At 71.2% G+C, this 114,135-nt stretch carries 101 protein-coding genes and 1 pseudogene; 44 read left to right on the plus strand and 58 right to left on the minus strand.

The features are described 5' to 3' along the window. From ABZY12_RS17940 to ABZY12_RS17950, 3 genes are all read left to right on the plus strand, one after another. The coding region (locus tag ABZY12_RS17940) for a proprotein convertase P-domain-containing protein (protein ID WP_356891485.1) at positions 1-165 on the plus strand (165 nt) is incomplete at its 5' end. 73 nt (positions 166-238) lie between these two features. Next, the gene (locus tag ABZY12_RS17945) at positions 239-904 is read left to right on the plus strand and encodes a response regulator transcription factor (protein ID WP_356891278.1); all 666 of its coding nucleotides are present in this window, start codon (positions 239-241) and stop codon (positions 902-904) included. After that, positions 897-2,435, plus strand: coding sequence for a histidine kinase (locus tag ABZY12_RS17950; protein WP_356891280.1), 1,539 nt, complete (start codon positions 897-899; stop codon positions 2,433-2,435). Before ABZY12_RS17945 ends, ABZY12_RS17950 begins: the two co-directional genes overlap by 8 nt. Before the next feature lie 12 nt (positions 2,436-2,447). Here ABZY12_RS17950 and glgP read toward each other — a convergent pair whose 3' ends face one another. From glgP to ABZY12_RS17980, 6 genes are all read right to left on the minus strand, one after another. Next, positions 2,448-5,030 (minus strand): alpha-glucan family phosphorylase, encoded by a 2,583-nt coding sequence (glgP, locus tag ABZY12_RS17955; RefSeq protein WP_356891282.1) that lies wholly within the window; start codon positions 5,028-5,030, stop codon positions 2,448-2,450. A gap of 141 nt (positions 5,031-5,171) precedes the next feature. Further along, positions 5,172-6,602, minus strand: coding sequence for an FAD-dependent monooxygenase (locus ABZY12_RS17960; protein WP_356891284.1), 1,431 nt, complete (start codon positions 6,600-6,602; stop codon positions 5,172-5,174). Positions 6,603-6,613: 11 nt separating this feature from the next. After that, entirely contained in the window at positions 6,614-7,750 is a 1,137-nt protein-coding gene (locus ABZY12_RS17965) for a monodechloroaminopyrrolnitrin synthase PrnB family protein (protein ID WP_356891286.1), read from the minus strand. A gap of 151 nt (positions 7,751-7,901) precedes the next feature. Beyond that, complete coding sequence (locus ABZY12_RS17970; protein WP_356891288.1) at positions 7,902-9,356, minus strand: MFS transporter; 1,455 nt, start codon at positions 9,354-9,356, stop codon at positions 7,902-7,904. 11 nt (positions 9,357-9,367) lie between these two features. Beyond that, positions 9,368-10,837, minus strand: a complete 1,470-nt coding sequence (locus ABZY12_RS17975; RefSeq protein WP_356891290.1) for a 4-hydroxyphenylacetate 3-hydroxylase N-terminal domain-containing protein — start codon at positions 10,835-10,837, stop codon at positions 9,368-9,370. Between the two features lie 151 nt (positions 10,838-10,988). Continuing rightward, entirely contained in the window at positions 10,989-11,978 is a 990-nt protein-coding gene (locus ABZY12_RS17980) for an AraC family transcriptional regulator (protein ID WP_356891292.1), read from the minus strand. Between the two features lie 116 nt (positions 11,979-12,094). Here ABZY12_RS17980 and ABZY12_RS17985 point away from each other — a divergent pair, with 116 nt between their 5' ends. The 5 genes from ABZY12_RS17985 to glgB all read left to right on the plus strand — a co-directional run bounded on the left by ABZY12_RS17985 (position 12,095) and on the right by glgB (position 21,149). Next, positions 12,095-13,036: an NmrA family NAD(P)-binding protein gene (locus ABZY12_RS17985; protein WP_356891294.1), complete on the plus strand. Its 942-nt coding sequence runs from the start codon at positions 12,095-12,097 to the stop codon at positions 13,034-13,036. Positions 13,037-13,349: 313 nt separating this feature from the next. Beyond that, the gene (locus ABZY12_RS17990) at positions 13,350-15,335 is read left to right on the plus strand and encodes an alpha-1,4-glucan--maltose-1-phosphate maltosyltransferase (protein ID WP_356891296.1); all 1,986 of its coding nucleotides are present in this window, start codon (positions 13,350-13,352) and stop codon (positions 15,333-15,335) included. Further along, positions 15,332-17,041, plus strand: coding sequence for a maltose alpha-D-glucosyltransferase (gene treS / locus ABZY12_RS17995; protein WP_356891298.1), 1,710 nt, complete (start codon positions 15,332-15,334; stop codon positions 17,039-17,041). The genes ABZY12_RS17990 and treS overlap by 4 nt, the downstream gene beginning before the upstream one ends. Positions 17,042-17,281: 240 nt before the next feature. Then, positions 17,282-18,631 (plus strand): maltokinase, encoded by a 1,350-nt coding sequence (locus tag ABZY12_RS18000; protein WP_356891300.1) that lies wholly within the window; start codon positions 17,282-17,284, stop codon positions 18,629-18,631. Positions 18,632-18,809: 178 nt separating this feature from the next. Further along, the gene (gene glgB / locus ABZY12_RS18005) at positions 18,810-21,149 is read left to right on the plus strand and encodes a 1,4-alpha-glucan branching enzyme (protein ID WP_356891302.1); all 2,340 of its coding nucleotides are present in this window, start codon (positions 18,810-18,812) and stop codon (positions 21,147-21,149) included. Here the strand turns inward: glgB and ABZY12_RS18010 are convergent. Continuing rightward, the gene (locus ABZY12_RS18010) at positions 21,135-23,372 is read right to left on the minus strand and encodes a UvrD-helicase domain-containing protein (RefSeq protein WP_356891304.1); all 2,238 of its coding nucleotides are present in this window, start codon (positions 23,370-23,372) and stop codon (positions 21,135-21,137) included. The two genes, glgB and ABZY12_RS18010, sit on opposite strands and share 15 nt — an antisense overlap. A 141-nt stretch (positions 23,373-23,513) precedes the next feature. Here ABZY12_RS18010 and ABZY12_RS18015 point away from each other — a divergent pair, with 141 nt between their 5' ends. Both ABZY12_RS18015 and thrS read left to right on the plus strand, forming a co-directional pair. Further along, positions 23,514-24,539 (plus strand): DUF6817 domain-containing protein, encoded by a 1,026-nt coding sequence (locus tag ABZY12_RS18015; RefSeq protein WP_356891306.1) that lies wholly within the window; start codon positions 23,514-23,516, stop codon positions 24,537-24,539. 174 nt (positions 24,540-24,713) lie between these two features. Continuing rightward, positions 24,714-25,943, plus strand: a pseudogene (gene thrS, locus ABZY12_RS18020) (threonine--tRNA ligase); the annotation flags it as partial. Positions 25,944-25,993: 50 nt separating this feature from the next. Here the strand turns inward: thrS and ABZY12_RS18025 are convergent. From ABZY12_RS18025 to ABZY12_RS18040, 4 genes are all read right to left on the minus strand, one after another. Beyond that, positions 25,994-26,329, minus strand: a complete 336-nt coding sequence (locus ABZY12_RS18025; RefSeq protein ID WP_356891308.1) for a thioredoxin domain-containing protein — start codon at positions 26,327-26,329, stop codon at positions 25,994-25,996. A 5-nt stretch (positions 26,330-26,334) separates the two neighbouring features. Beyond that, positions 26,335-26,727 carry a MerR family transcriptional regulator gene (locus ABZY12_RS18030; protein ID WP_356891310.1) on the minus strand — a complete coding sequence of 131 codons (393 nt, stop codon included), beginning with the start codon at positions 26,725-26,727 and terminating at the stop codon, positions 26,335-26,337. 50 nt (positions 26,728-26,777) lie between these two features. Next, positions 26,778-27,632, minus strand: a complete 855-nt coding sequence (locus ABZY12_RS18035) for a nitroreductase/quinone reductase family protein (protein ID WP_356891312.1) — start codon at positions 27,630-27,632, stop codon at positions 26,778-26,780. Between the two features lie 94 nt (positions 27,633-27,726). Next, positions 27,727-28,257, minus strand: coding sequence for an Lrp/AsnC family transcriptional regulator (locus ABZY12_RS18040; RefSeq protein WP_356891314.1), 531 nt, complete (start codon positions 28,255-28,257; stop codon positions 27,727-27,729). 44 nt (positions 28,258-28,301) lie between these two features. Here ABZY12_RS18040 and ABZY12_RS18045 point away from each other — a divergent pair, with 44 nt between their 5' ends. The 3 genes from ABZY12_RS18045 to ABZY12_RS18055 are packed head-to-tail and all read left to right on the plus strand — an operon-like array spanning position 28,302 to position 31,640. Then, positions 28,302-29,195 (plus strand): NAD-dependent epimerase/dehydratase family protein, encoded by an 894-nt coding sequence (locus ABZY12_RS18045; protein ID WP_356891316.1) that lies wholly within the window; start codon positions 28,302-28,304, stop codon positions 29,193-29,195. Beyond that, on the plus strand, positions 29,195-30,133 hold the full coding sequence (locus ABZY12_RS18050; protein WP_356891318.1) for an aldo/keto reductase: 939 nt from the start codon (positions 29,195-29,197) through the stop codon (positions 30,131-30,133). The genes ABZY12_RS18045 and ABZY12_RS18050 overlap by 1 nt, the downstream gene beginning before the upstream one ends. Positions 30,134-30,188: 55 nt before the next feature. Beyond that, positions 30,189-31,640 carry a glycoside hydrolase family 16 protein gene (locus ABZY12_RS18055; RefSeq protein ID WP_356891320.1) on the plus strand — a complete coding sequence of 484 codons (1,452 nt, stop codon included), beginning with the start codon at positions 30,189-30,191 and terminating at the stop codon, positions 31,638-31,640. A gap of 270 nt (positions 31,641-31,910) precedes the next feature. Here the strand turns inward: ABZY12_RS18055 and ABZY12_RS18060 are convergent, their stop codons facing one another. Next, positions 31,911-33,269 (minus strand): cation:dicarboxylase symporter family transporter, encoded by a 1,359-nt coding sequence (locus ABZY12_RS18060; protein ID WP_356891322.1) that lies wholly within the window; start codon positions 33,267-33,269, stop codon positions 31,911-31,913. Positions 33,270-33,467: 198 nt separating this feature from the next. On the opposite strand from ABZY12_RS18060, the gene ABZY12_RS18065 reads away from it, so the two are divergent. The 4 genes from ABZY12_RS18065 (at position 33,468) to ABZY12_RS18080 (ending at position 37,716) form a co-directional block, all read left to right on the plus strand. Continuing rightward, positions 33,468-35,321, plus strand: coding sequence for an ATP-binding protein (locus tag ABZY12_RS18065; RefSeq protein WP_356891324.1), 1,854 nt, complete (start codon positions 33,468-33,470; stop codon positions 35,319-35,321). Beyond that, positions 35,318-36,031 (plus strand): response regulator, encoded by a 714-nt coding sequence (locus ABZY12_RS18070; RefSeq protein WP_356891326.1) that lies wholly within the window; start codon positions 35,318-35,320, stop codon positions 36,029-36,031. The genes ABZY12_RS18065 and ABZY12_RS18070 overlap by 4 nt, the downstream gene beginning before the upstream one ends. 186 nt (positions 36,032-36,217) lie before the next feature. Then, positions 36,218-36,925, plus strand: coding sequence for a helix-turn-helix transcriptional regulator (locus ABZY12_RS18075; RefSeq protein ID WP_356891328.1), 708 nt, complete (start codon positions 36,218-36,220; stop codon positions 36,923-36,925). 50 nt (positions 36,926-36,975) lie between these two features. Then, positions 36,976-37,716, plus strand: coding sequence for a tyrosine-protein phosphatase (locus ABZY12_RS18080; protein WP_356891330.1), 741 nt, complete (start codon positions 36,976-36,978; stop codon positions 37,714-37,716). 10 nt (positions 37,717-37,726) lie between these two features. On the opposite strand, the gene ABZY12_RS18085 is transcribed toward ABZY12_RS18080, so the two are convergent. Both ABZY12_RS18085 and ABZY12_RS18090 read right to left on the minus strand, forming a co-directional pair. Then, positions 37,727-38,821, minus strand: a complete 1,095-nt coding sequence (locus ABZY12_RS18085) for a hypothetical protein (protein ID WP_356891332.1) — start codon at positions 38,819-38,821, stop codon at positions 37,727-37,729. Between the two features lie 229 nt (positions 38,822-39,050). Continuing rightward, positions 39,051-40,076, minus strand: coding sequence for an ATP-dependent 6-phosphofructokinase (locus tag ABZY12_RS18090; RefSeq protein WP_356891334.1), 1,026 nt, complete (start codon positions 40,074-40,076; stop codon positions 39,051-39,053). A 257-nt stretch (positions 40,077-40,333) separates the two neighbouring features. On the opposite strand from ABZY12_RS18090, the gene pta reads away from it, so the two are divergent. The 3 genes from pta (at position 40,334) to pyk (ending at position 45,164) form a co-directional block, all read left to right on the plus strand. Further along, entirely contained in the window at positions 40,334-42,433 is a 2,100-nt protein-coding gene (gene pta / locus ABZY12_RS18095) for a phosphate acetyltransferase (RefSeq protein WP_356891336.1), read from the plus strand. Further along, positions 42,430-43,659: an acetate kinase gene (locus tag ABZY12_RS18100; RefSeq protein WP_356891338.1), complete on the plus strand. Its 1,230-nt coding sequence runs from the start codon at positions 42,430-42,432 to the stop codon at positions 43,657-43,659. The genes pta and ABZY12_RS18100 overlap by 4 nt, the downstream gene beginning before the upstream one ends. Before the next feature lie 74 nt (positions 43,660-43,733). Continuing rightward, the gene (pyk, locus tag ABZY12_RS18105) at positions 43,734-45,164 is read left to right on the plus strand and encodes a pyruvate kinase (RefSeq protein ID WP_356891340.1); all 1,431 of its coding nucleotides are present in this window, start codon (positions 43,734-43,736) and stop codon (positions 45,162-45,164) included. Positions 45,165-45,249: 85 nt separating this feature from the next. Here the strand turns inward: pyk and ABZY12_RS18110 are convergent, their stop codons facing one another. The 4 genes from ABZY12_RS18110 to ABZY12_RS18125 form a co-directional block, all read right to left on the minus strand. Beyond that, the gene (locus ABZY12_RS18110; RefSeq protein ID WP_356891342.1) at positions 45,250-46,521 is read right to left on the minus strand and encodes a hypothetical protein; all 1,272 of its coding nucleotides are present in this window, start codon (positions 46,519-46,521) and stop codon (positions 45,250-45,252) included. Further along, positions 46,511-47,122, minus strand: coding sequence for a DUF6114 domain-containing protein (locus ABZY12_RS18115; RefSeq protein ID WP_356891344.1), 612 nt, complete (start codon positions 47,120-47,122; stop codon positions 46,511-46,513). Before ABZY12_RS18115 ends, ABZY12_RS18110 begins: the two co-directional genes overlap by 11 nt. Positions 47,123-47,236: 114 nt before the next feature. Beyond that, positions 47,237-47,881: a DUF6230 family protein gene (locus ABZY12_RS18120; protein ID WP_356891346.1), complete on the minus strand. Its 645-nt coding sequence runs from the start codon at positions 47,879-47,881 to the stop codon at positions 47,237-47,239. A gap of 586 nt (positions 47,882-48,467) precedes the next feature. Further along, positions 48,468-49,433, minus strand: coding sequence for a tetratricopeptide repeat protein (locus ABZY12_RS18125; RefSeq protein WP_356891348.1), 966 nt, complete (start codon positions 49,431-49,433; stop codon positions 48,468-48,470). 286 nt (positions 49,434-49,719) lie between these two features. Between ABZY12_RS18125 and ABZY12_RS18130 the strand changes: the two genes are divergently transcribed. Next, positions 49,720-50,361, plus strand: coding sequence for a TetR/AcrR family transcriptional regulator (locus ABZY12_RS18130; protein WP_356891350.1), 642 nt, complete (start codon positions 49,720-49,722; stop codon positions 50,359-50,361). An 88-nt stretch (positions 50,362-50,449) separates the two neighbouring features. Here ABZY12_RS18130 and ABZY12_RS18135 read toward each other — a convergent pair whose 3' ends face one another. From ABZY12_RS18135 to ABZY12_RS18145, 3 genes are all read right to left on the minus strand, one after another. Continuing rightward, positions 50,450-52,150 (minus strand): methylmalonyl-CoA mutase family protein, encoded by a 1,701-nt coding sequence (locus tag ABZY12_RS18135; RefSeq protein ID WP_356891352.1) that lies wholly within the window; start codon positions 52,148-52,150, stop codon positions 50,450-50,452. Between the two features lie 83 nt (positions 52,151-52,233). Next, entirely contained in the window at positions 52,234-52,566 is a 333-nt protein-coding gene (locus tag ABZY12_RS18140) for a DUF3817 domain-containing protein (RefSeq protein WP_356891354.1), read from the minus strand. A gap of 54 nt (positions 52,567-52,620) precedes the next feature. Continuing rightward, positions 52,621-53,130 carry a MarR family transcriptional regulator gene (locus ABZY12_RS18145; protein ID WP_356891356.1) on the minus strand — a complete coding sequence of 170 codons (510 nt, stop codon included), beginning with the start codon at positions 53,128-53,130 and terminating at the stop codon, positions 52,621-52,623. 154 nt (positions 53,131-53,284) lie between these two features. Here ABZY12_RS18145 and ABZY12_RS18150 point away from each other — a divergent pair, with 154 nt between their 5' ends. Continuing rightward, positions 53,285-54,310, plus strand: a complete 1,026-nt coding sequence (locus ABZY12_RS18150; RefSeq protein ID WP_356891358.1) for a glycoside hydrolase family 6 protein — start codon at positions 53,285-53,287, stop codon at positions 54,308-54,310. A 266-nt stretch (positions 54,311-54,576) separates the two neighbouring features. Here the strand turns inward: ABZY12_RS18150 and ABZY12_RS18155 are convergent, their stop codons facing one another. From ABZY12_RS18155 to ABZY12_RS18165, 3 genes are all read right to left on the minus strand, one after another. Further along, complete coding sequence (locus ABZY12_RS18155; RefSeq protein WP_356891360.1) at positions 54,577-55,674, minus strand: LacI family DNA-binding transcriptional regulator; 1,098 nt, start codon at positions 55,672-55,674, stop codon at positions 54,577-54,579. A gap of 83 nt (positions 55,675-55,757) precedes the next feature. Beyond that, the gene (locus ABZY12_RS18160; RefSeq protein WP_356891362.1) at positions 55,758-56,624 is read right to left on the minus strand and encodes a PfkB family carbohydrate kinase; all 867 of its coding nucleotides are present in this window, start codon (positions 56,622-56,624) and stop codon (positions 55,758-55,760) included. Positions 56,625-56,874: 250 nt separating this feature from the next. After that, positions 56,875-57,876: an SIS domain-containing protein gene (locus ABZY12_RS18165; RefSeq protein ID WP_356891364.1), complete on the minus strand. Its 1,002-nt coding sequence runs from the start codon at positions 57,874-57,876 to the stop codon at positions 56,875-56,877. A 345-nt stretch (positions 57,877-58,221) separates the two neighbouring features. Between ABZY12_RS18165 and ABZY12_RS18170 the strand changes: the two genes are divergently transcribed. From ABZY12_RS18170 to ABZY12_RS18185, 4 genes are all read left to right on the plus strand, one after another. Next, positions 58,222-59,541, plus strand: a complete 1,320-nt coding sequence (locus ABZY12_RS18170; protein WP_356891366.1) for an extracellular solute-binding protein — start codon at positions 58,222-58,224, stop codon at positions 59,539-59,541. Positions 59,542-59,562: 21 nt separating this feature from the next. After that, the gene (locus ABZY12_RS18175; RefSeq protein WP_356891368.1) at positions 59,563-60,456 is read left to right on the plus strand and encodes a sugar ABC transporter permease; all 894 of its coding nucleotides are present in this window, start codon (positions 59,563-59,565) and stop codon (positions 60,454-60,456) included. Next, the gene (locus ABZY12_RS18180) at positions 60,450-61,286 is read left to right on the plus strand and encodes a carbohydrate ABC transporter permease (RefSeq protein ID WP_356891370.1); all 837 of its coding nucleotides are present in this window, start codon (positions 60,450-60,452) and stop codon (positions 61,284-61,286) included. Before ABZY12_RS18175 ends, ABZY12_RS18180 begins: the two co-directional genes overlap by 7 nt. Positions 61,287-61,378: 92 nt before the next feature. Next, a complete protein-coding gene (locus ABZY12_RS18185; protein WP_356891487.1) occupies positions 61,379-61,717 on the plus strand; it encodes a transposase family protein in 339 nt (112 codons plus the stop codon). A 68-nt stretch (positions 61,718-61,785) separates the two neighbouring features. Here ABZY12_RS18185 and ABZY12_RS18190 read toward each other — a convergent pair whose 3' ends face one another. From ABZY12_RS18190 to ABZY12_RS18210, 5 genes are all read right to left on the minus strand, one after another. Beyond that, positions 61,786-62,217, minus strand: a complete 432-nt coding sequence (locus ABZY12_RS18190; RefSeq protein ID WP_356891372.1) for a VOC family protein — start codon at positions 62,215-62,217, stop codon at positions 61,786-61,788. A gap of 200 nt (positions 62,218-62,417) precedes the next feature. Beyond that, positions 62,418-64,373 (minus strand): kelch motif-containing protein, encoded by a 1,956-nt coding sequence (locus ABZY12_RS18195; RefSeq protein ID WP_356891374.1) that lies wholly within the window; start codon positions 64,371-64,373, stop codon positions 62,418-62,420. Positions 64,374-64,376: 3 nt separating this feature from the next. Further along, entirely contained in the window at positions 64,377-66,200 is a 1,824-nt protein-coding gene (locus ABZY12_RS18200; RefSeq protein ID WP_356891376.1) for a cellulose synthase catalytic subunit, read from the minus strand. 254 nt (positions 66,201-66,454) lie between these two features. Then, positions 66,455-66,748: an MTH1187 family thiamine-binding protein gene (locus tag ABZY12_RS18205; RefSeq protein WP_356891378.1), complete on the minus strand. Its 294-nt coding sequence runs from the start codon at positions 66,746-66,748 to the stop codon at positions 66,455-66,457. Then, positions 66,745-67,089 (minus strand): DUF3817 domain-containing protein, encoded by a 345-nt coding sequence (locus ABZY12_RS18210; protein ID WP_356891380.1) that lies wholly within the window; start codon positions 67,087-67,089, stop codon positions 66,745-66,747. The genes ABZY12_RS18205 and ABZY12_RS18210 overlap by 4 nt, the downstream gene beginning before the upstream one ends. A 107-nt stretch (positions 67,090-67,196) precedes the next feature. Between ABZY12_RS18210 and ABZY12_RS18215 the strand changes: the two genes are divergently transcribed. The 4 genes from ABZY12_RS18215 to ABZY12_RS18230 all read left to right on the plus strand — a co-directional run bounded on the left by ABZY12_RS18215 (position 67,197) and on the right by ABZY12_RS18230 (position 69,866). Next, the gene (locus ABZY12_RS18215; RefSeq protein WP_356891382.1) at positions 67,197-67,835 is read left to right on the plus strand and encodes an AIM24 family protein; all 639 of its coding nucleotides are present in this window, start codon (positions 67,197-67,199) and stop codon (positions 67,833-67,835) included. Position 67,836: 1 nt separating this feature from the next. Further along, the gene (locus ABZY12_RS18220) at positions 67,837-68,487 is read left to right on the plus strand and encodes an AIM24 family protein (protein ID WP_356891384.1); all 651 of its coding nucleotides are present in this window, start codon (positions 67,837-67,839) and stop codon (positions 68,485-68,487) included. After that, the gene (locus ABZY12_RS18225; protein ID WP_356891386.1) at positions 68,484-69,269 is read left to right on the plus strand and encodes an AIM24 family protein; all 786 of its coding nucleotides are present in this window, start codon (positions 68,484-68,486) and stop codon (positions 69,267-69,269) included. The genes ABZY12_RS18220 and ABZY12_RS18225 overlap by 4 nt, the downstream gene beginning before the upstream one ends. 120 nt (positions 69,270-69,389) lie before the next feature. Further along, the gene (locus ABZY12_RS18230) at positions 69,390-69,866 is read left to right on the plus strand and encodes a MarR family transcriptional regulator (RefSeq protein WP_356891388.1); all 477 of its coding nucleotides are present in this window, start codon (positions 69,390-69,392) and stop codon (positions 69,864-69,866) included. A 24-nt stretch (positions 69,867-69,890) separates the two neighbouring features. Here ABZY12_RS18230 and ABZY12_RS18235 read toward each other — a convergent pair whose 3' ends face one another. Both ABZY12_RS18235 and ABZY12_RS18240 read right to left on the minus strand, forming a co-directional pair. Next, a complete protein-coding gene (locus ABZY12_RS18235) occupies positions 69,891-71,309 on the minus strand; it encodes a HAMP domain-containing sensor histidine kinase (RefSeq protein ID WP_356891390.1) in 1,419 nt (472 codons plus the stop codon). Beyond that, a complete protein-coding gene (locus tag ABZY12_RS18240; protein ID WP_356891392.1) occupies positions 71,306-71,971 on the minus strand; it encodes a response regulator transcription factor in 666 nt (221 codons plus the stop codon). Before ABZY12_RS18240 ends, ABZY12_RS18235 begins: the two co-directional genes overlap by 4 nt. Before the next feature lie 116 nt (positions 71,972-72,087). On the opposite strand from ABZY12_RS18240, the gene ABZY12_RS18245 reads away from it, so the two are divergent. Beyond that, complete coding sequence (locus ABZY12_RS18245) at positions 72,088-72,555, plus strand: PepSY domain-containing protein (protein WP_356891394.1); 468 nt, start codon at positions 72,088-72,090, stop codon at positions 72,553-72,555. Positions 72,556-72,608: 53 nt separating this feature from the next. Here the strand turns inward: ABZY12_RS18245 and meaB are convergent, their stop codons facing one another. Together meaB and ABZY12_RS18255 are read right to left on the minus strand one after the other, a co-directional pair. Further along, positions 72,609-73,565, minus strand: a complete 957-nt coding sequence (gene meaB, locus ABZY12_RS18250) for a methylmalonyl Co-A mutase-associated GTPase MeaB (RefSeq protein ID WP_356891396.1) — start codon at positions 73,563-73,565, stop codon at positions 72,609-72,611. 25 nt (positions 73,566-73,590) lie between these two features. Further along, positions 73,591-74,799, minus strand: coding sequence for an acetyl-CoA C-acetyltransferase (locus tag ABZY12_RS18255; RefSeq protein WP_356891398.1), 1,209 nt, complete (start codon positions 74,797-74,799; stop codon positions 73,591-73,593). Between the two features lie 137 nt (positions 74,800-74,936). On the opposite strand from ABZY12_RS18255, the gene mce reads away from it, so the two are divergent. From mce to ABZY12_RS18290, 7 genes are all read left to right on the plus strand, one after another. After that, positions 74,937-75,377, plus strand: coding sequence for a methylmalonyl-CoA epimerase (gene mce, locus ABZY12_RS18260; RefSeq protein ID WP_356891400.1), 441 nt, complete (start codon positions 74,937-74,939; stop codon positions 75,375-75,377). A 212-nt stretch (positions 75,378-75,589) separates the two neighbouring features. After that, entirely contained in the window at positions 75,590-79,879 is a 4,290-nt protein-coding gene (scy, locus tag ABZY12_RS18265; RefSeq protein ID WP_356891402.1) for a polarized growth protein Scy, read from the plus strand. 114 nt (positions 79,880-79,993) lie between these two features. Further along, entirely contained in the window at positions 79,994-80,932 is a 939-nt protein-coding gene (locus ABZY12_RS18270; RefSeq protein ID WP_356891404.1) for a cellulose-binding protein, read from the plus strand. Between the two features lie 153 nt (positions 80,933-81,085). Continuing rightward, entirely contained in the window at positions 81,086-82,051 is a 966-nt protein-coding gene (locus tag ABZY12_RS18275) for an ABC transporter ATP-binding protein (RefSeq protein WP_356891406.1), read from the plus strand. Positions 82,052-82,054: 3 nt separating this feature from the next. After that, complete coding sequence (locus tag ABZY12_RS18280) at positions 82,055-82,834, plus strand: ABC transporter permease (protein ID WP_356891408.1); 780 nt, start codon at positions 82,055-82,057, stop codon at positions 82,832-82,834. 120 nt (positions 82,835-82,954) lie between these two features. Then, positions 82,955-84,049: an ATP-binding cassette domain-containing protein gene (locus ABZY12_RS18285; protein WP_356891410.1), complete on the plus strand. Its 1,095-nt coding sequence runs from the start codon at positions 82,955-82,957 to the stop codon at positions 84,047-84,049. Next, complete coding sequence (locus tag ABZY12_RS18290) at positions 84,046-84,864, plus strand: ABC transporter permease subunit (protein WP_356891412.1); 819 nt, start codon at positions 84,046-84,048, stop codon at positions 84,862-84,864. Before ABZY12_RS18285 ends, ABZY12_RS18290 begins: the two co-directional genes overlap by 4 nt. A gap of 31 nt (positions 84,865-84,895) precedes the next feature. Here ABZY12_RS18290 and ABZY12_RS18295 read toward each other — a convergent pair whose 3' ends face one another. Then, the gene (locus ABZY12_RS18295; protein WP_356891414.1) at positions 84,896-85,222 is read right to left on the minus strand and encodes an ATP/GTP-binding protein; all 327 of its coding nucleotides are present in this window, start codon (positions 85,220-85,222) and stop codon (positions 84,896-84,898) included. 200 nt (positions 85,223-85,422) lie between these two features. Here ABZY12_RS18295 and ABZY12_RS18300 point away from each other — a divergent pair, with 200 nt between their 5' ends. Next, positions 85,423-86,457: an LLM class flavin-dependent oxidoreductase gene (locus ABZY12_RS18300; RefSeq protein ID WP_356891416.1), complete on the plus strand. Its 1,035-nt coding sequence runs from the start codon at positions 85,423-85,425 to the stop codon at positions 86,455-86,457. Between the two features lie 152 nt (positions 86,458-86,609). Here ABZY12_RS18300 and ABZY12_RS18305 read toward each other — a convergent pair whose 3' ends face one another. Further along, a complete protein-coding gene (locus tag ABZY12_RS18305; protein WP_017236120.1) occupies positions 86,610-87,002 on the minus strand; it encodes an SCO5389 family protein in 393 nt (130 codons plus the stop codon). A 229-nt stretch (positions 87,003-87,231) separates the two neighbouring features. Between ABZY12_RS18305 and nucS the strand changes: the two genes are divergently transcribed. Further along, on the plus strand, positions 87,232-87,903 hold the full coding sequence (nucS, locus tag ABZY12_RS18310; protein WP_356891418.1) for an endonuclease NucS: 672 nt from the start codon (positions 87,232-87,234) through the stop codon (positions 87,901-87,903). Positions 87,904-87,964: 61 nt separating this feature from the next. On the opposite strand, the gene ABZY12_RS18315 is transcribed toward nucS, so the two are convergent. The 3 genes from ABZY12_RS18315 to ABZY12_RS18325 all read right to left on the minus strand — a co-directional run bounded on the left by ABZY12_RS18315 (position 87,965) and on the right by ABZY12_RS18325 (position 92,118). Next, the gene (locus tag ABZY12_RS18315) at positions 87,965-90,535 is read right to left on the minus strand and encodes an ATP-binding protein (protein WP_356891420.1); all 2,571 of its coding nucleotides are present in this window, start codon (positions 90,533-90,535) and stop codon (positions 87,965-87,967) included. Between the two features lie 273 nt (positions 90,536-90,808). Further along, positions 90,809-91,132, minus strand: coding sequence for an STAS domain-containing protein (locus tag ABZY12_RS18320; RefSeq protein WP_024761898.1), 324 nt, complete (start codon positions 91,130-91,132; stop codon positions 90,809-90,811). 137 nt (positions 91,133-91,269) lie between these two features. Next, positions 91,270-92,118, minus strand: a complete 849-nt coding sequence (locus ABZY12_RS18325; protein ID WP_356891422.1) for a 3-hydroxyacyl-CoA dehydrogenase family protein — start codon at positions 92,116-92,118, stop codon at positions 91,270-91,272. Between the two features lie 190 nt (positions 92,119-92,308). Here ABZY12_RS18325 and ABZY12_RS18330 point away from each other — a divergent pair, with 190 nt between their 5' ends. Further along, complete coding sequence (locus ABZY12_RS18330; protein ID WP_356891424.1) at positions 92,309-92,881, plus strand: cob(I)yrinic acid a,c-diamide adenosyltransferase; 573 nt, start codon at positions 92,309-92,311, stop codon at positions 92,879-92,881. Here ABZY12_RS18330 and ABZY12_RS18335 read toward each other — a convergent pair. Continuing rightward, the gene (locus ABZY12_RS18335; RefSeq protein ID WP_356891426.1) at positions 92,801-93,442 is read right to left on the minus strand and encodes a hypothetical protein; all 642 of its coding nucleotides are present in this window, start codon (positions 93,440-93,442) and stop codon (positions 92,801-92,803) included. The genes ABZY12_RS18330 and ABZY12_RS18335 overlap by 81 nt on opposite strands. Positions 93,443-93,598: 156 nt before the next feature. Between ABZY12_RS18335 and ABZY12_RS18340 the strand changes: the two genes are divergently transcribed. The 3 genes from ABZY12_RS18340 to ABZY12_RS18350 all read left to right on the plus strand — a co-directional run bounded on the left by ABZY12_RS18340 (position 93,599) and on the right by ABZY12_RS18350 (position 97,456). Then, positions 93,599-94,804: a histidine kinase gene (locus ABZY12_RS18340; RefSeq protein WP_356891428.1), complete on the plus strand. Its 1,206-nt coding sequence runs from the start codon at positions 93,599-93,601 to the stop codon at positions 94,802-94,804. After that, positions 94,801-95,472 (plus strand): response regulator transcription factor, encoded by a 672-nt coding sequence (locus ABZY12_RS18345; RefSeq protein ID WP_356891430.1) that lies wholly within the window; start codon positions 94,801-94,803, stop codon positions 95,470-95,472. The genes ABZY12_RS18340 and ABZY12_RS18345 overlap by 4 nt, the downstream gene beginning before the upstream one ends. A gap of 223 nt (positions 95,473-95,695) precedes the next feature. Continuing rightward, entirely contained in the window at positions 95,696-97,456 is a 1,761-nt protein-coding gene (locus ABZY12_RS18350; protein WP_356891489.1) for a glycoside hydrolase family 18 chitinase, read from the plus strand. Here ABZY12_RS18350 and ABZY12_RS18355 read toward each other — a convergent pair. The 19 genes from ABZY12_RS18355 to ABZY12_RS18445 form a co-directional block, all read right to left on the minus strand. Next, the gene (locus ABZY12_RS18355) at positions 97,453-97,716 is read right to left on the minus strand and encodes a hypothetical protein (protein ID WP_356891432.1); all 264 of its coding nucleotides are present in this window, start codon (positions 97,714-97,716) and stop codon (positions 97,453-97,455) included. The two genes, ABZY12_RS18350 and ABZY12_RS18355, sit on opposite strands and share 4 nt — an antisense overlap. Before the next feature lie 35 nt (positions 97,717-97,751). Beyond that, a complete protein-coding gene (locus tag ABZY12_RS18360; RefSeq protein WP_356891434.1) occupies positions 97,752-98,198 on the minus strand; it encodes a DUF2550 domain-containing protein in 447 nt (148 codons plus the stop codon). Between the two features lie 127 nt (positions 98,199-98,325). Beyond that, a complete protein-coding gene (locus ABZY12_RS18365; RefSeq protein ID WP_356891436.1) occupies positions 98,326-98,700 on the minus strand; it encodes a F0F1 ATP synthase subunit epsilon in 375 nt (124 codons plus the stop codon). Positions 98,701-98,810: 110 nt separating this feature from the next. After that, complete coding sequence (gene atpD / locus ABZY12_RS18370) at positions 98,811-100,253, minus strand: F0F1 ATP synthase subunit beta (protein ID WP_356891438.1); 1,443 nt, start codon at positions 100,251-100,253, stop codon at positions 98,811-98,813. Beyond that, positions 100,253-101,170: a F0F1 ATP synthase subunit gamma gene (locus ABZY12_RS18375; protein WP_356891440.1), complete on the minus strand. Its 918-nt coding sequence runs from the start codon at positions 101,168-101,170 to the stop codon at positions 100,253-100,255. Before ABZY12_RS18375 ends, atpD begins: the two co-directional genes overlap by 1 nt. 20 nt (positions 101,171-101,190) lie before the next feature. Further along, positions 101,191-102,789, minus strand: coding sequence for a F0F1 ATP synthase subunit alpha (gene atpA / locus ABZY12_RS18380; RefSeq protein ID WP_356891442.1), 1,599 nt, complete (start codon positions 102,787-102,789; stop codon positions 101,191-101,193). 133 nt (positions 102,790-102,922) lie between these two features. Continuing rightward, positions 102,923-103,738, minus strand: a complete 816-nt coding sequence (locus tag ABZY12_RS18385) for a F0F1 ATP synthase subunit delta (protein ID WP_356891444.1) — start codon at positions 103,736-103,738, stop codon at positions 102,923-102,925. Further along, entirely contained in the window at positions 103,735-104,280 is a 546-nt protein-coding gene (locus tag ABZY12_RS18390; protein WP_356891446.1) for a F0F1 ATP synthase subunit B, read from the minus strand. Before ABZY12_RS18390 ends, ABZY12_RS18385 begins: the two co-directional genes overlap by 4 nt. Positions 104,281-104,321: 41 nt before the next feature. After that, entirely contained in the window at positions 104,322-104,555 is a 234-nt protein-coding gene (gene atpE, locus ABZY12_RS18395; RefSeq protein ID WP_356891448.1) for an ATP synthase F0 subunit C, read from the minus strand. A gap of 81 nt (positions 104,556-104,636) precedes the next feature. Further along, positions 104,637-105,446, minus strand: a complete 810-nt coding sequence (gene atpB, locus ABZY12_RS18400; RefSeq protein ID WP_356891450.1) for a F0F1 ATP synthase subunit A — start codon at positions 105,444-105,446, stop codon at positions 104,637-104,639. Positions 105,447-105,674: 228 nt separating this feature from the next. Then, positions 105,675-106,112 carry a hypothetical protein gene (locus tag ABZY12_RS18405; RefSeq protein ID WP_356891452.1) on the minus strand — a complete coding sequence of 146 codons (438 nt, stop codon included), beginning with the start codon at positions 106,110-106,112 and terminating at the stop codon, positions 105,675-105,677. Positions 106,113-106,375: 263 nt separating this feature from the next. Then, positions 106,376-107,722, minus strand: a complete 1,347-nt coding sequence (locus ABZY12_RS18410; protein ID WP_356891454.1) for an MraY family glycosyltransferase — start codon at positions 107,720-107,722, stop codon at positions 106,376-106,378. Positions 107,723-107,829: 107 nt separating this feature from the next. Then, positions 107,830-109,080 (minus strand): serine hydroxymethyltransferase, encoded by a 1,251-nt coding sequence (glyA, locus tag ABZY12_RS18415; protein ID WP_356891456.1) that lies wholly within the window; start codon positions 109,078-109,080, stop codon positions 107,830-107,832. A gap of 135 nt (positions 109,081-109,215) precedes the next feature. After that, complete coding sequence (locus ABZY12_RS18420; protein WP_356891458.1) at positions 109,216-109,860, minus strand: protein-tyrosine-phosphatase; 645 nt, start codon at positions 109,858-109,860, stop codon at positions 109,216-109,218. Continuing rightward, positions 109,857-110,504 carry an L-threonylcarbamoyladenylate synthase gene (locus tag ABZY12_RS18425; RefSeq protein WP_356891460.1) on the minus strand — a complete coding sequence of 216 codons (648 nt, stop codon included), beginning with the start codon at positions 110,502-110,504 and terminating at the stop codon, positions 109,857-109,859. The genes ABZY12_RS18420 and ABZY12_RS18425 overlap by 4 nt, the downstream gene beginning before the upstream one ends. A gap of 73 nt (positions 110,505-110,577) precedes the next feature. Further along, positions 110,578-111,423, minus strand: coding sequence for a peptide chain release factor N(5)-glutamine methyltransferase (prmC, locus tag ABZY12_RS18430; protein WP_356891462.1), 846 nt, complete (start codon positions 111,421-111,423; stop codon positions 110,578-110,580). Between the two features lie 37 nt (positions 111,424-111,460). Beyond that, positions 111,461-112,537, minus strand: coding sequence for a peptide chain release factor 1 (gene prfA, locus ABZY12_RS18435; protein WP_356891464.1), 1,077 nt, complete (start codon positions 112,535-112,537; stop codon positions 111,461-111,463). A 106-nt stretch (positions 112,538-112,643) separates the two neighbouring features. Continuing rightward, positions 112,644-112,862 (minus strand): 50S ribosomal protein L31, encoded by a 219-nt coding sequence (gene rpmE, locus ABZY12_RS18440; RefSeq protein ID WP_137993330.1) that lies wholly within the window; start codon positions 112,860-112,862, stop codon positions 112,644-112,646. 153 nt (positions 112,863-113,015) lie between these two features. Further along, positions 113,016-114,107, minus strand: coding sequence for an LCP family protein (locus tag ABZY12_RS18445; protein ID WP_356891467.1), 1,092 nt, complete (start codon positions 114,105-114,107; stop codon positions 113,016-113,018). Between the last annotated feature and the right edge of the window lie 28 nt (positions 114,108-114,135).

The following is a 114,135-nucleotide window of genomic DNA, read 5'->3' on the forward strand; positions in this document are numbered from 1 at the left end:
AACCTCAAGCCGTTCTCGTCCTCCGACTCGGCCGACAACGTGAAGGCCACCTACACCGTCAACGCCTCCAGCGAGGTCGCCAACGGCGCCTGGAAGCTCCGCGTCCAGGACAGGGCCGCCCAGGACACCGGCTACATCAACGGCTTCAAGCTCACGTTCCCGTAAGCACGGTGCGTCGCGACCGCCCGGAGGGACTCGTCCCTCCGGGCGGTCGCGCGTCCGCATAGGGTTGCGCCTCATGATCAGGGTGCTTCTCGCGGACGACGAGACGATGATCCGGGCCGGTGTGAAGGCCATCCTCACCACCGACCCCGGGATCGACGTCGTCGCCGAGGCCGGGGACGGGCGCGAGGCCGTGGAGCTCGCGCGACGGCACCGGCCGGACGTCGTCCTGCTCGACATCCGGATGCCCCGGCTCGACGGGCTCGGGGCGGCGGAGGAGCTGCGCACCGCCGTGCCGGAGTCGGCCGTCGTCATGCTGACGACGTTCTCCGAGGACGCGTACATCGCACGGGCGCTCGGCGGCGGGGTGAGCGGGTTCCTGCTGAAGTCCGGCGATCCACGGGAGCTCATCGCGGGCGTCCGGGCCGTGGCGGAGGGCGCGGCGTTCCTCTCCCCCGTCGTCGCCCGCCGGGTCCTCGACACCCTCGGCGGCGAACGCCTCTCCCGCGCCGCTCGGGCCCGGGCCCTGCTGGAGCCGCTGACCGGCCGCGAGCGGGAGGTGGTGGCGCTGGTGGGCGCCGGGCTCTCGAACGCGGAGATCGCGGCGCGGCTGTTCGTCGTCGAGAGCACGGTCAAGGCGCATGTGAGCGCGGTCCTGGCCCGTCTGGAGCTGCGCAACCGGGTGCGGCTCGCGGTCCTCGCGTACGAGGCGGGTCTGGTGCCGGAGGCGCCCGATGCGTGAGCGGCTCTTCGACCTGGGCCTGTGGGTGCTGCTCAGCGTCCCGGTCCTGCTGCGCTCCGATCCGAACGACGGTGGGTCCTGGGCGCGGGTGGCGGCCGGGGTGGCGGTTCTCGGGGTGTGCGTGGCGGCCGGCCGGCGCCGGCCGCTGGCGCCGGTCGGCATCACGGTCGGGGCGAGCCTGGCCGCCTCCCTGGAGCTGTACACCGCCTCGTACACCCTCGCGCTGATCGCCTTCGGCTATCTGGCCGGGCGGCGCCAGGAGCACACCCGGGCGGCGTTGTGGCTGTTCGGGGCCGTGGCGGCGGTGGGGCTGCTCCTGACCCGGCTGACCAGCGCCTCGCTCGGCCAGTGGTTCACGCTGCTGCTGGTGCTGGCGCTCGCGGTCGTGGCGCCGTGGCTGATCGGCCGTTACGTACGGCAGTACGACCGGCTCGTCCGGAGCGGCTGGGAACTGGCCGACCGGATGGAACGCGAGCAGGCGGCCGTCGCCGACCGCGAACGCCTGAGGGAACGCTCGCGCATCGCGGGAGACATGCACGACTCGCTCGGTCACGACCTGGCGCTGATCGCGATCCGCGCGGGTGCCCTGGAGGTGGCGCCCGGCCTGGACGCCGACCAGCGGCGGGCGGCGGGCGAACTGCGCCGCGCGGCGGGCGAGGCGACGTCCCGCCTGCGGGACATCATCGGCGTCCTGCGCACGGAGGACACCCCGGCCCCGACGGCCCCGCCGGACGAGCCGGTCGAGGAGATGGTCGCGCGGGCGAGGGCCTCGGGGCTCGCGGTGGCACTGACGGTACGCGGCGAAGGCCGGGACGCCGGGGAGGAGCCCCGGCCGGCCATGGCCGGCCGGGCGCTGCACCGGGTGGTGCAGGAGGCGCTGACCAACGCGGCGAAGCACGCGCCGGGGGCGGCCGTGGAGGTGCGGATCACGCACACCGACGAGGCCGTCGAGGTGCGGGTCGTCAACGGTCCCCCCGTCCCGGGCGGGGCCGGGACGGACGGACTCGCGTCCGGCGGCGCGGGGCTCGTGGGGCTCGATGAGCGGGTGCGGCTCGCCGGCGGGGTGCTGCGGCACGGGGGCACGGACGACGGGGGTTTCGAGGTGAGCGCCGTCCTTCCGACACGCCCGCCCGGGCCCGCGGCCGCCGCGCCTCCCGCCGCGCCGACTTCCGCGCGGGAGCTGGACCGGGCGCGGCGGCAGGTGCGCAAGGGCCTCGCCCAGGCGATCTGGATCCCGCTCGCCCTGCTCGCCGCGCTGGCACTGCTCATGGGCGCGGTCGGCCTGTACACGCAGGCCCAGTCGTATCTGGAGCCGGAGGAGTACGCGGACATCCGGCTGGGACAGTCCCGTGCCGAGGTCGGTGAACGGCTGCCCGCCCGCCCCCTGGACGGCCCGCCGCGGCGGGCCCCCGCCGAGCCGCCCAGGAAGGACGAGTGCCTCTACTACCGGACGACGCTGCTCGCGGCGATCCCGGTCTACCGGCTCTGCTTCACCGACGGTCGCCTCACCGACCGGGCGAAGCTGGGCTGACCCGGCCGCGGGTCAGCGCATCAGCACGCCCGCTCCCTCCGCCACCGCGTCCGTCGGCCAGGTCACCAGACCCGGCTCCGCCGCCGAGGCGAGCCGCGGATGGGAGGGCAGGACGCGGACCGTGCAGCCGAAGGGGCCGGTGCGGTCGAGGACCAGGGAGCCCTCGTAGATCCGCCGGCCCTCCAGGTCGGGGCCGCCGCCCGCCGCCGGTTTCAGGGCGCACACCCGGGGGTCGGCGAGGGTGTCGTCGGGGGTGACGCGGCCGGTGACCGCCTGGACCTCCACGTCGTCCGGCCGCAGTTCGCCGAGCGACACCCCCACCCGCACCGCGAGCGTCGCGCCGAGCTCGGCGTCGCCGAGGTCCTCGCCGAGCTCGCCGACCTCCACGTGGTGGACGGCGACCTTCGGCCAGGCGGCCCGCACCCGGGCCTTCCAGTGGGCCAGTTCCCGTGCCGCCTCGCCGTCGAGCGCGCGGTGCGCCGCCGCGGCGGGGGCGTACAGCCGCTCCACGTACTCGCGGACCATCCGGTCGGCGAGCACCTTCGGCCCGAGGTCGCCCAGCGTCCTGCGGACCATCGCGGTCCAGCGGGCCGGTACGCCGTCCGGGCCGCGGTCGTAGAAGCGCGGTGCGACCCGCCGCTCGACGAGTTCGTAGAGCGCGGCCGCCTCCAGGTCGTCGCGGCGCTCCTCGTCGGCCGCCGCCGCCCCGTCCGCGGTCGGGATGGCCCAGCCGAAGTCGGGATCGAACCACTCGTCCCACCAGCCGTCCAGGACGGAGAGGTTGAGGCAGCCGTTGAGGGCCGCCTTCATCCCGCTGGTCCCGCACGCCTCCAGCGGCCGCAGCGGGTTGTTGAGCCAGACGTCGCAGCCGGGGTAGAGCTTGCGGGCCATGGCCATGCCGTAGTCGGGCAGGAACACGATCCGGTGCCGCACCCGGGGGTCGTCGGCGAAGCGCACGAGCTCCTGCACGAGCCGCTTCCCGCCGTCGTCGGCGGGGTGCGCCTTGCCGGCCACGACGAGCTGGACCGGCCGTTCGGGGTGGAGCAGCAGGGCCCGCAGCCGGTCCGGGTCGCGCAGCATCAGCGTGAGCCGTTTGTACGAGGGGACCCGGCGGGCGAACCCGATGGTGAGGACGTCGGGGTCGAGGACGGAGTCGGTCCAGCCGAGTTCGGCGGCTCCGGCGCCCCGCTGCCGCCAGGAGGCCCGCAGCCGTTCCCGTACCTCCGTGACCAGCTGTTCGCGCAGGGTGCGGCGGAGCTCCCACAGTTCACGGTCGTCGGCGTCGGGGCGCAGCCGGCCGACCTCGGGCGCTGTCCAGGTCGGGGCGTGGACGCCGTTGGTGACGGAGCCGATCGGTACCTCGTCCGGGTCGAAGCCGGGCCAGAGCCCGGCGAACATCTGGCGGCTGACGCCTCCGTGGAGGGTGGAGACGCCGTTGGCCCGCTGGGCCAGGCGCAGCCCCATGGCGGCCATGTTGAAGAGTCCCGGTTCGCCGCCGAGCGGGGTCTCGTCGCCGAGGGCGAGGATCCGGCCCACGTCCAGGCCGGGGAGTTCACCGTCGTCGCCGAGGTGGCGGGCGACGAGGCCGCGCTCGAAGCGGTCGATGCCGGCGGGGACGGGCGTGTGGGTGGTGAAGACGGTCCCCGCGCGGACGGCCTCCAGGGCGGCTTCGAAGCCGATGCCCCGGCCCGCCAGTTCGCGGATGCGTTCGAGGCCGAGGAAGCCGGCGTGGCCTTCGTTGGTGTGGAAGACCTCGGGCGCCGGGGTGCCGGTGAGCCGGCAGTACGCGCGGACGGCCCGGACGCCGCCGATGCCGAGGAGCATCTCCTGGAGGAGCCGGTGCTCGCTCCCGCCGCCGTACAGGCGGTCGGTGACGTTCCGTTCGCCGGGGGCGTTCTCCTCGACGTCCGAGTCGAGCAGCAGCAGCGGGACCCGGCCGACCTGCGCGGTCCAGATGTGGGCGTGCAGAGTGCGGCCGCCGGGCAGGGCGAGGGTGACCGTGGCGGGGGCGCCGTCGGTGTCGCGGAGCAGGCAGAGCGGCAGCTCGCCGGGGTCGAGGACGGGGTAGTGCTCCAGCTGCCAGCCCTCACGGGAGAGGGACTGGCGGAAGTAGCCGTGCCGGTAGAGCAGTCCGACGCCGATCAGCGGGACGCCGAGGTCGCTGGCGGCCTTGAGGTGGTCGCCGGCGAGGATGCCCAGGCCGCCGGAGTACTGCGGCAGGGCGGCGGTGACGCCGAACTCGGGCGAGAAGTAGGCGATCGACGCGGGCAGCCCACCGTGTTGTTCCTGGTGCTCCTGGTACCAGCGGGGGGCGTGCAGATAGTGGTCGAGGTCCTCGGCCGCGGCCCGCAGCCTGTCCAGGAACTCCTGGTCGGCGGCGAGCGCGGCGAGACGGGCGGCGGAGACGGAGCCGAGCAGCCGGACGGGGTCGCCGTCGTCGGTGCGGTGGTCTGCCGGGGCCGCGGGGGCCATGGAGTTGAAGAGCTCACGGGTCGGCTCGTGCCAGGACCAGCGCAGGTTGCGCGCCAGGTCGGTGAGCGGTCGAAGGGTGTCGGGGAGGACGGGGCGCACGGTGAATCGACGGATTGCCTTCACGTGTTCCACCTTCGCAGGGGAGAGCGGAGCGGGGCGGACGCACCACGCTGTGCGTCGCGCTGTGCCACCCACCGAAGGTAAGCCACCGCCGTCCGTCCGGGCCACGGCGCGCGGGGGTGGTGCCGTGGCCCGGACGGGGCGTCAGCGCGGCGCGCCGACGGAGAGAGCGGGGAGGGCGGCGGACACCGGGCGGCGTGTCCCGTACGGGGAGTCCCGGTTGGCGGATGCCGGGTCGAAGGCACCGGCGGCGGCGTAGCGGGCGGCGATGGCGGCGAGTTCCGGCGCGGGGATCACCTGGCGGATGTCGGTGAAGCCGTCCGGTGCCCGCTGGTGCGCCAGATCGATGACGACCTCGGGCCCGAGCCGCCGGTTGGCCCGCTGCAGGGCCGTCATGGCAGGTCTGCGGTCCTCCTCGTACGCCGCGAGGGCGGCCGCCGGGTCACGGTGGCGGGCCAGCGCGTGGGCGAGGGCGCGGGCGTCGACGATGGACTGGGTGGCTCCGTTGGAGCCGATCGGGTACATCGCGTGGGCCGCGTCGCCGATGAGGGTGGTGCGGCCGTGGGTCCAGCGCGCGAGGGGCTCGCGGTCGACCATGGGGTACTCATGGGCCGACTCGGCGGCCTTCACGATGTCGGGGACGCTGACGCCGCCGAACTCCCACCCTTCGTAGTGGTGCAGGAACGCCTCCACGGGGACGGCGCGGTTCCAGTCGCCCCGGTACTCCTCGCGCCCCCGCTCCTCGGTCGCGTCCCCGGCGGGCCGGGCGAGGGCCCAGTTGACCAGGACCGTGCCGTCCGCTCCCGAGGGCCGGCTCATGGGGTAGACGACGGCCTTCTGCCGGTCGTCCCCGGCGATGAGCATGAAGCCGCCGATGGCTCGGGCCGGTATCCGGGAGACCCCCCGCCACACCAGCTTCCCGTTCCAGGGTGGACTGCCCTCGCCGGGGTTGAGCGCGGCCCGGACCGCCGAGCGGATGCCGTCGGCACCGATCAGCACGTCCGGTTCGAGGGAGGCCCGGCCCCGGGTGGCGCCGTCGCGGTGCTCCAGCTGGATGCGGGGGCGGCCGTCGGGCAGCGTCTCGGCGTGGGTGACGCGGACGCCGCCGATGAGGGCGGCCGGTCCGAGCCGTTCCCGTACCGCGTCGGCCAGGACCTGTTGGAGGTGGGCCCGGTGGACGGAGAGCTGGGGCCAGCGGTAGCCGGCGCCGAGCCCGCGTGGCTCCCGGGATATCAGACCGCCGGAGCGGTGGTAGTAGCGCAGTTCGCGGGTGCGCAGGGCGCCCGCCTCGAGGCGGCCGAGGAGCCCGAGCGCGTCGAGTTCGCGGACGGCGTTGGGCATGAGGTTGAGCCCGGCGCCGACCGGACGGCTGGTCCGGACCGCCTCGACGACGGTGACGCGGTCGAACCCCGCGGCGTGCAGCGCGAGTGCGGCCGTGAGGCCCGCGACGCCGCCGCCGGCGACGACGACATGGAGGGGGCCGGTGCCGGGCAGGTCGCGCCCGCCGTCCGGGTGAACGTCCGGGAGCGGATGCTCCGGGGACGGGGGAACGGTCGTCCGGGACGTGGGGATCATCGGGTACTCCCTCACGCCGCCGACCTCCGAGACCCGGCTACCGGACGGCCGCCCGTCGTCCGGCGCACCATGGTCTCGTTGTCCCTGGTCAGGTCGAGTATCGAGCGCAGCAGGGCGATCGGGGCCCCGCCGCTTCCCTCCTCGTACAGCCGCAGGTCGTCGCGGTATGCCTTGCGGGCGATGCCGATGTGGCGCGCCCGGAAGGTCTTGAGGATCTTGAGCACCCGGGCGAGGGCCTGGGCGGACGCCTCCAGTTGCGGAGGCAGCCGGTCGACGTCCTCCCAGCTGATCGCGGCCGACAGCTTGCTGACGGCGGAGACGCCGCCGATGTGCCGGGCGTGGAAGTCCCGCCAGGACGGCAGGCTGTACTGGACCGACTCGGCGAGGAACGCGTCGTAGTCGGGGTGGGAGCGGTCGCACTGCCACAGCGTCAGATCGACGAGCCAGAGGGGGACCTGCGCGGCCGCCGGGCCGAGGTAGTCGCGCCCCGCGACCTCGATCTCCTCGAAGTAGGGGCGCAGGGTGAGCGCGAAGTACTCCGGGGTGACGTGGGCGACGGTGAAGTCGATGGAGTCGACCATCGACTGGACGTGGTGGGCGGTGCGGTCGAGGGCGACCGCGAAGCCGGGATCGTACGGTTCGAGCCGGGCGACCCGCGCACAGGTGTCGAGTGCGGCGACCAGGCCCGGGAACGCCATCCGGACGGCCTCCTGGAGGTGCCCCTCCATCGGGTGGCCGGTGTACATGCGCTGGCGCGGACCGAGCGGGTTCCAGGTCGTGTAGTGGTGGACGGTGTCCCGGGGCACCATGTCGGTGCGGCGGCCCAGGAGTTCGAGGACGGGCAGGACCTCGGGGACGGCGGCGACCGGCTGGACGCCGTGACGTTTCAGCGAGCCGAGCAGGATGCCGAGGTCGCGCATGGCCGCCAGGGCGGCCTCCACGCTCCATTCGGCGGCCCGGTCCGGGTCGGGGACGAGCGTGCGCAGGGCCACGGTGAGCGCCGGGACGTCGGCGTCGGCGTTCATCGCGGGCAGTGCGGCGAGCAGGGCGTCGGCGCCGAGCGGATCGGCGGCGCGTATGTCGGCGATGCGGTAGCGGGGATCGCCGCGTTCGTCGAGACCGGGCGCGACAAGGTCGTACAGGGTCAAGGGAAAGGCCCCTCTTCGTTGGGCTCGGTTCGCCTCCGGGGCGCTGGGTGCGACTGTCGACGGTCGATCGTGCCCGGCCCCCTCGTTCCTCGGGACCCGTGCGCGTTCTCCCTCGCTACAGCCGCGCGCCCCTTCGGCTCACCGGCCGAGGTCAGATGTGGTCACCCACGTGGTCACCGTGGGTATGCTCGGCCGCCCGGTCCCGGCGCGGTGGCGCCGTCGCGGGGGCGGGCAGGCGCAGGCGCAGGCGTACCGAGAGCAGCGCCGCGACGGCGGCGAAGGCCGCGGCGACGAGGAGCGCGGCTCTGAAGCCGGTGGTCTGAGCCGCTGCTGTGGCAGCGTCGGTACGGGTGGTGGCGATGGCCACCAGAACGGCGAGCCCGAGCACCGAGCCGAACTGCTGGCTGGTGTTGACGAGTCCGGATGCCAGTCCGGTCTCCTCGGGTGCCGCCTCGGCCGTGGCGGCCACATTGGTGGTGACCATGACCAGCGGCAGGGCGAGGCCCAGCAGCAGGCTGGGCGCGAGGACGGTGGTGAAGAAGGTGCCGTCGGCGGTGAGCGCGAGGGCCAGCCACAGGGTGCCGGCGCACAGCAGCGCGAAGCCGAGGGTCGTGGTGCGGGTCAGCCCCAGCCGGAGGATGATCCGGCCGGTCTGCGGGGCGACCGCGACGACGACGAGCGAGAGCGGGAGCAGCCCGAGGCCGCCGCCGAGCGGGGAGTGGCCGAGCACGCTCTGCAGGTAGAGGCTGACCAGGAAGAACATCGGGAACAGCGCCATCTGGGCGAGGGCGCTGAGGGCGTTGGCCAGCCGCACGGCGGGGCGGGCGAGGACGGCGGGTGGTACGAGAGGGACGGCGGCCCGGGTCTCGATGACCGCGAAGGCGGCGAGGAGGACGAGTCCGGCGCCACCCGCGCCGAGGGTCCGGGCGGAGAGCCACCCGGACTCGCCGCCGCCGACGAGCGCGAACGCGACGAGGCCGAGCCCGCCGGTGGCGGTGAGGGCCCCGGCGAGGTCGAAGCGCCCGCCGGTGGACCGCGGCGGCCGGACCGGCGCCCGGGGGAGAGCCGAGCGCGCCGACACGGCGAGCACGGCGGCGGCGACGACGTTGAGCCAGAAGGTCGAGCGCCAGCCGAGGAGGTCGGTGAGGACGCCGCCGAGGACGGTACCGAGGACGCCGCCGAGACCGCCCATCGCGGCGAACGCGCCGAGCGCCTTGTGCCGGGCAGGGCCGTCGGGGAAGAGGGCGAGCAGCAGCGCGAACGCGGCGGCCGCGGCGAGGGCGGCGCCGACGCCCTGGACGGCGCGGGCGGCGATCAGGGCGCTCGCGTTCGGGGCGACCGCGCCGACGGCCGAGGCCGCGGCGAGCAGCCCGATGCCGGCGAGGAAGACCCCGCGGTGGCCGAGGAGATCGGCGGTGCGACCGCCGAGCAGCAGCAGTCCCCCGAAGGTGATGAGGTACGCGTTGGCCACCCAGGAGAGCCCGGCGGAGCCGGAGCCGAGGTCCTCGCCGACCGAGGGCAGCGCGACGTTGACGATCGCGGTGTCCAGGATCAGCAGCAGCTGCGTGGACGCGAGCAGCGCGAGGGCGCCGCGCACGCTGGGCACCCGGCCGGCACTCACCGGCCGGTCCCGGCGGTCGCCCCGGTGGCCGTCGGGCCCGTGGTCGTCCCGAGGTCGTAGCCGTCCAGGCAGGACTGGGCCAGGTTCGCGCAGTCGTCGGCGGCGCCCGCCCAGTTCTGCATCGTCAGATAGACGTGCGGGGCGCCCTGGTAGAAGCGCTCGTACTGCTCGTGGCGGCCGGCGAACTCGGAGCCGAGGGCGTCCCAGGCGAGTTTGAGAAGCTTGAGCCGGTCCTCCGCCGGATGGCCGGGGGTGCGGAAGTACTGCCGGACCAGCGGCCCCAGTTCGGGGTGGAGCAGGTCCCGGCCGCTCGCCGGGGTCTGGATGATCGCGCCGCCCGCGAGGAGCTTGATGTCCTGGACGGCCCGGGGGTACAGCTCGCCGGCCATGATCCGCTGGGCGAAGGAGATCTCCTGGCCGGGCCGCACCCCGCCCCGGCCCCCGTCGACCGGCTCCCATGACGCCTCCGCCGCCAGCACGAACGCCTTGGCCTGGGCGACCATGCCGAGCAGCCGCCCGACGGCCTGGGTGACGGGCGGCAGCTTGTCCGTGCCGTTGGACCGGGTGATGAGGATCGCGAGACCGGTCAGGAACTCCAGTTTGGTCCAGAACCGGGTCGCCGACTGGTGGACGAAGTTGAGGTAGGCCGGGGTCCGCCACCACATCGCGGCGGTCGCGTCCACGTCCCGGTAGGTCAGCACCCGCTCCCACGGTACGAACACGTCGTCGCAGACGAGCAGCGCGTCGTTCTCGTCGTACCGCGAGGAGAGCGGGTGGTCGAAGACGGACCGGGCCCGCTCCTCGTAGGAGGTCCGGGAGATGAGTTTGAGGCCGGGGGTGTCGACCCGTACGGAGAAGGTCAACGCGCGTTCGGTGTCCTCCGGGGCGAGCGGCTCTATGGTGCCGACGAGGATCTCGTCGGCGAACACCGCCCCGGTGCCGATGGTCTTGGCGCCGCGCACCACGATGCCGTCGGCGCGCTCCTCGACGACGCGGACCGTCAGGTCGTCCTCGCCGCGCCCGGAGGCGGGGTCGGTGATGGTGAAGGCGGAGTAGAGCCCGCCCTCGGCGAGCCGGCGGTGGTAGGCGAGGGCGTTGTCGGCGCCGTCGTAGCGGTCGGTGGTGAAGACCTGGGGGGCGGCGGCGAACCCGGCCGCGCCGGAGGCCATGTAGTCGGGGGTACGGCCCAGGAAGCCGTAGCTCGCCTCGGCCCACACCTTGTACGCGTGGCGTCGCGCGACCAGGTCCTCGTAGGAGCGGGGCACGGCGTAGGCGCGGTGCACTCCGCCCTGGACGAGGACCGGGGTCCGCGGGGAGTCGTGGGCGAGGTCGAAGAGACCGGCGAAGGAGGCCGCGGCGGCCCGGAAGGCGGGGTGCGTGGTGACGTCCTTGACCCGCTCTCCGTCCAGCCAGATCTCGCGCCCGTCGCGCAGCGCCTCCAGATACTCCTGCCCGGACCTCGTCACCGCTTATCGCCTCTCCTCGTGTGTGCACGGCCGTCTGGCCGTGACCGAGCCTGTACGGTGCGTGGCGCCGGGGCAATGAACGTCCGTCCAGCGGTCCTTAAGAACCGGCCAGTCAGCTTCCGGTCATGTGGCTTTTGCCCAGATCCCGAGGTCAGGCAGCGTTGTCGTAGCCGGAGCGGTACTCCCCCGGTGTCATGCCGAACCATTTGCGGAAGGCGAGATGGAAGCCGACGGCGCTCTGGTAGCCCACCCGGGGCGGGACGGCGGACTGCGGGATGGAGGTCTCGGCGAGCAGCCGGGCCGCCTCCTGCATCCGCCGGCCGGTGAGGTGGCGGGCGGGTGCCTCGCCGACGAGTTCCCGGAAGGCGGCGGTGAACGCCGAGCGGGACATGCCGACCTCCCGGGCGAGTGAGTCGATGGTCCAGGGCTCGGCGAACCGGGTGGCGATCATGACCAGGGCCCGGCTGATGCCCGGGTGGCGGAGCACGGGCAGCGCGTCGGGGGTGTCGGTGAGCTCGCGCAGCAGCGGGCGCAGGGCGAGCACCAGGGCCATCTCGAAGGCACGCAACGTGATCAGCCGGTCCCCGGGTCCGATCGGCCGGCCGGGGTCGGCGAGCAGCCGCAGGGTGTCGCGGAGCAGCGGCTCGCGGCCGACCTGGGCACCGTCGAGGACCAGCGCCCAGGGCAGCGATTTGTAAAGACCCGTGGCGGCGCTGGCGTCGTAGTGGAGCCCGGCGCACAGCAGACGGCTCTCGGTGCCGGTGCCCTCGATGACGATCTCGCCGGAGGTGCCGGGCTGGCGCTCGGGCAGCACGGCCTTGAGCGGCACGCCCTGCCGGTCGGGCCGGTCGGAGAGCCGGTGGGCGGTGCCGGTGGGGAAGACGATCAGGTCTCCGGCGTGCAGTTCCATGGGCGTCTGCCCCTCGCCGGTGATCCAGCAGCCGCCCTCGACGAGGTAGTGGAGCACGGCACAGCTCTGTTCCGCGTCGCCCTCGATGGCCCAGGGCGCGCGGACGTGCCAGCGGCTGTCGAAGACGCCGGTGAGGCGGAGCGGTTTCAGCAGTTCGCTCAGGAGGTCCTCGCGCTGGTCGTCGAGGCCCTCCCCACGCCGGTCGTCACAGTCGGTTCCCACGGTGTCCATGGACGATCCTTCAACTTCCGCCCCGGTTTGTTAATTGATCGGCCGAAGCCGCCGCCGCCAGCCTGAGGAAGCCGTCACGGCAGCAGTCACAGCCTATCGAAGGGCCTCTACGACACATGTCCAGACAGATTCCGATGAGGGTGGCGGTCGTGGGCGCGACCGGTTTCCAGGGTGGCGCGGTGGCCCGCCTGCTGACCGAGCGGCACCAGCGGGTCCGTACGCTCACCCGCCGCCCGGAGGGTGACCGCCCGCCCCTGCCGGGGGCCTGCTTCGTCGCGGGCGACCTGGGGAACGCCGCGGACGTGCGGCGGCTGTTCGAGGGCGCGACCCACGCCTCGGTGGTGATGCCGCTGGTGTACGAGGCGGAGCGGGTGGCCCTGTACGCGCGGAACATCGCGCGGGCGGCTCTGGAGACCGGGATCGTACGTCTGGTCTACAACGCCAACACCCGCATCCCTCAGGGGTCGACCGCGGTGGCCGCCTTCGAGACGCGGCGGATCGCCGAGGACGTCCTCCGGGACAGCGGCGTTCCGCTGGTGGTGGTGCGGCCGCCGGTGTACCTGGACAACCTCTTCTCGCCCTGGAACGGCCCGGCGTTGGTGAACGACGGGGTGCTGGCCTATCCGCTGCCGGCGTCCACGCCGACGGCCTGGATCTCGCACCGGGATCTGGCGGAGGCGGTGTACGCGGCGCTGACCACGGACGGTCTGGAGGGCCGCACGTTCGACATCGGCGGGTCGCACTCGCTGACCGGCGAGGACCTGGCGGAGGCGTTCGGCCGGGGGCTGGGCCGAACGGTGCGTTATCTGCCGCTGTCGCCGGACGTGTTCGAGCGCGGGCTCGCCCAGCTGCTCGGTCCGCAGGCGGCGGCCGGGGTGGCGGGGATCTACCACTACATGGCGACCGGCACCGATCCGCTGCTGATGGCGGCGGACGACGGGGTCTCCGCGGAGGTGCTCGGGGTGACCCCGGCGCCGGTGGAGGAGTGGGTGACGCGCCAGCCGTGGCAGGTATGGTCCGCCGACACGGAGGAACAACCGGCCTCCCCCCAGGGCTGACCGGCCCCCACAGGCGCCCTGCTCCCGGTCCGGAGCCCCAAAAAACCGGCCCCGTCCCGCAAGGACGGGGCCGGTTTCTTGTGGCTGCCGGGCGCTTGTCCTCGTGGCTACGTCCGAGTAGTTAACAAAGCGCCGGATTGCCCACCCGAAAAGGGGGGGAAGGCTCCTCCGGTACACCCTCGTAGACCCGCCATCCGAGTGAACGCGGACAGGAGCGGCCATGCCCGCAACCCGCCAGCCGTCGACGGAGCTACAAAGAGCGCACCACCACCCGCACCCCCGTAAACCCTCAGGTGATGCTGTGAATCCGCTCATGGGACGTATTCCCGTTCTCGACGTCCGCCCGCTGGTCGACTGTGGCCGCCGGCCCGCGAAGGCGGTGGCCGGAGAGACGTTCGAGGTGACGGCCACCGTTTTCCGCGAAGGCCACGACGCGGTCGCCGCCAATGTCGTGCTGCGCGGCCCGTCCGGGCGCCCCGGGCCCTGGACCCCGATGCGCGAACTGGCGCCCGGCACCGACCGATGGGGTGCCGAGGTCACCCCTGACGCCGAGGGCCTGTGGACCTACACGGTCGAGGCCTGGAGCGATCCCGTGGCCACGTGGCGCCACCATGCCAAGATCAAGATTCCGGCCGGGATCGATTCGGAGCTCGTGCTCGCCGAGGGCGCCGAGCTGCACGAGCGCGCCGCGAAGGGGGTTCCGAAGAAGGGCGGGGGCCGGGAGGCGGTCCTCGCGGCCGTGGACGCGCTGCGCGACGAGTCCCGCCCCGCGGCGGCCCGGCTCGCGGCGGCGCTCGCCCCCCGGGTGACCGAGACCCTTGACCGCCACCCGCTGCGCGAACTGGTCAGCGCCTCACCGCCGTTGCCGCTCCAGGTGGAGCGCGAGCGGGCGCTGTTCGGTTCCTGGTACGAGTTCTTCCCCCGCTCGGAGGGGGTGAGGAAGGTCCGGGGCAGGACCGTTTCCGGGACGTTCCGCACCGCGGCCGAGCGGCTGCCGGCCATCGCGGCGATGGGCTTCGACGTCGTCTATCTCCCGCCCATCCACCCCATCGGCTCCACGCATCGCAAGGGCCCCAACAACGCGTTGGCCGCGAGTCCGGAGGACGTCGGGGTGCCGTGGGCGATCGGCTCGCACGAGGGCGGGCACGACGCCGTCCACCCGGACCTGGGCACGATCGAGGACTTCGACGCCTTCGTGGCCCGCGCCCGTGAGCTGCGGCTGGAGATCGCGCTGGACTTCGCCCTGCAGTGCTCTCCGGACCACCCCTGGGTGGAGAAGCACCCGGAGTGGTTCCACCACCGGCCCGACGGCTCGATCGCCTATGCCGAGAACCCGCCGAAGAAGTACCAGGACATCTATCCGATCGCGTTCGACAAGGACATGAACGGGATCGTCGCCGAGACCGTGCGGATCCTGCGCCACTGGATGGACCACGGCGTACGGATCTTCCGCGTCGACAACCCGCACACCAAGCCGGTGGTGTTCTGGGAGCGGGTGATCGGCGAGATCAACCGGACCGACCCGGACGTGGTCTTCCTGGCGGAGGCGTTCACCCGGCCCGCGATGATGCACACCCTCGGGGCGATCGGCTTCCAGCAGTCGTACACCTACTTCACCTGGCGGAACACCAAGCAGGAGCTGACCGAGTACCTCACCGAGCTGTCCGGCGACGCGGCCGCCTACATGCGGCCGAACTTCTTCGTGAACACGCCCGACATCCTGCACGCCTACCTCCAGACCGGGGGCCGGCCGGCCTTCGAGGTGCGGGCCGTGCTCGCGGCGACCCTGGCTCCGTCCTGGGGGATGTACGCCGGTTACGAGCTGTGCGAGGGCACCCCGGTGCGGAACGGCAGCGAGGAGTACCTCGATTCCGAGAAGTACCAACTGCGGCCCCGGGACTGGGAGTCGGCGGAGCGTTCGGGGGCCACGATCGCCCCGCTCATCACCACGCTGAACCGGCTCAGGCGCCGGCACCCGGCCCTGCGCCGGCTGCGCAACCTGCGGTTCCACTCCACCGACAACGACGCGGTGATCGCGTACAGCAAGCGGTCGGGTTCGAACACGGTTCTGGTGGTCGCCAACCTCGACCCGCACCACACCCAGGAGGCCACGGTCTCGTTGAACATGCCGGAGCTCGGCCTCGACTGGCACGAGACCGTACCGGTGCGCGACGAGCTCACCGGCGAGACCTATCACTGGGGCAGAGCCAACTATGTGCGCCTCGAGCCGGGCGTCAGGCCCGCGCACGTCCTCGCTCTGCGACCGTCCCCGTCGATCGGAGGGTCACCCACCTCATGACTGTCAACGAACCCGTCCCCGACACCTTCGAGGACACGCCCGCCAAGGACCGTGACCCGGACTGGTTCAAGAGGGCCGTCTTCTACGAAGTGCTCGTCAGGTCCTTCCAGGACAGCAACGGCGACGGCGTAGGCGACCTCAAGGGCATCACCGCCAGGCTGGACTATCTGCAGTGGCTCGGCGTCGACTGCCTGTGGCTGCCCCCGTTCTTCAAGTCGCCGCTGCGGGACGGCGGGTACGACGTCGCCGACTACACCTCCGTGCTGCCGGAGTTCGGTGACCTCGCCGACTTCGTGGAGTTCGTCGACGCGGCGCATCAGCGCGGCATGCGCGTGATCATCGACTTCGTCATGAACCACACGAGCGACCAGCATCCGTGGTTCCAGGAGTCGCGCACCGATCCGGACGGACCGTACGGCGACTACTACGTCTGGGCCGACGACGACAAGCAGTTCCAGGACGCCCGGATCATCTTCGTCGACACGGAGACGTCCAACTGGACCTTCGACCCGATCCGCAAGCAGTACTACTGGCACCGCTTCTTCTCGCACCAGCCGGATCTCAACTACGAGAACCCCGCGGTGCAGGAGGAGATCCTGTCCGCGCTGAAGTTCTGGCTGGACCTGGGCATCGACGGCTTCCGCCTCGACGCGGTGCCGTACCTGTACCAGCAGGAGGGCACCAACTGCGAGAACCTTCCGGCGACCCACGCCTTCCTCAAGCGGGTCCGCAAGGAGATCGACGACCACTACCCGGACACGGTGCTGCTCGCCGAGGCGAACCAGTGGCCGGAGGACGTCGTGGACTACTTCGGCGACTTCCCCTCCGGCGGCGACGAGTGCCACATGGCGTTCCACTTCCCGGTGATGCCGCGGATCTTCATGGCGGTACGGCGGGAGTCGCGCACCCCCGTCTCGGAGATCCTCGCCAAGACGCCGGCGATCCCGTCCCGCTGTCAGTGGGGCATCTTCCTGCGCAACCACGACGAGCTGACGCTCGAGATGGTGACGGACGAGGAACGCGACTACATGTACGCGGAGTACGCCAAGGATCCGCGGATGCGGGCCAACATCGGCATTCGCAGGCGGCTCGCCCCGCTGCTCGACAACGACCGCAACCAGATGGAGCTGTTCACGGCTCTGCTGTTCTCGCTGCCGGGCTCGCCGGTGCTGTACTACGGCGACGAGATCGGGATGGGCGACAACATCTGGCTGGGTGACCGGGACGGGGTGCGCACCCCGATGCAGTGGACGCCCGACCGGAACGCGGGGTTCTCCTCCTGCGATCCGGGCCGGCTGAGCCTGCCGGCCATCATGGACCCGGTCTACGGCTACCAGGTCACCAACGTCGAGGCGGGGATGGCCTCGCCCTCCTCGCTGCTCCACTGGACGAAACGGATGATCGAGATCCGTAAGCAGAACCGAGCCTTCGGTCTGGGCTCGTACACGGAGTTGCCCTCGTCCAATCCGGCCGTGCTCGCCTTCCTCCGGGAGGATGGGGACGATCTCGTGCTCTGCGTGAACAACTTCTCGCGGTTCGCGCAACCCACGGAGCTGGATCTGCGCCAATTCGCCGGAATGAGCCCGGTGGAGCTGATCGGTCAGGTGCGGTTCCCGGCGATCGGCCAGTGGCCGTACCTGCTGACGCTGGCCGGTCACGGCTTCTACTGGTTCCGGTTGAAGAAGGCGCTTGCCAACCGCGACTGACGGGGCGCCGGACAAGTGCCCCGGGTGGGGCGGGTTTCTCCCGCGCCACCCTGGGCACTGTGACCCACACACCCTTCAGCCCCTCATGGGGGGAATCAGGTCCATACGGGCCTCTTGTCGGGCCCATACGGATCTTCCCTCCCGACACGTCCCGCACATCCGGACAGCCGAAGCCGCCATCCGGGACACTCTGCGCATTTGTACTCGATTCTGCGCCCCCCGGGGAAAGGACGCGATGCCATGCCGGAGACCGCATCCACCACCCGGGCCCCGGCCGCCCTCCTCCCGTCACTCGCTCCCCTGCTCCATGAATGGCTGCCCCGGCAGCGCTGGTTCGCGGGCAAGGGGAGGCGGGTCACCGGATTCACGCTGGAAGCGGCCACCGAGCTGCTGCCGCTGGACGGCACGGGACCCGGGCTGCTGCATCTGCTGGTACGGGTCGAACAGCCGGCACGCCCGGCCGGAACGCCCGCGGACTGTTATCAACTGCTGCTCGGCGTCAGATCACAGCTGCCGCCGCGCCTCGCTCCCGCCCTGATCGGGCGGATCCGGCAGGGACCGCTGGCCGGACGGGCGGTCTACGAAGGGCTGCGCGACCCGCGGCTCGCCGGACTGCTCTACGAACGCCTGCGCTCACCAGGCCGGATCGGACCGCTCCGGTTCCATCGGACCGCCGAGCTGCCCGCCTCGCTCGCGCCCAGAGTGCTGGACGCCGAGCAGTCCAACTCCTCGCTCGTGTACGGCGAAACGTACATTCTGAAGATCTTCCGCCGGGTCAGCCCCGGCGCCAATCCGGACCTGGAGCTGCCGCTGGCCCTGGCCCGGGCAGGGTGCGCGCGGGTGCCCGCGCCGGTCGCCTGGTTCGAGTCGGGCGCCAGCACCCTCGGCGTGCTCCAGCCGTTCCTGCGGGACTCCCGGGACGGCTGGCGGCTCGCGCTCGACGCGCTCGCCGAGGGCCGGGAGTTCACCACCGAGGCCCACGCGCTCGGCCGGGCCACGGCGGAGGTACATCTCGCACTGGCGAACGCGTTGCCCACCGAGCGACTGCACCGGACCCGGGCCGCGCATCTGGCCGAGGCGATGGAGCAGCGACTGCACGCGGCGGCGCAGGCGGTGCCGGCACTGCTGCCGTACGTCCCGGGGCTGCGGGCCGTCTTCGCGGCGGCGAGCGAGACGGTCGGCGCCGGACGGCTCCAGCGGGTCCACGGCGATCTGCACCTGGGGCAGACGCTGCGAGCGACGGACGGCGGCTGGGCGGTGATCGACTTCGAGGGCGAGCCCGCGAAGCCGCTCGCCGAGCGGTGCCGGCCGCAGCCGGCGGTCCGCGACGTCGCGGGCATGCTCCGCTCGTTCGACTACGCGGCCCGCACGCACCGCCCCTGGAACGCCGAGTGGGCGGCCCGCTGCCGCGCGGCCTACTGCGCGGGCTACGCCGACGCCTCCGGCGCCGACCCCCGCTCGGACCCGGCGCTCCTGCGCGCCTACGAGACGGACAAGGCGGTCTACGAGGTCGTCTACGAGGCCCGTCACCGCCCCGACTGGCTCCCGGTCCCGATGGCGGCGATCCACCGCCTCGCGGGAGTGGAATGACCGCCCGGCCCTCGACGGGGAGGCGGCGCCTCCACCGGGCGCGCCCGCCTGGGCCCCGTTCGGCCGAGTGTCCTGTGCGGCTCGCCGCACGTTGCGGTTGCGTGGGAACCATCGGGTTCGCCTCGCGCCCACCCCTGCTCCCTTCCCTGCCCGCCCCCCTCGTACAGGAGGCCACCCCGTGACCGCCCGATCCGCACGCAAGACGGCCCGCACCACGACCGCCGAAGTGCCCACGGCGCAGACCGTGACGAAGGCGACGACGACGGCCGCGGCCAAGACGCCGGCGCCCCGCGCGGAGGCCGGAGGGGGCCGCGCGGGAGGCGTGCGCAAGGCGCCGCCGCTCGGCGCGGACGACCGGGCGCGGCTGCTCGCCGGGGAGCACCACGATCCGCACGGGCTGCTCGGCGCCCACCCCGTGCGCGGCGGCGTCGCGATCCGGGTCCTGCGTCCGTACGCCCGTGAGGTCACCGTCATCGCCAAGGGGAAGCGGACCCCGCTGCACGACGACGGCGACGGCCTCTTCTCCGGACTGCTGCCGCTGCTGCGCAAGGTGCCCGAGTACGAGCTGCGGGTGCGCTACGACGGCGACGAGCTCGCCGTGCAGGATCCGTACCGCTTCCTGCCCTCCCTCGGTGAGCTCGATCTGCATCTGATCGGCGAGGGCCGGCACGAGGAGCTGTGGAAGGCGCTCGGCGCCCGGCCGATGACCCACCAGGGTGTGACCGGCACCCGCTTCACGGTCTGGGCCCCGAACGCCCGCGGTGTGCGCGTCACCGGCGACTTCACCTACTGGGACGGCACCGGGCTGCCCATGCGCTCGCTCGGCGCGACCGGTGTCTGGGAGCTGTTCGTGCCCGGCATCGGGGAGGGCGCGGTCTACAAGTTCGACATCACCCGCCCCGACGGCTCCCACACCCTGCGCGCCGACCCGATGGCGCGCCGTACGGAGTGCCCGCCGAACACCGCCTCGATCGTCACGGACTCGCATCACACCTGGGGCGACGCGGAGTGGATGGCGGGGCGCGGCGCCCGGCCGCACCACGAGTCGCCGTTCTCGGTCTACGAGGTCCACCTGGGCTCGTGGCGCCCGGGGCTGACCTACCGGCAGCTGGCCGAGCAGCTCCCCGCGTACGTCCGCGACCTCGGCTTCACCCACGTCGAGCTGATGCCCGTCACCGAGCACCCCTTCGGCGGCTCGTGGGGCTATCAGGTCACCGGCTTCTACGCCCCCACGTCCCGGATGGGCACCCCCGACGACTTCAAGTACCTGGTCGACGCGCTGCACCGGGCCGGGATCGGCGTCCTCATGGACTGGGTCCCGGCGCACTTCCCCCGGGACGACTGGGCGCTCGCGGAGTTCGACGGACGCCCGCTCTACGAGCACGAGGACCCGCGCAAGTCGGCGCACCCGGACTGGGGGACGCTCGAGTTCGACTACGGCCGCAAGGAGGTGCGGAACTTCCTGGTCGCCAACGCGGTGTACTGGTGCGAGGAGTTCCACATCGACGGCCTGCGGGTGGACGCGGTCGCCTCGATGCTCTACCTCGACTACTCCCGTGAGAACGGCGATTGGGTCCCGAACGAGTTCGGCGGCCGGGAGAACCTGGACGCCGTCGCCTTCCTCCAGGAGATGAACGCGACGGTGTACCGGCGCTGCCCGGGTGTCATCACCTTCGCCGAGGAGTCGACGGCCTGGGACGGCGTCACCCGGGCCACGGACCAGGTCGGTCCGGGCGGCTTCGGCGGTCTGGGCTTCGGCATGAAGTGGAACATGGGCTGGATGCACGACTCACTGGGCTATGTGTCCAAGGAGCCGGTGCACCGCAAGTACCACCACAACGAGATGACCTTCTCGATGGTGTACGCGTACAGCGAGAACTACATCCTGCCGATCTCGCACGACGAGGTCGTGCACGGCAAGCAGGCGCTGGTCTCCAAGATGCCGGGCGACTGGTGGCAGCGGCGCGCCAACCACCGCGCGTACCTGGGCTTCATGTGGGCTCACCCGGGCAAGCAACTCCTGTTCATGGGGCAGGAGTTCGCGCAGGGCGCGGAGTGGTCGGCGGACCACGGCCCGGACTGGTGGCTGCTCGACCCGGCGTACGACGCGGAGCCGGACCACCGGGGTGTGCGGGACCTCGTGCGCGACCTGAACACGGTGTACGGGCGGACTCCGGCGCTCTGGGAGCGGGACACCGTCCCGGAGGGCTTCCAGTGGGTGGTCGGGGACGCCGCCGAGGACAACGTCTTCGCCTTCCTCCGCTACGACAAGGACGGCTCGCCGCTGCTCGCGGTCTGCAACTTCTCCCCGGTCGTACGGCACGACTACCGGCTCGGGGTGCCGGAGACGGTGGCGGCCTGGACGGAGGTCCTCAACACGGACGCGGCGCGGTACGGCGGCAGCGACGTGGTGGGCACCGACCCGGTGAAGACCGAGACGGTGCCGTCCCACGGCCGTCCGGCGAGCGTACGGATGACGCTGCCGCCGCTGGCGACGGTCTGGCTACGCCCGGCGTGAGATGACGCCGAGCCGCTGAGTGGCCCGGGTCAGCGCCACGTACAGGTCGTTGACGCCGTGCGGGGCGCCGGTGCGGATGGCGTCCGGGTCGACGACGAGGACCGTGTCGAACTCCAGGCCCTTGGCCTGCCGGGGGTCGAGCAGCACCACCGGCCGGGTCAGGTCGGGCGCCGGGCCGAAGGAGGCGTCGGGCAGCGCGGCCGTGAGCGCCGGGTGCAGGGCCGACGGTGCGATCACCGCGAGGCGTCCCTCGGCCCGGAGCTCGGCGGCCACGGCGTCGGCGGCCTCCTTCACGGGGTCCTCGGCGGTCCGCTCCCAGGGTTCGACGCCCGTGGAGCGGACCGAGCGCGGCGGTTCGAAGCCGGGGTCGGCCGCGCGCCGGACCTCGGCGGCGACCGCCATGATCTCGGCGGGTGTGCGGTAGTTGACGCCGAGGCGTACGAGCTCCCAGCGGTCCTCCACGTACGGCGCGAGGATCTTCTCCCACGAGCCGACGCCGGCCGCATCTCCGGTCTGGGCCGGGTCGCCGACCAGGGTCATGGAGCGGGTCGGGCTGCGCCGCATCAGCAGCCGCCAGGCCATCGCGGACAGCTCCTGCGCCTCGTCGACGATGATGTGGCCGAAGGCCCAGGTGCGGTCGGCGGCGGCGCGCTCGGCGGCGCTGCGGTGGTCGGCCTCCTCGTGGCGCTCGGCGAACCGCTCGGCGTCGATGATGTCGTGCGCGGACAGGACCTCGGAGGCGTCCTTGTCCTGCTCCTCCTTGTCCTCGAACTCGTAGGTCCGGGAGGCGTAGGAGACGTCGAGGACGCCCTGGGCGTACTGGATCTGCTTCTGGCGTTCGGCCTCCTCGGCCGCGCGGGCGGCCGAGTCGTCCTCGCCGAGGAGCTCGGCGGCCTCGTCGAGCAGCGGCACATCGGCCGGGGTCCACTCCCCTCCGTCGCGCCGGATGGCGTCGGCGTCCGCGTCGGGGAGGTGGGTGGGCTCGGCGAGGTAGTCGGCGAGGAACTCCTGGGGGGTGAGCGGCGGCCAGAGGGTGTCGATGGCGGCGTGCACGTCGGGGTTGGCGGCGACGCCCTTGGCGAGGAGGGCGAGGTCGTCGGGGCCGAGGAAGTTGGGGCCGCCGTAGGGGTCGGCGCCGATGCGGTCGGCCAGCTGTTCGGCCAGCGCGTCGAGGAGGTGGAAGACGAAGTAGGGCCGGGCGAGGTTGTGCGGCAGGTAGGTCTCGCGGGCCTTGTGGCGGGCTTCGAGGGCCATGTCCCAGTCGATGATCAGGTCGCCGTCGTCGTGCGGCACGACGAGGGGCTCCCCGCGTTCGGGGACCTGCTGGCGGTCCCGTACCGCCCGGGCGAGCGCGTCGGCCATGGCGGCGGCGCCCTTGACCGCGGCGGCGCGCGGGGTGTCGGTGCCGGTGGCGCGGACGCCGGGGTACAGCTCGCCGGGGGTGGCGAGGAGGACGCCGGTCTCGCCGAGGGAGGGCAGGACGTTGCCGATGTAGCCGAGGAAGGCCGGGTTGGGCCCGACGATGAGGACGGCACGCTTGGCGAGCTGCTCGCGGTGTGCGTAGAGGAGGTAAGCGGCGCGGTGCAGGGCCACGGCGGTCTTGCCGGTGCCGGGGCCGCCCTCGACGACGAGGACGCCGCGGTGCGGGGAGCGGATGATGCGGTCCTGCTCGGCCTGGATGGTCTGCACGATGTCGTGCATGCGGCCGGTGCGGGCGGCGTCGAGCGCGGCGAGCAGCACCTCGTCGGCGTCCCGGTTCTCGTGCCCGGTACGGGTGGTGTCGGCGAGGTCGAGCACCTCGTCGTGGAGGGCGGTCACCTCGCGGCCGCGGGTGGTGATGTGCCGGCGGCGGCTGAGCCCCATGGGTTCGTAACCGGTGGCGAGATAGAAGGGGCGGGCGACTTCGGCGCGCCAGTCGACGACGAGCGGGGTGCGGTTCGGATCGTTCTTGCGAATTCCGATCCGGCCGATGTGGTGGTCGCGCCCGTCCCGGAAGACGAGCCGCCCGAAACAGAGCCCGGCCTCTCCCGCGTTGAAGGCGGCGAGCAGCCCGGACTGCTCGGCCACCAGCACGTCCCGTTCGAGACGGCCCTGGCTGCTGCCCACGCCGGGGGTGCGCAGTGCCTGGTCGACGGCGGCCTCGGCCTGGTCCCGCAGGTCGTCGAGTCGTGCGTAGAGCTCTGTGATGAATTGCTGCTCTTTCCGAAATTGCTCGGTTGACAATTCGACTCCTGGCGCGATACAGTGCGTTTACTGAACTACTCCGCGTCTTTGTTGTGCGCAGACGCGGAACCCATGAATATACGCGACGCATTACCCCGACTACCAATTCTAGTCGGGGTATTTTTGTCTGCCATGGGGACCATGGGGAGAGACACGGCGGCGCGGAACCTGCTCATCGCTCGGGGGGCGGACCGGCTGGAACACCCGGGCGGCACCCTGCTCACCCACCTGGAACGGGTGGAGGCCCGGCTGGCCGGCTGGGGCGCGCGGGACGAGCTCCGGCTCGCCGGCCTGTGCCACGCCTTCTACGGCACGGACGGTTTCCCGGAGGGCCTTCTGCCGCTCGACCGGCGCGACGTTCTCGCGGAGGCGATCGGGGCGGAGGCGGAGGAGCTGGTCCATTTCTATGCGAGCTGCGACCGGAAGGTCTCGTACGCGGGGATGGCGGAGGAGGGCGGGGCCTTCCGGGACCGGTTCACCGAGGAGACGCACACGCCCGGGTGGGGGCGGCGGGCGGACTTCGCGGAGCTGACGGCCGCGAACGAGCTGGATCTGGCCGTGGAGAACCCGGAGTTCCGGGCGGAATGGGGCGGTCCCCTTCTGCGGCTCTTCACCCGGTGGCGCTCTCTGCTGAGCGAGGCGGCGTTCACGGACGCGCGCGAGACGCTGACGCTGAAGGGCGAGGAGCGCGAGGCGTTCCTGAACGGCCTGGAGCGGGGCGACGTCCTCACCGGGGTCGTCTCGCACATCGCGAGCTTCCATGTCACCTTCGTCGAACTGGGCGGTATGGAGGGGACGATGAACATCTCGGAGGTGGCCTGGGGCGCGTACGACACACCGGGTGACGTGATCAGCGAGGGGCAGGAGTTTCCCTTCGAGGTCCTGGGCGTCGACATGGGCCGGGAGAAGATCTTCCTCTCCCGCAAGAGCCTGGAGCCCGACCCGCTGCGGGCCTTCGCACGCGGCGGCTTCGGAGGCGTCCGGACGGGTCGGGTGACCAAGCGGCTCCCGTCCGGGGTCTTCGTCCTCGTCGCCGACGGCGTCGAGGCTCTCGTCGACCGCGACGACCTCGACGGCCGTGCGCCACAGCCGGGGGACGAGCTGACCTTCGAGGTCACCGCCGTCAACGTGGCCACCCAGCGCGTCCGGATCGCCTTGCGCGGATAACCCCGTGCACGCCCTCCGGACGGCCTGCTAGCTTCGCGCTCATGAAGCGCGCTGCCATGATCACGACGACGCCGGAGAGTGTCCCGGCGCGCTGACAGCTGTCTTTGTCCGAAGCCCCGGGGCGAGTGCCCCGGGGCTTCGTCCTGTGGTCACTCGCCCGCCGTTCGCGAGGAGACCACCGTGCACGACCACCGCAAGCTCGGCCGCGAGCTGAACCTGTTCGACACCGACCCGCTCATCGGGGCCGGGCTGCCGTACTGGCTGCCCGACGGCGCCGTCGTACGGCACGCCCTGGAGGAGTACGTCCGCGCCGCCGAGCGCCGGGCCGGATACCGCCATGTGTACTCGCCCGTGCTCGGCAAGCGGGAGCTGTACGAGATCTCGGGGCACTGGGCCCACTACAGCGACGACATGTTCCCGCCGATGGAGCTCGGCGGTGAACAGGTCGTCCTGCGGCCGAGCCTCTGCCCCCATCACGCGGTGATCTACCGCTCCCGCGCGCACAGCTACCGCGAGCTGCCGCTGCGCATGGCCGAGCTCGGCGGGATGTACCGCTCCGAACTCTCCGGCGTCCTCGGCGGGTTGACCCGGGTCCGGGCCATCCAGCTGAACGACGCGCACATCTTCTGCACCCTGGACCAGGTCGCCGAGGAGGCCTCGGCCGCCCTCGGTCTGATCCGGCGGGCGTACGAGGCGATGGACATCGTTCCCGTGCGCCACCGGCTCTCGCTGCCCGGGCCGGGCGGGAAGTACGTCGCCGCGCACGAGATGTGGGAGCGGTCCACCGCGCTGCTCCGCGAGGTGCTCGACGCCTCCGGGCTGCCCTACGAGGCCGCCGAGGGTGAGGCCGCCTTCTACGGACCGAAGATCGACGTGCAGGTCGCCGACGGAGCGGGGCGCGAGTCCACCCTCTCCACCGTGCAGATCGACTTCCACCAGCCCGAGCGGTTCGACCTGCGCTACATCGGCCCGGACGGCGCCAGGCATCGGCCGGTGATGATTCACCGCAGCGTCGTCGGAAGCGTGGAACGGGCCGTCGCCCATCTCGTCGAGCGGCACGGCGGCGCCTTCCCCGCCTGGCTCGCCCCCGTCCAGCTGGTGATCCTCCCGGTCTCCGAGGCCGAGCTGCCGAACGCCGACGCGTTGGCCGCGCGGTGCGCGGAGCTCGGGCTGCGGGCGGAGGTCGCCGGACCGGAGCGGGGCAGCCTCGGGGCCCGCGTCCGGGAGGCCCGGCTCGTCCCGTACCAGGCGGTCGTCGGTGCCGAGGAGGCCGCCGACGACCGGGTGGCCCTGCGTCTGCGGGACGGCCGACGGCTCGGGCCGGAGCCGGCAGCGGAGATCCTCGCCCGGATCGAGTCCCTGGTCGCCGCCCACAGCACCGCGCTGTGGCCGAACACCCCCTAGGGGGTGGGTGCTCGCCGCTCACTGATCCGGCCTGATCGACGAGACACCCCCTAGCCGAGCACGTCCTCCAGTTCCTGGAGGAGCCGGCGCTTCGGGCGGGCGCCCACCAGGGACTTCACGGGTTCGCCCGCCCGGAACACCATCAGCGTCGGCGTCGACAGAACGCCGTACCGCAGTGCCGTCCCCGGATTCCTGTCCACGTCCAGCGTGACGATCTTGAGCCGGTCCGTCTCCTCGGCGGCGACCGCGCCGAGGACCGGCGCCAGCTGGCGGCACGGGCCGCACCAGTCCGCCGTGAACTTCACCAGGACGGGCAGTCCGGCGCCCAGTACCTCCGTGTCGAAGTCCGCGTCCGTCACCGCGGCGACACCCTCCACCTGAACCATGTTCGTCATCCTCCGAGTTCGCATGTGGGTTCCGGGCCGCCGGGCAGCTCCGCCTCGGCCCGCAGCAACTGCGCGGCGACCTGCGCCCGCACCGCCCGCAGCTGGTCGACGAGACCGTCCAGCTCGGCGAGCTTCCTGCGGTACACGTCGAGAGAGGCGGGACACGCGTCCCCCGCGGGGTGCCCCGCCCGCAGACATTCCACGAACGGCCGCGTCTCCTCCAGCTCGAACCCGAAGTCCTGCAGGGTCCGGATCTGCTGGAGGAGGCGCAGGTCGTCCTCGTCGTACGTGCGGTAGCCGTTCTCCGTGCGCCGGGCGGCCAGAAGGCCACGGGACTCGTAGTACCGCAGAGTCCGCGTGGTCGTTCCGGCGCGCTCGGCCAGCTCCCCGATTCGCATGTCCCCGAACGTAAGCCTTGACGCCGACGTCAAGGCAAGCAGCGAGGTGATCAGCTACCTGCCCTGAGGAGCGGAATGACCTGCTCCTCCTCGTACGCGAAGTGGTTCTCCAGCTCCACGCGAAGCCGGTCGAACTCGGCGCGCAACGCCCCGGGTTCGGCCTCGTCGAGCCGGGCGAGCAGGGCCTGGAGCTCGTCCAGGACGCGGGCGACCGTCGCGTGCTCGGCCCGCAGCCGGTCGAAGGCCCCGGCCTTCTCCGGGAAGGTGCGGGCCAGGTACGGGAAGAGGCCCGCGTCCTCCCCGCCGTGGTGGACGGCCATCGCCGAGCAGAAGGTCAGGCAGTGGCGGCGCAGCTCGACGGTGAGTCCCGGTGCCGTACGCGAGCGGAGGCCCTCGGAGAGGGCGGCCAGTTCGGTACGCAGCCAGTCGTGGATCCTGATCAGCTCGTCGGCGAGGGCGTCGAGCCGGTTCGGCGGGGTGTAGGTGTCCTCGGGGATCCGGTAGAGGGCGACGACGGGGATGATCCGGTCCGTCGCCTTCTGGTAGTCGGCGTAGCCGGGGGCCGCGGCGACCACCTTGGCGAAGAGCTCGTCGCGCTCGGCGCCGGTCGCCGCGACGGCGGTGGCCCGCCAGGTGTCGGTGCCCAGCTCCACGGTGACGGTGGGGTTCACCAGGAGGTTGCGGTACCAGTCGGGGTGCCGGTCGGAGCCGCCGGCCGAGCCGGTGACCAGGAGCCGGTCACCGTCCTCGACGAAGCCGAGCGGCGTGGTGTGTTCTTTTCCGGACCGGGCGCCGGTGGTGGTGAGAAGGAGAAGCACCCATCCCTCGAAGGGGCCGCCGAGCTTGCCGGCGTTGGTGCGGAATTCTTCGATGATCGCGGAGTTGAAGTGGAGAGGCAAAGCCATCCCTACGGTCCTCTTGCCTCCATGCCTCCGCTTTCCAGCGCGGACCGGCACGCGACGCGAGTTCCTTCATCTCAGCGGCAGGTGCGACGAGTTGTCAAGAGCCGTTCTCGGCGGGAGGCAGCAGCGGTTTGCGCTCCACCGGGGACGACAGGACGATCGACGTGGTGGTCCGGCCGAGCGCCGAGGTCTGCTCCAGGACGTCTTCGAGATGGATGGTGTCGGTGACGGCGACCTTGAGGATCCAGCAGTCCTCGCCCACCACGTGGTGGACCTCCAGGACCTCGGGCCGGGCGGTCAGCTCCAGGGTCCGCGGGTGCTTCAGGGTGTAACCGCCGTGCGGGTCGACCCGGATGAAGGCCTGGATGCCGTACCCGAGCCGGGACGGGGAGACATGAGCGCCGTAACCGGTGATCGCCCCGCACGCCTCCAGGCGGCGCACCCGCTCGGTGACGGCCGCGGGGCTGAGCCGCACCCGGCGGCCGAGCTCGCTGAGCTTGATGCGTCCGTCGCTCTGGACCAGCTCCAGGATCTGCCGGTCGACGGCGTCGAAGGCGGCCGCCGAGGTTTCGTTGGTGGCGGGGCGCAGATGCCGTGGTTCTTTCGGTGCGGTGGCCTGGACTCCCATGGTTCCCCCTTCAGATGGCGACGGCACAACGTAACACTTGTCGTATGGACATTCTGATCATCGGTGGAAGTCGCTATTTCGGAAAGCGGCTGATGGCCCGTCTGCTGGAATCCGGTCACGCGGTGTCGGTTCTCAACCGGGGTTCCTCCGCACCTCCGGAGGGGGCGACTCATCTGGTCGCCGACCGTAACGACGAGGCGGCCCTGGAAAGAGCCCTTGGCGATCGTACTTTCGACGCCGTCGTGGACCAGGTCTGCTATACGCCGCGCCAGGCGGAGATCGCCCGTCGGGTGTTCGGAGCGCGCACCCGGCGGTATGTGATGACGTCGACGGTGGAGGTGTACGAGTACGAGGACTCGGCCGTCCCCGTACGGGAGGAAGCCGTCGATCCCCGTGCGGTCGCCGTCGACACGGGTCTTCCGTGGGACGACCCGGAGTTCCTCGACGGGCATTATGGCGAGGGGAAGCGGCAGGCCGAGGCGGTGTTCGCGGTCGATCCCCCGTTTCCGTACGTGACCGTGCGGGTGGCCCATGTGCTGGGCGGGAACGACGACTTCACCGGGCGGGTCGACCACTACGCGCGCCGCATCCGGGCCGGTGAGCCGATCGCCGTACCGATGGTGAACCATCCGGCCACCTATGTATATGTCGAGGAGATCGCGGAATTCCTCGCCTGGGCGGTGGAAGCGGAATTCACCGGGCCGGTGAACGCGCATTCCCACGGGCTTCTCACGACGGCCGAGATATGTGCGGAGATCGAGAGCCGGGTGGGCGGACGGACGGTTTTCCAGGAGGTGGAGGTCGGCGAGGTCTCGCCGTTCTCCTTCACCCGCTCGTACGGAATGGACAACTCGCGGGCGACGGCGCTCGGTTTCGAGTTCAGCCGCTCCGCGGACTGGCTCGCGCGGGCCGTCTCCGAGACGGTGGGGGCGCGCTGATGCGGTACCGCATGCTCGGTGACGTACGGGTCGGCGCGATCGGGCTCGGTGCGATGCCGCTCTCCATCGAGGGCCGCCCCGACGAGGCGCGCGCCCTGGCGACCGTCCACGCGGCGCTGGACGCGGGCGTGACGCTGCTCGACACGGCCGACTCCTACCACCCGCCGGGTGGTGCGCCGGGAGAGGGCGAGCTGCTCGTGGCACGGGCCCTGCGGGCGTACGGAGGCCGTACCGACGACGTCCTGGTGGCGACGAAGGGCGGCCGGGGGCGGACGCACGACGGCGGCTGGACGGTGGACGGCCGCCCGCGGCATCTGCGGCGGGCCGCCGAGGCCTCGCGCCGCCGGCCCGGCGTCGAGGCGATCGGCCTGTACCAGCTGCACAAGCCCGACCCGGCCGTTCCGTACGCCGAATCCCTCGGAGCCGTACGGGAGTTGCTCGACGCGGGCACGGTCCGGCTGGCCGGGGTCTCCAATGTGGACCGGAAGGGGATCCGGCTCGCCCGGGAGATCCTGGGCGACCGGCTCGTCTCCGTCCAGAACCGGTACTCCCCCGCCGTCCGCACGAGCGAGGCGGAGCTGCGGCTCTGCGCGGAGCTGGGTCTCGCCTTTCTGCCGTGGAGTCCGCTGGGCGGGATCTCGCGCAGCTCGCTCGACGGGGCGTCGGCCCATGCGGAGGACCCGCAGTTCGGGGCGTTCCACCGGGTGGCGCGGGCGCGCGGGGTGAGCCCCCAGCGGGTGGCGCTCGCCTGGCTGCTCGCGCGGTCGGAGACGGTGCTCCCGATCCCCGGGGCGAGCCGGCCGGAGACGGTACGGGACTCGGCGGCGGCCGCGGAACTCGTCCTCGACGAGGAAGAGTTGGCGGCGCTGAGCGTTCAGCGACCGAAGACACCGGACCCATTGACGGGGCCGGTGTCTCCAACTACAAAAGCTTTCTGAGAGCGCTCTCAACCCCCCGCACACCCCGCGCACCATCGCCCCGGAGGTGTTCTTCTTGAGCCGCGTCAGACGTACCCCCCTGCTCGCCTCGCTCCTCGCCGCCACGCTCGCCGCGGGCGCCCTGCTGGGTCTCGGCGGCGCCGGCGCCGCCAGTGGCGCCGTCCCGCCGGCCCCGGGCTGGTCGCTCCAGTGGAGCGACGACTTCAACGGCCCGGACCGCTCCCTCCCGAACGCGGCCGAGTGGCAGATCGACACCGGTCACGGCTACCCCGGCGGCCCCGCCAACTGGGGAACGGGAGAGATCCAGAACTACACGTCGAGCCCCGACAACCTCCGTCTGGACGGGACCGGCAACCTCCGGATCACCCCGCTCAAGGACGGTGCGGGGAACTGGACGTCGGCCCGGATCGAGACCAAACGGGCCGACTTCAAGGCTCCCGCGGGCGGGACCCTGCGCATCGAGGGCCGGATCCAGATGCCGAACGTGACCGGGGACGCGGCGCTCGGCTACTGGCCGGCGTTCTGGGCGCTCGGCGCGCCCTACCGGGGCAACTACTGGAACTGGCCCGCCATCGGCGAGTTCGACATCATGGAGAACGTCAACGGAGTCAACTCCGTCTGGGGCGTGCTGCACTGCGGGGTGAACCCGGGCGGGCCGTGCGGCGAGACGACCGGCATCGGTGCGAGCCGCACCTGCCCCGGGGCGAGCTGCCAGTCGGCCTTCCACACCTACCGCTTCGAGTGGGACCGCTCGGTCTCCCCCAACGAGCTGCGCTGGTACGTCGACGACCAGCTCTTCCACAGCGTGAACGAGACCCGGGTGGGCGCCCAGGCGTGGGCCGACATGACCAGCCACGCCGGCTACTTCATCCTGCTGAACGTGGCGATGGGCGGGGCCTTCCCGGACGCGCTGGCGGGGAAGACGCCGACGGCCGCGACCGTTCCGGGGCGGCCCATGCTGGTCGACTACGTGGCGGTGTGGACCCGGGGCGGCGGCTCGACCACCACCCCGCCGCCGACGACCCCGCCGCCGTCGGGCTCCTCTCAGCTCCACCTGCGGACGGGCGGGGGCGCCGGGGACGCCCAGGCGACCGGTTCGGCCGTCACCCTGGCCTCGGCCGGAGGCGTCAACCACGACGGGTCCCCCGCCAACCCGCAGGTCTTCACCTCGGGCCCGATCACACGGACGTACAACGGCGGCTCGACGCAGTTCGACCTGTTCGTGGACGCGGGGTCGGTGGTCGCCAACGGGCAGCAGATGCGGGTGAGTTACGACCGCACCGGCGACGGGAGCTGGGAGCGTACGGAGACGTACCAGTACTTCGCGACCGATCCGGTGCCCGGCTACGAGCACTACACCCAGGCGAAGGGCCTCAAGTCGGCGACCGGTAGCCACGGGAACCTGGTGAACGGCCGGGTCCGGATCGAGGTGTGGAACGCGATCGGGAACGGGCCGAGCACCCTCGGCGTCGGCAACCAGTCGGTGGTCCGCATCCCCTTCGGCTGAGGGACCGGCGCGCACGGCGGTCCTGGAACAGACGAGTGACGACCCCGGCCCGAAGGCCGGGGTCGTCTCCGTCCCCCCGGGGCCCGGATCCGGCTCAAGGCCCGGGAACCGGGGTGGTCTGGGGCGGGCAGCTGCTCGGACGCCCGCTCGGGGCTGGAACGCGCGCCCGCGCGGGCGGGGCCGGACGCCCGCGCGGGGCCGGGGGCGGGCCCCTCTCGGGCCCGGTTCAGACGCCCGCGCGGGCTGAGGACGGCCCCCTCCCGGCCCGGGTCAGACGCCCGCTCGGGCCTTCTCCTCGTTCTCCTCGGCGCGCTGGTCCGGCACGTCGGTCGGCGCGGGGGCGTGGTCGTCGACCAGGGTCTTCTCGTCGAAGGGGACCCGTCCGGCCAGGACCTCGGAGACCCGCGCCTTGTCGATCTCCTTGGTCCAGGTGCCGACCAGGACGGTCGCGACGGCGTTGCCCGCGAAGTTGGTCAGCGCGCGGGCCTCGCTCATGAAGCGGTCGATGCCGACGATCAGACCGACGCCGTCCACCAGCTCGGGGCGGTGCGACTGCAGTCCGCCCGCGAGGGTCGCGAGGCCGGCGCCCGTCACGCCCGCCGCGCCCTTCGAGGCGATGATCATGAAGACGAGGAGCGAGATCTGCTCGGCGACCGACAGCGGGTTGCCCATGGCCTCGGCGACGAAGAGCGAGGCCATCGTCAGATAGATCGCGGTGCCGTCGAGGTTGAAGGAGTAGCCGGTCGGCACGGTGATGCCGACGACCGGCTTGCTCACACCGAGGTGCTCCATCTTCGCGATCAGCCGGGGCAGCGCCGACTCGGACGAGGACGTGGAGAGGATCAGCAGGAACTCGCGGCCCAGGTACTTCAGGAGCGCCAGGATGTTCACCCCGGCGACCAGCCGCAGGAGCGCGCCGAGCACCACGAAGACGAACAGCGCGCACGTGACGTAGAAGCCGATCATGATGACGGCGAGCGACTTGAGGGCGTCGACGCCGGTGGCGCCGACGACGGCGGCGATGGCGCCGAACGCGCCGACCGGGGCCACCCACATGATCATGGCGAGGATGCGGAAGACCAGCCGCTGGATGTGCCCGATCCCACGCAGCACCGGCTCCCCGGTCTTGCCCATGGCCTGGAGCGCGAAGCCGGCGAGAAGGGCGACCACCAGGGTCTGGAGGACCTCGCCCTCGGTGAAGGCGGAGACCAGCGTCTTGGGAATGATGCCGAGCAGGAAGTCCACCGTGGACTCGCTCGCCCCTTCCGCCTGCTTCGAGCCGGCCTCGGCCACCTCCTTGGTCAGGTGGAGGCTGGACCCCGGCTCCAGGATGTTGCCGACGACCAGGCCGATCGCGAGGGCGACGGTCGACATCACGAGGAAGTACCCGAGCGCGAGGCCGCCGACGGCCCCGACCTTCGCCGCCTTCCTGACCGATCCGACACCGAGCACGATCGTGCAGAAGATGATCGGCGAGATCATCATCTTGATCAGGTTCACGAAGCCGGTTCCCAGCGGCTTCAGCTCGACGGCGACGCCGGGCGCCAGAAAGCCGACCGCGATGCCGAGAACCACGGCTGCGATGACTGCGATGTACAGGTAATGGGTACGGTCCCGTCGTGCGGCCACGGGGTCCTCCTCGTGCTGATGGGTAATCCACGTCCCGGTGGATCCCCGCGACTATCCATCAGCCTGTGACCGGGGTCACCCTTACGTTCCTTTCGTTCACGCGATTCCTCGCGGACACGGAAAACGAAGGGGGAAATCGGAGAACGATTCGGGAACGGGATTCCGGGCTCGCACATCGGGCCAGGCACACTTACGGACATGCGCGTTTCCCTCCCCCGGCCCCGCAGCCTCGCCGGCCAGCTCTTCGCGATGCAGGTCGTGCTGGTGGCGGCGATCGTGGTGGGATGCGCCGTGTTCGCGTACGTCAGCGACCGCGCCCAGGCCGAGGAGACCGCGCGCCGGCAGGCCACGGCCACCGCCGTGGCCGTCGCCGAGTCCCCCGCGGTGGTCGCGGCGCTGCGCTCGGCGGATCCTACGGCGCTGCTCCAGCCGTACGCGGAGTCGGTGCGGCACCGCACGGGGGTCGCCTTCGTGGTGATCATGGACCCGGACGGGAAGCGGTGGACGCACCCGGAACCGGACGAGATCGGACGCACGTACCTCGGCCACATCGAGGAGGCCGTCCAGGGACGCACCTTCTCCGAGACCCACATGGGCGTGCTCGGGCCCTCCGTCCGCACGATCGCCCCGGTGCGCGACCACGGCCGGGTCGTCGCGCTGGTCAGCGCGGGCATCACCATCGAGAAGATCAGCGAGCAGGTACGGGAGCAGGTCACCGCCCTGCTGGGGATGGCGGGCGCGGCCCTGGCGCTCGGCGGCGCGGGTACGTACGTCATCAACGCCCGGCTGCGGCGGCACACGCACGGGATGAACGCCGCCGAGCTGAGCCGGATGCACGACTACCACGAGGCCGCGCTGCACGCGGTGAGCGAGGGGCTCGTGATGCTGGACGGGCAGCGGAGGATCGCTCTCATCAACGACGGGGCGCGCGAGCTTCTCGGCCTCGACGCGGACGTGGTGGGCGCCTCGGCGGCGGATCTCGGGCTGCCGCTCTCGCTGACGAGCGCGCTGCTCGCCTCGGAGCCGCGGGTGGACGAGCTGCACCTGACGGCCGAGCGCGTGCTCGTTATCAACACCCGGCCGGTGGTGGGCGGCGAGCGGCGGGGCACGGTCGTCACGCTCCGGGACCGTACGGAACTCCAGGCGCTGTCCGGCGAGTTGACGTCGGAACGGGGCTTCACCCAGGCTCTGCGCTCGCAGGCGCACGAGGCCGCGAACCGGCTCCATACGGTGGTCTCGCTGATCGAGCTCGGCCGCGTGGAGGAGGCGGTGGACTTCGCGACCGCCGAACTGGAGCTGGCCCAGGCGCTCACCGACCGGGTCGTCGACGCGGTCGGCGAACCGGTCCTCGCGGCGCTGCTCCTCGGCAAGGCGGCGCAGGCCAACGAGCGGGGCGTGGAGCTGGTGCTGACCGACGACAGCCGCATCGACGACGGACTGCTGCCGCCGGGGATTCCGTCCCGGGACCTGGTGACCATCCTCGGCAACCTGATCGACAACGCGGTCGAGGCGGCGAGCGCGGCCCCGGGCGCGGCGCCCGAGGAAGCGGCGACGGGCCCGTGGACCGGGGGCGCGCTGCCCGAGAACGCGTCGGCGGGCGCGGCGACGGCCCGCGGCGCGGTGCCCGAGGAAGCGGCGACGGGCCCGTGGACCGGGGGCGCGCTGCCCGAGAACGCATCGGCGGGCACTCCGACGGCCCCGGGCACGGTGCCCGACGAAGCCGCGACGGGCACGGCGGCCGGGCCGGCCGGGTTCCGGCCCCATGTGACGGTGACCGCTCTGGCGCGGGACGGCGAGTTGCTGATCCGGGTCGGGGACACCGGACCGGGGATCGCCGAGGAGGACCGGGACGCGGTCTTCGAACGCGGCTGGTCCACCAACGGCGCCGGCCGGGGCCTCGGCCTCGCCCTGGTCCGCCAGGCGGCCGCCCGCGCGTCCGGCACGGTGACCCTGGGCCGCTCCCCGGAGGGCGGTGCCGAGTTCACCGTACGGCTGCCGCTGACCCCTCGGCCGGCCCGCGTGGCCGCCGCGGCCGCGGCGGTGACGGCGTGAACCGGCCCGGCCCGCCCATCCGGGTGCTGGTCGTCGAGGACGACCCGGTCGCCGCCGACGCGCACGCCCTGTACGCCGGTCGGGTGCCGGGCTTCGTCGTCACCGGGGTCGCGCACTCGCGGGCCGCCGCCGTGCGGGCCCTGGACCGGACCCCCGTCGATCTCATCCTGCTTGATCTCTACCTCCCCGACGGCCACGGCCTGCAGCTCCTCCGTTCGCTGCGCGCCGCGGGGCACTCCGCCGACGTCATCGCCGTGACCTCCGCCCGCGATCTCGCGATCGTCCGCGAAGGGGTGTCGCTCGGAGTCGTCCAGTACGTGCTGAAACCATTCACCTTCGCGACTTTGAGAGACCGGCTCACCCGCTACGCCGAGTTCCGCGCCACCGCCGGGGAGGCCTCCGGTCAGGACGAGGTGGACCGGGCGCTGGCCACGCTCCGTACCCCGCAGCCCGCCGCGCTGCCCAAGGGCCTGAGCGCGCCGACGCTGGAGGCCGTCACCCGTACCCTCCGCGAGGCCCCCGACGGGCTGACCGCGGCGGAGGCGGCGACCGCCGTCGGGATCTCCCGGATCACCGCGCGCCGCTACCTCGAGCATCTGGTCACGGACGGGCGGGCCGCACGGGCCCCGCAGTACGGTCAGATCGGCCGGCCCGAGCTCCAGTACCGCTGGATCACGGCCACGCGCCACGGCCACGGCCACGGCCACTGAGCGGTCTCCGGGCACCGGCACGCGTACGCACGCGGTCTTGACGCCGGTCGCCCACCCGTCCAAGATCCGGTTGTGGACGCGTCACACCCCCGCGCGCCCGGTGCCCGATCTGTCGGGATCCGCGACATTACCCTTCGGTTCGCACGTTTCTACGACATCCGGCGTTGGGGGAACGCACCGTAGCCAATGGTCACGGTCCGCTTCTACGGTGGCGACGTGCAGCCCTCTCCTCCCTCTCCTCCTTTCAACGCTCCCGCCGCCCGACGGCTCCGCGAGGGCCTCGGCATGGCCCCGGGTCATGTCGCCTACGGCCTGCGCGCGCAGTACGGACTCGCCATCACCCCCGACACCGTCGTCGCCTGGGAGCGCGGCCGGCTCGCCCCGACCTCGAACGAGCTCACCGCCCTGGCCGGCGTCCTGTGGTGTGCCCCCGGCGAGCTCCTCGCCGCCGCCACCACGCTGCGCGAGCACCGGATGGCCCGCGGGCTCGCGCCCGACGACCTGGCGCGGCGGATCGGCCTGGACACCCAGTCGTATCTCCGGATGGAGGAGTCCGGCCGCTGGCGGGGCAACGAACGGCAGACCGCGGCCCTCGCCGAGGTTCTCGCGCTCGGGCCCCGCGCGCTGCTGACGGCGACCGGCCGGGACGACGACCTCGCGGCGCTGCTGCGGGACGCGGCGACGACCCGCTGGCAGGCGTACGTCCGGCCGGCGGTGAAGATGCTGCCGCTGCCCAAGCGGGTCCTGGAGTCCGCGTTGCAGCGGCTGCACACCGACTACCACGCCAAGATGGCGGCGACGAGCAGCTGGGGCGCCTCGGGCGACAGCGGCGCGGCCGGGCGGGAGTACCTGGAGGACATCGTGGAGCATTTCTGGGCCGCGACGGGCGAGTAGCGGCGTCGCGTTCGACGTCGCCGGTGCGCGAAGCTTCGTAAGGTGTCGCCGTGAGACGACACATAACCTTCGACCGCCTGCACAACTTCCGTGACCTGGGCGGCTATCGGACCACCGACGGAGCGATCCTGCGGTGGAACACCCTCTACCGCTCCGACTCCCTCGCCAAACTCGACGGCGAGGATCTGAAGCGCTTCCACGAGCTGGGCGTGGCGACGGTGATCGACCTGCGCTACCCGTGGGAGATCGCCGCGAAGGGCCGTCTGCCGGAGACCCCGGAGACCAGCGGCATCGCCTGGCACAACCTGAGCATCGAGCACCGGCCGTACGACCAGGCGGAGATCGATCCGGACGTCGACCCGTGGCGCTATCTCGCCGACCGGTTCGCCGAGGTCGCGGAGGACGGGGCGGTCGAGCTGCGTACGGCCCTGGAGGTCGTCGCGGCCGCCGAAGGCCCGCTCGTCTTCCACTGCGCCTCGGGCAAGGACCGTACGGGGCTGCTCGCGGGCGTGCTCCTCGGCCTCCTCGACGTGTCCGACGAGCAGATCCTCGACGACTTCGCCCTGACCGAGCTGGCCACGGAGCGCCTGATCGCCGACTGGCGGGCCGCCCACCCGGGCCGCACCCTGCGCTGGCCGGGCTACGGCCGGGCCCCGGCGGAGATCATGCGCCTCTTCCTCGCCGACCTGCGCGAGAGGTACGGCTCGGTGTACGGCTACGCCACCGGCCACGTCGGCGTGGACCCGTCCGTGATCGGCGCGCTGCGGGCCCGGTTGGTCGAGGTGCCCTAGGAGGGCCGGCCTACGGGGCGTCCTCGCCGGTGCGGCGGTCGAAGCTGAAGAGCTGGGCCGCCGCGTCCGCCCGGCAGGGCGACTGGGCCAGGCGGGACCAGGCCGCCGTGGGGTCGCCGAGGACGGTCACGCAGAGGCCGGCGATCTCCGAGCCCACGGGGACGATGCGGTAGCCCTCGACCGGGGCGCCGAAGGGCTCCAGAGCGAACCGCTCGACGCGGCTCGGATTGCCGCACTCCGAGTCCTCCAGGGGGGCGTCCGGGGCGCGGCCGCCGGACGGGATGCCGGAGCAGCCGGGACCGTAGTCCGGGTGGTCGGAGAGGATCTGCCAGCGGCCGCCCCCGAGGTCCTTGAGGGAGTAGCGGGGGACGACCGCGTCCGCGCACTCCACCTGGTAGACCTGGCCGTTCCTGTCGCCCCGCCGCTCGTTGAGGCAGAGGCCCGAACCGATCACCCGTATGTGTACGTCGCCGGCCGCCGGGGCCGTCAGCCGGGGCGGTGCCGTCCCGTTTCCGTCCCGGACGACGGCGAGGACCAGGCTGACGGCGGCGAGGACGAGTCCGGCGACGGCCACGAGCGCGACGAGCGTCCGCCCTATCCGCCATCGGGGGGCGGGCGGCGGCTCCGGGCCGGGGTCGGGAGGCCGGGGCCACACGGTGCCGGTCCCGGCGTCCGTCCCGTCCTCCGCCTCGGCGTCGGACGCCGAGGCGGCGTCGGACCCCTCCTCGGCCCCTGCCTCCGCGGGCGCGTCCTCGCCGGGCCCGTCGGGCCCCGTCGCACCGAGCCCGGGACCGGATGCGTAGACCCCTCGTACCGCCAGCTCCTTGCGGACCGTCTGCCAGCTCTCCAGCTCACCGGGGCCCACTCCGCAGGCGAGGACGAAGGTGGTGAGCAGCTCCTCCCGGGGGACGGTCGTGCGGGCCAGCATGTTCGCGACCGTCGAGCGGGGCAGGACGTCTCCCCGCGCCTCCGCGCGGACGGACAGCTCGCGATAGGTGAGTCCGGACCAGTCCTTGAGAGCCTGGAGCCGGGCGACGAAGGCGGCCGGGTCGGTGGCCTCCCTCGGGTCGGGCGCGCTCCGCCCGCCGGCGTCCCCCTCGGTCATGCGACTCCCCCGCCCCTCCCGCGAAAACGGCCGTCGGACACGCCCGGAACGGAGTTGAGACATGTCCGGGACAGGCGTAAGCCTTGTTGATTGCGGTGTTCAACTCAAGAGTGGAAATCGGCAATTCCGGTCGGGGCGGAAAGCCACGGGGGAAGGCGAACGGCCCCGATCGTCCACGGGGGAGACGATCGGGGCCGCTCTGCGCCGGGCCCGGGCGGCACGGCGCAGGTCAGAAGACCGACTCCGCCTCCGCCACCCGGTTCTCGGGCACCGTCTTCAGCCGCGTCACGGCCTCGGCGAGCGGCACCATGTGGATGTCCGTGCCCCGCAGCGCCGTCATCTTCCCGAACTCGCCGCGGTGCGCCGCCTCCACCGCGTGCCAGCCGAAGCGGGTGGCGAGCACCCGGTCGTACGCCGTCGGCGTGCCGCCGCGCTGCACGTGCCCGAGGATGACGGGCCGGGCCTCCTTGCCGAGGCGCCGCTCCAGCTCGACCGCGAGCCGGTTGCCGATGCCCTGGAAGCGCTCGTGGCCGTACTGGTCGATCTCGCCCTTCTGGTACTCCATGGAGCCCTCGGCGGGGTGCGCGCCCTCGGCAACGCAGACGACGGCGAACTTCTTGCCGCGTGCGAAGCGCTCCTCGACCATCTTGACCAGGTCGTCGACCTGGAAGGGGCGCTCGGGCAGGCAGATGCCGTGGGCGCCGCCGGCCATGCCGGACTCCAGCGCGATCCATCCGGCGTGACGGCCCATCACCTCGACGACCATCACGCGCTGGTGGGACTCGGCGGTGGTCTTGAGACGGTCTATGGCCTCCGTCGCGACGCCCACGGCGGTGTCGAAGCCGAAGGTGCGGTCGGTGGAGGAGATGTCGTTGTCGATCGTCTTGGGGACACCGACGACGGGCATGCCGGCGTCGGAGAGCATCCGGGCGGCGGTGAGGGTGCCCTCGCCGCCGATCGGGATGAGGACGTCGATGCCGTACTTCCTCGCCAACTCCGGCGCGGACTCGGCGGCTTCGGAGAGCCGGTCGCGCTCCAGCCGGGCGGAGCCGAGGATGGTGCCGCCACGGGCGAGGATCCCGCTGACGGCGTCGAGGTCGAGGGGCCGGTAGTGCCCGTCGAGGAGACCCTTGAACCCGTCCTCGAAGCCGATGACTTCGTCGCCGTGGCCGGTCAGCGCCCGGTGCACGACCGACCGGATCACTGCGTTCAGGCCAGGGCAGTCGCCGCCTGCGGTGAGAACTCCGATGCGCATCGTGCTGTGTCTCCTGCTCGGGTAGCGGTACGTGTGAGCCCTGCCGATTCTCCCACGCCGGGCCCGGCCGGGGCTTCCGCGACTGCTCCGCGCGTCCCGGGGGAAGGCGGAGCGAGGGGGCTTTCGTCCCCCTCTTCCCGGTCATCCGTCCGGCAAGCGCCCTACCCATCCACGGAGGTATTGTCAAGGGGGTATAGCTGCCCTATCGGGCTTTTTTGACGTCACTCGTTTGACGGGACTGGACAGGAGACCATGGCGTGACGCGCAGCGTGTACGTGACCGGGATCGACCGCGGAGACGGCCGGCAGGTCGTCGAGCTGGGAGTCATGGAGCTCCTGACCCGCCAGGTGGACCGGGTGGGGGTGTTCCGGCCGCTGGTGCACGACGGACCCGACCGCCTGTTCGATCTCCTGCGGGCGCGCTACCGGCTCTCCCAGGACCCGGCGACCGTCTACGGCATGGACTACCGCGAGGCCGCCGCGCTCCAGGCCGAGCGGGGCACCGACGAGCTGGTCTCCCGGCTCGTCGACCGCTTCCACGCGGTGGCGCGGGAGTACGAGGTCGTGCTCGTGCTCGGTACGGACTTCGCCGCCACCCCGCTCCCCGACGAGTTGGCGATCAACGCACGGCTCGCCAACGAGTTCGGCGCCTCGGTGATACCCGTGGTCGGCGGCAAGGGGCAGCCCGCCGAGTCCGTACGGGCCGAGGCCCGCAACGCCTTCCGCGCGTACGACGTGCTCGGCTGCGACGTCCTCGCGATGGTCGTCAACCGGGTGGCCGCCGAGGACCGCGCGGCCATCGCCGAGCGGCTCGCCGCCCGGCTGCCCGTCCCCTGCTACGTCCTGCCCGACGAGCCGGCCCTCGCCGCGCCCACCGTCGCCCAGATCACCCACGCCCTCGGCGCCTCGGTGGTGCTCGGCGACGGCGCCGGCCTGGCCCGGGACGCGCTCGACTTCGTCTTCGGCGGCGCGATGCTGCCGAACTTCCTCAACGCGCTGACCCCGGGCTGCCTGGTGGTCACCCCCGGCGACCGCGCCGACCTCGTCGTGGGCGCGCTCGCCGCGCACTCGGCGGGCACCCCGCCCATCGCCGGTGTGCTGCTCACCCTGAACGAGCGGCCCAGCGAGGAGATCCTCACCCTGGCCGCCCGTCTGGCGCCCGGCACCCCGGTCATCTCGGTGCCCGGCAACAGCTTCCCCACGGCCGCCGAACTCTTCTCCCTCGAAGGCAAGTTGAACGCCGCGACGCCGCGCAAGGCGGAGACTGCGCTCGGCCTCTTCGAGCGGCACGTGGACACGGCCGATCTGCTGAAGCGGATCTCGGTGGCCCGCAGCGGCCGGGTGACCCCGATGATGTTCGAGCACGATCTCCTGGAGCAGGCGCGCGCCGACCGCCGCCGGGTGGTCCTGCCCGAGGGCACCGAGGAGCGGGTGCTGCGCGCCGCCGACGTGCTGCTGCGCCGCGACGTCTGCGACCTGACGCTGCTGGGCGACGTCGAGGTGATCCGCAAGAGGGCCGCCGACCTGGGCATCGACCTGTCCTCGCCGTCGACGCAGCTGATCGATCCGCAGACCTCCGAGCTGCGTGACTCCTTCGCCGAGAAGTACGCCGAGCTGCGCGCCCACAAGGGCGTGACGGTGGAGCTCGCGTACGACGTGGTGGCGGACGTGAACTACTTCGGCACCCTGATGGTGCAGGAGGGCCTGGCCGACGGCATGGTCTCCGGCTCGGTGCACTCCACCGCGGCGACCATCCGCCCGGCCTTCGAGATCATCAAGACCAAGCCGGACGCCTCGATCGTCTCCTCGGTCTTCTTCATGTGCCTCGCCGACAAGGTGCTCGTGTACGGCGACTGCGCGGTCAACCCCGACCCGAACGCCGAGCAGCTCGCGGACATCGCCGTGCAGTCGGCGGCGACCGCGGCCCGTTTCGGTGTCGAGCCGCGGATCGCGATGCTCTCGTACTCCACCGGCACCTCCGGCTCCGGCGCGGACGTCGACAAGGTGCGGGAGGCGACCAAGCTGGTACGTGCGTCCCACCCGGGGCTGCGGATCGAGGGCCCGATCCAGTACGACGCGGCGGTCGAGCCGTCCGTCGCCGCGACCAAGCTGCCGGAATCGGAGGTGGCCGGACAGGCGACCGTGCTGATCTTCCCGGACCTGAACACCGGCAACAACACCTACAAGGCCGTGCAGCGCTCGGCCGGCGCCGTGGCCGTCGGCCCGGTCCTGCAGGGGTTGCGCAAGCCCGTGAACGACCTCTCGCGCGGCGCGCTCGTCAGCGACATCGTCAACACGGTCGCCATCACGGCGATCCAGTCCCAGGTCCCGTCCCAGGCTCAGGAGCTCCCCGCATGACCGGCACCACCGCCACCCGTGTCCTCGTCCTCAACTCCGGTTCCTCGTCGGTGAAGTACCAGCTCCTGGACATGCGGGGGAACAGCCGGCTCGCGGCCGGCCTGGTGGAGCGGATCGGCGAGGCGTCCTCACGGCTCGTGCACACCCCGCTCCAGGGGGGCGGAGGGGTCAGGCGCGAGAAGACCGGGGCGATCGCCGACCACGCGGCCGCGCTGAAGGCGGTGGCCGAGGAGCTGGCGGCCGACGGCCTGGGTCTCGACTCCCCCGAGCTGGCCGCGATCGGCCACCGGGTGGTGCACGGCGGGCTGCGGTTCAGCGCGCCGACCGTGATCACCGACGAGGTGCTGGCGGAGATCGAGCGGCTCGTCCCCGTGGCGCCGCTGCACAACCCCGCCAACCTCACCGGCATCCGTACGGCGATGGCCCTGCGCCCGGACCTGCCGCAGGTGGCGGTCTTCGACACCGCCTTCCACACGACGATGCCGGAGTCCGCGGCCCGGTACGCGATCGACGTGGAGACCGCGGACGCGCACCGCATCCGGCGCTACGGCTTCCACGGCACCTCGCACGCGTACGTCTCCCGCGAGGCGGCGAAGCTGCTGGGCAAGGCGCCGGAGGAGGTGAACGTGATCGTGCTGCACCTGGGCAACGGGGCCTCGGCGTCCGCCGTCCGGGGCGGGCTCTGCGTGGACACCTCGATGGGTCTCACCCCGCTGGAGGGCCTGGTGATGGGCACGCGGTCGGGCGACATCGACCCGGCGGTCACCTTCCACCTCAAGCGGGTCGCGGGCATGTCCGAGGACGAGGTGGACGTCCTGCTCAACAAGAAGAGCGGGCTCGTCGGCCTCTGCGGCGACAACGACATGCGGGAGATCCGCCGCCGGATCGACGAGGGCGACGAGCGGGCCCGGCTGGCCTTCGACATCTACATCCACCGGCTGAAGAAGTACATCGGGGCGTACTACGCGGTGCTCGGGCGGGTGGACGCCGTGGTGTTCACGGCGGGTGTCGGTGAGAACGCGGCGCCCGTACGGGAAGCTGCCATCGCCGGCCTGGAGGAGCTGGGCCTGGCGGTGGACGCCGGCCTGAACGCCGTACGGTCCGACGAGGCACGGCTGATCTCGCCGGAGTACGCGCGGGTCGCGGTCGCCGTGGTGCCGACGGACGAGGAGCTGGAGATCGCCAGGCAGAGCTACGCGCTGGTGCACGGAGGAGTGAACGCCTGAGCGGGCCCCCGCCCATTTGTACTTTCCACCAGACGGAATATTCCGCAGTGAAACAAACCGATAGGATCCGCCTCATGCGCCGTTCCAAAATCGTCTGCACGCTGGGCCCCGCCGTCGACTCGTATGAGCAGCTGAAGGCTCTCATCGAGGCCGGCATGAACGTGGCCCGATTCAACATGAGCCACGGAACCCAGGCAGAGCACCAGGAGCGGTACGACCGTCTCCGCAGGGCGGTGGCGGACACCGGCCGCGCCGTGGGCGTGCTCGCCGACCTCCAGGGCCCCAAGATCCGTCTGGAGACCTTCGCGGAGGGCCCGGTCGAGCTGGTGCGCGGTGACGAGTTCACCATCACCACCGAGGACGTCCCGGGCGACAAGTCCATCTGCGGCACCACGTACAAGGGTCTGCCGGGCGATGTCTCCAAGGGCGACCAGATCCTGATCAACGACGGCAACGTCGAGCTGCGGGTCGTCGAGGTCGAGGGCCCGCGGGTCAAGACGATCGTCGTCGAGGGCGGCGTGATCTCCGACCACAAGGGCATCAACCTGCCCGGTGCGGCGGTGAACGTCCCGGCCCTGTCGGAGAAGGACGTGGAGGACCTCCGCTTCGCGCTCCGCATGGGCTGCGACATGGTCGCGCTCTCCTTCGTCCGCAACGCCGAGGACGTGAAGGACGTCCACAAGGTGATGGACGAGGAGGGCCGCCGGGTCCCCGTCATCGCCAAGGTCGAGAAGCCGCAGGCCGTCGAGAACATGGACGGTGTCGTCGCCGCCTTCGACGCGGTGATGGTGGCCCGTGGCGACCTCGCCGTGGAGTACCCGCTGGAGAAGGTCCCCATGGTGCAGAAGCGCCTGGTGGAGCTCTGCCGCCGCAACGCCAAGCCGGTGATCGTGGCGACCCAGATGATGGAGTCGATGATCACCAACTCGCGCCCCACGCGCGCGGAGGCCTCCGACGTGGCCAACGCGATCCTGGACGGCGCGGACGCGGTCATGCTCTCGGCGGAGTCCTCGGTCGGCGCGTACCCGATCGAGACCGTGAAGACGATGTCGAAGATCGTCGTCGCGGCCGAGGAGGAGCTGCTCTCCAAGGGCCTGCAGCCGCTCGTGCCGGGCAAGAAGCCGCGCACGCAGGGCGGCTCGGTCGCCCGCGCGGCCTGCGAGATCGCGGACTTCCTGGGCGGCAAGGCGCTGATCGCCTTCACCAAGTCCGGTGACACCGCCCGCCGTCTCTCGCGGTACCGCGCGTCGCAGCCGATCCTGGCCTTCACCACGGACGAGTCGACCCGTAACCAGCTCACGCTGAGCTGGGGCGTCGAGTCCTTCCTGGCCCCGTTCGTGGAGACCACCGACGCGATGGTCGACCTGGTCGACGCGGAGCTGCTGAAGCTCCAGCGCTACAACGAGGGCGACACCATGGTCATCACGGCCGGCTCGCCCCCCGGCGTCCCGGGCACCACGAACATGGTCCGCGTCCACCACCTCGGCGGCCAGCAGCGGAGCTGACCCGCCGACCGGCCGCACATGACGAGGGCCCCCGTCCGGATCGGACGGGGGCCCTCGTCATCCGCGGCTCCCGGAGGTACGGAGGTCAGCTGGGCTCGATCGTGTTGCGCAGGCCCGGGACCTTGAGGGTGCCGCCGAACTGGCCCGCCTGGATGACCTCCACGTCGGTGAAGATGGCGAACGGTACGTCGAGCGGCGGCGGGGTCTGCGGGTTGAAGGTGACCGGGATGATGCCGAAGAGGTCGCCCTTCAGCTGCTCCGTGTACATGGTCACCGTGCCGTTGCTCATGGTCGACGTCGAGCCCTTGTCGGACCGCACGTGACCGGTGAGGCCATCGGAGTGCACCGTGCGCTGGTGCAGGTCCTTGATGTCGACGCCGTCGCTCGCGGTGAACTTCAGGACCTTCTTGATCTTGCCGCTGCCCGTCTTCACCTCGACGATGCCGTGGTACTTGAGGCCCTTGAGCGTGAGCCTCGTGCTGTTCAGGATCCACGGCTCGTCCGGCAGCAGCGGGATTCCCTGCTCCAGTTCGGCCGCCGCGAGCGCCTCGGGGTCGGGCTCGGGGCACGGGAAGCGCGGCTTGGCGCCGTCGGGGATGTCCTCGTCCTTCTTGGCGTCGAGGCCCTTGGCGTCCTCCGGAAGCTCCTTGACCTCGGCGCCCACCTTGTCGGCTGCGTCCTTGATCGCTTCCTTGGTCTTGTCGACCGGGGCGTCGGCCTTCGGGCCCGCACCCGTCTTCGGAGGCGTCGTGGGAGCCGTGGTCGGCTTCCCGGCCGGAGCGGTGGCCGTCGGCGTCGGTGTCGGGGTGGGCGTCGGTGGGGTGTCCGGCCCGTCGAAGACGTCCTTGATCTTGTCACCGATCCCCAGCGGGTCGAGCGGGTTGACGCTCTTCGTCGGGGTGGGCGTCGGAGTCGGCGTCGGCCGGGTGGTGGTGAGGTTCGGCAGCGGGCCGGTCTTCGCGGTCTCGGTCGCCGAGGGGCTGGCGCCGGGTGCCGGCGTCTCCTGCTCCTCGGTGGCCTCCGGGTCCGGCGTCGCGCTCGCGCTCGCCGTGGGCGTGGGCGTGGACGTCTCCGCGGGCTTCGTCGACTCCTCGGGCGCCGGCTCGTCCGAGCGGGTCACGCACGGACCGGGGGCGAAGGGAATCTCGTCGTCGGCGAGGGCGAGCTTGGGCGCCATGCCCATGCCCACGAGGACCGCCGTCGGCATGGCCGCCAGGGCCATGGCCCGGCCCGCGGGCCCCTGGATCTTGTTCAGCAGCGACTTGCGCGGGGCCGCGTGCCGCGGACCCTTTCTCGCCAGAGTGGCGTCGCCTCCAGCCGTCGCCGGCTGCGCCGACCGCGTCTCGTCACCCCGCACTGTTCCTCCCGCCGTTGGCATCGATCGTCGTTTCGGTCGCGTGCGCACCGGGGCCCGGCAGCGGGTCCGGCTCCTGACCGGCGCGCTGCTCCGGGACCGATACGGCTCCGAAGGCGTGGACGCCCCCGTCACCCGCCGGGCCCAGCGGCGGACCGTCGTACTCGTGCTCGCCCGGGACGGCCTCGGCCTCCTCGGTGGATTCCTCCACCGGTACGCCCGGGGCCCAGGAGGCGGAGAGCCCGCCGCCGATGAGCGAGAACAGGAACCCGACGACGAGGCCGCCGAAGTTCGAGACCGGGATGGAGACGAGCGCCAGGACGATCGCCGCGACGCCCGCGAAGACCCGGACGACGGGCTGGAACCACATCGTCAGACCGAGCGTGACGAGCAGAACGCCGATGATCAGTGCTCCGGCGCCGGCCGTGGTCGCCATGGCGAGCGTCATGTTGCCGAGCCGCATGTCGCCGTAGGGCAGATACGCGATCGGCACGCCGCCGATCATGGTGAGCAGGCCGGCCCAGAACGGCCGGTTGCCCCGCCAGGCGCGGAAACGCAGCCGCCAGTAGTGGAATCCGCGGGAACCAATGGACTCGGCGCTCATGGAAAACAGCTCCCTGGAAGCGGTGTTGCTGAGAAAAATGGTGAAAGGAGGGGAACGGTCCCCGGAACGGACGGGGCCGCACAGCACGGCCCCGTCCCTCAAGGAGGGCTACTCCTAGAAGCACTCCTTGGTGCCCTTGTGCAGCTTCAGCTTCAGGTCGGGGAGCTTGAAGGTGGCGGCGGTGGTCGCCCACGCCTTCTGCTCCACGCCCGTCAGCGCCGCGTCCTCCGCGCGCTGGGAGAAGCCGTAGGGGTTGGCCTGGGTGTCCGGCTGGATGCCCGGCTTGCCCTTCGACTTCGGAAGCTGGCCCGCCGCGACGCCGATGTCGATGTTGCCGAACTCGGCGTCCGCCTTCAGCTCGGAGACATCGAGGTAGATGCCCTTCGCGTAGACCGGCTTGTCCTTCTCCGTGCCGGCGCGCAGCTCCAGGGAGACGCTGCCGATGAACGGAACGTCCGGAGTGACGACGGACTGGCACATGTCGGTGATCCAGGCCTCGGAGAAGCCCGAGACGGCGACCGGCTCCGCGAACGGCTTGCCGTGCAGGTCCTTGCCGGACGCCACACTGCCGTACTGGACGAAGTCCTTGCCGACAAGGCTCTTCGCCTTAACCTTGAACTCCTGGCCGGAGATGCTGAAGGACGCGGCCAGCGCGCCCTGGGCCAGGCCGACACCGATCGCGGCCGTCGCGGCCACGCTCGGCACCATGACAACGGCGAACCGCTTCCATCTGGTCCCGCCACGAACCTGGGACTTCATGAGAATTCCTCCTTCTCGGACGTACATCTCCGGAGGGGCCCGGGGCCCGTCCTGGGATGGGAGAAGTGCTACGTCCTCGGGAAGGAGAGCGCCGAGCGTCGGGCACGATGCGCGTCCGAATCACCGGCGATCACCCCCGAGCGACAACCACTGGCCACGCCTTGCGCGCAACCTGCTGGACAGGCCCTGCCGGTGAGGGCAGGAACCCCCCTGTCCAGGGCCGGCGCCACTGCCGCCGGCCCGCTCGGTGGGGACCCTCGCCGCAGGCCCGGGTGGTTGCCGGGCTGGTGCGGTATCGGACCGAGCGTCGCCGATCGTGGTCCATTCCGCGCCGGGGCACAAGGGGTTCGTTACTCACTAGTAACGGCTCGATAACCACGCCACGACAGGGCGATGTCAGGCGGCCACACAGGGTGCAGCCGACGCGGGCCATACATCGGGAGGAGGGGGTCGAAAGCCGGACAGAACACCGGGTTCGATTTACTGCAAGTAACAGCGGCCGCGTTTACCAAGTTTTGGTAAAACGCGGCCGCGATTTGTCACTGTGTCGCCAAATCGGCGCCCTCCCCGAGCGGGAGGGAAGGGGTCAGAACAGCACGCGCGCGAGGGCCTGACGGGCCGCCGTCACCCGCGGGTCGTCGGGACCGATCACCTCGAACAGCTCCAGGAGCCGCAGCCGCGCCGCGTCCCTGTCCTCACCCGCCGTACGCCGCACGACGTCGACGAGCCGGCTGAAGGCGTCCTCGACGTGACCACCCACCAGATCCAGGTCCGCGGCGGCGATCTGCGCGGTCACGTCGGCGGGGTCGTCGGCCGCGGTCTTCCGTACCTGCTGCGGGTCCATGCCCTGCACGCGGGCGAGCAGCTCGGCCTGGGCGAGGCCCAGCTTGGCCTCCGGGTGGCCGGGGTCGTCGGCCAGCACGTTCTTGTACGCCTGGACGGCGCCGGCCAGGTCGCCGGCGTCCAGCGCGGACATCGCCGCTTCGAGGAGGGCGTCGTACGGTCCGGCCGGCACGGGAGCCGGACCGGCCTCGCCGGCCTCCGGGTCCACGGCGATCCCCGTGAGACCGAAGCGCTCCTCGCCGACCTGGATCAGCTGGTCGAGCGTCTGCCGGATCTGGGCCTCGGGGGCCGCGCCCTGGAAGAGCGGCAGCGCCTGACCGGCGACCACCGCGAAAACGGCCGGAATTCCCTGGATGCCGAACTGTTGCATCAGCATCTGGTTGGCGTCGACGTCCACCTTCGCGAGCAGGAAACGGCCGTTGTACTCGACGGCCAGCCGCTCCAGAAGGGGGCCGAGCTGCTTGCAGGGCTCGCACCACTCGGCCCAGAAGTCGATGACGACCGGCACCTCGGCGGAGCGCTGCAGAACGTCGCGCTCGAAGCCGGCCTCGTCGACATCGATCACCAGGGCAGAGGGGGCGACGGCCGCCGGGCCACCCTGCCGGGCGGCCTGGGCGCGCGCCTGCTCCGCCTTGGCCTTGGCCTCTCCGGCCGCCTTCACCGCGGCAAGGTCGACGACGCCGCTCATGGACATGTTTCGGGGCTGCATGGGTACATCCTCCCCCTTCCGCGCGCGTTACCGGTAAGCCATGGCTGAACCGTGCCGTCCGCAGGCCTCCCGCCGGTGTGCGAGACGTAACGGACAACACGGTTCTTCGTGTCGTCGCACCGGGTCCCCACCCGATGCATGTGATTGTCGCTGGGGCCGCTCAAAGCCTTTCGCTACAGGTCGTAGCGTAACTGCACGGCAGGGCCCGGGGGAAGGACCCCTCGGTGAACTGGCTCACATCACCACCCCCTGGCGCAAGACCTACCGACGGGTATGGTCGTCCCCCATGTGTAGCCGCACCAGCCCCCGACCCCGCACCACCGGACGTCCCGGCCGCCCGCGTTCCGCCGAGGCCGACACGGCGATCCTGGAGGCGACCCGGGCCGCCCTGGTCGAACTGGGCTGGTCCAAGCTCACGATGGGCGATGTGGCGACGCGGGCCGGGGTCGCCAAGACCACGCTCTACCGGCGCTGGGCCAACAAGAACGAACTCGTCGTCGACGCCGTCGCGGTCCTCTTCGACGAACTCGAACTGCCCGACCTGGGCAGCCTGCGCGGCGACATCGAGAACGTGGTGCTGCAGTTCGCGGCACTGCTGGAACGGCCGGAGACCAAGACCGCCCTGATGGCGGTGGTCGCCGAGTCCACCCGCGACGAGCCGCTGCGCGAGCGCATCCGCACCTCGATCGTGGACCGGCAGAAGCGCCTGGTCCTGGAGGGCCGGCAGCGCGCCCAGGAGCGCGGCGAACTGCCCGCCGACCGGAACCCCGTCACGGTGGACGCCACCGACGACCTGATCTTCGACGTGATCGCCGGCGCGGTGGTGCACCGCGCGCTGGTGAGCGCGGAGCCGGTCGACGAGGCATGGGTGCGCCGCCTGTCCGCCCTGCTGATCGGCGGCCTCGGCGAGGCCGCGGCCCAGGCCTGAGCAGCGGACAAGGATGGCACCGGGAGCCCGGTGCCACCCTTGTCGTAACGCGTCCCACGGCGTAGGACGGCTTGCCCGGCTTGTACGGCTAGAAGCCCGGGGGCTCCGTGTAGACGCCCCACTCCTCGCGGAGCACGTCGCAGATCTCGCCGAGCGTGGCCTCCGCCCGTACCGCGTCGAGCATCGGGCCGATCATGTTCGAGCCGTCCCGGGCCGCCGCCAGCATCGCGTCGAGCGAGGCGCGTACCCGGGCGTCGTCGCGGCGGGCCTTGCGGTCGGCGAGGACCCGGACCTGCTCGCGCTCGACCTCGTGGCTGACCCGCAGGATCTCCAGGTCGCCGGTGACCGAGCCGTGGTGGACGTTGACTCCGACGACCCGCTTGTCGCCCTTCTCCAGGGACTGCTGGTACCGGAAGGCGGATTCGGCGATCTCGCCGGTGAACCAGCCGTCCTCGATGCCGCGCAGGATGCCGGAGGTCATCGGCCCGATCGGGTGCTGCCCGTCCGGGTGGGCGCGCCGGCCGCGCTCCCTGATCTGGTCGAAGATCTTCTCCGCGTCGGCCTCGATCCGGTCCGTGAGCTGCTCGACGTACCACGAACCGCCCAGCGGGTCGGCCACGTTGGCGACGCCGGTCTCCTCCATCAGCACCTGCTGGGTGCGCAGCGCGATCTCGGCGGCCTGCTCGCTGGGCAGGGCGAGGGTCTCGTCGAGGGCGTTGGTGTGCAGCGAGTTGGTGCCGCCGAGGACCGCGGAGAGGGCCTCCACGGCGGTCCGTACGACGTTGTTGTACGGCTGCTGGGCGGTGAGGGAGACACCGGCGGTCTGGGTGTGGAAGCGGAGCCACTGGGCCTTGTCGCTCTTGGCGCCGTACACCTCCTTCATCCAGCGCGCCCAGATCCGGCGGGCGGCGCGGAACTTGGCGATCTCCTCGAAGAAGTCGAGGTGGGCGTCGAAGAAGAAGGAGAGGCCGGGGGCGAAGACGTCGACGTCCAGGCCGCGGCTCAGCCCGAGCTCCACGTAGCCGAAGCCGTCGGCGAGGGTGTACGCCAGCTCCTGAGCGGCCGTCGCCCCGGCCTCGCGGATGTGGTAGCCGGAGACGGAGAGCGGCTTGTACGCGGGGATGCCCGCCGCGCAGTGCTCCATGAGGTCGCCGATCAGGCGCAGGTGCGGCTCGGGCTGGAAGAGCCACTCCTTCTGCGCGATGTACTCCTTGAAGATGTCGGTCTGGAGCGTGCCGTTGAGCACGCCCGGGTCGACGCCCTGGCGCTCGGCGGCGACCAGGTACATGCAGAAGACGGGCACGGCGGGCCCGGAGATGGTCATGGAGGTGGTGACGTCCCCGAGCGGGATGTCCTTGAAGAGGACCTCCATGTCGGCGGCGGAGTCGATGGCGACCCCGCAGTGGCCGACCTCGCCGAGCGAGCGCGGGTCGTCGGAGTCGCGGCCCATGAGGGTCGGCATGTCGAAGGCGACCGAGAGCCCGCCGCCGCCGGCGGCCAGGATCATCTTGTACCGCTCGTTCGTCTGCTCGGCGTTTCCGAAGCCGGCGAACTGGCGGATGGTCCAGGTCCGGCCGCGGTAGCCGGTGGGGTGCAGGCCACGGGTGAAGGGGTACTCACCGGGCCAGCCGATCCGTTCGAACCCCTCGTAGGTGTCACCGGGCCGGGGCCCGTAGACGGGCTCGACCGGGTCCCCGGAGAGCGTCGTGAAGTCGGCGTCGCGCTTGCGGGCCTTGTCGTAACGGGCCTGCCAGCGTCGGCGGCCTTCCTCGATGGCGTCAGCGTCCATACCCTCGAATTTACTAGGACGTCCTAGTAAATGTCGATGGCAAACCTCCGCACAGATGTGCGGAGGTCCGGAACCGGGCTCGCTCAGGCCTTGGCCGGCGCCGACTGCGCGCCGCTGACCAGCGGAAGCGTCTCGCGGACGACCTTGCGCTCGACGAAGAACGCGGCGAAGGGAATCGTCCCGGACAGCAGCACCCACAGCAGCTTGCCGAACGGCCACTTCGCCTTGGATCCCAGGTCGAAGGCGAAGATCAGGTAGATGATGTAGAGGACGCCGTGGGTCTGGGAGACCGCGAAGGTCACGTCCTCGCCCATGTCGAACCCGTACTTGAAGACCATGCAGGTGCACAGCACGAGCAGCATGACGGCGGTGATGTACGCCATGACGCGGTAACGGGTCAGCACGCTGGATTTCATGCCGTCGAGCGTAACGGCCCGTTCCGGGCGATCTTCGCGCGGGCCCCTTCCCCGCTACTTCGCCTCGAAGTCCCCCGCGGCGACCCGCAGCGGCCGCAGCATCGCGAAGATCTCGGCGCACTCCTCGGCGTCGTACGCCCCGAGGCCGAAGTCCATCGCCATCAGGTCCCGGGTCGCCGCCTCGACGACCTCGCGGCCCTTCTCCGTGATGGAGGCGAGCGTGCCGCGCCCGTCGTTGGGGTTGGGCCGCTTGTCGACCAGGCCGGACCTGACCAGCCGGTCCACCGTGTTCGTCACGGACGTGGGGTGGACCATGAGCCGCTCGCCGATCTTGGACATGGGCAGCTCACCGGCCTTGGAGAAGGTGAGCAGCACCAGCGCCTCGTACCGCGCGAAGGTCAGTCCGTACGGCTTGACCACGGCGTCGACCTCGGCGAGGAGGATCTGGTGGGCGCGCATGATCGAGGTGATCGCGGCCATCGAGGGGACCGGCCCCCAGCGCTTCTGCCAGAGTTCGTCGGCGCGGGCGATGGGGTCGAACGGGAGACTGAGCGGCTTCGGCACGCGTCGACCTTACCCACTGGTCACATGGTGGTCAGCCCCGTCTCGCCCTTCGGTCGCCCGGACTTCGGCGGGGGACGCGGTGTCGCACCCCGGCACGGACTGACCGTTATGCCACGATGGCCCGGTCTGTCCCGTACCCGACTCTGGGGGCCGGATGTCCCGCCGCACGCTCTCCCCCGCCCTCGCCCTGGTCTGCGGGCTGCTCCTCGCCGGATGCGGCGGGGAGGACCCGGCCGGGTCCGCGGCCAGGGCCCCGGTCGGTCCGCCCTCGGTGCGCGGCGAGTCCACGGCACCGACGGCCGGCTCGCCGTTCTGGGTCGACCCCGACAGCGACGCGGCCCGTCAGGTCCGGCAGTACGAGGCCCAGGGGCGTACGGAGGACGCCGAGCTGCTCCGGCGGATCGCGGAGCGCCCGGTCGCGGAGTGGCCGGCCGGCGACGATCCCGTACCGGACGTCACGAGGGCGGTGCGGGGCGCCGCGGCCGACCGGCGGACGGCGGTGTTCGTCGCGTACAACATCCCGCACCGCGACTGCGGGATGTACTCGGCGGGCGGCGCGCGCGACGCGGGGGCGTACCGGGAGTGGATCGGCTCGTTCGCCGACGCCCTCGGCGACGCGCCGGCGATCGTCGTCCTGGAGCCGGACGCGGTGCCGCACATCGTGGACGGCTGCACGCCCGGGGAGTACCACGGCGAGCGCTACCAGTTGCTCTCCGAGGCGATCGACCGGCTGAAGCGGCAGCCGAACACCCGGGTCTACCTCGACGCGGGCAACCCGGCCTGGATCGACGACCCGGGCAAGCTGGTGGAGCCCCTGCAGAAGGCGGGCGTCGCCAAGGCGGACGGATTCTCGCTCAACGTCTCCAACTTCCAGACCGACGACACCGTGAAGAGCTTCGGCGCCCGGCTGTCCGGGATGCTCGGCGGAGCCCACTTCACCGTGGACACCAGCCGCAACGGCGTCGGCCCCCTCCCGGGCGACCGGGAGGAGGCGTGGTGCAATCCGCCGGGCCGGGCGCTCGGCGTGCCGCCGACCGAGCGGACCGGCGACGCACTGGTCGACGCCTACCTGTGGATCAAACGCCCGGGCGACTCGGACGGCCCCTGCCGGGGCGGCCCGGCCGCCGGCACCTGGTGGCCGGAGTACGCACTCGGTCTCGCGCGGAGAGCGAAGGCCTAGGGAGTGACCGCGAAGTATCGCCGTCCGCCCGAAGGGCGGGGTCCGGTGCGTGCGATCGCGAGGCGCCGGGATGCCCTCGTAGCGGAGCTACTCGGGCATCCCGGCAACGCAGCACCGGGGCACCTCCCGTGCCCGAAGGGCTACGGGGGAGGGCGTACCGGGCGTCGCGGGCCGGGCGAGACTTCGCGGACACGACCTGGGGCTCCCGTCCGAAGGTTGTCTCCCACGGCCCGGCCGGACGGATCCGGCGGCCTCCCGCCGCCGGTTCAGAGCGCGGGGGGCGGGGCGACCGAGGAGCGCACGACGAGGCGGGCGTGGAGCGTGTGCGTCTCACGGCGGGGTTCCGCTCCTTCGAGCGGGTCGAGCAGTACTTCCGCCGCCTTCGCGCCGAGTCGGTGCACCGGCTGTTCGATCATCGTGAGGGGCGGGTCCATGACCGCCGCCCAGGCGCTGTCGTCGAAGCCGATCAGCGACAGGTCTCCGGGGTAGGACAACTTCCGCGCGCGCACGGCCCGCAGCGCCCCCGTCATCGCGTCGGTCTCCGTGCAGAACAGCGCGGTGGCGCGCTGGGGCAGGGTGAGCATGCGGACGACCTCCTCGGTCGCGTGCTCCTCGGTCTTGGGCCCGACCATCACCAGCTCGGGGTCGAAGGGGATGCCCGCGTCGTCCAGCGCGTCGAGGTATCCGCGCAGTCGCTCCCCGTCCGTCCACACATTGCGGGCCGCCGCCGCGAGCAGTGCGCGCCGGGTCGCCGGCGCCTGCGCCAGCGGTGGCCCCCAGACGAAGCCGATGCGGCGGTGCCCGGCCGCGATGAGCGTCTCGACGGCTTCACGCGCCACGTCCCTGTTGTCGATGACGACGGTGTCGAGATCGAGGGAACCGATCGCCCGGTCGACCAGCACGACCGGGACGCCCCGCTCCAGGGCCGTGCGGATGTGGGTGACCTCGCCGCGGCCGACAGCGGCGGACGCGATGATGACGCCGTCCACGCGCTTGTCTATCAGCACGTTGGTCGCCGCGATCTCCTCGTCGAGGTCTTCATAGGTGCTCAGCACGATGGTGTCGAAACCGCGTGCGCGGGAGGCGTCGGAGATCCCGCGCACCATGCCCGCGAAGAAGGGGTTGCCGATGTCCGCGACGACGACCCCCAGGGTGTGGCTCACGCCGGTCGACATGCTCCGCGCCAGCGCGTTCGCGCGGTAACCGAGCTTCTCGGCCGCCGCGAGCACGCGTTCCTTCAACTCGGGGCTCACGTACCCGTATCCGCCGAGGGTGCGCGCCGCGGTCGCGCGGCCGACGCCGGCCTCGGCGGCCACCTCCGAGATCGTCGGCGGCGCCGACGGGCGGCCCCGGTCTGCTGGCATCGGATTCCGTACCTCACTTCTCCTGGTCGAGGGCTCGCCACATGCTAAGTCGTGTCCGCCGGACAGACCGTGGACACAGCCGGTCACCCGACGGGGCGGCCGTGGCCGAAGGCTCCCTCGACGAAGCACTGCTCGTACGCGGCGTCGGCTCCGTCACGCAGAGCGCGTTCGATCACCTGCTCGTGGAGCGGGGTGTCCGCGGACCATCCCGCGCGCACCAGGGAGACGGCGAAACCGGCCAGGAACGCGTCGCCGCAGCCCATCGTGTCGACGAGCGGCTTCCCCTCCCCCGATCCACGCGCGGGGGCGGTGACGCCGCACCGGTCCGTGCGGGCGATCGCGCCGTCGACGCCACGGGTCGCGAGCGCCATTCCGGCACCCCGGTCCACGGCCTCCGCCAGGAGGGCGTGCGTCGCGGCCTCGTCGAGGTGCGAGCAGGACAGCAGGACCAGGTCCGCGTACGGGCAGACGCGGTCGAGGTAGGAGGGGGTGCGGTACTCGTCCTCGCTCGACAGGTCGAACATCACGAGAGGGCCGGACGCGGCGAGCCGGGGCAGTTCGCTCTCGCTCCGGGAGTACACGCTGGAGTGCACGAGGTCGAACGACGACACGTAGGAGACCAGTCGGGGGTCGAGCCGGAGCGGTTCCCGTACCGTGACGCCGCCGCCGTTCCAGCCGAGGAACACCCGCTCGCCGTCGTCGACGCGCAGGGTGGACAGGCCGCTCTCGCCCGCGCGGACGACACAGTGGTCCATGGCCACGTTCTGAGCGGCGATGGACTCCCGCAGAAAGCGCCCGAGGTCGTCGTCGCCGAAGACCCCGAGGTAGGCGGCCTGCACGCCCAGCCGCCGGGCGTACACGGCCACGTTGACGCTGTTGCCACCCGGATAGTCGATACCGCGGTCGACGAACCGGTCGACGATGTTGTCGCCGAAGCCGAGGACTCTCATAAGGGTTCTCCTGTGCGAGGGGCGTGCGCCATGGGGCGCGGGGCCCGGACGAGGGCGCGGCGACGCGCGCGATGCCGGGGGGAGCCCGATGGCGTGCGCCGTGGGGCGCGACGCCCGGACGAGGGCGCGGCGACGCGCGCGATGCCGGGGGAGCCCGCCGATCCGACGGAAGGGGTGTGCCGGCTCGGTGGAAAGGCGGCCCGCCGGCCCCGACGGAAGGGCGACGACCGGGGACGGCGGGCTCGTCGGCTCAGTAGTCCATGACGCGGTAGTAGCGGCGCAGGTCCAGCGAGTGGTCGCGCACCCGCTCCAGGTGCTTGCTCACCCTGCCCATCACGGTGTCGAGCACGAGCGGCGCGAGGAGGCCGCGGAACTCGGGACTGATGCCTTCCAGCGCGTAGTCACGCGTGTCGAAGACGGTCACGTCACGGGAAATGCGCCTGGCGAAGGCCTCGACGCGGTCGGTCAGCGCCCGGGTCTCGTCCTCCCCCTGAAAGATGATCACGCTCGTGTCCTCTTCGAGCAGTTCGAGGGAGCCGTGGAAGAACTCGGCGCTGTGCACGCGCGTGGTGCGCAGCCACTGCATCTCCTCGAGGATGCACATGGAGTAGAGGTACGTGAATCCCCACAGGTTCCCGCCGCCGACGAGGAAGTGGTAGTCGGTGTCCTTGTGGGCCTCGGCGAAGGCGCTCGCGGACGGATCGGCCTGCTTCGCCACGTCGACCATGAGGCGCGGGACACCGGCGAGCTCATCGGCGAGCTTCTCGTAACCCTGGAACTCGCCCCGCCGCGCGAGCAACCGGCCCATGAAGAGCAGCATCTGCGGGTCGAACGGCCAGGCCTTCGGCTCCGACACCAGGGCGACGTCGACGCTCTCGGCGATGGGGGAATCGGCGTAGCCCGTGAAGCCGACCGTGCGGACGCCCTTGGACCGGCAGAACTCGATGGCGCTGAGGCTGTCCTCCGTCGTGCCCGACACGGACGTGAAGACGGCCACCGAACGCTCGCCGAGCGTGGCATCACCGGAGGCGACCAGTTCCGCGGCGATCACGGCCCGCACGGGGAGTGTCGAGCTGCGCCGGGCGAGGTGCTCGTACGGCCACATCTGGGCGTAGGTGCCGCCGGCGCCGACGAGGAAGAGATGGTCGAACCCCTCGTCCACGAGGCGGTCGGCGAGCTCTTCGATGCGGGGGCGCAGGGCCACCGTGCTCGCCAGCTGGGAGAGAACTTCCGGCTCGTTGAATCCGAGCATCTTCGGGTCCTTTCGAGGAGGGTGCGGCCGGTGGCGCCGAGCGGCCTGATACCGGTATCACGCGGGCCTCACGCTGGCACAAGAGATCAGGACCGTCAACACCGAGCGGGCCCCGCAGGGGCAATCCCCTTTTCTCACCTGCAGGTTCATGGAGCAGAGCCCGCCTTCCGTCGGCGGCCCGGCGCGGCTCCGGGCAGGTCCGCGGAAGTTCTCCGTCCTCGCTCTGGTACCGGTATCAGATTCTCTGTACAGTCGCCGCACACAAGCGGTCCACGTCATGGAATCCGCGGCGGATCCGAGGTGCCCGGCTGCACCGGCGGTCCCATCCCGAGCGAAAGGAAGCCCATGCGCGCTCGTGCAATGACGAGGTACGCGGCACTCTTCGGGGCCTCGGTGCTCGCGCTCACCGGCTGCTTCGCCGGGCCGACGCGAGCACCGGCGGCCGATGTCGGCGCCGCGCCGGAGTTCTCCGGCACCCTGAGCGTCCTGACCAAGTTCGCGGGAGATCCGCTCAGCCCCTACTTCGAGGACCTCGCCGCCGCCTACGAGCGGAAGCACCCCGGGGTGAAGGTGGAGCTCATCCAGGAGACCGACCAGAGCATCAAGGACAAGACCAAGACGCTCACCGCCTCCGGCGCCCTCCCCGACATCTACTTCACCTGGACCGGGAACTGGGCCGACAACTTCGTCCGCGGAGGCCGGGCGGCGGACCTCACCGAGGTCATCGGCCCCGACACCGAGTGGGGGAAGACCTTCAGCAAGTCGTCCCTCTCCGCCTTCGCGCACGACGGCAGGTACTACGGCATACCCCTTTACAACAACGGCAAGTTCATGGGCTACAACAAGGCCGCGTTCGACAAGGCCGGTGTCGAGGTTCCGACCACCTTCGAGGAGCTGATCGCCGGCTGCGCCGACCTCCGCGAGGCCGGATACGAACCCGTCGCCTTCGGCAACAAGGACGGCTGGCCCGCGCTGCACTACCTGCAGCAGCTCTTCGCGTACAACGTTCCGGCCCCCGTCCGCGAGGCGGACAACCATCCCGGGACGGCGACCCTCGAAGACCCCGGCTACCTCACCGCCCTCCGGCAGTTCAAGACCCTCGTCGACTCGTGCACCGACACCCGGGGCGGCACCAACGGCGTCCTCTACACCTCGGCGCAGGAGGCGTTCGGCCGCGGCAAGGCGGCGATGTACTACCAGGAGATCCTCGAGTTCGACAGCACGACCGCGGGCGGGTCCCTCAAGCCCGAGAACCTGGGGATCTTCCCCCTGCCCGCCCCGCGGGGCGCGAAGGGGGACCCGAAGGTGATCGAGGGAGCGCCGGAGGGCTACTTCGTCAACGCGCGGTCGCCGCGCGCGGCCCTCGCCGTCGACTTCATGAAGTTCGTGACCGAACCGAAGAACGCCGCGACCCTCTCCTCACCGCCGTACGGCCAGCCCAGCACGGTGGTCGGGGCCGTCACACCGCGGACGTCGAGCAAGGCCGTCTTCGAGGGCATCGAGCGGGTCAACAAGGCCCCGAGCCTGGTCGGTTGGCTCGACATGGTCACCGCCCCCGAGGTCGCCGACGCCTGGCTGGCCGGCGGCGAGGCGCTGATCAGCGGCGGCATGACTCCCGAGAAGGTGCTCGAGAGCGTGCGCCGGGCCTCCACGTCGGCCAAGTAGGCCGCGCTGCCGAAGGGAAACATGCCGGTGCGCACCATGTGCCGAAGGGCGCTCGGGCTGGCCTGGGTCATTCCGGCCCTCGCCCTGCTCGGAGTGTTCGTCTACCTGCCACTCGTGCAGAACTTCGGGTTCTCCACGCTCACGTGGGACATCTACAGCGGTGACCAGGAGTACGTCGGCCTGGAGAACTACCGCCGACTCGTCGGCGACCCGGTCTTCTGGTCGTCGTTCGCCAACAACCTCTGGTACGCGGTCCTCTCCATCGCGTTCCAGGTCTTCGGCGCGCTGCTGCTCGCCGCGCTCGTCGAGAGCGTGCGCGGCCGGCGATGGCAAAGCGCCCTCCGTGCCGTCTACTTCATCCCCTCGGCGATCTCCCTGACCGTCGCGGGCCTGCTCTTCTACTTCGTCTACGAGCCCAACATCGGCCTGCTCAACCATGTGCTCGACGCGGTGGGACTGGGCGAGTTCGCCCAGGCGTGGCTGGGGCAGGAGAGCACGGCGATGTTCGCGATCATCGCCATGAGCCAGTGGCAGGGCTTCGGGTACTGCACCCTGCTCTTCGCCATCGCGATCCAGCGCATCCCCTCCGAGCTCTACGAGGCGGCCGCCCTCGACGGCGTCGGACCCGTCCGCCGCTTCTTCCAGGTGACGCTGCCGCTGGTGCGCGAGATGACCGGTCTCATGATGATGGTGACCGTCTCCGGCGCGTTCCAGGTGTTCAACGAGGTCATGGTGATGACCAGCGGAGGCCCGAACAACTCGACCCAGGTTCTCGGCACCTGGCTGTACCGCAACGGTTTCGTACGCAACGACTTCGGGTCGGCCGCGGCGATCGGCACCGTGCTCTTCGTGATCACGCTCACCATCGCCATGGCGCAGCTGTGGATCACCCGTAGGAAAAGGGTGGAATGGTGACTCGTCTCGGCTTCCTCGGCGTGATCGCGCGCCTGTTCTTGTGGGCCTTCCTGCTCGGCCTGGCGGTGGTCGTGCTCTATCCGCTGCTGTGGATGGTCCTCAACGGGTTCAAGACCAACGCCGAACTCTTCGACAACCCCTTCGCGATCCCGGACAGCTGGAGTTTCGAGAACTACCGGAAGGCGTGGAACCGCGGGGTGAGCGACTACCTCACGGCCAGTGTGCTGGTCACGGTGACGTCGACGATCGCGACCGTCTTCATCAGCGCCTGGGCCGCTTACGGCCTCACCCGGGTGAACATTCCGCTCAACAAGGTGCTCACCGCCGTCATCCTCGGCGGGCTCATGCTCACCCCCACCGTGGCACTGGTGCCGCTCGTGCAGATGTTCCAGGCAATGGGCCTGTACAACAGCTTCTGGGCGCTGCTCATCCTGTACACGGCCTTCCGGGTCCCGTTCACCACCTTCCTCATCCGCGCCTACATGATCGACCTCCCGCGCGAGGTCGACGAGGCGGCCGAGATCGACGGCGCCGGCCGCTGGACCGCCTTCTGGCGGATCATCCTGCCGATGTGCAAACCGATCATCACCTCCACCGTCCTGCTGCACGTCCTGTTCGCCTGGAACGAGTACCTCTTCGCGATGGTGTTCACCAACGGCAGCGACGTCCAGACGCTGCCGGTCGGACTGACCAGCCTCATGAGCAAGCACGGCACGGACTTTCCCGTCGTCTTCGCCGGAATGGCGATCGCCGCGGTCCCGGTGGTGCTGCTGTTCTTCTTCGGTCAGCGCTACATCGTCAAGGGCCTCGCCGACGGCATCGGAAAGTGACCGGGCGGCCGTGGGGTCTGCCGCTGGAGGACCGGGTGCTGTTGGTAGTCGCTTACTGGGTCGTCATCGACGCGGATACCCGCCTGGTCGTTGTGGTCGGTGAGCCTTTGCCCGGCAATCGCAACGACTGCCGGGCATGGGAGGAGTCTGGCGCGCGAAGGCCGCCGTGGGCAGGACCCTCACGATGGCCGACGGCGGCTATCCGGGCACCGGCCTCCTCATGCCCCCACCGCCGCGCCCCGGGCGAAGAGTTGCCGGGCTGGAAGCGCGAGCACAATCGCTCGCACCAACAGGTCCGGGCCCGCGTCGAGCACGTCTTCGCCCGCGTGAAGACCTGGAAGATCCTCCGCGACTGCCGTCTCAAGGGCGACGGGGTCCGACACGCCATGCTCGGCATCGCCCGACTGCACAGCCTCGCTCTCACGGGATAGCTTCTGCCGCGTACGAGACCTGAGAGGTCCCCTGGAGACGGCTCCCCTCTCGCAGTCTCGGAGGAGAATCAGTCGAGGCAGAACTCGTTGCCCTCGATGTCCTGCATCGTGATGCACGACTCGTTGACGCCATCGGCGCGCTGCGTCAGCACGTGTTTCGCCCCGAGCGCCATCAGCCGTGCGCATTCGGCCTCGAGTGTGGCCAGGCGCTCGTCACCCACGAGCCCTGTGCCGACCCGCACATCAAGATGCACCCGGTTCTTGACGACCTTGCCTTCGGGAACTCGCTGGAAGAGCAAGCGCGGGCCCACACCCGAGGGATCAGCGCACGCGAAGTAGACCTCGTCCTCAGGCGGCAGCGAGTGGTGGTACTCCTCCCACGTGGCAAAGCCCTCCGGGACTGTCGGTACGACGTACCCCAGCACCTCGCACCAGAAGGCGGCGAGGCGCGCAGGTTCCGCGCAGTCGAAGGTCACTTGGAACTGCTTGATCGTTGACATCGGCGCACGATAACAGGGGCCCTGCTCATCTCCCCGGGCGGGTGGATCCACACGTTGCCGGGAGGACGGCCCCTGCCATCCGCTGCTGTGTCGTGCGGTCACAGGGGTGAACCGAGGTCGGCGCCTCTTCCAAAGGGTGGGACCCAGGATCCGATCTCAGCCGACCTCTCTCGTGCCAGAGATCAGTTACGGGACGGCCATCAGCCGATCCGGATCCACGTCGCCTCGGACGGCGTGCCGTCCGCGTCCGTCACGAAGAGCATGTACCAGCCGGGCGGCACCAGCGTCCTGTCCCGGGGCACGTGGACGGTCACCGAGTCCCTGGTCTTCGTCAGGCCGAGGGCGACCGAGCGCTGTTCCACGTCCGTGTTGTGGGTGACGGCACTGGGCCGCATCAGCCGGGCCTTGGTGATCCGGGCCGCGTCCTTCGTAAGGAAGGTGGCGCGGCCGTTCTGGTCGACCTCCTGCGGCCCTGCGCCGAGGGCGGGGCGGTCGGCGCCCGCCTTGTGCAGATAGGGCGGAGTGAAGACCTCGATCCGCTGCTCGAACGTGCCGAGCCTGGTGTTGTCCTCGTCGTCGAAGAGCGGGTCGGAGCCGAAGGTGGCGACCCGGCCGTCGGGCAGCAGCAGCGCCTCGGAGTGGTAGTTGCGGCCGACCGTGGGGTCGGCGGCGGCCGTGAAGGCGTTGGCCGCCGGGCTGTAGAACTGCGCCTTGAGGATGTCGCTGCCGCTGCGGCCGCGGTACTCCTTCGAGCCGCCGGTGGTGAAGACCGTGTCGTCGGGCAGAAGCACGCTGCTGAGGTAGCGGGTGCCCTGGGGCAGCGCGGGCCCGTCCCGGAAGACCGGGCTGTCCTCGGACAGGTCGATGATCGACGTACGGGCCGTGGACTTCGGTGACTCGCCGACGCCGCCACCGCCGAGGACCATGACCTTCTGGTCCTGGACGGGCGGCAGCATCAGGGAGGCGGAGGTCTCCAGCTGGTCGGGGTCGGTCAGCCCGCCGATCCTGGTGAAGGAGTTCCTCTCCAGATCCCACAGACCCGGTTCGCGGCCCTTCTCGGCGGGGCCGTAGCCGGCGTTGGAGCCGCTGTAGAGGAGCTTGCCGCCCTTGGTGAGGAAGAGGGACGGGTAGGTGGGGAAGTAGCGGAAGGGGCCCTTGGACCACTTCTTGGTCTTGGGGTCGTAGATCTCGTTGTCGCCGGGGACGACGTCGCCGACGTCGTTGAGGCCGGAGACGGCGAGCACCTTGCCGTCGTCGAGGGTGACGAGCGTGGGGTACCAGCGGGCGTCCTTCATCGGGGCGACGGGTATGTACTTCTCGGCCCTGGGGTCGAACTCGTACGCCGCCTTGATGCCCTGGAAGTCCTGTTTCTCGGTGGTGAGCCGCTGGGCGAGGCCGTAGACGTTGTCGGCGTCGCCGCCCTCGAGGCCGACGATCTCGTACTGCGCCGCCTCCGTGGTGAGCGCCTGCGCGCCCTCCTTCCTCGCCTCGACGAAGACCCTCGCCTCGGCGGCGGTGACCTTGGTGCTCCAGGGCTTCATCTGACCGCTCTTGAAGTACGAGATCTCGAACTCGCGCTTGGCCTTGGGGACCGTCACGTCGAACTTGGAGACGTACTCGACGCCCGAGGGCGAGCGGAAGACGGTGCCCTTCTTCAGCGTGATCGCCTTGTCGGGGCTCTCGTTCTTGACCCGCATCCCGCCGCCGGCCCTCTTCACCTCACCGTCGAGGATCTCGTAGCGGGCTGTGCCGCCGGCGACGAGGAGGCGGCCGTCGGGGAGCTGGGTGTGGCCCGCGCAGAAGAAGTCCTCGGGGGTCGGGATCTTCTTGAAGGTGTTCTTCACCGGGTCCCAGAGGATGGTCTCGAAGGTGCCGGAGTCGAACTTCTTCTGGTCGTTGCCCGAGCCGGCGATCAGCAGCACCTTGCCGGTGTGCAGGAGCGCGGCGTGGATGGCGTTGACGCGGTACTCGTCAGGCACCGCGACCTTCGACCAGGAGCCGTACTTCCGCTTGTACCCGGGCTGGGCGATCTTGTAGGCGTGGTACTTCGCCTCGGCGAAGGAGAGGGCGGCCGGGGCGTTGAGCGCGGCGAGGACCACGATCGCGCCGCCGCCGAGCAGGGTCTTCTTGAGCTTTTTCGGCGGCCGGTGGGCCATGGCTCAGTTCCCTCCGGTCGTCGTGGGCGCGGGGGCGGGCTTGGCGGTTCCCGCGGCGGTGGTGGTCGTCTTGGCGACCTTGGCGACCAGGGCCACCGGCTCGCTCTCGGGGGCGGGGCGGACGGCCACGGTCTTCCTGGCCTCGGCACGGGCGCGCCGCTCGCGCAGGGTCGTCCAGCTCCAGATGGCGACGGGGGCGAGGGCGATGACCAGGGCCAGGACGGCCCAGGTGCGCATGGCCGCGTGGGTGTGGCGGAGGTGGACGGAGGCGGCGAGCGAGGCGATGAGGATCACGGCCCAGTAGAGATGGATCCGGAAGGTGATGATCCGGTCGGGGCTGGTCTCCCCGCCCTTGGGCGTGACGACGAACCGGCCATGGGTGCGCAGGACCGCCGAGCCGAGCGACGTGAGGTAGATGGGGGCGGAGAGCGCGGACATCGCCATGCCGGCGAGGCCGCCGGATCCCTCGGGCTCGTGGGGTGAGACGTTGTGCCGCCGGTTCCACAGGTACAGGCCGATCTGCAGGGCCACCGCGTCGCTGTAGATCATCAGCCAGACGGAGGAGGAGACCTGGGTGCCGGACGCCCCGAGCCAGAGGAACAGGACGCAACTGAGGACGCCGAGGAACCAGTTGACGGCCGTCATCGGGTAGTAGACGAGCATCAGGGTGTAGTTGAGGAGGCGACCGGGCGGGACCCGGAAGGGCGCCTTCCAGTACTGCTTGAACAGCGTCTCGTACGTCCCCCGGGACCAGCGCAGTTGCTGGGAGAAGAAGTCGGTCCAGGAGACCGGTCCCTCGCCGACGGCGAGCACGTCGGGGGTGTAGACGGAGCGCCAGAAGCGGCCGGTGCGCGGGTTCCTGGCGCGGTGCAGTTCGAAGCCGGTGGCCATGTCCTCGGTGATCGAGTCGTACAGGCCGCCGATCTGCTTGACGGCGGCGATCCGCACGACGTTGTTGGTGCCGACGAACATGGGGGCGTGGTAGCGGTTGCCGGCCCGCTGGATCAGCGCGTGGAAGAGGAACTGCTGGGACTCGGCGGCCTTGGTGACGGCGGAGGTGTAGTTGCCGTACACCTGCGGTCCGACGACGAAGGCGACGTCGGGGTCGCGGAAGTAGCCGAGCATCCGCTCCAGGAAGTTCGGCAGCGGTACGTGATCGGTGTCGACGGAGGCGAAGAAGTCGTACGCGTCCCCGTGCATCGCGATCCAGGCGTTGTAGTTGCCGTGCTTGGTGCGGGCCTTGTGTGCGCCCGTCCGCTGGTTCCACTCGGGGACGCCCGCGCGGGTGAAGTGCCTGACGCCGAGTTCCTTGCACAGGGCCTTGGCCCGCTCGTCGTCACCCTCGTCGAGGAGCCAGACGTCCCGCGGGCCGCAGTGGCGCAGCCGCACCGCTCCTTCGAGGGTGGCGCGGACCATGGAGAGGGGTTCCTTGCCCGGTACGTACGTGGTGAGGAAGGCGACGCGGGTGCCCTTCTCGGGGTACACGGGTATCGGGTCACGCGCGACCATGGTGGCGTGGGCGATCGACGTGACGTTCACCAGCATGAAGAGGCAGATGAGACCGATCGACACCAGCATCACGGTGTCGAACCCGACGAGCCACCGGTCACCGCCCTCACGGACGGTCCAGTGGCTGGGCCAGACGAGGTAGGCGAACAGCAGCGCGGACAGCAGGGGCGCGAGGCTCATCAGGAGGACCGCTCGTACGCGGTGCGGCTCCTTCGAGAGCAGACTGCGGTACCGCACCTGGTAGGCGTCCGTGTCCGGCTCCGTGAGCGGACCGGCGAGTCGGCTGTAGGTGTCGTAGTCGTACCCTCTCGACCGCACGGTGCCTCCAGCTGTCGTCGAACAGGCCGATAACCCCACGAAAGGGGACACCGTTCGATGTGTCGACTGGAGTAGTCCGAGCGAGCGGTTTTACTCCGCACGGCGGAGTCGGGACGGGAGGTTCGCCCGATCCGGTGACGCGCCGGGGCCGTCGGCGCTCGGCGACGACCAGGGCCGGTCCGGCGGATCTAGGGCCGGATAGACCCTGAGCCCCCCGGCGGTGGGGCCGGGGGGCTCGCGTACGGTTCTCCGCCTCAGGCCGAGAGGTGGCGCTCCACCGTCTCGACCTTGGAGGTCAGGCCGTCGGTGACGCCGGGCCGGACGTCGGCCTTGAGGACCAGCGAGACCCGCGGCGCGCGGGCCTCCACGGCGGCGACGGCACGCTTGACCACATCCATGACCTCGTCCCAGTCCCCCTCGATCGAGGTGAACATGGCGTCGGTACGGTTCGGCAGCCCGGACTCCCGGACGACCCGGACGGCGTCGGCGACGTACTCGCCGACCTCCTCGCCGACGCCCAGCGGGGTGACGGAGAAGGCGACGATCACGCGTTCACCGTGCCCTCGCGGCGGGCGCGGGAGGCGATGACCGCGTCCTGCGCCTCGCGCTTCAGCTTGCGCTCGGCGAAGAAGCCGCCGAAGGGCAGCACGGAGAGCACGAAGTAGAGCGCCGCCGTCTTGAAGTTCCACTTCGTGCGGTTCCAGGCGTCCAGCCAGAAGAGGACGTAGAGGATGAAGAGGATGCCGTGGATCGCACCCATCACCGGCACCGCGTTGAAGTCCGTGGTCCGCTTCAGCACCGAGCAGACCAGCAGCAGGAGGAACGACACGGCCTCCGGCGCCGAGACGAGCCGGAGCCGGTGGAGGGAGGAAGCGGTCTTGATGTCCACGGGAGGGGTCACCTTCGTTCGATCTTGTGAACGGACGCACAAGGGCCCGTCCATTGTGCACGCCGACTTTGCTGTCTCTTTATCCGGGGGCCCAGTACCGTCACTGCGTGGCAACGTTCCGACTCCAAGGCAGCAAAGTGCTGGCCGTCGACATGACCGGCGACGCCGTCAAGGCGAAAAACGGCTCGATGGTCGCCTACGACGGCCAGATGGCCTTCAAGAAGATGTCCGGCGGCGGCGAGGGCCTGCGCGGGATGGTCACCCGCCGGCTCACCGGCGAGCAGATGGAGCTGATGGAGGTGAAAGGCCAGGGGACCTGCTGGTTCGCCGACCGCGCGTCCGAGATCAACCTCGTCTCCCTGAACGGTGACAAACTCTGGGTCGAGGCGAGCAATCTGCTCTGCACCGACGCGGGCCTGCGCACCGGCACCACCTTCACCGGCCTGCGCGGCGGAGCGACCGGCAACGGCCTCTTCACGACGACCATCGAGGGCAGCGGCCAGGCGGCGATCATGTCCGACGGCCCGGCAGTCGTGCTGCGGGTGACTCCGCAGTACCCGCTCGCCGTCGACCCCGGCGCGTACATCGCCCACCAGGGCAACCTCCAGCAGCACTTCCAGTCCGGTGTGACCTTCCGCACATTCATGGGCGAGGGTGGCGGCGAGGCGTTCCAGATCCGCTTCGAGGGCGACGGGCTCGTCTATGTCCAGCCCAGCGAGCGGAACACCGTCGGGGGTGAGGTCTGAGATGCCGTTCCGCGAGATCAACTCGAAGATGGTCGAGGCCACGGTCGTGCCCGGGCAGCGCATGTTCAGCCAGCGGGGCGCGATGCTCGCCTACCGCGGCGACGTCACTTTCACGCCGAACACGGCCGGCGGCCAGGGCGGCGTGATGTCGATGATCGGCCGCCGGGTGGCGGGCGAGGCGACACCGCTGATGACCGTCGAGGGCAACGGCACGGTGATGTTCGGGCACGGCGGCCACCACATCCAGGTGATCCGGCTGACCGGCGACACCCTCCACGTCGAGGCGGACCGGCTGCTCGCCTTCGACGGCACCCTGGAGCAGGGCACGATGTTCATGGGCTCCCAGGGCGGCGTCATGGGCATGGTGCGCGGCCAGGTGACGGGCCAGGGCCTCTTCACCACGACCCTGAAGGGTCACGGCTCGGTGGCCGTCATGGCGCACGGCGGGGTGATCGAGCTGCCGATCACGCCGGGGCGCGCGGTCCATGTGGACCCGCAGGCGTACGTCGCCCACCACGGCGACGTACGGAACAAGCTCTCCACCGCGCTGGGCTGGCGCGACATGGTGGGGCGCGGCTCGGGCGAGGCGTTCCAGCTGGAGCTGAGCGGCAGCGGTGCGGTGTACGTCCAGGCCTCGGAGGAGAAGCTGTGAGCGCCCCCGTGATTCACGATCCGACGACCCTGCCGTCGGACGACAACGTCAATCCGTACACCTTCTGCGTGGAGCTCAAGGGCTCCCAGTGGTTCCTGCAGAAGGGGAAGATGATCGCCTACTACGGGCGGATCGACTTCAACGGCATCGGCCACGGCCGGCTCGACCGCCTGGTCCGTACGTCCTTCCACTCGCCGCTGCACGCGAGCGACTGGGTGGTGGCGGAGGGCAGCGGCAAGATGCTGCTCGCCGACCGGGCCTTCGACGTCAACTCGTACGACCTGGACGAGGGCAATCTGACGATCCGTTCGGGCAACCTCCTGGCCTATCAGCCGACGCTGGCGCTGAAGCAGTCGATCGTGCCCGGCTTCGTGACGCTGCTCGGCACGGGCAAGTTCGTGGCGGCCTCGAACGGCCCGGTGGTCTTCATGGAGCCCCCGCTCCGGGTGGATCCGCAGGCCCTGGTGGGCTGGGCGGACTGCCCGTCGCCCTGCCACCACTACGACCACGGCTACATGACGGGCGTGATGGGCGGCGTGCGGGCGCTGACGGGCCTCGGGGGCACCTCGGGCGAGGAGCACCAGTTCGAGTTCGTGGGCGCGGGCACGGTCCTGCTCCAGTCGACGGAGCTGCTGATGGCGGAGCGCGCGACCGGCGCGGCCCCGGCGCAGCCGGGGGTGCCCGGTACGCACGGTTCAGGCCATTCGGGGCAGGGTCAGCACGGTTCCGTACCGCGCCTTCCCGGCCAGCTGGGGGACCTCCAGCGTCGCTTCGGGCTGTGAGCGGTAGTCTGCGGAGTGTGACGTCCTCGAACGTCTGCACCCGTACTCCGGGGCCCCGGGTGCGTGGCGTCACACTCCCTGACTTCGTCCAGTATTCAACTTCTTAGGTAGAATCCATACATGGAGACCGAGACGGCCACCCCCTGGCTCACCGACGCCGAGCAGTGCGCCTGGCGCACCTATCTGGACGTCAACAGAATGCTGACGTACCAGCTGGAGAAGGACCTGCAGCCCTTCGGCCTGACCATCAACGACTACGAGATCCTGGTCAATCTGTCGGAGTCGGCCGAACGGCGGCTGCGGATGAGCGACCTCGCGGCCGCGACGCTGCAGTCCAAGAGCCGGCTCTCGCACCAGATCACCCGGATGGAGAACGCCGGCCTCGTCCACCGGCAGAGCTGCGAGTCGGACCGGCGCGGCCTGTACGCGGTCCTGACGGAGCAAGGCATGGACACGATGAAGAAGGTGGCCCCGCATCATGTCGAGTCGGTGCGCAGGCACTTCATCGACCAGCTGAGCCCCGAGGCGCTCGGCGACCTCCACGAGTCCCTGAGGCCGGTCGCCGACCAGCTCAGAGGCCGGCGGGGCAAGCCGTAGGGACAGCCCCCGGGCGCCCGCCGGTCACCCGTCCAGCGGCAACCGCAGGACGAAGCGCGCGCCCCCTGACGGCGCGGCGGTCACGGTCAGGTCCCCGCCGTGGCGGCGGGCCACGTCCCGGGCGATCGCCAGACCGAGACCCGCACCGCCCTCGTCGCGCGTGCGGGCGTCGTCGAGACGGACGAACCGTTCGAAGACGCGCTCACGTTCGGCGGCGGGAACGCCCTCGCCGTCGTCCGTGACCGCAAGCACCGCCCACGCGCCTTCCGCGCCCACCGTCACAGTGATCCGGCGGCGGGCGTGGCGCTGGGCGTTGTCCAGGAGGTTGGCGAGCACCCGGGCCAGCTGCCCCCGCGAGCCCGGTGCCTCGACGCCCTCCTCGGCCTCCACCCGGACGGCGATCCTGTCCCCCGTACGCCCCGCCACCTCGGCGCGCGCCAGCTCCCCGAGGTCCAGCCGAGTCCGCCCCGGCCGCTCCCCCGCGTCCAGGCGGGCGAGCAGCAGCAGATCGGCGGCGAGCCGCTGGAGCCGCACCGTGTCCTCGACGGCGCCGGGGACATCGAGGAGAGCCGGATGCGCGGCGCCGACCTCCAGCTGCGTCCGGAGGCTGGCGATGGGGCTGCGCAGTTCGTGCGAGGCGTCCGCGACGAACCGCCGCTGCCGCTCCACGGACGCCTCCAGGGCGGACAGCGTCTCGTTCGTGGTCCGGGCGAGCCGGGCGACCTCGTCACCCGTCGGGGGTTCGGGTACGCGGCGGCTCAGGTCCTCGGAGGCCGTGATGGCGGCCATCTCGCGGCGGATGGCCTCGACGGGCCGCAGGGCGCGCCGGGTCACCAGCCAGGTCACGCCGCCCACCACGGCCAGCAGCACGGGCAGCCCGACCAGCATGGCCACGGACGCGGTACGCACCGCGTCCTGCTGCGCCGCCAGCGACGCGCCCGCGTACACCCGGACCGTCTCGTCCCCGGAGTCCGCCACCTCCACCTCGGCGAACCGGTAGGCGGCGCTCCTGCCGTCCACGGTGGCCCGCCCCTCGCCGTGCCAGGTGACGACGCCGGACTCACCGGCACCGGGACCGTCGTCGTCATCGTCGTCGTCCCGGCCGGCTCCGGGACTCGCGACCGGGCTGACGCCGGGCACGCCGGTGCCGCTGATCGCCGTCAGACCCTCGCTCACCGCCAGCACCCGGCCGTCCCCGTCGACGACCTGCACCGGATGGTCCTCCCCGTCCGGCAGGTCCAGGGCGGTGTACGGAGTGCCGGCCGCGATCCGTGCGGCGACCTGGCGGGCGGCATTGTCGGCCTCCGCGTCCGCCCGGCCGGCGAGGTTGCCGCGGAGCGACAGCAGTACGGCGATCCCGGCGGCGATCAGGGCCAGCGCGACCACCAGGGTCGCACCGAGCGTGGCCCTCGCCCGTACCGAGGCGAACGGCCGGCCGCTCACCGCGCCTCCAGCCGGTATCCGGCGCCGCGCACCGTCCTGATCAGCGCGGCGCCGAGCTTGCGGCGGAGCGCACTGACGTACACCTCGACGATGTTCGGGTCGCCGTCGTAGGCGAAGTCCCAGACGTGCTCCAGGATCTCGGCCTTGGACACCACCGTGCCGGGGCGCACCGCCAACTGCTCCAGTACGGCGAACTCCTTGGCCGTGAGGGGGATCTCCTCCTCGCCGCGGTGCACCCGGCGGGCCCCGGTGTCCACCCGCAGCTCGCCGAGGACCAGTACGGGCGAGACCCCGGCGCCGGAGCGCCGGCGCCGCAGCAGCGCCTTGATCCGGGCCACCAGGACCACGTACGAGAACGGCTTGGTCAGGTAGTCGTCGGCGCCCGTGTCCAGGCCCTCGGCCTCGTCGTACTCGCCGTCCTTGGCGGTCAGCATCAGGATCGGCACGTCGTGCCCGGCGGCGCGCAGCGCGGCGCAGACCCGGTAGCCGTTCATGCCGGGCAGCATGATGTCGAGCACGACCAGGTCGTACGCCGACTCGCTCGCCCGGTGCAGGCCCTCGAGGCCGTCGTGGACGACGTCCACGACATACCCCTCCGCCGTCAGGCCCTTGGCCAGGGACAGGGCGAGCCGCTTCTCGTCCTCCACGATCAACAACCGCATGCGCCCCAGGTTCGCAAATCCCACCTGAAGACGTCTTCAGGTTGCTTCAGCGTGGCTTCAGGTCCGACTCCGCACAGTGGTGTCCGTCGAAGCGCACCCCACCGTTGGAGGACCTCATGAAGCGCAACATCGTCATCGCCACCGTCGCGGCGGCCGCCGTGGTCTGCGGCGGGACCGCGGCCGCCTTCGCGGACGACGACGGCCGGCAGGAGTCGGCGCCGGCCCAGGTGCGGGCCGCCGGCGCACAGAACACGGACGACGACGAGCGCGCCGCGGCGCGTACCGCGAAGGTGACCGCCGCCCAGGCGATCGACGCCGCCCTCAAGGCGAAGCCGGGCACGGTCGTCTCCGTCGACCTCGACACCGACGACGACGGCGGGAACGACGACCGCGGCTGGGAGGTCGACATTCTCGGCCAGGGCACCACCTCGTACACCGTCCACGTGGACGCGGCCACGGGCAAGGTCGTCGGCACCGAGACCGACAAGGACGATGACGCCGACGACGCCGCTCAGGACGACGCCAAGGACCAGGACGACGACGCTCAGGACGACGACGCCAAGGACGGCGCCGCCGACGACTGACACGACGAGGGCCCGGTGCGCGTGAAGCGCACCGGGCCCCGTCCGTCGGGCCGTCAGTTGCCCGTCAGGCTCGCGATCAGTTCGTCGGACGCCGCGTACGGGTCCAGCTCGCCCGCCACGATGCGCTCCGCGAGCGCGTCCAGGCGCCGGTCGCCGTGCAGGTCCCCGATGCGCTCGCGCAGCGCCGTGACCGCGATGGTCTCGACCTCGCGAGCCGAGCGCGAGCGGCGGCGCTCCGCCAGGACCCCGTGCTCCTCCATCCAGGCGCGGTGCTTCTCCAGGGCCTCCACGACCTCGTCGACGCCCTCGGCCCGCGCCGCGACCGTCTTGACGATCGGCGGCCGCCAGTCGCCCGGACCGCGCGCCTCGCCGAGACCGAGCATGTGGTTCAGCTCGCGGGCCGTCGCGTCCGCGCCGTCCCGGTCCGCCTTGTTCACCACGTACACGTCGCCGATCTCCAGGATGCCCGCCTTCGCGGCCTGGATCCCGTCGCCCATGCCCGGCGCGAGCAGCACCACGGAGGTGTCGGCCTGGGAGGCGATCTCCACCTCCGACTGGCCGACGCCCACCGTCTCGACGAGGATCACCTCGCAGCCGGCCGCGTCCAGGACGCGGATCGCCTGCGGGGCCGCCCAGGCGAGCCCGCCCAAGTGGCCTCGGGTCGCCATCGAGCGGATGTACACGCCCGGGTCGGAGGCGTGCTCCGACATCCGGACCCGGTCGCCGAGCAGGGCTCCCCCGCTGAAGGGGGACGAGGGGTCGACGGCCAGGACGCCGACCCGCTTCCCGGCCCGCCGGTAGGCGGTCACCAGCGCGGACGTCGACGTGGACTTGCCCACGCCGGGCGAGCCCGTCAGGCCCACCACGTACGCACCACCGGTCAGCGGCGCGAGCGCCGCCATCACCTCGCGCAGTTGCGGGGACGCCCCCTCCACCAGTGAGATCAGCCGGGCCACGGCGCGCGGCCGGCCCTCCCGTGCCTGGGCGACGAGTTCGGGGACGTCCACCATGTGCCGATGCTCCTTAGGTACGGAACTACTTGCCGTTGCCGGGTACGCGGACGATCAGAGCGTCACCCTGACCGCCACCGCCGCACAGCGCCGCCGCGCCGACACCGCCGCCGCGCCGCTTGAGCTCCAGGGCGAGGTGCAGCACCACACGGGCGCCGGACATGCCGATGGGGTGACCGAGGGCGATCGCGCCACCGTTGACGTTCACCTTTTCCGGGGTCACGCCCAGGTCCTTCATTGACTGGACGGCGACCGCCGCGAACGCCTCGTTGATCTCGATCAGGTCGAGGTCCTCGACGCTCAGGCCCTCCTTCTTCAGGGCGTGGCGGATCGCGTTGGACGGCTGCGACTGCAGCGAGTTGTCCGGGCCGGCGACGTTGCCGTGGGCGCCGATCTCGGCGATCCACTCCAGGCCCAGCTCCTGGGCCTTGGCCTTGCTCATCACGACCACGGCGGCGGCGCCGTCCGAGATCTGCGAGGAGGTGCCGGCCGTGATGGTGCCGTCCTTGGCGAAGGCCGGGCGCAGCTTGCCGAGCGACTCGACGGTCGTCTCGCCGCGGATGCCCTCGTCCTTGGCGAAGACGACCGGGTCACCCTTGCGCTGCGGGATCTCGACCGGCGTGATCTCGGCCTCGAAGATGCCGTTCTTCTGCGCGGCGGCGGCGCGCTGGTGCGACAGCGCGGCGATCTCGTCCTGCTCGGGGCGGGCGATGCCGAGGCGCGTGTTGTGCTTCTCGGTGGACTCGCCCATGGCGATGTTCTCGAAGGCGTCGGTCAGGCCGTCGTACGCCATCGCGTCGAGCATCTCGATCGCGCCGTACTTGTAGCCCTCGCGGGACTTCGGGAGCAGGTGCGGGGCGTTGGTCATCGACTCCTGGCCGCCGGCGACGACCACGTCGAACTCGCCGGCGCGGATCAGCTGGTCGGCGAGGGCGATGGCGTCGAGTCCGGAGAGACACACCTTGTTGACGGTGAGGGCCGGGACGTTCATCGGGATGCCGGCCTTGACGGCGGCCTGGCGGGCCGGGATCTGGCCGGCGCCCGCCTGGAGCACCTGCCCCATGATCACGTACTCCACCTGGTCGCCGCCGATGCCGGCCCGGTCGAGCGCGGCCTTGATGGCGAAACCGCCCAGCTCCGCGCCGGAGAAGGACTTGAGGGAGCCGAGCAGCCGTCCCATGGGCGTGCGGGCGCCCGCGACGATCACTGAAGTGGTACCGGTCGTTCCAGACATGAGGCACAGCCCCTTGAGATGAGGAGTGAACGAGGGTTTACCGCCAATGTACTGAGCGGTACCGCTCAGGGTCACCGGGCAGCCGGTGTGACGGCGCGCACGTTGCGTAACCACCTCTCTGGCGCTGCACTGGGACCATGCTGACGCGAATCGACCACATCGGGATCGCCTGTTTCGACCTCGACAAGACTGTCGAGTTCTACCGTGCGACCTACGGTTTCGAGGTGTTCCACTCCGAGGTGAACGAGGAGCAGGGCGTCCGCGAGGCCATGCTCAAGATCAACGACACCTCCGACGGCGGCGCCTCCTACCTCCAGCTCCTGGAGCCCACCCGGGAGGACTCCGCGGTGGGGAAGTGGCTGGCGAAGAACGGCGAGGGGGTCCACCACATCGCCTTCGGGACCGCCGACGTCGACGGTGACGCCGCCGACATCCGTAGCAAGGGTGTCCGAGTCCTCTACGACGAGCCCCGGATCGGCTCCATGGGCTCCCGCATCACCTTCCTCCACCCCAAGGACTGCCACGGCGTGCTGACCGAACTGGTCACCTCCGCCGAGCCGTCGGCGGACCACTCCTAGGTCCGCTCCTCCGTCCACTCCTCGGTGGAGCACTGACCTCCGGATTCCTGGCCCGGTAGAGTGGGCGGCTCCGGGCCGGGGCCGGTCGGTGCCGCATGCCATGCGGCGTCGAAGTCGGGGTATCCGATCTGTCACCATTCCCCGGGGGGCCCGTTCGCCGGGGAACGGATCTCATTGGAGTGTTGCGACCAGGGGACGGATGGGACCGCGCAGTGCGGGGCTACGAACGCCAGGAGAGCCACCGAGCTGAAGACGACCATCTTTCGCGGTTCGAAGCCGAGATGGACCGGCTGAAGACCGAGCGGGAGAAGGCCGTCCAGCACGCCGAGGACCTCGGTTACCAGGTCGAGGTCTTGCGCGCCAAGCTCCACGAGGCGCGCCGCACGATCGCATCCCGGCCGGCCTACGACAGCGCGGACATCGGCTACCAGGCCGAGCAGTTGCTCCGCAACGCGCAGATCCAGGCCGACCAGCTGCGCCAGGACGCCGAGCGCGAGCTGCGCGAGGCCCGCGCCCAGACCCAGCGCATCCTGCAGGAGCACGCCGAGCACCAGGCGCGGCTCCAGGCCGAGCTGCACAACGAGGCGGTCCAGCGCCGTCAGCGCCTGGACCAGGAGCTGGCCGAGCGCCGCCAGACCGTCGAGGCGCACGTCAACGAGAACGTCGCCTGGGCCGAGCAGCTGCGCGCCCGCACGGAGTCCCAGGCCCGCCGCCTGATGGAGGAGTCCCGCGCCGAGGCCGAGCAGGCGCTCGCCGCCGCGCGGGCCGAGGCCACCCGGCTCGCCGAGGAGACCCGCCAGCGCGTCGGCTCGGAGGCGGAGGCCGCCCGTGCCGAGGCCGAAGCGATTCTGCTGCGCGCCCGCAAGGACGCCGAGCGGCTGCTGAACGCCGCCTCGACGCAGGCGCAGGAGGCCACCAGCCACGCCGAGCAGCTCCGTTCCGCCACCACCGCCGAGACCGACCAGGCCCGCCGGCAGGCGACCGAGCTGTCCCGCGCCGCCGAGCAGCGGATGCAGGAGGCCGAGGACCGGCTCCGCGAGGCTCGCGCGGAGGCCGAGAAGGCGCTGGCGGAGGCGAAGGAGGCGGCCGCCAAGCAGCTGTCGTCCGCGGAGTCGGTCAACGAGCAGCGCACGCGTACGGCGAAGGCGGAGATCGCCCGGCTCGTCGGCGAGGCCACGAAGGAGGCCGAGGCCCTCAAGGCAGAGGCCGAGGAGAAGCTCCGCGAGGCGAGCGCCGAGGCCGAGAAGCTGGTCTCGGAGGCCGCCGAGAAGGCCCGTACGGTCGCGGCGGAGGACTCCGCCGCCGCCCTCGCCAAGGCGGCCCGTACCGCCGAGGAAGTCCTCACCAAGGCGTCCGAGGACGCCCAGGCGACCACCCGCAAGGCGTCCGAGGAGGCCGAGCGGATCCGCCGCGAGGCCGAGGCCGAGGCCGACCGGCTGCGCAACCAGGCCGAGGAGCAGGCCGACGAGCTGCTCGGCTCGGCGAAGGACGACACCAAGGAGTACCGCGCCAAGACGGTCGAGCTGCAGGAGGAGGCGCGCCGGCTGCGCGGCGAGGCCGAGCAGTTGCGCGCCGAGGCGATCGCCGAGGGCGAGAGGATCCGCGGCGAGGCCCGGCGCGAGGCCGTCGGGCAGATCGAGGAGGCGGCCAGGACCGCCGAGGAGCTGCTGACCAAGGCCCGTACGGACGCCGACGAGCTGCGCGCGAGCGCCGGCGCCGAGAGCGACCGGGTCCGCTCCGAGGCCATGGAGCGCGCGCAGACGCTGCGGACACAGGCCGAGGAGACCCTGGAGCGCACCCGGGCCGAGGCCGAGCGGATGCGGGCCGAGGCCGAGGAGCAGGCCGAGGCGGTCAAGGCGGCGGCCGAGCGGGCCGCGACCGCGCTGCGCGAGGAGGCCGAGCGGGCCGCCGAGGCGCGGCACGCCGAGGCGGCCGAGGAGCTGACCCGGCTGCACACCGAGGCCGAGTCGCGGGTCGAGAACGCCGGGCGCGAGCTGTCCGACGCCCGGGCCGAGAGCGAGCGGATCCGGCGCGAGACCGCCGAGGAGACCGAGCGGCTGCGTACCGAGGCCGCCGAGCGGATCCGTACGCTCCAGGCGCAGGCCGAGCAGGAGGCGGAGCGGCTGCGGGCTGAGGCCGCGTCGGACGCGTCCACCGCGCGCGCCGAGGGCGAGGCCGTGGCCGTACGGCTGCGCACGGAGGCGTCGACGGAGGCCGAGCGGCTGAAGTCGGAGGCGCAGGAGACCGCCGACCGGGTCCGGGCGGAGGCCGCGGCCGCGGCCGAGCGGGTCGCCGCCGAGGCCGCCGAGGCTCTGGCCGCCGCGCAGGAGGAGGCCAACCGGCGCCGCCGGGAGGCCGAGGAGACGCTGGAGTCGGCCCGTTCCGAGGCCGGCCGGGAGCGCGAGCACGCCCGCGAGCAGTCCGAGGAGCTGCTGGCCTCCGCCCGCAAGCGGGTGGAGGAGGCGCAGACCGAGGCGCAGCGTCTGGTCGAGGAGGCGGACCGCCGGGCCACGGAGATGGTGTCCGCCGCCGAGCAGACGGCCAAGGAGGTACGCGACTCCGTCGCCGGGCTGCACGAGCAGGCCGAGGAGGAGATCGCCGGGCTGCGCAGCGCCGCCGAGCACGCGGCGGAGCGCACCAGGGCCGAGGCGCAGGAGGAGGCGGACCGGGTCCGCGCCGACGCGTACGAGGAGCGGGAGCGGGCCGCCGAGGACGCGAACCGGGTGCGGACCCGCGCCCAGGAGGAGTCCGAGGCCGCGAAGGCGCTGGCCGAGCGGACGGTCACGGACGCGATCGCCGAGGCGGAGAAGCTGCGGGCGGACACCGCGGAGTACGCCCAGCGGGTACGGACCGAGGCGACGGACTCGCTGGCCTCGGCCGAGCAGGACGCGGCCCGCACCCGTGCGGACGCCCGGGAGGACGCCAACCGGATCCGTTCCGAGGCCGCGGCCCAGGCGTCGACGCTGGTCGGCGAGGCGAAGTCCGAGGCGGAGCGGCTCACCGCCGAGGCCGAGCGGCTGCGGGCCGAGGCCGAGCAGGTCAAGGCGGACGGCGAGGCGGAGGCCGAGGCGCTGCGGGCGGCCGCGCGCGCGGACGGCGAGCAGGTGCTCGACGAGGCCCGCAAGGCCGCCGACAAGCGGCGCGCCGACGCCGCCGCCCAGGCCGACAAGCTCATCGGCGAGGCCACGAGCGAGGCCGAGCGGATCACCGCCGAGGCGGTGGAGCTCCTGGAGACGACCGAGCGCGACGCGCTGCGGCTGCGGACCGAGGCGGAGCAGGTCAAGAAGGACGGCGAGGCGCACGCGGAAGCGCTGCGGGCGGCCGCGCTGGCCGACAGCGAGCAGGTCCTGGACGAGGCCCGGAAGGCGGCCGACAAGCGCCGCTCGGACGCGGCCGAGCAGGCCGACCAGCTCATCGGCGAGGCGACGAGGGAGGCCGAGCGGATCACGGCCGAGGCCGGCGAGCTCGCGGAGTCGCTGACGTCCGACGCGACGCAGCAGGCCGAACTGACGGTCTCCCGGGCGTCGGACGAGGCCGAGCGGCTGCGTGCCGAGGCCGCCGAGACGGTCGGCGCGGCCCAGCAGGCCGCCGAGCGGATCCGCGCGGAGGCCGAACGGGTCCGCGCGGACGCCGAGTCGGCGGCGGAGCAGATGCGCTCCGAGGCACGCGCGGAGGCGGACCGTACGCTCGACGAGGCGCGCGAGGCCGGCGCCAAGCGCCGCTCGGACGCGGCCGAACAGGCGGACCAGCTCATGGCGAAGGCCCAGGAGGAGGCGCTGCGCGCCACCACCGAGGCGGAGTCGCAGGCGGACACGATGGTCGGCGCGGCCCGCAAGGAGGCCGAGCGGCTCGTCGCCGAGGCGACCGTCGAGGGCAACTCGCTGGTGGAGAAGGCGCGTACGGACGCGGACGAGCTACTGGTCGGGGCGCGCAGCGACGCGACGGCCATAAGGGAGCGGGCCGAGGAGCTCCGGGCGCGGATCGAGGGGGAGATCGAGGAGCTGCACGAGCGGGCGCGGCGCGAGACGGCCGAGCAGATGAAGACGGCCGGCGAGCGCGTCGACAAGCTGGTGAAGGCCGCCGAGGAGCAGCGGGCCGAGGCCGAGGAGAAGGCCAAGGAACTGGTCTCCGAGGCGAATTCGGAGGCGAGCAAGGTCCGGATCGCCGCGGTGAAGAAGGCCGAGGCGCTCCTGAAGGAGGCCGAGCAGAAGAAGTCGTCCCTCGTCGCGGAGGCGGAGCGGATCAAGGCGGAGGCCGAGCGCGAGGCCGAGAAGATGATCTCCGAGGGGCAGCGCGAGCTGGATGTTCTGGTGCGCCGTCGCGAGGACATCAACGCCGAGATCTCCCGTGTCCAGGACGTCCTCGAAGCGCTGGAGTCTTTCGAGGCACCGTCGAACGGTACGAAGTCCGACGGGGCGAAGTCCGCTGGTGCGAGGGACAACGGCAAGGCGGGTACCTCGGTGGGGGTTACACGTTCGAGTGGCAAGTCTTCCGGGGGCTAGCCACTCAAAAGGCTGGACATTCTCCAGATCAAACGGACATCCGCTCGATGACACGCCGCTTCGGCCCCTAGGATTCCCCCTAACACCTCACCGGTCTCATTCGACAGGAACCCCATGAGCGACACTTCCTCCCCCTTCGGCTTCGAGCTCGTGCGGCGTGGTTACGACCGCGGTCAGGTGGACGACCGCATTACCAAGCTCGTCGCCGACCGTGACAGTGCTCTGGCCCGAATCACCTCTCTGGAAAAGCGCATCGAGGAACTCCACCTCGAGACCCAGAACGCCCAGGCCCAGGTCACCGACGCCGAGCCGTCGTACGCCGGTCTCGGTGCCCGTGTCGAGAAGATCCTCCGCCTCGCCGAGGAGGAGGCGAAGGACCTGCGCGAGGAGGCCCGCCGCGCCGCCGAGCAGCACCGTGAGCTGGCCGAGTCGGCCGCGCAGCAGGTACGCAACGACGCGGAGTCGTTCGCCGCGGAGCGCAAGGCGAAGGCCGAGGACGAGGGCGTTCGGATCGTCGAGAAGGCGCAGGGCGAGGCCAACTCGCTGCGTGCCGAGGCCCAGAAGGACGCGCAGTCCAAGCGCGAGGAGGCGGACGCCCTCTTCGAGGAGACCCGCGCCAAGGCCGCCCAGGCCGCCGCGGACTTCGAGACCAACCTGGCCAAGCGCCGCGAGCAGTCGGAGCGCGACCTGGCCTCGCGTCAGGCCAAGGCCGAGAAGCGCCTCGCCGAGATCGAGCACCGCGCCGAGCAGCTCCGCCTGGAGGCCGAGAAGCTGCGTACGGACGCGGAGCGCCGGGCCCGCCAGACGGTGGAGACCGCGCAGCGCCAGGCCGAGGACATCGTGGCCGACGCGAACGCCAAGGCCGACCGGATCCGCTCGGAATCGGAGCGCGAGCTGGCGGCGCTGACGAACCGCCGCGACTCGATCAACGCCCAGCTGACCAACGTCCGCGAGATGCTGGCCACGCTGACCGGCGCCGCGGTGGCGGCGGCCGGCTCCCCGATCGACGACGAGTCGGCCACTCGCGGCGTCCCGGCCCAGCAGACGCGCTGAGCCCGCGGCCCCGGTGAGTGAGCCGAAGGGGCGCGCGGCCGTCCGTCGACAGACGCACCAAGCGCCCCGGAGGCGAACCGAGCCCTGAAAGAGAGGGCCAGCCCTCCGCCATTCCGGTGGCGGAGGGTTTTTCGCGCCCTTAGGTTGGTACGCATGATCGAGCTCGAGGGCCTCACGAAGCGATTCGGCACGAAGACGGCGGTCGACCATCTCTCCTTCCAGGTCCGGCCGGGTGTGGTGACCGGCTTCCTCGGGCCCAACGGAGCCGGCAAGTCGACGACCATGCGCATGATGCTGGATCTGGACAATCCGACCAGCGGTACGGTCCGGATCGACGGCAAGCACTACCGCGAGCTCCAGGAGCCGTTGAAGTACATCGGGGCACTGCTCGACGCCAAGGCGATGCACGGCGGCCGGTCCGCGTACCACAACCTGCTCTGCCTCGCGCAGGCCAACCGCATTCCGGAGAGGCGGGTCGGCGAGGTCCTCGACCTGGTCGGACTGACCCCGGTCGCGCGGAAGAAGTCGAAGGGCTTCTCCCTCGGCATGGGCCAACGGCTGGGAATCGCCTCGGCGCTTCTCGGTGATCCCGAGATCCTGATGTTCGACGAACCCGTCAATGGTCTGGACCCCGAGGGAATTCACTGGATCCGCAATCTGATGAAGGCGCTGGCGGCCGAGGGCCGGACGATCTTCGTTTCGAGCCACCTGATGAGTGAAATGGCTCTGACGGCGGATCACTTGATCGTGATCGGGCAGGGAAAGCTGCTGGCCGACACGTCGATGGCGGATTTCATCCAGCAGAATTCCAGGAGTTACGTACGGCTGCGCTCGCCGCAGGGGGAACGGTTGCGGGACGTCCTGCACTCCAACGGCTTCACCCCGGTCGAGGCGGGCAACGGCACGCTGGAGGTGGACGGCGCCACCACCGAGAAGCTGGGTGAACTGGCCGCCGAGAACGGGCTCGTCCTGCACGAGCTGAGCTCGCAGCGCGCCTCCCTGGAGGAGGCGTTCATGCGGATGACGGCCGGCGCGGTGGAATACCACGCGCACGGCACGGATGTTCACGGGGCCCAAGCGCCCGGCCCCCAGTGGGGCGACACCACCAAGGGAGCCTGAACGATGGCAGCCGTATCCGCGGTCCTCCAGTCGGAGTGGACCAAGATCCGCACGGTCTCCTCGACCATCTGGACCCTGGCGAGCGCGCTCCTGGTCACGGTGGCGATGAGCGCCGCGCTGTGCGCCCTGCTGGCGTCGACGTTCGACGATCTCTCCGCCGCCGAGCGGGCGACCTTCGACCCGACCTTCATCAGCTTCTCCGGGATGATGCTGGGCCAGCTGGCGATGGTCGTCTTCGGTGTGCTCGTGGTGGGCACCGAGTACAGCTCCGGGATGATCCGTACGTCCCTGGCGGCCGTGCCGCAGCGCGCCACCTTCCTCTTCTCCAAGATCGCGGTGGCGGGCGCCCTCGCGCTGGCCGTCGGTCTGGCGACCAGCTTCCTGTCGTTCTTCCTGGGACAGGCGCTCCTCGGCGAGCACCGCACCTCGCTCGGCGCGGAGAACGTACTGCGGGCGGTGATCGGCGGCGGGCTCTACATGGGCCTGATCGCGATCTTCTCGATGGGGGTGGCGGCGATGCTGCGCTCGTCGATGCTCTCGCTCGGCATCCTGGTGCCGTTCTTCTTCCTGATCTCGCAGATCCTGTCGGCGGTCCCCAAGGCCAAGGATGTGGCCCTCTACTTCCCCGACCAGGCCGGATCCAAGATCATGCAGGTCGTGCCGGACGCGATGAACTCGGAGAAGGCCCCCTACGGCCCCTGGGGCGGGCTCGGCATCATGCTGATCTGGGTGGCGGCCTCGCTGATCGGCGGCTATCTGGTCCTGAAGAAGCGGGACGCGTAGCCGGAAGTTCACACTTCGCCGGAACCGTCAACGGCTCGATAAGCTCCTAGCTCATACGGGGGGCTACCGGCCGACGGCCACGGCCCCGACGACGACCTGACCTGTCGATGGGGCTGGAGAATGATCGAGGCAGTCGGCCTGACCAAGCGCTACGGCGCCAAGACGGCCGTGTACAACCTTTCCTTCCAGGTGCGGCCGGGGACCGTCACCGGCTTCCTGGGACCCAACGGCTCCGGCAAGTCGACCACGATGCGCATGATCCTCGGCCTGGACCAGCCGACCTCGGGGCATGTCACGATCGGCGGCCACCCCTTCCGGCAGCTGCCGAACGCGCCGCGACAGGTCGGCGCGCTGCTCGACGCCAAGGCCGTGCACGGCGGCCGCAGCGCCCGCAGCCATCTGCTGTCGCTCGCCCAGCTCGCCGGCATCCCGGCCCAGCGGGTCGACGAGGTCCTCGGGGTCGTCGGCCTCCAGGACGTCGCCAAGCGGCGCTCCAACGGCTTCTCGCTAGGCATGGGGCAGCGTCTCGGCATCGCGGCGGCACTGCTCGGCGACCCGCAGGTGCTCCTCTTCGACGAGCCGGTCAACGGCCTCGACCCGGAGGGCATCCTCTGGGTCCGCAACCTCATGAAGAAGCTGGCCGCCGAGGGCAGGACCGTCTTCGTCTCCAGCCACCTCATGAGCGAGATGGCGCTGACCGCCGACCATCTGATCGTGATCGGCCGCGGCCGGCTGCTCGCCGACATGAGCGTCAAGGACTTCATCTCGGCGAACTCCGCGGACTTCGCCCGGGTGCGGACCCCGCGGACGGAGCCGGAGCAGCGGGAGAAGCTGACCGCCGCACTCACCGAGGCCGGCGGTCAGGTCATGTCCGAGCCCGACGGGGCGCTGCGGGTGACGGGCCTCGCCCTCCCCCGGATCAGCGATCTCGCCCACGGCGCGGACGTACGGCTCTGGGAGCTGTCCCCGCACCAGGCGTCGCTGGAGGAGGCGTACATGCGGATGACGCAGAGCGCCGTGGACTACCGCTCCACCGAGGACCAGCTCGCCCACCTCCAGCAGCCGCAGCCGTCCCACCTCAAGCAGCAGCCCGAGCCGTACGTGGTGCCGGAGGTGCCGCAGCAGGGCTGGTACGCCCCGCCGCCGCCCGGACAGAACCCCTACGCCACCCCGCAGCAGAGCGAGCCCGCCCCGAACGCCGAGGACGCCCGATGACCGCCCCGACCCCGCCCTACTCGTACGTCTCCCCGATCCCCGTCCGCAGGGCGCACCTCGGTGACGCGCTCGCCTCGGAGTGGACCAAGATCCGGTCGGTGCGTTCCACGATGTGGACGCTCGGGGTCATGGTGGTGCTGATGCTCGGCATCGGTCTGGGGGTTGCCGCGATCGTGGCGACGTCGAGCGAGAACACTCAGGGCGAGTCGGCGCTCGGTTTCGGGTTCTTCGGCGTGCTCCTCGGTTCGATCTGTGTGATCACGCTGGGCGTGCTGACGATCGCGTCCGAGTACGGCACGGGCATGATCCGCACCACGCTGACCGCCTGCCCGAGCCGGGCCCGGGTGCTGACGGCCAAGGCGATCGTCTTCTTTCTGCTCACCTTCACGGTCACGACGGTGACCGCGACCGTGGTCGCGATGGCGCAGGTGGCGATGGTGGACGCCGTCGAGCCCACCGGGTCGGAGTGGCTGCGGGCCACAGTCGGCGCCGGTCTGTTCGTCGCGCTGCTCGGCCTGCTGGCGCTCGCCGTCGGCTCGATCGTGCGGCACTCGGCGGGCGCGATCACGATCATGATCGGGGTGCTGCTGCTGCCGCTGGTCGCGGCGATGTTCATGTTCTCGGAGTCGCTGGCGAAGGTGCAGGAGGCGCTGCTCACCTACGCGATCCCGAGCCAGCTGATCGCGCTGTACGCCGGCCGGTCGGCGGTGGGCGAGGGCGGCCCGTCGGGGTGGGACCCGGTGTGGATCCTGGCGGGCGTCGTGGCCGCCGCGATGGCCGGCGCGTACGCCCTGATGAACAGCCGGGACGTCTGACCCGCCATCCGCGCCGTCGGCCGGAGAGCGCTCAGTACCTGGGCGCGTTACGGGACCGCTGCACCCGCGAGGTGCGGCGGTCCTTCGCGTTCCAGCACGCCTTGTGCCAGTGCCGGCGGTCCTCCACTCCCCCGTACTCCGGCCAGGCGACGACATGCGGAGCGCCCGAAGGGATCTCCTGGTCGCACCCGGGGCAGCGGTAGCGCTTGCCGGGCGCGCTCGCCCCGGCCACATGGCGGACGAGCCACTCCTCGCCCTGCCAGGACTCGCTGCGCTGCGCTCCTCCGTACCGGTCGGTTTCCGCGCCCTGAGGGTCGGGCTTCTCGCCGCCATGGGGGCGGTTGCGACGCGGGGACACGAATCACCTCACGGAGGCCGGGTACACGGACGGTTCCGACAAGCCTACGGGCCGCGACGTGGTGGCCCGGCCCACCCTCCAGGCTCAGTTAGCGGAAAATCGCAAGAACTTCGGGGCGGGCCGTTGCCTTTGGCACGTGTCAGACGTTGTTGCCAGTACGAGGGGGGAGAACCGCGTCGGCCGCAAGGAGGCAGAAGGCGATGCGCGTGGGTACGTTTGTTCTGGCCGCCCAGTTCCCGGGGCAGGGCCAAGGCGAGGCACTGCACCGGGCGGTGCGGACGGCCGAGGTGGCCGAGGAGGCGGGGCTCGACTCCGTCTGGCTCGCCGAGCACCATTTCGTTCCGTACGGCGTCTGCCCGTCGGCCGTGACGCTGGCCGCGCTGCTGCTGGGCCGTACGCGCCGGCTCCGGGTCGGCACGGCGGTGAGCGTGCTGCCGACCGTCCACCCGGTCGCGCTGGGCGAGCAGGCCGCGCTGCTGCATCTCACCTCCGGCGGCCGGTTCACCCTCGGGGTGGGCCGCGGCGGACCGTGGGTCGATCTGGAGGTGTTCGGCGCGGGCCTCGACGCGTACGAACAAGGCTTCCCCGAATCGCTCGACCTGCTGCTGCGCTGGCTGACCGAGCCCCGGGTCGCGGCCCAGGGCGAACGATTCGCCTTCCGTGAGGTCGCCGTCGTACCGCGCCCCGGCGAACTCATCGGCGGGGAGGCCGCGCCCGAGGTGGTCGTCGCCTGCACCTCCCCGAAGAGCGTCCGTCTCGCCGCCGAACGCGGGCTTCCGATGCTGCTCGGGATGCACTGCGGCGACGAGGAGAAGGCGGAGATGGTGGCGGCCTGGCGCCGCTGCGCTCGTGAGGCGGGACGCACCCCGGACGAGATCGCCCGGATCGGCGCCGGCCATGTCTCGGCGGGTGTCGCCCAGCTCGCGGACCGCCGGGCGGACGCGGCCGAGGCCCTGGTGAAGGCGATGCCGGGCTGGCTGAAGCAGGGCCTTGACGCCCATGTCACGGTGGACGGCCGGCACCGCTCGATGCGGGACCCCGTCGCGTACACGGAGCTGCTGTGCGGGCTGCATCCGGTGGGCACGCCACGGCTCGCGGCTGACCGTCTCGCGGCGACCTCGGAGCGTACGGGCATCACCCGCTTCGCGCTGCTCGCCGAGGGCTCGGGCGACCTCGCGGCCACCGAGGAGAACGTACGGCGCCTGGGCGCCGAAGTACTGCCGATGCTGGTGTGAGGGCTGGTGAGTCATGTCGGTCGTCGAGGGGCGTCCGAGGGGCGTCGAGCCCGGCGGGAGCCGGGAGACAGGCCCTCGGGGCCGGATGCCGCCGCTCCGGCATCTGTCGCATCGTTCGGGTCTCCCCCGATGCGGAGCGGCAGCACCATGCCTCAGCAGTCGCGCAGTTCCGGCGACTGGTTGAGCAGCTGGCCTCGTACGGAGGTGAAGCGGGCGAGCCGCTCGTCCACCGCGGGGTCCAGCGGGAAGACCGCCACACGGTGGCAGTTCTGGAAGGCCAGACGCACTCCGAAGTGCCGCTGCAGCGCACCCCGGATCGCATCACTCGCGAGTGCACGCAACAGCTGACCACGTGCCTGCTCGTTCGGCGGCGGCGTCTGGTTGTCGGCGAACTCTCCGCCGTCCACCTTCAGCTGAGCCACCAGAGAACTGATCATCTCCCATGCGTAGGGCAGGGAGGTCCGGACGCAGTCGACGAAGTCGGCTTCGTCGACCTCGCCTCGCTCGGCCTGTTCCAACAGCGCCGGTGAGACGTCGAGCGACATGGGTTCTCCTCTCGCGACCCCGACGGGCGGGGTCTTACGGGCAGGGATGGAGGACCCTCCGCGCGACACGCAGCGTGCACGGACGGCGACCTCCTGCTTCCACGGTAAGCGCGCCGTCCGGAGCGCACCAGGAGAATGGGAACACAACCGGCCAATAACCGACGGGTGTTGGGCGGGCGTTAAGAGCCGAATCGCGCGGAAGAGCGCTCGTCTTGTAGCGTTGCCGACCATGCGTCTCGTCATCGCCCGTTGTTCCGTGGACTACGCGGGCCGGCTCACCGCCCACCTGCCCTCCGCGCCCCGTCTGATCCTGGTCAAGGCAGACGGCAGCGTCTCCATCCACGCGGACGACCGGGCGTACAAACCGCTCAACTGGATGTCCCCGCCGTGCACGCTCAAGGAGGGTGCCGACGGCGAGGCCGGCATCTGGACCGTGGTGAACAAAGCGGGCGAGAAATTGATCATCACGATGGAGGAGATCCTCCACGACTCCTCGCACGAGCTCGGTGTCGACCCGGGCCTCATCAAGGACGGCGTGGAAGCGCACCTCCAGGAGCTTCTCGCCGACCGCATCGAGACCCTCGGCGACGGTCACACACTGATCCGCCGCGAGTACCCGACGGCGATCGGCCCGGTGGACATCCTGTGCCGGGACGCCGACGGGGCGACGGTCGCGGTGGAGATCAAGCGGCGCGGCGAGATCGACGGCGTGGAGCAGCTGACCCGCTATCTGGAGCTGCTGAACCGCGATCCGCACCTCGCGCCGGTGAAGGGCGTCTTCGCCGCGCAGGAGATCAAGCCGCAGGCGCGGGTGCTGGCGACGGACCGCGGCATCGAGTGCGTGGTGCTGGACTACGACGCGCTGCGCGGCATCGAGGACGACAAGCTGCGGCTGTTCTAGACGGTACGAGTACGGCGACGGCCCCGGGTGCGTGAACGCGCCCGGGGCCGTCGCCGTACTGTCAGGCGGGGGTCCCGGTGGAGGGGGACCCGGTACCCGACGCGGAGGCGGAGTTGCTCGGGCCCTGCGTCGTCTCCGTGCTGCTGGGGGTCGGAGACGGCGATGTCGTGGCCGTTTCGGTGGGCGTCGGCGAGGGGGGCGTCGGCTTGGGGGACGTCGGTGTCGGCTTCGTCGTCGGGCTCAGCGTCGGGCGGGGCTTCCCGGGGGCCGTCGTCTCGGGAGCCCCCTGCGTCGGGCTGGTGGCGGTCGAGCCGGCCGGGGACGACGGGGTACCCGCCGTTCCGGCCGTGCCCGGGGTGGCCGAGCCGGTGGCGCTCGGCGAGGGCGAGTCCGACGGGCGGACCGTCGAGTCCTCGGTCGGCTCGTCCGTGTCCAGGCCGCCGTCGTCGCCGCCCTCCTCGCCCGTGGTGTGGTCGGAGGTGACCCGGTTGTTGGCCGGGGCGTCGCCGTCGCCGGAGGTGGCCCCGATGGTCACCACGGTGCCGAGCACGGCGGCGAGGAGCGCTCCGGTGCCGACGGCGACCAGGTTGCGGCGGGCTCCCGCGAGGATGCCCCAGCGGGCCCCGGGGCGCCGCTCGCCGCCGCCCGCGGAACCGTCGGGGCGGCTGATGAGGGTCGGGCCGTCGTTCGTGAAGTCCTGGAACGCGGGGACGGGTGCGGGCGCCGGCGCGGGTGTGGGGGCGGGCTTGGGGGCGGGCTTGGCGAGGACGGCCGGGATGCCGCGGGGCGGGGAGAGGGGTTCCTCGCGCCGCACGACGGTCGGCTCCTCGCCCGCCGGAGCCCGGTCGCCGGGCAGCGGGCGGCCGGCTCGGTCGGCGACCAGGGCGAGCGCCCGGCGGCCGGCGACGGTGCCGCGCTTGTCGGCGAGGGCGCCGCGCAGGGCGATGGACGCCTCCAGTTCGGCGCGGGCCCGCTCCAGGTTTCCGGAGCAGAGCGCGAGGACGCCCAACTCGTGGTGGAAATAGGCTTCTTCTGCGACCTCTCCGGCGAGGCGGGCCGCCTCCTGGCCGCTGCGCAGGGCGCGCTCCCAGGCGCCCCAGTGCAGTCCGGCGGCGAAGGCGGGCGCGGCGCTGCGGGCGAGGAGGACGGCGGTGGCGGGGTGCTCGGGGCCCGTTCCGGGGACGAGTACCGACAGCGCGGCGAGCAGCGCGTCGGACTCGGCGACCGCTCGCCCGGGGGTGACGGAGGGGTGTCCGGCCCACCAGGTGTAGTGCTGGGCGACGGTGTGGGCGCGGTCGGCCGCGTCCGAGTCGTACCCCTGGGCGATGAGCTGGGTGAGGACGCCGGCGGCGAGGCGGTAGCGGGTGCCGACCGGGGAGAGCAGTCCGCAGCCCATGAGCTCGCCGAGGGCGGCGTCCGCGTGGGTGTCGCCGACGAGGGCGGGGAGGTGAGCCTGGTGCGGCACCTCACCGCCGAGGGCGACGGCGTACCGCAGGGCCTCCTGGGCGGAGTGGCTGAGCCGCGAGGCGAGCAGAGCGGCGGGGGCGGCGCCCTCACCGAGGCTGGGCAGCGGTATCTCGCGCACGTCGACGTCGGCGGCCTCGTCGGGATCGGTCGCGGCGGGGGCGCCCGGTGTGCCGAAGGCGTCGGCGAGGGCGCCGAACGCGTCGAACTCGGCGGGTTCCTCCGCCTGGGTGCCGAAGGCGTCGAACTCGGCCGGGGTGGCCCGGAGCCGGTCGCGCTGGCGGAGCAGCGCGCCGGCCTGGACGAAGCGGAGCGGCAGGCCCTCGGACTCGAACCAGAGGTCTCCGGCCCAGTTGGCCTCGTCGTCGGTGAGGGTGCGGCCGACGACGTTCTCCAGGAGTTCCACGGCGGAGGCGCGGCCCAGGCCGCTGAGGGAGACCTCTTCGAGGTGGGCGTCGGCGGAGGGGGCCGGCACGTCGGGGGTGGCGGCGAGCAGGAAGGCGCACTCGGGAGCGGCGGTCAGCAGCTCGTCGAGGGTGGCGCCGCCGAACTCCAGGTCGTCGACGACGACGACCGCGCCGATCTCGTGGACCTGTGCGAGCAGGGCGGAGCGGTCGGGCCGGTGGTCCGGCGTGTGCTGGACGGTCGCGAAGAGTTCGTACAGCAGCTCGGTGGGGGTGCGGTGGTGGCCGGAGAGGCGTACGACACCGTCGGGCGCGAGGCCGGCGCAGTCACCGGCGACGGCATCGAGGAGCGCGGTGCGGCCGGAGCCGGCGGGGCCGGTGAGCCGGACGGAGCGGCCTCGGGCGAGGAGCTGGACGAGCCGTTCGCGCTCCTCCTGCCGTTCGAGGAGCGGGAGCCGCGGAGCCGCGGGGCCCGGCGGTACGGGCGGGGCGGTGGCGCGGGCCGCTTCGGCGCGCTCGTCGGAGGTGCGGCGGCGGGACGGCGCGGCCTGTTCCCCGGGCGGGCAGGCCTCGATCTCGCTGCCGTCCACCGGGTTGACGGTGAGGAGCAGGTCGCCCGAGACGAGCCGGGCGGTGCGGGCACGCGTGGGCGTCGCGGCCGGGCCGCGCTCGGGAGCACCGCCGCGGGCGCCGTGCGTGTCGTCGCCCTCGTTGTCGTGCCCGTCCTGGCCGTAGCCTTCCGGCCCCCGGTTCATCGGGTCCATGTTCAAAGCTCCCCAAAAGCGGTGCGCGCCGAAGCCCCTCCCGGCCGATCTGCACGCTCGCTGTCGCTTCTGGTCCGGTGCCCGCCGGGTGGGTCCGTGAAAGGGCGGGCGACCGAACCCTAGACCTTCCGCGAGGATCCCGGAAAGGCCGGGGCCCCAGCCCGCCCAAGACGTCACGGTCTTGTGAGGATTGGGCCGTGACGCCTGGTTCACACAGCGGCTTCACAGGCGGTACGACGATGATTCATGCCGCTGCCCGGCCCCGCCCCGCACTCACACGCGGGGCAGCGACTCCGCGGCGAGGCCGCCCTCGATGGCGAGGATGCGGTGCAGCCGGGTCGCCACGAGCAGGCGCTGCATCTGCGGCGGCACCCCGCGCAGCACGAGCCGGCGGCCGCAGCGGCCGGCCCGGCGGTGCGCTCCCATGATGACCCCGAGACCGGTGGCGTCCCAGGAGTCGAGACCGGTCAGGTCGAGCACCAGATCGCCGACTCCGTCGTCGACGGCCGAGTGCAGGACCGTACGGGCGTCCGCCGCGCTGCGGACGTCGAGGCGGCCCCCGACGACCAGCTCGACATGGTCGCCCCTGATGTGCATATGCGCTCCCCGGGAGTGCTCCGTCTTTGCAACAACTGACTGCCGTCGGCGCAGAAGCGTTGCGCCTTGTAAGCGAACTGATACCGAATTCACCCTGTGGGGTGATGGCGAAGCGGTCGCCGGGACTCGGCGACGGTTCAGTGCTTGTAGAAGCCCTGCCCGCTCTTGCGACCGATGTCACCGGCGTCCACCATCCGGCGCATCAGCTCCGGCGGTGCGAACTTCTCGTCCTGCGACTCGGTGTAGATGTTTCCGGTGGCGTTCACCAGGATGTCGATGCCCGTCAGATCGGCCGTGGCGAGCGGGCCCATGGCGTGGCCGAAGCCCAGCTTGCAGGCGGTGTCGATGTCCTCGGCGGTCGCCACACCCGATTCGTAGAGCTTGGCCGCCTCGACGACGAGCGCCGAGATGAGCCGGGTGGTGACGAAGCCGGCCACGTCGCGGTTGACGACGATGCAGGTCTTCCCGACGGACTCGGCGAACTCCCGTGCGGCGGCGAGCGTGGAGTCGGCCGTCTTGTAGCCGCGTACCAGCTCGCAGAGCCGCATCATCGGGACCGGCGAGAAGAAGTGGGTGCCGACGACGGCCTCCGGTCGCTCCGTCGCCGCGGCGATCTTGGTGATCGGGATGGCGGAGGTGTTGGAGGCGAGGACGGCGCCGTCCTTGGCGATCTTGTCGAGCGCGCGGAAGATCTCGTGCTTCACCTCCAGCTTCTCGAAGACGGCCTCGACGACGATGTCGGCGTCGGCGACCGCGTCGAGCTCGGTGGTGGCGCTGATCCGGCCGAGGGCGGCCTCCGCGTCGGCGGCGTCCAGCGTGCCCTTGGCGACGAAGCGGTCGTACGACGCCTTGATGCCGTCGGTGCCACGCGTCAGGGCGGCGTCGGTGACGTCACGCAGGACGACGTCCCAGCCCGCCTGGGCGGAGACCTGCGCGATTCCGGACCCCATGAGTCCGGCCCCGATGACGGCGAGCTTCCTGGCCACGATGTCCCACCCCTTAACGCCTGTTCACTTCCGGCTCTTCGGCGGAGATTAGCGGGCGGGAGCCGCCATGTGACCGCTAAGTAATGCGCATCACGCCAGGTTTGACGGACGTCACACTCGCGACACTCCGGCGCCGTGACGGTCGGCACACGCACGGCCCGTGCGGCCGTGGCGTCACTACGCTGGGCTCATGGTCAATCTGACGCGCATCTACACCCGTACCGGCGACCAGGGCACCACCGCCCTCGGCGACATGAGCAGGACCGCCAAGACCGATCTGCGGATCTCGGCCTACGCCGACGCCAACGAGGCCAACGCCGTCATCGGCACGGCCATCGCCCTCGGGCAGCTCGCCGAGGAGGTCGTGAAGGTCCTCGTCCGCGTCCAGAACGACCTGTTCGACGTGGGTGCGGACCTGTCCACGCCCGTGGTCGAGGACCCGAAGTATCCGCCGCTGCGGGTCGAGCAGTCGTACGTCGACAAGCTGGAGGCGGACTGCGACCGCTTCCTTGAGCAGCTGGAGAAGCTGCGCTCCTTCATCCTGCCGGGCGGCACGCCCGGCGCGGCCCTGCTGCACCAGGCGTGCACCGTGGTCCGGCGTGCGGAGCGGTCCACGTGGGCGGCGATCGAGGTCCACGGCGAGACGATGAACCCGCTGACCGCCACCTACCTCAACCGCCTGTCAGACCTGCTCTTCATCCTTGCGCGGGTGGCGAACAAGGAGGTCGGGGACGTGCTCTGGGTCCCGGGCGGGGAGCGCTGAGTCCTTCTGCTGCGGAGCCGGGGCCGGCTCCGCTCCCTTCTTCGGCCAGATCGCGTACGACAGCGCGATCAGGCCGTGGATGCCGGCGGTCCGCCAGGCGACGAACATCCAGCTCTTCAGTGAGTCGGTGTTCCCGTCCGGGCCGACGTACCAGGCCGCGAGCAGCAGCAGCCCGGACGCGACGGCCGCCGCCGTGACCGTGCCCATCCACACCCTGCCCTCGTGGCGGGCGCGCGCCATGCCGTAACGAGGCGGCTTGACGGGCGGCGGGCCGCCGCCGAAGCGGTGGGCGGCGTGGCCGTCGAGCCACTTCACGGTGCGGTGACCGTGGCCGACGGTGTAGCCGATGTACAGCGCGGCCAGGCCGTGCTTCCAGCTCGGGTCGGCGCCGTTCTTGAGGTCGATCGCGGTGACGACGAGCAGCAGCACCTCCAGGAGCGGCTCGCACAGCAGCAGGGCGAGACCGGCGCGGGGCATCCTCAGCAGATAGCGGGTGGCCAGGCCCGCGGCCAGCAGCACCCAGAAGCCGACCTCACAGATCACGATCAACGTGACGATCACGGCACTCACCCTTTCGCTCCGGGACCCCTCCAGCGTCCCGTCCGGTCCGGGGCTTCTCGTCGTCGCGAGTGACGAACCACGCCTACATCCTTCGACGGAGGGCGGATCGGCCCGGACGGCGAGGTCCGGGCGGCGCCGACCGTGTTGGATGGGGAGGTGAGCCTCCCCCGACCGCACCGCCACGACCTGCTGATCGCCGCCGCCGGTCTCGCCTGCGGTCTGCTGCTGTGGTCGTTCGGGCTGTACAACAAGGTGGATCATGTCGTCGGCCAGCGGTGGGCGGTGCTGATCCCGCTCGTCGTGATGGCCACGATGGAGGCACTGCGCCGTACGGCGCCCCGCACGGCGCTGGTCGTCGGCACACTCGCGATCGTCGGGGACCAGTTCACCCACGGCAATCTCGTCACCGTCCTGATGTTCACGGACGTGGTCTACGCCGCGGTGGTGTACGGCCCGCCCGCGTCCGCCCGGCGCATCCCGTACACCACCGCCCTCATCACGATCGGTGTCACGGTCGGCTTCCTCGTCTGGTGGCAGAACGCGATCGCCCTGCTGGTCGGCGTGGTCACTGGCATGGGCACGTTCCTCCCCGCCGTGACCGGCGCGATCGTCCGCAACCACCGACAGGCCGCCGAGGCCGCCCGGCTTCGTGCCGAACAGACCGCGCTGCTCGCCGAGATGGACCGCAGCCAGGCGGTGGTCGCCGAGCGGGCGCGGATGGCCCGGGAGTTGCACGACATGGTCGCCAACCATCTCTCCGCCATCGCGATCCACTCCACGGCGGCGCTGTCGCTCGACGACCCCGGCACGACCCGGCAGGCGCTGACCGTGATCCGGGAGAACAGTGTGGAGGGTCTGGCGGAGATGCGCCGGCTGATCGGGCTGCTGCGGGACAGCAGCGGCGACGCCGAACCGGCCGCCGCGCCGACGCTGGACGGTCTGGAGGCGCTGCTCGCTCAGGCCAGGACGAACGGCACGTCGAGCGGGCTGAACCTGGTTCTCGACGACGCCCGGGAGGGGAACGGCGGGCGGCTGCCGGCTCCGGTCGAGCTCGCCGCGTACCGGATCGTGCAGGAGTCGCTGACCAACGCGCTCAAGCACGCGGCGCCCGGGGAGGTGCGCGTGGCCCTCGACGGCCGGCCGGACGGGCCCCTCACGGTCTGTGTGACCAGCCCGCTCGGGGGGCGGCCCGCTCCTCGCGCGCCCGGCGCCGGGGCGGGGCTCGTCGGGATGCGGGAGCGGGCCGCCCTCCTCGGCGGGGAGTTCGAGGCCGGTCCGGTGCCGGACGGTGACGGGGGCGAGCTGTGGCGGGTACGGGCGGTCCTGCCCGTCGGGACGAGCGACAGGGGATCATCGACATGACGGACACGACGCGGCCGCCGATCCGGGTCCTGGTCGCCGAGGACCAGAGCGCGGTGCGGGCGGGGCTCGTCCTCATCCTGGGCAGCGCGCCCGACATCGAGGTGGTCGGGGAGGCGGCGGACGGCGAGCGGGCGGTGGAGCTGGCCCGCGCACTCCGGCCGGATCTGGTCCTGATGGATGTGCAGATGCCCCGGATGGACGGGGTGACGGCGACCGGTCTCGTGGTCTCCGAGGGCCTCGCCGATGTGCTGGTGCTGACCACCTTCGACCTCGACGAGTACGTCTTCGGGGCGCTGCGGGCCGGGGCGGCGGGCTTCCTGCTGAAGAACACCGAGGCCAAGGACCTGATCGGGGCCGTGCGGACGGTGGCGCGCGGCGAGGGGCTGATCGCGCCGGCGGTGACCCGGCGGCTGATCGCGGAGTTCGCCGCGCCGAGCCGTCCGGCCCGCGCCGCGGGCGGCGCGGATCCTTCCGTGCTGGCCGCGCTGACTCCTCGGGAACGGCAGGTGCTCTCGGCGCTCGGCGACGGTCTGTCGAACGCGGAGATCGCGGTACGGCTCGATATGGCGGAGGCGACCGTGAAGACCCACGTCAGCAAGGTGCTGGGCAAGCTGGAGCTGCGCAGCAGGGTGCAAGCGGCGGTTCTGGCACAGGAGTTGGGCGTGTGACCGAGGACTGACCTCACCTCGCCGACGTTGGTCTGGACCTCTTGACGATTGGTCCAGACCTTCCTACGCTCGCGGGGCGCGCACAGTTCACGGACCACCACCCCCACCTTGTCCGTCCGCAACTTGAGGAGCACCGTTGAGCACTCAAGCACCGACGCGCAGAACAGGGTTCAGACACCGGGCCGCCGCCGGCCTGACCGCCCTGATCCTGCCCCTGGCCGCGATGGTCGGCCTCGCCGCACCCGCCGAGGCGGCCACCTCCGCCACCGCCACTTACACCAAGGTCTCCGACTGGGGCTCGGGCTTCGAGGGCAAGTGGACGGTGAAGAACACCGGAACCACCACCCTCTCCTCCTGGACCGTCGAGTGGGACTTCCCCTCCGGCACGGCCGTCACCTCCGCCTGGGACGCCACCGTCACCAGCTCCGGCAACCACTGGACCGCCAAGAACGTCGGCTGGAACGGGACGCTCGCCCCCGGCGCCACGGCCTCCTTCGGCTTCAACGGCTCCGGACCCGGAGCCCCCGGCGGCTGCAAGATCAACGGCGCCTCCTGCGACGGCTCCACCCAGCCCGGTGACAACGCGCCCTCCGCCCCCGGCACCCCGGTCGCCTCCGACGTCACCAACACCTCCGTGAAGCTGACCTGGACCGCCGCGACCGACGACAAGGGCGTCAAGAACTACGACGTCAAGCGCGACGGCACCACGATCGCCACGGTCACCGGGCTCACGTACACCAACACCGGGCTGACCGCCGGCACCGACTACAGCTACACGGTCGTCGCCCGCGACACCATCGACCAGACCGGTCCCGCCAGCGGCGCCGCGAGCGTCCGCACCACGGGCGGCGGCGGCAACCCGCAGCCCGGCTCGGCCGTCAAGCTCGGCTACTTCACCAACTGGGGCGTCTACGGACGCAACTACCACGTCAAGAACCTGGTGACGTCGGGCTCGGCAGCGAAGATCACGCACATCAACTACGCCTTCGGCAACGTCCAGGGCGGCAAGTGCACCATCGGTGACGCCTACGCCGACTACGACAAGGCCTACACCGCCGACCAGTCCGTCGACGGCAAGGCCGACACCTGGGACCAGCCGCTGCGCGGCAACTTCAACCAGCTGCGCAAGCTCAAGGCCCAGTACCCGCACATCAAGGTGCTCTGGTCCTTCGGCGGCTGGACCTGGTCCGGCGGCTTCGGCCAGGCCGTGCAGAACCCGACCGCCTTCGCCCAGTCCTGCTACGACCTGGTCGAGGACCCGCGCTGGGCCGACGTCTTCGACGGCATCGACCTGGACTGGGAGTACCCCAACGCCTGCGGTCTGTCCTGTGACACCAGCGGCCCGGCCGCGTTCAAGAACATGATGCAGGCCATGCGCGCCAAGTTCGGTACGAACAACCTGGTCACCGCGGCCGTCACGGCCGACGCCTCGGCCGGCGGCAAGATCGACGCCGCCGACTACGGGGGCGCCGCGCCGTACATGGACTGGTTCAACGTGATGACGTACGACTTCTTCGGCGCCTGGGCGGCGAAGGGCCCGACGGCCCCGCACTCCCCGCTCACCTCGTACCCCGGCATCCCGCAGGCGGGCTTCAACTCCGCCGAGGCGATCGCCAAGTTCAAGGCGAAGGGCGTCCCGGCCAAGAAGCTGCTGCTCGGCATCGGCTTCTACGGCCGCGGCTGGACGGGCGTCACCCAGTCCGCCCCGGGCGGTACGGCGACGGGCCCGGCGGCCGGCACATACGAGCAGGGCATCGAGGACTACAAGGTCCTCAGGAACTCGTGCCCGGCCAACGGCACGGTCGCGGGCACCGCGTACGCGCACTGCGGCACCAACTGGTGGAGCTACGACACCCCGGCGACGGTCACGTCCAAGATGAGCTGGGCCAAGAACCAGGGCCTCGGCGGCGCGTTCTTCTGGGAGTTCAGCGGTGACACCGGCAACGGCGAACTCGTCGGCGCCATCAACAGCGGGCTGAACTAGCCGGGCAGCGGGCGGGGGCGGCGCAGCACGCCGTCCCCGTCGTGCCGGACGACCCGGCACTCCGAACCGAGCGCGGCGACGGTGGCACGGTGGCCGTCACCCGCCTCGACGCCGTACAGCCGCACCGGCGGGTGCGGCTGTACGCGTTCCCCCAGGACACCGGCGACGCCTGCCGCGGCGTCCCGGTCAGGGCGACGGCAGCCCGAGCGGTCCGGGGGCGGGTACGGAAACGGCCCGGGCGGGCCACACCTGGCACTCACCGGGCCGTACAAGATCGGGTGACATCCCCTGTTTCTCACGCCACATTGACGCGCTGGCCGGGCGGCGCCGCCTCCAGCCAGGCGAGGAAGCCGGTCAGCGCGTCCTCGCTCATCGCCAGCTCCAGCCGGGTCCCCCGGTGCATACAGCCCTGGATCACGGCGTCGGAGAGCAGTGCGAGCTCCTCCTCGCCCTCCGGCATCCGGCGCTCCAGGACCTCGATCGACGAGCGCTCCAGGACCCTGCGCGGCCGGGGCGCGTACGAGAAGACTCGGAACCAGGCGACCTGGTCACCGCTGTAGCGGGCGACGCCGTACACCCAGCCCTTGCCGGACGGGTCCGGCTCCTCGGGGACGTTCCACCGCAGCGAACAGTCGAAGGTGCCGCCGGCCCGCTGGATCAGCCTGCGCCGCAGGCCGAAGACGAAGAGCCCGATCACCACCAGTGCGACGACCAGGCCGCCCACGAGCAGAGCGAGGAACATCTTCACCGACCTCCTCGCTGCGTCCCGTAACCGAATACAACCTGTATACGCATCGCCTCAGCCGCGACACGGTCTGGATGATTCCAGCCCGTGCCGCGGCTGAGGGCACAACTCTCGGCGCGGTCCGCTAGCGGACCGCTACCGCGCGCAGCCGTACATCGGCGCGACGCTCGGCGGCGGCGTCCGATTCCGACTTGGCGCGCTCCAGCGCGCGCTCGGCGCGCTGGGCGTCGATCTCGTCCGCCAGCTCGGCGATCTCCGCGAGCAGAGACAGCTTGTCGTCGGCGAACGAGATGAATCCACCGTGCACGGCGGCGACGACAGTGCTGCCCTCGCTCGTACGGATGGTCACCGGGCCCGACTCCAGCACACCGAGCAGCGGCTGGTGGCCGGGCATGACGCCGATGTCGCCGGAGGTGGTACGCGCGATGACCAGGGTGGCCTCGCCGGACCAGACACTCCGGTCCGCGGCGACCAGCTCGACGTGCAGCTCAGCAGCCAAGGGTGGCTCCTCGGGTCACCACCCGGCGGTCGTGCCGGGTGTTGGGGTCAATTCTAGTGGGCGTGACGAGGGGGGCGGGCACACCCGCCCCCCTCAGGAGAGCACGGGGCTCAGGAGACGCCCAGCTCCTTGGCGTTGGCCTTGAGGTCCTCGAGGCCACCGCACATGAAGAACGCCTGCTCGGGGAAGTGGTCGTACTCACCGTCGCAGATCGCGTTGAACGCGGCGATCGACTCGTCGAGCGGAACGTCCGAACCGTCCACGCCGGTGAACTGCTTCGCCGCGTGGGTGTTCTGGGACAGGAAGCGCTCGACACGGCGGGCGCGGTGGACAACGAGCTTGTCCTCCTCGCTCAGCTCGTCGATACCGAGGATCGCGATGATGTCCTGGAGGTCCTTGTACTTCTGCAGGATCCCCTTGACGCGCGTGGCGGCGTCGTAGTGCTCCTGCGCGATGTAGCGCGGGTCCAGGATCCGGGACGTGGAGTCCAGCGGGTCCACGGCCGGGTAGATGCCCTTCTCGGAGATCGGACGGGAGAGAACCGTCGTCGCGTCGAGGTGGGCGAAGGTGGTGGCCGGGGCCGGGTCGGTCAGGTCGTCCGCGGGGACGTAGATCGCCTGCATCGAGGTGATCGAGTGACCACGGGTCGAGGTGATGCGCTCCTGCAGGATGCCCATCTCGTCCGCGAGGTTCGGCTGGTAACCCACGGCGGAGGGCATACGGCCCAGCAGCGTGGAGACCTCGGAACCGGCCTGGGTGAAGCGGAAGATGTTGTCGATGAAGAACAGCACGTCCTGCTTCTGCACATCGCGGAAGTACTCCGCCATGGTCAGACCGGCCAGGGCGACGCGCAGACGGGTGCCCGGGGGCTCGTCCATCTGGCCGAAGACCAGCGCGGTCTTGTCCAGAACGCCGGACTCCTCCATCTCGGCGATGAGGTCGTTGCCCTCACGGGTGCGCTCGCCGACGCCGGCGAACACGGAAACACCCTCGTGCAGCTTCGCCACACGCATGATCATTTCCTGGATGAGGACGGTCTTGCCGACACCGGCACCACCGAACAGACCGATCTTTCCACCCTTGACGTACGGGGTGAGAAGGTCGACGACCTTCAGGCCGGTCTCGAACATCTCGGTCTTCGACTCGAGCTGGTCGAACGCCGGGGCCTTGCGGTGGATGGACCAGCGCTCGCTGACCTCCGCCTCGGCCTCGGGCTCGTTCAGGATCTGGCCGAGCGTGTTGAACACGCGACCCTTGGTGACGTCGCCGACCGGCACCGTGATGCCGTTGCCGGTGTCGGTCACCGGGGCCTGGCGGACCAGACCGTCGGTGGGCTGCATCGAGATGGTGCGGACCAGGCCGTCACCGAGGTGCTGGGCGACCTCGAGGGTCAGCGTCTTCTTCGCGCCCTCCTCGGCCGGGTCCGGGACCTCGACGTGCAGGGCGTTGTAGATCTCCGGCATCGCGTCGACGGGGAACTCCACGTCGACGACCGGGCCGATGACCCGGGCGACGCGGCCCGTGGCGGCGGCCGTCTCAACAGTGGTCGTCATTACTTGTCACTCCCCGCGGTCGCGTCGGCGAGGGCTGCGGAGCCACCGACGATCTCGCTGATTTCCTGGGTGATTTCGGCCTGGCGGGCCGCGTTGGCAAGTCGGGAGAGGTTGTTGATCAAGTCTCCCGCGTTGTCGGTAGCCGACTTCATCGCGCGCCGCGTGGCGGCGTGCTTGGAGGCAGCCGACTGAAGCAGCGCGTTGTAGATCCGGCTCTCGACGTAGCGCGGCAGCAGGGCGTCGAGGACGTCCTCCGCCGACGGCTCGAAGTCGTACAGCGGACGGAGCGTCTCCGGCTCGCCCGCCTCCTTCGCCACCTCGTCGAGGCTGAGGGGCAGCAGCCGGGCCTCGACCGCCGTCTGCGTCATCATCGAGACGAACTCGGTGTAGACGATGTGGAGCTCGTCCACGCCGCCCTCCGCCGTGTCCTTCTCGATCGCCTCGATCAGCGGAGCCGCGATCTTCTTGGCGTCCGCGTACTCCGGCTGATCCGTGAAGCCGGTCCACGAGTCGGCCAGCTTGCGCTCACGGAAGTTGTAGTGCGAGATGCCACGGCGGCCGACGACGTAGATGTCGACCTGGCGGCCCTCGCTCTCCAGCTTCTTCGTCAGCTGCTCCGCCGCCTTGATGGCGTTGGAGTTGAAGGCGCCGGCCAGACCGCGGTCGCTCGTGAGGAGCAGGACCGCGGCACGGGTCGGGTTCTCCGCCTCGGTGGTCAGCGGGTGCTTGTCGTTCGCACCCGTGGCCACCGCCGTGACCGCGCGCGTGAGCTCGGTCGCGTACGGCGTCGACGCCTGCACCTTGCGCTGCGCCTTGACGACACGCGAGGCGGCGATCATCTCCATCGCCTTGGTGATCTTCTTCGTCGCGGTGACGGATTTGATGCGACGCTTGTAGACCCGGAGCTGCGCTCCCATGAGTCAGGTCCCTTCCGTCGTCACTTCGAGACGTTGACGGCAGCGGAAGCGTCGTCGCCCAGCAGCTTCCCGTCAGAGGTCTCGAACTGCTTCTTGAACTCCGCGATGGCGTCACCGACGGACTGCAGGGTGTCGTCCGACAGCTTGCCGCCCTCACGGATGGAGCTCATGAGACCCGCGTGGTTCTGACGCAGGTACGCGAGGAGCTCGGCCTCGAAGCGGCGGATGTCGGCGACCGGGACGTCGTCCATCTTGCCGGTGGTGCCGGCCCAGATGGAGACGACCTGGTTCTCGGTGGGCATCGGCTGGTACTGAGCCTGCTTGAGCAGCTCGACCATGCGCTGTCCACGCTCCAGCTGGGCCTTCGACGCGGCGTCCAGGTCGGAACCGAAGGCGGCGAACGCCTCCAGCTCACGGTACTGGGCCAGGTCCACGCGGAGGCGGCCGGAGATCTGCTTCATCGCCTTGTGCTGGGCGGAGCCACCGACACGCGAGACCGAGATACCGACGTTCAGGGCCGGGCGCTGGCCGGCGTTGAACAGGTCGGACTCCAGGAAGCACTGGCCGTCGGTGATGGAGATGACGTTGGTCGGGATGAACGCCGAGACGTCGTTGGCCTTGGTCTCGACGATCGGCAGACCGGTCATCGAGCCCGCGCCCAGCTCGTCCGACAGCTTCGCGCAGCGCTCCAGCAGACGGGAGTGCAGGTAGAAGACGTCACCCGGGTAGGCCTCACGGCCCGGCGGGCGGCGCAGCAGCAGCGACACGGCGCGGTAGGCGTCGGCCTGCTTCGACAGGTCGTCGAAGACGATCAGGACGTGCTTGCCCTGGTACATCCAGTGCTGGCCGATGGCGGAGCCGGTGTACGGCGCCAGGTACTTGAAGCCGGCCGGGTCGGACGCCGGGGCGGCGACGATCGTCGTGTACTCGAGCGCGCCGGCCTCCTCCAGGGCGCCGCGCACGGACGCGATGGTGGAGCCCTTCTGGCCGATGGCGACGTAGATGCAGCGGACCTGCTTGTTCACGTCGCCCGAGCGCCAGTTGTCGCGCTGGTTGATGATCGTGTCGACGGCCAGCGCGGTCTTGCCGGTCTGACGGTCGCCGATGATCAGCTGACGCTGGCCACGGCCGACCGGGGTCATGGCGTCGACGGCCTTGTAGCCGGTCTCCATCGGCTCGTGGACCGACTTACGGGCCATCACGCCGGGGGCCTGCAGCTCGAGGGCGCGGCGGCCCTCGGTCGCGATCTCGCCGAGGCCGTCGATCGGGTTGCCGAGCGGGTCGACGACGCGACCCAGGTATCCCTCGCCGACACCGACGGAGAGGACCTCACCGGTGCGCTGCACCGGCTGTCCCTCCTCGACGCCGCTGAACTCGCCGAGGACGATCGCACCGATCTCGCGCTCCTCGAGGTTGAGGGCGAGACCGAGGGTGCCGTCCTCGAACTTCAGCAGCTCGTTCGCCATGGCCGAGGGCAGACCCTCGATCTTGGCAATGCCGTCGCCGGCCAGGCTGACCGTTCCGACCTCCTCGCGCGAGGCCGCGTCCGGCTGGTACGACTGGACAAAGTTCTCCAGCGCGTCCCGGATCTCCTCCGGCCGGATCGTGAGCTCCGCCATCTGGGTTCCCTGCTCTCCTTGTTGGGCCCGAAGTTTCTTAGGGGGTCTGGGGGCCGACCCCCAGGAATCTTCTGCAATCTCTGCACGGCCCAACCGGGCCGCAGGTGATGCTGTGTTCAGTTGGTGGCTGACGTCAGCCGGCCAGTCGCCGGGTCGCCTCGTCGAGGCGCTCCGCGATGGTCCCGTTGATGACCTCGTCGCCGACCTGCACCGAGATCCCGCCGAGGACCGTGGGGTCCACGTCGAGGTTCAGGTGCATCTGGCGGCCGTACAGCTTGGCCAGGACGGCACCGAGGCGCTGCTTCTGCTGGTCGGTCAGCGGCACCGCCGAGGTGACGACCGCGACCATCCGGTCCCGGCGCGCCGCGGCGAGCTTGGAGAGGGACTCGAGTCCCGCTTCCAGGCTACGTCCCCGGGGCTGGGTCACGAGACGGACGACCAGGCGCTCGGTGACCGCGTGGGCCTTGCCGCCGAGCAGGCTGCGCAGCAGCTCGCCCTTGGCGGACGCCGTGGCGGCCTTGTCCGTCAGCGCCGAGCGGAGCTCGGTGCTGGAGGAGACGATCCGGCCGAACCGGAACAGCTCGTCCTCGACGTCGTCCAGCGCGCCGGCCTGCTGCGCCGCGGTGAGGTCGGCGATGTTCGCCAGCTCCTCGACCGAGTCGACCAGGTCACGCGACTGCGACCAGCGGGAACGGACCATGCCGGAGACCAGGTCGACGGTCTCGCCGCCCACCTGACCGCTGAGCAGTCGCCCGGCGAGCTCGGCCTTGGCCTCGCCCGCCTGCGCCGGGTCGGTCAGGACCCGACGCAGCGACACCTCGCGGTCGAGCAGCGCGGTGACGGCGGCCAGCTCACCCGCGAGCTTCGTCGCGTCGACAGACGTGTTGTCGGTCAGCGCGTCGAGGGACTCACGTGCGGCGGCCAGTGCCTCGCGGCTCGCTCCGTTCATCGGACGGCCTCGGCCTTCTCCTCGAGCTCATCGAGGAAGCGGTCGATCGTGCGGCTCTGGCGGGCGGAGTCCTCGAGGGACTCGCCGACCAGCTTGCCGGCCAGGTCGGTGGCGAGCTTGCCCACGTCCTGGCGCAGCGAGGTCGCCGCGGCCTTGCGGTCCGCCTCGATCTGGGCGTGACCGGCCGCGATGATCTCCTCGCGCTGGCGCTGGCCTTCCGCCTTCATCTCCTGGATGATCGCGGTGCCCTGCTCCGTCGCCTCCTGGCGAAGACGCGCGGCCTCGTGGCGGGCCTCGGCGAGCTGGGCCTTGTACTGCTCCAGCACACTCTGAGCCTCGATCTGGGCCGACTCGGCCTTCTCGATGCCACCCTCGATGGCCTCGCGGCGCTCGTCCAGAACCTTGTTGATGTTCGGGATGAGCTTCTTGGCGAGGAAGCCGAAGACGATGACGAAGGCGATCAGGCCGATGACGAGCTCGTCGAGATGCGGGATGAGCGGAGGCTGCTCCTCCGCCGCTGCCGCAAGAAGCAGAGCGTTCACATCAGTGCCTTCCGTAAAAAGGTTCGGGCTGTCGGTCCGGCTTACTGGTAGACGAAGCCCATGACGATGCCGATGAGGGCGAGCGCCTCACAGAAGGCGAAACCCATGATCTGGTTGGTACGGATCAGGCCGGCAGCCTCGGGCTGACGCGCGAGGGCCTGGGTGCCGTTACCGAAGATGATGCCGACGCCGACGCCGGGGCCGATCGCGGCCAGGCCGTAGCCGATGGAGGCGACGTTTCCGTTGACAGCGGCGAGAGTCTCGAGAGCGGACATGCCGGTTCTTCCTTCTCTTTCAAGGACCCGGTGGGGGTTGGCCACCGGACGACTGTTGGTTGGGGGTGGGCTGGGCCTGGCTCAGTGGTGCTCGGCGAGCGCGCCCTGGACGTAGCTGCAGGCCAGGAGGACGAAGACGTACGCCTGGACAGCCTGGATGAAGAGCTCGAAGCCGGTCATCACGATGACCATCACGAACGAGGCACCGGCGTAGACGAAGCCGAGGCCGTTCATGAGGTACCAGGTGGCCAGCGAGAACATCACGATCAGCAGGTGGCCGGCGAACATGTTCGCGAACAGTCGCACCGCGTGCGTGAAGGGCCGGATGAGCAGGTTCGAGAAGAACTCGAGGACGACGACCATCGGGAGGATCGGGCCGAGCGACTTGTCGTAGCCGACGATGTTCTTCCAGCCGCCGACGAAGCCGTGCTTCTTGAAGGTCAGCGAGATCCAGAGCACGTACACGATCAGGGCGAGACCGGCCGGGAAGGCGATCAGCGAGGTGACCGGGAACTGGGCGAGCGGAATGATCGACCAGAGGTTCATGATCCAGACGAAGAAGAACAACGACACCATGAAGGGGACGTACTTCTCGCCGTCCTTCTTGCCGATGATCTCGTAGACGATGCCGCGGCGCACGAAGTCGTAACCGGCCTCGCCGACCATCTGCATCTTGCCGGGGATCAGCTTGGGCTTGTTGAAGGCGGCCCAGAAGAACGCGACGACCACGATGGAGCCGAGGACGGCGAGCAGCATCGGCTTGGAGATGTCGACGCCTCCCACCGTGGCGATGGGCTCGTACATGAACGTGTGCAGGCCCGGAGCCGGGAAGCCGCATCCAGTGAAGATGTGGCAATCCGGGTCGAAGGCAAGCGTCTGGTCAGCACTCACCGCGGGCTCCTTCAGCGTGGCGCATAGGTACGGCAACCTCGTTGTGTCGGCGCGGCACGCAGCCGCGGGTCGGCACTGGACTGGTGGTCTTACGGATAAGGGGGCGGCGGTCTGGCATCGTGCCTCGCGCTGGGACAGGCGTCAGCTCGGATGCCCGCGCCCGCAGTGCCGCAGTTGGCACCGGACGATAGCAGGAAGCCGAACGCGCCTTTATCCCGGCCCTACCCCTCACGTCGACGACCCCGTGCTCCCGGGCTTGTCACCCTTCGAGGACTCGGGATCGACGTACATGATCTTGGCCTTCATGTAGGCACGGGCCTGCCCGGCGATCCAGACGAGGGTCGCCGCGAGCAGGGTGAAGGCGAAGGCCTTGAAATCGAACCACGTGGTGTTCTTGAGCAGGGCCATCAAGAGGAAGAGCAGGAGCAGCTGAGCCGTGTAGAGCATCAGCCCCATGGCCTGGAACAGCTGCGGGTACGACTTGGCGGTCCGTTGGAGCACCACGAGCCCGAGACCCATGAAGACGAGGACCACCGCGCAGCCGAGGACGGCGCCGAGCGCACCCTCGCCGCCGGCGACCACACCGCTGATGACCGCGGCGATGGCGCCGGTGGCAGCAGCGGGAATGGCAGCTGACAGAAGGATGCGTGCGTCGTTGGACGGCATGGCGGTGTCTCCGCGTTGCTGGTGGGGGCGATGGTGTCGTCAGGGACGAGCGTAGGCCCGGTCCGAGGTGTGTCTCGGGGCCAAGAGACCGTCGCACTACGGTCTTTCGGCACTGTCGCCGGGTCTCGTGAACCGTATCACAAACTATTTGAATAGGTCTTTACCCATAGGGTGTGCCGACTGTCACACATGAGAGTTAACGCGCGCGTGTGTGCACAGTCTGACGTCGACTTGTCTGGTATTGACCGACAGTGCGGCTTTCGTCAACTCGGCGTTCCGGCCTTCCGCCGGTCGGTGAAGCGCGAACGGTTGCCGATCGCGGTGGCGCCGTTGACGCCGGCAGGGACCGGGACGCGGTCGGACGCCGCCGCCGACGACGGCTCCGCCGGTTCCTCGACGGGGTGCGCGGAGACCGGAGGGACGGCTTCCATCCGCGGGACCGGACGGCGCCGGTAGCGCGGCGGAACGAAGGACTCCGCCCAGCGCGGGGCGCGCGGGGTGAAGCGCGGCAGCAGCAGCAGGATCAGACCGACCGCACTCAGCAGCACGACCCCGAGAACGATCCACATCGACGTCGAGTGCACCGAGTACGCCAGCGTCCCGAAGGCGATCAGCGCCGACCAGAAGTACATGATCAGGACGGCCCGGCTGTGCGAGTGCCCGACCTCCAGGAGCCGGTGGTGCAGGTGCCCGCGGTCGGCCGCGAACGGCGACTGCCCGTTCCAGGTGCGGCGCACGATCGCCAGAAAGAGGTCGGCCATCGGGATCGCGATGATGGTCAGCGGCAGCACGAGCGGGATGAAGACCGGCAGGGCGGCGTGGGTGGCCTCACGGGTCGAGCCCTCGAAGAGCCTCAGGATGTCCGGGTCGACCTGGCCGGTGATCGAGATCGCCGACGCGGCCAGGATCAGACCGATCAGCATCGAGCCCGAGTCGCCCATGAAGATCCTGGCCGGATGCATGTTGTGCGGCAGGAAGCCCAGGCACATGCCCATGAGGATCGCGGCGAAGAGCGTCGCGGGGGCGGCGGCCTCGATCGTGTAGCCGTACCAGAGCCGGTACGCGTACAGGAAGAAGGCCGCGGCGGCGATGCAGACCATGCCGGCGGCGAGACCGTCCAGGCCGTCGACGAAGTTCACGGCGTTGATGGTGAGCACCACCAGGGCGACCGTCAGGAGCGTGCCCTGTCCGCGCGTGAGCGCCACCGTGCCGACACCGGGGATCGGCAGCCACAGGATCGTCAGACCCTGGATCACCATCACGCCGGCGGAGATCATCTGCGCGCCCAGCTTGATCAGTGCGTCCAGCTCGAACTTGTCGTCCAGGACACCGATCAGCCAGATCAGGGCGGCGCCGGAGAGCAGCGCGCGGGGCTCGTTGGACAGCTCGAAGACGCTGTTGAGGTTCTGCAGGTGGTCCGCGACCAGCAGTCCCGCGCACAGCCCGAAGAACATGGCGATGCCACCGAGCCGCGGAGTCGGTTCTCGGTGTACGTCGCGGGCGCGGATCTCCGGCATCGCCCCGGTCGCGATGGCGAACTTCCGCACCGGACCGGTGAGCAGATAGGTCACCGCGGCCGTGACACAGAGCGTCAGCAGGTAATCACGCACGGGCTGCCCCACAGGAATCGCTGGCCATCTCAGCCCCACACCCTAGCCGTGCTGTCCATGTGCTTGAGGACATACGGTCCCGGAGGATGGTTGCGCTCCGCTCTCCCTCACCTGCCGTACGGGGGAAATCGCCCGGCCAGATCGCGTACTTCGGCGCGTACGGCGGCCGTCTCGTCGGGGTCGTCGTCCCGCAGCGCGCGCGTGAAGAGCGCGGCGATCCGGACCATCTCCACGGGGCCCATGCCCTGCGTCGTCACGGCGGCGGTGCCGAGGCGGATGCCGCGGCCGTCGCCGTAGGGCAGGGCGCAGGTGTCGAGGACCATGCCCGCGGCGGCGAGCCGGGTGCGGGCGGTGCGGCCGTCGATGCCGAGGGGGGCGGGGTCGGCGGTGATGAGATGGGTGTCGGTGCCGCCGGTGGTGACGGCGAAGCCCTCGGCGGCGAGCGCCTCGGCGAGGACGCGGGCGTGCGCCACCACCTGATGGGCGTACGCGGCGAAGCCCGGCGCCGTCGCCTCGCCGAAGGCGACGGCCTTGGCGGCGATGGTGTGCATCTGGGCCCCGCCCTGGGTGAACGGGAACACGGCCCGGTCGACACGGCCGGCGAGGTCGGCGCCGCAGAGGATCATCCCGCCTCGCGGGCCGCGCAGCACCTTGTGGGTGGTGCCGCAGACGATGTCGGCGTACGGGACGGGGCTGGGGGCCGCTCCCCCGGCGACCAGACCGATGGGGTGGGCGGCGTCGGCGATGAGATAGGCGCCCACCTCGTCGGCGATGTCACGGAAGAGCGCGTAGTCGAGGTGGCGCGGGTAGGAGATGGAGCCGCAGACGATCGCCTTGGGGCGGTGGTGTCGGGCGAGCGCGGCGACCTGCTCGTAGTCGACGAGCCCGGTCTCGGCGTCGACGCCGTAGGGCACGAAGTCGAACCAGCGGCCGGAGAAGTTGGCGGGCGAGCCGTGGGTGAGATGGCCGCCGTGCGCGAGACCCATGGCGAGGACGGTGTCCCCGGGCCGCAGCAGAGCGGCGTACGCGGCGAGAACGGCGGACGAGCCGGAGTGCGCCTGGACGTTGGCGTGCTCGGCGCCGAAGAGGGCCTTGGCCCGGTCCACGGCGATCCGCTCGGCGGCGTCGGCGAACTCGCAGCCACCGTGGTGGCGGGCGCCGGGATAGCCCTCGGCGTACTTGTTGGCGAGCGGGGAGCCGAGCGCGGCGAGGACGGCGGGCGAGGTGAAGTTCTCGGCGGCGATCAGCTGCAGGCTGTCGGACTGCCGGCGCACCTCGCCGAGCAGTACGTCGGCGATCTCGGGGTCCTGCCGCCGCAGGACGTCGAGATCCTCTTCGGGGGGAGCGGTGACCGGCATCTGTGGCTCCAGGCGCGGGGGCTGGGCTTCAGCTCCAATGTAGGCGCGTCCGGGCCGCTTTGCCCGGTGTCCGCTCGGCCCCTGAGCCGTCCGGCCGAACCCCCCGCCCCGCTCCGCCCCCGCTGACGACGGTCCTCAGCGCCGCGCCGGGACGCCCGTCAGCGCCGTCACCACGGGATCCAGGGCCGTGTTGATCTCGTCACCGATCGAGCGGAAGAACGTGATCGGGGCGCCGTACGGGTCGTTGACCTCGTCCGCCTCGGCGTTCGGGGCCAGGAGCCACCCGCGTAGAGCCGCCGCCGCGCGGACCAGCGCACGCGCGCGTTCGACCATGCCGTCGTCGAGCGGGTCCGGCAGCGTGGCCGGATCTATCGCCCGGACGAGGCGGGTGAACTCCTTCAGGGTGAAGGTGCGAAGCCCCGCCGAGTGGCCCATCGAGATGACCTGCGCCCGGTGGTCCCGCGTCGCCGTCAGGACCAGGTCGGCGCGGATGACGTGCTCGTCGAGGAGCTCGCGGCCCACGAAGCCGCTGGAGTCCGCGCCGAAGTCGGCGAGGACCAGCTCCGCGTTGGCCTCCATCGGGGCCCCCTCGTGGCCCCACGTGCCCGCGCTCTCCACGATCAGGCCGCCGCCCCGGGGGTCGCCCAGGCGGTCGCACAGGGCATGGCGAGTCAGCCGCTCGGTGATCGGCGAGCGGCAGACGTTGCCGGTGCTGACGTGGAGAATGCGGAAGGAAGTGCTCTCGTGCCCCGCTATGCCACGCCCCTCAGGGGCGGTCAATTGGCCACCTCGAGGTCGGGTACGACCTTCCGGAGCTCCTCCGGGGAGAGCGCGCCCTCGCGCAGCAGCACCGGCACCTTGCCCGTCACGTCGACGATCGACGACGGCACGATGCCGGGCGTCGGACCGCCGTCCAGATACACGGAAACCGAGTCGCCGAGCATCGCCTGCGCGGCGTCGCAGTCCTCGGGCGAGGGGTGTCCCGTCAGGTTCGCCGAGGAGACCGCCATCGGGCCGACCTCGGTCAGCAGCTCGATCGCGACCGGGTGCAGCGGCATCCGGATCGCGACGGTGCCCCGGGTGTCGCCCAGGTCCCACTGGAGCGACGGCTGGTGCCGCGTGACCAGGGTCAGGGCGCCCGGCCAGAACGCGTCGACGAGCTCCCACGCCTGCTCGGAGAAGTCCGTGACGAGCCCGTGCAGCGTGTTCGGGGAGCCGATGAGCACGGGCGTGGGCATGTTCCGGCCACGGCCCTTCGCCGCCAGCAGGTCCGCGACGGCCTCCGAGCTGAAGGCGTCCGCGCCGATCCCGTACACGGTGTCGGTGGGGAGCACGACCAGCTCGCCGCGGCGGACGGCGGACGCGGCCTCGCGCAGCCCGGTGACTCGGTCGGTCGCTTCGTTGCAGTCGTATCGCCGAGCCATTACTCGCCCGCCTCCATCTTTCTGATCACTCGGTTCGCCTGAGCGGCGGCCGTCCTCGTCGTGTACAGGGACTTCATGGCATCGCCTTGCGGGCGGTCGCGAAGCGCGGCCGGTTGTTCAGGTCGGGGTGGTCGGCGGCGTCCGCCCAGCCGGCCTCCTCGTTGAAGATCCACGGCACCTGGCCGCCCTGGGTGTCCGCGTGCTCGATGACCACGAGACCGCCGGGCCGCAGCAGCCGGTGCGCGGTGCGCTCGATCCCGCGGATCGTGTCGAGGCCGTCCTCGCCGGAGAACAGCGCCATCTCCGGGTCGTGGTCGCGCGCCTCGGGCGCCACGTACTCCCACTCGGTCAGCGGGATGTACGGCGGGTTGGAGATGACCAGGTCGACCTGCCCGTCGAGCTCGGGGAGCGCGCTCAGCGCGTCGCCCTGGTGGACGGTGACCCGTGAGCCCTCGGCGTTCTTGCGGGTCCACACCAGCGCCTCGTCCGAGAGCTCCACGGCGTGCACGCGCGAGCGCGGCACCTCCTGCGCCATGGCGAGCGCGATCGCGCCGGAGCCGGTGCACAGGTCGACGATCAGCGGCTCGACGACGTCCATCGCGCGTACGGCGTCTATCGCCCAGCCCACGACCGACTCGGTCTCGGGGCGGGGCACGAAGACCCCGGGTCCGACCTGGAGCTCCAGGTAGCGGAAGAACGCCCGGCCGGTGATGTGCTGGAGCGGCTCGCGCGCCTCGCGGCGGGCGACCGCCTCCCAGTAACGGGCGTCGAAGTCGGTGTCCTTGACGTTGTGCAGCTCCCCCCGCTTGACGCCGTGCACGAACGCGGCGAGCTCCTCCGCGTCGAAACGCGGCGAGGGAACGCCGGCGTCGGCCAGCCGCTGGGTGGCCTGGGCCACCTCGGCAAGCAGCAGGTTCACGCTGGTCCTCCGTGGTGCGGGGTGGGGCCTACGGACGTTACGCCGCGGCGAGCTTGGCAGCGGAGTCGGCGTCGACGCAGGCCTGGATCATGGCGTCCAGGTCGCCGTCGAGCACCTGGTCCAAGTTGTACGCCTTGAAACCGACCCGGTGGTCCGAGATCCGGTTTTCCGGGTAGTTGTACGTCCGGATCTTCTCGGACCGGTCGACGGTGCGGACCTGACTGCGGCGGGCGTCCGCGGCCTCGGCCTCGGCCTTCTCCTGGGCGGCGGCGAGCAGCCGGGACCGGAGGATACGCATGGCCTGCTCCTTGTTCTGGAGCTGGCTCTTCTCGTTCTGGCAGGAGGCGACGATGCCGGTCGGCAGGTGCGTGATGCGGACCGCGGAGTCGGTGGTGTTGACGGACTGGCCACCGGGACCGGACGAGCGGTAGACGTCGATGCGCAGGTCGTTGGCGTGGATCTCGACGTCGATCTCCTCGGCCTCGGGGGTCACGAGGACACCGGCGGCGGAGGTGTGGATGCGGCCCTGCGACTCGGTGGCGGGCACGCGCTGGACTCGGTGCACCCCGCCCTCGTACTTCAGGCGCGCCCAGACGCCCTGACCGGGCTCGGTCGCGCCGTTGCCGCCCTTGGTCTTCACGGCGACCTGGACGTCCTTGTAGCCGCCGAGCTCGGACTCGGTGGAGTCGATGATCTCGGTCTTCCAGCCGACGCGCTCGGCGTAGCGCAGATACATCCGCAGGAGGTCGCCGGCGAACAGGGCGGACTCGTCGCCGCCCGCGCCGGCCTTGATCTCGAGGATGACGTCCTTGTCGTCGCTGGGGTCGCGAGGGACGAGCAGCAGCCGCAGCTTGTCGGTCAGCTCCTCGCGCTGCTTCTCCAGCTCCTTGACCTCGGCGGCGAAGTCGGGGTCGTCGGCGGCCAGCTCCTTGGCCGTCTCGATGTCGTCCGCCGTCCGCTTCCACGCCTTGTACGTGCCGATGATCGGGGTCAGCTCCGCGTAACGCTTGTTGAGCTTGCGCGCGTTCGCCTGGTCGGAGTGGACCGAAGGGTCGGCGAGCTTCTTCTCGAGATCGGCGTGTTCGCCGACCAGTTCCTCGACCGCTTCGAACATCGGGTGCTCCTGGATTCAATCGTGAAGGCGTGAAGGGCTGCGGGGACGGCAAAGCGCCGGTCCGGTCTCCCCTGCGGGAGCGACCAAGGACCGGCGCAGTGACGTGCTACTTCTTGGCCGCAGCCTTGCCGAAGCGGGCCTCGAAGCGGGCGACGCGGCCGCCGGTGTCGAGGATCTTCTGCTTGCCCGTGTAGAACGGGTGGCACTCGGAGCAGACCTCGGCACGGATGGTGCCGTCGGTGAGGGTGCTACGCGTGGTGAACGACGCGCCGCAGGTGCAGCTGACCTGGGTCTCGACGTACTCGGGGTGGATCTCGCGCTTCAAGGTGTCTCCTAGTTTCGGGAGGGCACCGGGTCGCCGTGCGGGATGCACATGCGTGAACCGGGGCCGACGTACCAGTCTGCCAGGACCGGCCGTATCTCCCAAAACCGGGTCCGTGGTGAAACTATTCCGGGGCCCGCGTCCCGGGCCTCCGGCCTACTTGACGAGGCCCTCGGCCTTGCCGGTGGCCGCGTCCTTCGTCGCCGAGGCGGGGATCGGCCTGTCCCCCTTGAGCGCCCTCCAGACCTGCTGGGACTGGGCTTCCAGGGGGATGACGCGGTTGGGGTCGGCGGGGTCGTACTCGACCGGCATCGTGATCATGTGGACATCCTCGGCGCCGAGGCCGCCGAGCCCCTTGGCGAAGCTCATCAGCTCGTTGACGGAGTCGAGCTCCGAGTCGGGAGTGATCGCCTTGGTGGCGGTGTCGGCGAGGTCCAGGAGCTTCTTCGGGTTGGTGAAGACGCCGACGTCCTTGACCCGGTCGATGAAGGCCTTCATGAAGGCCTGCTGGAGCTGGATGCGGCCGAGGTCGCTGCCGTCGCCGACGCTCTTGCGGGTGCGGACCAGGCCGAGGGACTGCTCGCCGTCGAGGGTGTGGGTCCCCGGGGTGAGGTCGAGGTGGCTCTTGGTGTCCTGGATCGGCCGGGTGGTGGTGATCTCCACCCCGCCCAGCTTGTCTATCAGCTTCTTGAAGCCGGTGAAGTCGACCTCGATGTAGTGGTCCATACGGATGCCGGACATCGACTCGACGGTCTTCACGGCGCAGGCCGGGCCGCCGACCTCGTACGCGGTGTTGAACATCGCCCGGCTCTCGCCGGAGACGGTGGCGCCCTGCCCGTCGGTGCACTCCGGGCGGTCGATCAGGGTGTCGCGCGGGATGGAGACGACGCTGGCCTTCTGGTGGCCTTCGTAGACGTGGACGACCATCGCGGTGTCGGAGCGGGCACCGCCCTCGTCCTTGCCGTACGCGGCGTTGTCGCCGGAGCGCGAGTCGGAGCCGAGGACGAGGATGTCCATCGAGCCGTTGTCGAGGTTCTTGGGGCGGTCGGTACCGAGCTGGGCGTTGATGTCGACGCCCTCGAGGTTGCCGTTGAGCTTGAGGTAGACGTAACCGAGGCCGCAGCCACCGACGAGGACGAGCCCGGCCGCGCTCCAGGCGGCGACGGTCGCCGCGCGGCGGCCCTTGGCGGGCAGCTTGCGGCGCCGGCCGCTGCCCCGTATTCGGCCACCCTTGTTCTGCTCGGTCATCTGCTTCCTCGGGTCCTCGGTTCACTTT

This window comes from Streptomyces sp. NPDC006551 (assembly GCF_040611675.1).
Lineage (GTDB): Bacteria > Actinomycetota > Actinomycetes > Streptomycetales > Streptomycetaceae > Streptomyces.

Excerpts from the sequence above, each read along its gene's own strand:
- ABZY12_RS18155 (WP_356891360.1), bottom strand. The coding sequence starts at position 55,674 with ATGCCAGCAGACCGGGGCCGCCCGTCGGCGCCGCCGACGATCTCGGAG.
- ABZY12_RS18385 (WP_356891444.1), bottom strand. The coding sequence starts at position 103,738 with ATGAACGGAGCGAGCCGCGAGGCACTGGCCGCCGCACGTGAGTCCCTC.
- ABZY12_RS18100 (WP_356891338.1), top strand. The coding sequence starts at position 42,430 with ATGACCGGCACCACCGCCACCCGTGTCCTCGTCCTCAACTCCGGTTCC.
- ABZY12_RS18035 (WP_356891312.1), bottom strand. The coding sequence starts at position 27,632 with ATGGCTTTGCCTCTCCACTTCAACTCCGCGATCATCGAAGAATTCCGC.
- ABZY12_RS18320 (WP_024761898.1), bottom strand. The coding sequence starts at position 91,132 with ATGCACATCAGGGGCGACCATGTCGAGCTGGTCGTCGGGGGCCGCCTC.
- pyk (WP_356891340.1), top strand. The coding sequence starts at position 43,734 with ATGCGCCGTTCCAAAATCGTCTGCACGCTGGGCCCCGCCGTCGACTCG.
- ABZY12_RS18025 (WP_356891308.1), bottom strand. The coding sequence starts at position 26,329 with ATGGTTCAGGTGGAGGGTGTCGCCGCGGTGACGGACGCGGACTTCGAC.
- ABZY12_RS18075 (WP_356891328.1), top strand. The coding sequence starts at position 36,218 with ATGGTCACGGTCCGCTTCTACGGTGGCGACGTGCAGCCCTCTCCTCCC.
- ABZY12_RS17945 (WP_356891278.1), top strand. The coding sequence starts at position 239 with ATGATCAGGGTGCTTCTCGCGGACGACGAGACGATGATCCGGGCCGGT.
- ABZY12_RS18445 (WP_356891467.1), bottom strand. The coding sequence starts at position 114,107 with ATGACCGAGCAGAACAAGGGTGGCCGAATACGGGGCAGCGGCCGGCGC.
- ABZY12_RS18175 (WP_356891368.1), top strand. The coding sequence starts at position 59,563 with ATGCCGGTGCGCACCATGTGCCGAAGGGCGCTCGGGCTGGCCTGGGTC.
- ABZY12_RS18030 (WP_356891310.1), bottom strand. The coding sequence starts at position 26,727 with ATGCGAATCGGGGAGCTGGCCGAGCGCGCCGGAACGACCACGCGGACT.
- ABZY12_RS18040 (WP_356891314.1), bottom strand. The coding sequence starts at position 28,257 with ATGGGAGTCCAGGCCACCGCACCGAAAGAACCACGGCATCTGCGCCCC.
- ABZY12_RS18290 (WP_356891412.1), top strand. The coding sequence starts at position 84,046 with ATGACCGCCCCGACCCCGCCCTACTCGTACGTCTCCCCGATCCCCGTC.
- ABZY12_RS18015 (WP_356891306.1), top strand. The coding sequence starts at position 23,514 with ATGGGGAGAGACACGGCGGCGCGGAACCTGCTCATCGCTCGGGGGGCG.
- ABZY12_RS18375 (WP_356891440.1), bottom strand. The coding sequence starts at position 101,170 with ATGGGAGCGCAGCTCCGGGTCTACAAGCGTCGCATCAAATCCGTCACC.
- ABZY12_RS17990 (WP_356891296.1), top strand. The coding sequence starts at position 13,350 with ATGGGACGTATTCCCGTTCTCGACGTCCGCCCGCTGGTCGACTGTGGC.
- ABZY12_RS18255 (WP_356891398.1), bottom strand. The coding sequence starts at position 74,799 with ATGTCTGGAACGACCGGTACCACTTCAGTGATCGTCGCGGGCGCCCGC.
- ABZY12_RS18270 (WP_356891404.1), top strand. The coding sequence starts at position 79,994 with ATGAGCGACACTTCCTCCCCCTTCGGCTTCGAGCTCGTGCGGCGTGGT.
- ABZY12_RS18345 (WP_356891430.1), top strand. The coding sequence starts at position 94,801 with ATGACGGACACGACGCGGCCGCCGATCCGGGTCCTGGTCGCCGAGGAC.
- meaB (WP_356891396.1), bottom strand. The coding sequence starts at position 73,565 with ATGGTGGACGTCCCCGAACTCGTCGCCCAGGCACGGGAGGGCCGGCCG.
- glyA (WP_356891456.1), bottom strand. The coding sequence starts at position 109,080 with ATGCCGGTCACCGCTCCCCCCGAAGAGGATCTCGACGTCCTGCGGCGG.
- ABZY12_RS18230 (WP_356891388.1), top strand. The coding sequence starts at position 69,390 with ATGGAGACCGAGACGGCCACCCCCTGGCTCACCGACGCCGAGCAGTGC.
- atpA (WP_356891442.1), bottom strand. The coding sequence starts at position 102,789 with ATGGCGGAGCTCACGATCCGGCCGGAGGAGATCCGGGACGCGCTGGAG.
- ABZY12_RS18135 (WP_356891352.1), bottom strand. The coding sequence starts at position 52,150 with ATGGACGCTGACGCCATCGAGGAAGGCCGCCGACGCTGGCAGGCCCGT.
- mce (WP_356891400.1), top strand. The coding sequence starts at position 74,937 with ATGCTGACGCGAATCGACCACATCGGGATCGCCTGTTTCGACCTCGAC.
- ABZY12_RS18150 (WP_356891358.1), top strand. The coding sequence starts at position 53,285 with ATGTCCCGCCGCACGCTCTCCCCCGCCCTCGCCCTGGTCTGCGGGCTG.
- ABZY12_RS17980 (WP_356891292.1), bottom strand. The coding sequence starts at position 11,978 with ATGGACACCGTGGGAACCGACTGTGACGACCGGCGTGGGGAGGGCCTC.
- ABZY12_RS18140 (WP_356891354.1), bottom strand. The coding sequence starts at position 52,566 with ATGAAATCCAGCGTGCTGACCCGTTACCGCGTCATGGCGTACATCACC.
- ABZY12_RS18360 (WP_356891434.1), bottom strand. The coding sequence starts at position 98,198 with ATGTTCCTCGCTCTGCTCGTGGGCGGCCTGGTCGTCGCACTGGTGGTG.
- ABZY12_RS18240 (WP_356891392.1), bottom strand. The coding sequence starts at position 71,971 with ATGCGGTTGTTGATCGTGGAGGACGAGAAGCGGCTCGCCCTGTCCCTG.
- prfA (WP_356891464.1), bottom strand. The coding sequence starts at position 112,537 with ATGTTCGAAGCGGTCGAGGAACTGGTCGGCGAACACGCCGATCTCGAG.
- ABZY12_RS18160 (WP_356891362.1), bottom strand. The coding sequence starts at position 56,624 with ATGAGAGTCCTCGGCTTCGGCGACAACATCGTCGACCGGTTCGTCGAC.
- ABZY12_RS18170 (WP_356891366.1), top strand. The coding sequence starts at position 58,222 with ATGCGCGCTCGTGCAATGACGAGGTACGCGGCACTCTTCGGGGCCTCG.
- ABZY12_RS18180 (WP_356891370.1), top strand. The coding sequence starts at position 60,450 with ATGGTGACTCGTCTCGGCTTCCTCGGCGTGATCGCGCGCCTGTTCTTG.
- treS (WP_356891298.1), top strand. The coding sequence starts at position 15,332 with ATGACTGTCAACGAACCCGTCCCCGACACCTTCGAGGACACGCCCGCC.
- ABZY12_RS18120 (WP_356891346.1), bottom strand. The coding sequence starts at position 47,881 with ATGAAGTCCCAGGTTCGTGGCGGGACCAGATGGAAGCGGTTCGCCGTT.
- ABZY12_RS18090 (WP_356891334.1), bottom strand. The coding sequence starts at position 40,076 with ATGCGCATCGGAGTTCTCACCGCAGGCGGCGACTGCCCTGGCCTGAAC.
- ABZY12_RS18065 (WP_356891324.1), top strand. The coding sequence starts at position 33,468 with ATGCGCGTTTCCCTCCCCCGGCCCCGCAGCCTCGCCGGCCAGCTCTTC.
- ABZY12_RS18045 (WP_356891316.1), top strand. The coding sequence starts at position 28,302 with ATGGACATTCTGATCATCGGTGGAAGTCGCTATTTCGGAAAGCGGCTG.
- ABZY12_RS18425 (WP_356891460.1), bottom strand. The coding sequence starts at position 110,504 with ATGGCTCGGCGATACGACTGCAACGAAGCGACCGACCGAGTCACCGGG.
- ABZY12_RS18190 (WP_356891372.1), bottom strand. The coding sequence starts at position 62,217 with ATGTCAACGATCAAGCAGTTCCAAGTGACCTTCGACTGCGCGGAACCT.
- ABZY12_RS18125 (WP_356891348.1), bottom strand. The coding sequence starts at position 49,433 with ATGCAGCCCCGAAACATGTCCATGAGCGGCGTCGTCGACCTTGCCGCG.
- ABZY12_RS18000 (WP_356891300.1), top strand. The coding sequence starts at position 17,282 with ATGCCGGAGACCGCATCCACCACCCGGGCCCCGGCCGCCCTCCTCCCG.
- ABZY12_RS18130 (WP_356891350.1), top strand. The coding sequence starts at position 49,720 with ATGTGTAGCCGCACCAGCCCCCGACCCCGCACCACCGGACGTCCCGGC.
- atpD (WP_356891438.1), bottom strand. The coding sequence starts at position 100,253 with ATGACGACCACTGTTGAGACGGCCGCCGCCACGGGCCGCGTCGCCCGG.
- ABZY12_RS18405 (WP_356891452.1), bottom strand. The coding sequence starts at position 106,112 with ATGCCGTCCAACGACGCACGCATCCTTCTGTCAGCTGCCATTCCCGCT.
- ABZY12_RS18085 (WP_356891332.1), bottom strand. The coding sequence starts at position 38,821 with ATGACCGAGGGGGACGCCGGCGGGCGGAGCGCGCCCGACCCGAGGGAG.
- ABZY12_RS18350 (WP_356891489.1), top strand. The coding sequence starts at position 95,696 with ATGGTCGGCCTCGCCGCACCCGCCGAGGCGGCCACCTCCGCCACCGCC.
- ABZY12_RS18245 (WP_356891394.1), top strand. The coding sequence starts at position 72,088 with ATGAAGCGCAACATCGTCATCGCCACCGTCGCGGCGGCCGCCGTGGTC.
- nucS (WP_356891418.1), top strand. The coding sequence starts at position 87,232 with ATGCGTCTCGTCATCGCCCGTTGTTCCGTGGACTACGCGGGCCGGCTC.
- ABZY12_RS17950 (WP_356891280.1), top strand. The coding sequence starts at position 897 with ATGCGTGAGCGGCTCTTCGACCTGGGCCTGTGGGTGCTGCTCAGCGTC.
- ABZY12_RS18285 (WP_356891410.1), top strand. The coding sequence starts at position 82,955 with ATGATCGAGGCAGTCGGCCTGACCAAGCGCTACGGCGCCAAGACGGCC.
- ABZY12_RS18275 (WP_356891406.1), top strand. The coding sequence starts at position 81,086 with ATGATCGAGCTCGAGGGCCTCACGAAGCGATTCGGCACGAAGACGGCG.
- ABZY12_RS18115 (WP_356891344.1), bottom strand. The coding sequence starts at position 47,122 with ATGAGCGCCGAGTCCATTGGTTCCCGCGGATTCCACTACTGGCGGCTG.
- atpE (WP_356891448.1), bottom strand. The coding sequence starts at position 104,555 with ATGTCCGCTCTCGAGACTCTCGCCGCTGTCAACGGAAACGTCGCCTCC.
- ABZY12_RS18330 (WP_356891424.1), top strand. The coding sequence starts at position 92,309 with ATGGTCAATCTGACGCGCATCTACACCCGTACCGGCGACCAGGGCACC.
- ABZY12_RS18280 (WP_356891408.1), top strand. The coding sequence starts at position 82,055 with ATGGCAGCCGTATCCGCGGTCCTCCAGTCGGAGTGGACCAAGATCCGC.
- ABZY12_RS17960 (WP_356891284.1), bottom strand. The coding sequence starts at position 6,602 with ATGATCCCCACGTCCCGGACGACCGTTCCCCCGTCCCCGGAGCATCCG.
- ABZY12_RS18305 (WP_017236120.1), bottom strand. The coding sequence starts at position 87,002 with ATGTCGCTCGACGTCTCACCGGCGCTGTTGGAACAGGCCGAGCGAGGC.
- ABZY12_RS18050 (WP_356891318.1), top strand. The coding sequence starts at position 29,195 with ATGCGGTACCGCATGCTCGGTGACGTACGGGTCGGCGCGATCGGGCTC.
- ABZY12_RS18165 (WP_356891364.1), bottom strand. The coding sequence starts at position 57,876 with ATGCTCGGATTCAACGAGCCGGAAGTTCTCTCCCAGCTGGCGAGCACG.
- ABZY12_RS18300 (WP_356891416.1), top strand. The coding sequence starts at position 85,423 with ATGCGCGTGGGTACGTTTGTTCTGGCCGCCCAGTTCCCGGGGCAGGGC.
- ABZY12_RS17985 (WP_356891294.1), top strand. The coding sequence starts at position 12,095 with ATGTCCAGACAGATTCCGATGAGGGTGGCGGTCGTGGGCGCGACCGGT.
- ABZY12_RS18220 (WP_356891384.1), top strand. The coding sequence starts at position 67,837 with ATGCCGTTCCGCGAGATCAACTCGAAGATGGTCGAGGCCACGGTCGTG.
- ABZY12_RS18315 (WP_356891420.1), bottom strand. The coding sequence starts at position 90,535 with ATGGACCCGATGAACCGGGGGCCGGAAGGCTACGGCCAGGACGGGCAC.
- ABZY12_RS18195 (WP_356891374.1), bottom strand. The coding sequence starts at position 64,373 with ATGGCCCACCGGCCGCCGAAAAAGCTCAAGAAGACCCTGCTCGGCGGC.